At 50.4% G+C, this 114061-nt stretch carries 102 protein-coding genes, 6 tRNA genes and 1 pseudogene (1 of these 109 running past the window's edge); 31 read left to right on the top strand and 78 right to left on the bottom strand.

Features of this window, described 5'->3' with window-relative positions:
- Nucleotides 1-61 precede the first annotated feature (61 nt).
- The 4 genes from KHS78_RS14690 to KHS78_RS14675 all read right to left on the bottom strand — a co-directional run bounded on the left by KHS78_RS14690 (nt 62) and on the right by KHS78_RS14675 (nt 3062).
- A tRNA-Glu gene (locus KHS78_RS14690) sits at nt 62-137 on the bottom strand.
- 22 nt (nt 138-159) lie between these two features.
- Nucleotides 160-235 (bottom strand) — tRNA-Ala (locus tag KHS78_RS14685).
- A 200-nt stretch (nt 236-435) separates the two neighbouring features.
- A complete protein-coding gene (gene gltX, locus KHS78_RS14680; protein ID WP_211829219.1) occupies nt 436-1923 on the bottom strand; it encodes a glutamate--tRNA ligase in 1488 nt (495 codons plus the stop codon).
- A 182-nt stretch (nt 1924-2105) separates the two neighbouring features.
- Nucleotides 2106-3062 (bottom strand): TDT family transporter, encoded by a 957-nt coding sequence (locus KHS78_RS14675; RefSeq protein ID WP_246506504.1) that lies wholly within the window; start codon nt 3060-3062, stop codon nt 2106-2108.
- Between the two features lie 168 nt (nt 3063-3230).
- Here KHS78_RS14675 and KHS78_RS14670 point away from each other — a divergent pair, with 168 nt between their 5' ends.
- From KHS78_RS14670 to KHS78_RS14655, 4 genes are all read left to right on the top strand, one after another.
- Entirely contained in the window at nt 3231-4118 is an 888-nt protein-coding gene (locus KHS78_RS14670; protein ID WP_211829217.1) for a LysR substrate-binding domain-containing protein, read from the top strand.
- A 56-nt stretch (nt 4119-4174) separates the two neighbouring features.
- On the top strand, nt 4175-4948 hold the full coding sequence (locus tag KHS78_RS14665; RefSeq protein WP_211829216.1) for an alpha/beta fold hydrolase: 774 nt from the start codon (nt 4175-4177) through the stop codon (nt 4946-4948).
- Between the two features lie 41 nt (nt 4949-4989).
- Nucleotides 4990-6120 (top strand): tyrosine-type recombinase/integrase, encoded by a 1131-nt coding sequence (locus KHS78_RS14660; protein ID WP_211829215.1) that lies wholly within the window; start codon nt 4990-4992, stop codon nt 6118-6120.
- A 91-nt stretch (nt 6121-6211) separates the two neighbouring features.
- Nucleotides 6212-6487, top strand: a complete 276-nt coding sequence (locus KHS78_RS14655; protein ID WP_211829214.1) for an HU family DNA-binding protein — start codon at nt 6212-6214, stop codon at nt 6485-6487.
- Nucleotides 6488-6558: 71 nt separating this feature from the next.
- Here KHS78_RS14655 and KHS78_RS14650 read toward each other — a convergent pair whose 3' ends face one another.
- Nucleotides 6559-6888, bottom strand: a complete 330-nt coding sequence (locus KHS78_RS14650) for a helix-turn-helix transcriptional regulator (RefSeq protein WP_211829213.1) — start codon at nt 6886-6888, stop codon at nt 6559-6561.
- Nucleotides 6889-7327: 439 nt separating this feature from the next.
- Between KHS78_RS14650 and KHS78_RS14645 the strand changes: the two genes are divergently transcribed.
- The 3 genes from KHS78_RS14645 (at nt 7328) to gltS (ending at nt 10218) form a co-directional block, all read left to right on the top strand.
- Nucleotides 7328-7888, top strand: a complete 561-nt coding sequence (locus tag KHS78_RS14645; RefSeq protein ID WP_211829212.1) for an LOG family protein — start codon at nt 7328-7330, stop codon at nt 7886-7888.
- 79 nt (nt 7889-7967) lie between these two features.
- Nucleotides 7968-8888, top strand: a complete 921-nt coding sequence (locus KHS78_RS14640) for a DNA replication terminus site-binding protein (protein ID WP_211829211.1) — start codon at nt 7968-7970, stop codon at nt 8886-8888.
- 133 nt (nt 8889-9021) lie between these two features.
- On the top strand, nt 9022-10218 hold the full coding sequence (gene gltS, locus KHS78_RS14635) for a sodium/glutamate symporter (protein ID WP_211829210.1): 1197 nt from the start codon (nt 9022-9024) through the stop codon (nt 10216-10218).
- 3 nt (nt 10219-10221) lie between these two features.
- Here the strand turns inward: gltS and KHS78_RS14630 are convergent, their stop codons facing one another.
- From KHS78_RS14630 to KHS78_RS14590, 9 genes and pseudogenes are all read right to left on the bottom strand, one after another.
- Nucleotides 10222-10779 carry a hypothetical protein gene (locus KHS78_RS14630; RefSeq protein ID WP_211829209.1) on the bottom strand — a complete coding sequence of 186 codons (558 nt, stop codon included), beginning with the start codon at nt 10777-10779 and terminating at the stop codon, nt 10222-10224.
- A 122-nt stretch (nt 10780-10901) separates the two neighbouring features.
- Complete coding sequence (locus tag KHS78_RS14625; protein WP_211829208.1) at nt 10902-12113, bottom strand: NupC/NupG family nucleoside CNT transporter; 1212 nt, start codon at nt 12111-12113, stop codon at nt 10902-10904.
- Between the two features lie 129 nt (nt 12114-12242).
- Complete coding sequence (locus KHS78_RS14620) at nt 12243-14264, bottom strand: polysaccharide biosynthesis protein (RefSeq protein WP_211829207.1); 2022 nt, start codon at nt 14262-14264, stop codon at nt 12243-12245.
- 66 nt (nt 14265-14330) lie between these two features.
- Nucleotides 14331-15638 (bottom strand): O-antigen ligase family protein, encoded by a 1308-nt coding sequence (locus KHS78_RS14615; RefSeq protein WP_211829206.1) that lies wholly within the window; start codon nt 15636-15638, stop codon nt 14331-14333.
- 77 nt (nt 15639-15715) lie between these two features.
- A complete protein-coding gene (locus KHS78_RS14610) occupies nt 15716-16888 on the bottom strand; it encodes a DegT/DnrJ/EryC1/StrS family aminotransferase (RefSeq protein WP_343216918.1) in 1173 nt (390 codons plus the stop codon).
- A complete protein-coding gene (locus tag KHS78_RS14605; protein ID WP_211829204.1) occupies nt 16888-17529 on the bottom strand; it encodes a sugar transferase in 642 nt (213 codons plus the stop codon). Before KHS78_RS14605 ends, KHS78_RS14610 begins: the two co-directional genes overlap by 1 nt.
- 157 nt (nt 17530-17686) lie before the next feature.
- Nucleotides 17687-18643: pseudogene (locus KHS78_RS14600) on the bottom strand (IS5 family transposase).
- 172 nt (nt 18644-18815) lie between these two features.
- Entirely contained in the window at nt 18816-19991 is a 1176-nt protein-coding gene (locus KHS78_RS14595) for a glycosyltransferase family 4 protein (RefSeq protein ID WP_211829203.1), read from the bottom strand.
- 389 nt (nt 19992-20380) lie between these two features.
- Nucleotides 20381-21610, bottom strand: coding sequence for a polysaccharide biosynthesis protein (locus KHS78_RS14590; RefSeq protein WP_211829202.1), 1230 nt, complete (start codon nt 21608-21610; stop codon nt 20381-20383).
- Nucleotides 21611-21936: 326 nt separating this feature from the next.
- Between KHS78_RS14590 and KHS78_RS14585 the strand changes: the two genes are divergently transcribed.
- Nucleotides 21937-22437 (top strand): DUF2165 domain-containing protein, encoded by a 501-nt coding sequence (locus KHS78_RS14585; protein WP_211829201.1) that lies wholly within the window; start codon nt 21937-21939, stop codon nt 22435-22437.
- Nucleotides 22438-22474: 37 nt separating this feature from the next.
- On the opposite strand, the gene KHS78_RS14580 is transcribed toward KHS78_RS14585, so the two are convergent.
- Nucleotides 22475-23032 carry a thioredoxin family protein gene (locus tag KHS78_RS14580; RefSeq protein ID WP_211829200.1) on the bottom strand — a complete coding sequence of 186 codons (558 nt, stop codon included), beginning with the start codon at nt 23030-23032 and terminating at the stop codon, nt 22475-22477.
- A gap of 226 nt (nt 23033-23258) precedes the next feature.
- Between KHS78_RS14580 and queC the strand changes: the two genes are divergently transcribed.
- The 6 genes from queC to recD all read left to right on the top strand — a co-directional run bounded on the left by queC (nt 23259) and on the right by recD (nt 34458).
- Nucleotides 23259-23918: a 7-cyano-7-deazaguanine synthase QueC gene (gene queC / locus KHS78_RS14575; protein WP_211829199.1), complete on the top strand. Its 660-nt coding sequence runs from the start codon at nt 23259-23261 to the stop codon at nt 23916-23918.
- Complete coding sequence (gene queE, locus KHS78_RS14570; protein WP_211829198.1) at nt 23918-24574, top strand: 7-carboxy-7-deazaguanine synthase; 657 nt, start codon at nt 23918-23920, stop codon at nt 24572-24574. The genes queC and queE overlap by 1 nt, the downstream gene beginning before the upstream one ends.
- A gap of 118 nt (nt 24575-24692) precedes the next feature.
- Nucleotides 24693-25433 carry a substrate-binding periplasmic protein gene (locus KHS78_RS14565; RefSeq protein WP_211829197.1) on the top strand — a complete coding sequence of 247 codons (741 nt, stop codon included), beginning with the start codon at nt 24693-24695 and terminating at the stop codon, nt 25431-25433.
- Nucleotides 25434-25508: 75 nt separating this feature from the next.
- A complete protein-coding gene (gene recC, locus KHS78_RS14560; protein ID WP_211829196.1) occupies nt 25509-28805 on the top strand; it encodes an exodeoxyribonuclease V subunit gamma in 3297 nt (1098 codons plus the stop codon).
- On the top strand, nt 28805-32467 hold the full coding sequence (gene recB, locus KHS78_RS14555; protein WP_211829195.1) for an exodeoxyribonuclease V subunit beta: 3663 nt from the start codon (nt 28805-28807) through the stop codon (nt 32465-32467). The genes recC and recB overlap by 1 nt, the downstream gene beginning before the upstream one ends.
- On the top strand, nt 32461-34458 hold the full coding sequence (gene recD, locus KHS78_RS14550; protein WP_211829194.1) for an exodeoxyribonuclease V subunit alpha: 1998 nt from the start codon (nt 32461-32463) through the stop codon (nt 34456-34458). The genes recB and recD overlap by 7 nt, the downstream gene beginning before the upstream one ends.
- A gap of 75 nt (nt 34459-34533) precedes the next feature.
- On the opposite strand, the gene KHS78_RS14545 is transcribed toward recD, so the two are convergent.
- Both KHS78_RS14545 and dusA read right to left on the bottom strand, forming a co-directional pair.
- Nucleotides 34534-34890 (bottom strand): hypothetical protein, encoded by a 357-nt coding sequence (locus KHS78_RS14545; RefSeq protein ID WP_211829193.1) that lies wholly within the window; start codon nt 34888-34890, stop codon nt 34534-34536.
- Complete coding sequence (dusA, locus tag KHS78_RS14540) at nt 34875-35927, bottom strand: tRNA dihydrouridine(20/20a) synthase DusA (protein ID WP_211829192.1); 1053 nt, start codon at nt 35925-35927, stop codon at nt 34875-34877. Before dusA ends, KHS78_RS14545 begins: the two co-directional genes overlap by 16 nt.
- 200 nt (nt 35928-36127) lie before the next feature.
- On the opposite strand from dusA, the gene tal reads away from it, so the two are divergent.
- A complete protein-coding gene (gene tal / locus KHS78_RS14535; protein WP_211829191.1) occupies nt 36128-37084 on the top strand; it encodes a transaldolase in 957 nt (318 codons plus the stop codon).
- Nucleotides 37085-37150: 66 nt separating this feature from the next.
- Here the strand turns inward: tal and KHS78_RS14530 are convergent, their stop codons facing one another.
- The 5 genes from KHS78_RS14530 to KHS78_RS14510 form a co-directional block, all read right to left on the bottom strand.
- On the bottom strand, nt 37151-37639 hold the full coding sequence (locus KHS78_RS14530) for an STAS domain-containing protein (RefSeq protein WP_211829190.1): 489 nt from the start codon (nt 37637-37639) through the stop codon (nt 37151-37153).
- The gene (locus tag KHS78_RS14525; protein WP_211829189.1) at nt 37636-38820 is read right to left on the bottom strand and encodes a SpoIIE family protein phosphatase; all 1185 of its coding nucleotides are present in this window, start codon (nt 38818-38820) and stop codon (nt 37636-37638) included. Before KHS78_RS14525 ends, KHS78_RS14530 begins: the two co-directional genes overlap by 4 nt.
- Before the next feature lie 232 nt (nt 38821-39052).
- Complete coding sequence (locus tag KHS78_RS14520; RefSeq protein ID WP_211829188.1) at nt 39053-39748, bottom strand: MlaA family lipoprotein; 696 nt, start codon at nt 39746-39748, stop codon at nt 39053-39055.
- Between the two features lie 194 nt (nt 39749-39942).
- Nucleotides 39943-40569, bottom strand: coding sequence for a TIGR04282 family arsenosugar biosynthesis glycosyltransferase (locus KHS78_RS14515; protein WP_211829187.1), 627 nt, complete (start codon nt 40567-40569; stop codon nt 39943-39945).
- 22 nt (nt 40570-40591) lie between these two features.
- Nucleotides 40592-41284: a TIGR04283 family arsenosugar biosynthesis glycosyltransferase gene (locus KHS78_RS14510; RefSeq protein WP_246506503.1), complete on the bottom strand. Its 693-nt coding sequence runs from the start codon at nt 41282-41284 to the stop codon at nt 40592-40594.
- Nucleotides 41285-41436: 152 nt separating this feature from the next.
- Between KHS78_RS14510 and KHS78_RS14505 the strand changes: the two genes are divergently transcribed.
- Nucleotides 41437-41512, top strand: a tRNA-Arg gene (locus tag KHS78_RS14505).
- 68 nt (nt 41513-41580) lie between these two features.
- Here the strand turns inward: KHS78_RS14505 and KHS78_RS14500 are convergent.
- Nucleotides 41581-42621: a hypothetical protein gene (locus KHS78_RS14500; RefSeq protein ID WP_211829185.1), complete on the bottom strand. Its 1041-nt coding sequence runs from the start codon at nt 42619-42621 to the stop codon at nt 41581-41583.
- Nucleotides 42621-43103 carry a tetratricopeptide repeat protein gene (locus tag KHS78_RS14495; RefSeq protein WP_211829184.1) on the bottom strand — a complete coding sequence of 161 codons (483 nt, stop codon included), beginning with the start codon at nt 43101-43103 and terminating at the stop codon, nt 42621-42623. The genes KHS78_RS14500 and KHS78_RS14495 overlap by 1 nt, the downstream gene beginning before the upstream one ends.
- A gap of 334 nt (nt 43104-43437) precedes the next feature.
- Between KHS78_RS14495 and KHS78_RS14490 the strand changes: the two genes are divergently transcribed.
- Complete coding sequence (locus KHS78_RS14490) at nt 43438-43980, top strand: DUF4136 domain-containing protein (RefSeq protein ID WP_211829183.1); 543 nt, start codon at nt 43438-43440, stop codon at nt 43978-43980.
- 54 nt (nt 43981-44034) lie between these two features.
- Here the strand turns inward: KHS78_RS14490 and KHS78_RS14485 are convergent, their stop codons facing one another.
- Nucleotides 44035-45078 (bottom strand): methyltransferase, encoded by a 1044-nt coding sequence (locus tag KHS78_RS14485; protein ID WP_211829182.1) that lies wholly within the window; start codon nt 45076-45078, stop codon nt 44035-44037.
- A gap of 212 nt (nt 45079-45290) precedes the next feature.
- Here KHS78_RS14485 and udk point away from each other — a divergent pair, with 212 nt between their 5' ends.
- Nucleotides 45291-45911, top strand: a complete 621-nt coding sequence (gene udk, locus KHS78_RS14480; protein WP_211829181.1) for a uridine kinase — start codon at nt 45291-45293, stop codon at nt 45909-45911.
- 51 nt (nt 45912-45962) lie between these two features.
- Here the strand turns inward: udk and KHS78_RS14475 are convergent, their stop codons facing one another.
- On the bottom strand, nt 45963-46568 hold the full coding sequence (locus KHS78_RS14475; RefSeq protein WP_211829180.1) for a glutathione binding-like protein: 606 nt from the start codon (nt 46566-46568) through the stop codon (nt 45963-45965).
- A gap of 259 nt (nt 46569-46827) precedes the next feature.
- On the opposite strand from KHS78_RS14475, the gene KHS78_RS14470 reads away from it, so the two are divergent.
- Complete coding sequence (locus KHS78_RS14470) at nt 46828-47865, top strand: GMP reductase (RefSeq protein WP_211829179.1); 1038 nt, start codon at nt 46828-46830, stop codon at nt 47863-47865.
- Nucleotides 47866-47916: 51 nt separating this feature from the next.
- On the opposite strand, the gene pflA is transcribed toward KHS78_RS14470, so the two are convergent.
- Nucleotides 47917-48642, bottom strand: coding sequence for a pyruvate formate-lyase-activating protein (gene pflA / locus KHS78_RS14465; protein ID WP_211829178.1), 726 nt, complete (start codon nt 48640-48642; stop codon nt 47917-47919).
- 441 nt (nt 48643-49083) lie between these two features.
- Between pflA and KHS78_RS14460 the strand changes: the two genes are divergently transcribed.
- Nucleotides 49084-49425, top strand: a complete 342-nt coding sequence (locus KHS78_RS14460; RefSeq protein WP_211829177.1) for a hypothetical protein — start codon at nt 49084-49086, stop codon at nt 49423-49425.
- Between the two features lie 238 nt (nt 49426-49663).
- Here the strand turns inward: KHS78_RS14460 and KHS78_RS14455 are convergent, their stop codons facing one another.
- The 3 genes from KHS78_RS14455 to KHS78_RS14445 are packed head-to-tail and all read right to left on the bottom strand — an operon-like array spanning nt 49664 to nt 53042.
- Nucleotides 49664-50965, bottom strand: coding sequence for a sodium ion-translocating decarboxylase subunit beta (locus tag KHS78_RS14455; RefSeq protein WP_211829176.1), 1302 nt, complete (start codon nt 50963-50965; stop codon nt 49664-49666).
- 10 nt (nt 50966-50975) lie between these two features.
- The gene (gene oadA / locus KHS78_RS14450; protein ID WP_211829175.1) at nt 50976-52754 is read right to left on the bottom strand and encodes a sodium-extruding oxaloacetate decarboxylase subunit alpha; all 1779 of its coding nucleotides are present in this window, start codon (nt 52752-52754) and stop codon (nt 50976-50978) included.
- A gap of 33 nt (nt 52755-52787) precedes the next feature.
- Nucleotides 52788-53042 (bottom strand): OadG family protein, encoded by a 255-nt coding sequence (locus KHS78_RS14445; protein ID WP_211829174.1) that lies wholly within the window; start codon nt 53040-53042, stop codon nt 52788-52790.
- A gap of 300 nt (nt 53043-53342) precedes the next feature.
- Here KHS78_RS14445 and KHS78_RS14440 point away from each other — a divergent pair, with 300 nt between their 5' ends.
- Together KHS78_RS14440 and mnmC are read left to right on the top strand one after the other, a co-directional pair.
- Complete coding sequence (locus KHS78_RS14440) at nt 53343-54314, top strand: tRNA dihydrouridine synthase (protein ID WP_246506501.1); 972 nt, start codon at nt 53343-53345, stop codon at nt 54312-54314.
- Between the two features lie 53 nt (nt 54315-54367).
- Nucleotides 54368-56371, top strand: a complete 2004-nt coding sequence (mnmC, locus tag KHS78_RS14435; protein ID WP_211829173.1) for a bifunctional tRNA (5-methylaminomethyl-2-thiouridine)(34)-methyltransferase MnmC2/FAD-dependent 5-carboxymethylaminomethyl-2-thiouridine(34) oxidoreductase MnmC1 — start codon at nt 54368-54370, stop codon at nt 56369-56371.
- 67 nt (nt 56372-56438) lie between these two features.
- Here the strand turns inward: mnmC and msrA are convergent, their stop codons facing one another.
- The 16 genes from msrA to KHS78_RS14355 form a co-directional block, all read right to left on the bottom strand.
- A complete protein-coding gene (gene msrA / locus KHS78_RS14430; RefSeq protein ID WP_211829172.1) occupies nt 56439-57077 on the bottom strand; it encodes a peptide-methionine (S)-S-oxide reductase MsrA in 639 nt (212 codons plus the stop codon).
- A 22-nt stretch (nt 57078-57099) separates the two neighbouring features.
- Nucleotides 57100-57936 carry a M23 family metallopeptidase gene (locus tag KHS78_RS14425; RefSeq protein WP_343216917.1) on the bottom strand — a complete coding sequence of 279 codons (837 nt, stop codon included), beginning with the start codon at nt 57934-57936 and terminating at the stop codon, nt 57100-57102.
- A gap of 237 nt (nt 57937-58173) precedes the next feature.
- Entirely contained in the window at nt 58174-58761 is a 588-nt protein-coding gene (hemG, locus tag KHS78_RS14420) for a menaquinone-dependent protoporphyrinogen IX dehydrogenase (protein ID WP_211829170.1), read from the bottom strand.
- Nucleotides 58762-58928: 167 nt separating this feature from the next.
- A tRNA-Ser gene (locus KHS78_RS14415) sits at nt 58929-59019 on the bottom strand.
- Between the two features lie 40 nt (nt 59020-59059).
- Nucleotides 59060-59136, bottom strand: a tRNA-Arg gene (locus tag KHS78_RS14410).
- Between the two features lie 66 nt (nt 59137-59202).
- Nucleotides 59203-59293 (bottom strand) — tRNA-Ser (locus tag KHS78_RS14405).
- Nucleotides 59294-59377: 84 nt separating this feature from the next.
- Nucleotides 59378-59626 carry a carbon storage regulator CsrA gene (csrA, locus tag KHS78_RS14400; protein ID WP_211829169.1) on the bottom strand — a complete coding sequence of 83 codons (249 nt, stop codon included), beginning with the start codon at nt 59624-59626 and terminating at the stop codon, nt 59378-59380.
- Nucleotides 59627-60172: 546 nt separating this feature from the next.
- A complete protein-coding gene (locus KHS78_RS14395; RefSeq protein ID WP_211829168.1) occupies nt 60173-61405 on the bottom strand; it encodes an aspartate kinase in 1233 nt (410 codons plus the stop codon).
- Nucleotides 61406-61510: 105 nt separating this feature from the next.
- Nucleotides 61511-64117 carry an alanine--tRNA ligase gene (gene alaS, locus KHS78_RS14390; RefSeq protein WP_211829167.1) on the bottom strand — a complete coding sequence of 869 codons (2607 nt, stop codon included), beginning with the start codon at nt 64115-64117 and terminating at the stop codon, nt 61511-61513.
- Nucleotides 64118-64392: 275 nt separating this feature from the next.
- Nucleotides 64393-65280 (bottom strand): NAD(P)-dependent oxidoreductase, encoded by an 888-nt coding sequence (locus tag KHS78_RS14385; protein WP_211829166.1) that lies wholly within the window; start codon nt 65278-65280, stop codon nt 64393-64395.
- A gap of 51 nt (nt 65281-65331) precedes the next feature.
- A complete protein-coding gene (locus tag KHS78_RS14380; protein WP_211829165.1) occupies nt 65332-65940 on the bottom strand; it encodes a tRNA-uridine aminocarboxypropyltransferase in 609 nt (202 codons plus the stop codon).
- A gap of 35 nt (nt 65941-65975) precedes the next feature.
- Nucleotides 65976-66434, bottom strand: a complete 459-nt coding sequence (locus KHS78_RS14375) for a regulatory protein RecX (protein ID WP_211829164.1) — start codon at nt 66432-66434, stop codon at nt 65976-65978.
- Between the two features lie 73 nt (nt 66435-66507).
- Entirely contained in the window at nt 66508-67563 is a 1056-nt protein-coding gene (gene recA / locus KHS78_RS14370) for a recombinase RecA (RefSeq protein WP_211829163.1), read from the bottom strand.
- Nucleotides 67564-67716: 153 nt separating this feature from the next.
- Nucleotides 67717-68214: a nicotinamide-nucleotide amidase gene (pncC, locus tag KHS78_RS14365; protein WP_211829162.1), complete on the bottom strand. Its 498-nt coding sequence runs from the start codon at nt 68212-68214 to the stop codon at nt 67717-67719.
- Between the two features lie 227 nt (nt 68215-68441).
- Nucleotides 68442-69158, bottom strand: coding sequence for a hypothetical protein (locus KHS78_RS14360; RefSeq protein WP_211829161.1), 717 nt, complete (start codon nt 69156-69158; stop codon nt 68442-68444).
- Nucleotides 69155-69889: a tyrosine-protein phosphatase gene (locus KHS78_RS14355; protein ID WP_211829160.1), complete on the bottom strand. Its 735-nt coding sequence runs from the start codon at nt 69887-69889 to the stop codon at nt 69155-69157. The genes KHS78_RS14360 and KHS78_RS14355 overlap by 4 nt, the downstream gene beginning before the upstream one ends.
- A gap of 210 nt (nt 69890-70099) precedes the next feature.
- On the opposite strand from KHS78_RS14355, the gene KHS78_RS14350 reads away from it, so the two are divergent.
- Nucleotides 70100-70657, top strand: coding sequence for a putative ATP-dependent zinc protease (locus KHS78_RS14350; protein WP_211829159.1), 558 nt, complete (start codon nt 70100-70102; stop codon nt 70655-70657).
- Nucleotides 70658-70680: 23 nt separating this feature from the next.
- On the opposite strand, the gene KHS78_RS14345 is transcribed toward KHS78_RS14350, so the two are convergent.
- The 16 genes from KHS78_RS14345 to KHS78_RS14270 form a co-directional block, all read right to left on the bottom strand.
- Nucleotides 70681-72099 (bottom strand): O-antigen ligase family protein, encoded by a 1419-nt coding sequence (locus KHS78_RS14345; protein WP_211829158.1) that lies wholly within the window; start codon nt 72097-72099, stop codon nt 70681-70683.
- 54 nt (nt 72100-72153) lie between these two features.
- The gene (locus KHS78_RS14340) at nt 72154-72564 is read right to left on the bottom strand and encodes a VanZ family protein (RefSeq protein WP_211829157.1); all 411 of its coding nucleotides are present in this window, start codon (nt 72562-72564) and stop codon (nt 72154-72156) included.
- On the bottom strand, nt 72561-73394 hold the full coding sequence (gene galU / locus KHS78_RS14335; RefSeq protein WP_211829225.1) for a UTP--glucose-1-phosphate uridylyltransferase GalU: 834 nt from the start codon (nt 73392-73394) through the stop codon (nt 72561-72563). The genes KHS78_RS14340 and galU overlap by 4 nt, the downstream gene beginning before the upstream one ends.
- A 140-nt stretch (nt 73395-73534) precedes the next feature.
- Nucleotides 73535-74899, bottom strand: a complete 1365-nt coding sequence (gene cpsG, locus KHS78_RS14330) for a phosphomannomutase CpsG (RefSeq protein ID WP_211829156.1) — start codon at nt 74897-74899, stop codon at nt 73535-73537.
- A 433-nt stretch (nt 74900-75332) separates the two neighbouring features.
- The gene (locus KHS78_RS14325; protein ID WP_211829155.1) at nt 75333-75788 is read right to left on the bottom strand and encodes a hypothetical protein; all 456 of its coding nucleotides are present in this window, start codon (nt 75786-75788) and stop codon (nt 75333-75335) included.
- Nucleotides 75789-76163: 375 nt separating this feature from the next.
- Entirely contained in the window at nt 76164-77213 is a 1050-nt protein-coding gene (locus KHS78_RS14320; RefSeq protein ID WP_343216916.1) for a PDDEXK nuclease domain-containing protein, read from the bottom strand.
- 99 nt (nt 77214-77312) lie between these two features.
- The gene (locus KHS78_RS14315; RefSeq protein ID WP_211829154.1) at nt 77313-78425 is read right to left on the bottom strand and encodes a glycosyltransferase family 4 protein; all 1113 of its coding nucleotides are present in this window, start codon (nt 78423-78425) and stop codon (nt 77313-77315) included.
- A gap of 25 nt (nt 78426-78450) precedes the next feature.
- Nucleotides 78451-79341, bottom strand: coding sequence for an ATP-grasp fold amidoligase family protein (locus KHS78_RS14310; protein WP_211829153.1), 891 nt, complete (start codon nt 79339-79341; stop codon nt 78451-78453).
- A gap of 87 nt (nt 79342-79428) precedes the next feature.
- Nucleotides 79429-80595, bottom strand: a complete 1167-nt coding sequence (locus KHS78_RS14305; RefSeq protein ID WP_211829152.1) for a glycosyltransferase — start codon at nt 80593-80595, stop codon at nt 79429-79431.
- Nucleotides 80596-80661: 66 nt separating this feature from the next.
- Nucleotides 80662-81834 carry a hypothetical protein gene (locus tag KHS78_RS14300; protein WP_211829151.1) on the bottom strand — a complete coding sequence of 391 codons (1173 nt, stop codon included), beginning with the start codon at nt 81832-81834 and terminating at the stop codon, nt 80662-80664.
- Nucleotides 81827-82906: a glycosyltransferase gene (locus KHS78_RS14295; protein ID WP_211829150.1), complete on the bottom strand. Its 1080-nt coding sequence runs from the start codon at nt 82904-82906 to the stop codon at nt 81827-81829. The genes KHS78_RS14300 and KHS78_RS14295 overlap by 8 nt, the downstream gene beginning before the upstream one ends.
- A 4-nt stretch (nt 82907-82910) precedes the next feature.
- On the bottom strand, nt 82911-84125 hold the full coding sequence (locus KHS78_RS14290) for a lipopolysaccharide biosynthesis protein (RefSeq protein ID WP_211829149.1): 1215 nt from the start codon (nt 84123-84125) through the stop codon (nt 82911-82913).
- Between the two features lie 4 nt (nt 84126-84129).
- Nucleotides 84130-85032, bottom strand: a complete 903-nt coding sequence (locus tag KHS78_RS14285) for an ATP-grasp fold amidoligase family protein (RefSeq protein ID WP_211829148.1) — start codon at nt 85030-85032, stop codon at nt 84130-84132.
- A gap of 2 nt (nt 85033-85034) precedes the next feature.
- On the bottom strand, nt 85035-85547 hold the full coding sequence (locus KHS78_RS14280; RefSeq protein ID WP_211829147.1) for an acyltransferase: 513 nt from the start codon (nt 85545-85547) through the stop codon (nt 85035-85037).
- 67 nt (nt 85548-85614) lie between these two features.
- On the bottom strand, nt 85615-86613 hold the full coding sequence (locus KHS78_RS14275; protein WP_211829146.1) for an NAD-dependent epimerase: 999 nt from the start codon (nt 86611-86613) through the stop codon (nt 85615-85617).
- An 81-nt stretch (nt 86614-86694) separates the two neighbouring features.
- The gene (locus KHS78_RS14270) at nt 86695-88014 is read right to left on the bottom strand and encodes a UDP-glucose dehydrogenase family protein (RefSeq protein WP_211829145.1); all 1320 of its coding nucleotides are present in this window, start codon (nt 88012-88014) and stop codon (nt 86695-86697) included.
- Between the two features lie 140 nt (nt 88015-88154).
- Between KHS78_RS14270 and KHS78_RS14265 the strand changes: the two genes are divergently transcribed.
- A complete protein-coding gene (locus tag KHS78_RS14265; RefSeq protein ID WP_211829144.1) occupies nt 88155-88508 on the top strand; it encodes a hypothetical protein in 354 nt (117 codons plus the stop codon).
- A 29-nt stretch (nt 88509-88537) separates the two neighbouring features.
- On the opposite strand, the gene KHS78_RS14260 is transcribed toward KHS78_RS14265, so the two are convergent.
- From KHS78_RS14260 to KHS78_RS14245, 4 genes are all read right to left on the bottom strand, one after another.
- Nucleotides 88538-89698 carry a hypothetical protein gene (locus tag KHS78_RS14260; RefSeq protein WP_211829143.1) on the bottom strand — a complete coding sequence of 387 codons (1161 nt, stop codon included), beginning with the start codon at nt 89696-89698 and terminating at the stop codon, nt 88538-88540.
- A 704-nt stretch (nt 89699-90402) separates the two neighbouring features.
- Nucleotides 90403-92598 (bottom strand): GumC family protein, encoded by a 2196-nt coding sequence (locus KHS78_RS14255; protein ID WP_211829142.1) that lies wholly within the window; start codon nt 92596-92598, stop codon nt 90403-90405.
- 78 nt (nt 92599-92676) lie between these two features.
- Nucleotides 92677-93258 carry a polysaccharide biosynthesis/export family protein gene (locus tag KHS78_RS14250; RefSeq protein WP_246506498.1) on the bottom strand — a complete coding sequence of 194 codons (582 nt, stop codon included), beginning with the start codon at nt 93256-93258 and terminating at the stop codon, nt 92677-92679.
- An 86-nt stretch (nt 93259-93344) separates the two neighbouring features.
- Nucleotides 93345-94601: an outer membrane beta-barrel protein gene (locus KHS78_RS14245; RefSeq protein ID WP_211829141.1), complete on the bottom strand. Its 1257-nt coding sequence runs from the start codon at nt 94599-94601 to the stop codon at nt 93345-93347.
- Nucleotides 94602-94914: 313 nt separating this feature from the next.
- Here KHS78_RS14245 and KHS78_RS14240 point away from each other — a divergent pair, with 313 nt between their 5' ends.
- From KHS78_RS14240 to fdxA, 3 genes are all read left to right on the top strand, one after another.
- Nucleotides 94915-95433 carry a hypothetical protein gene (locus tag KHS78_RS14240; RefSeq protein ID WP_211829140.1) on the top strand — a complete coding sequence of 173 codons (519 nt, stop codon included), beginning with the start codon at nt 94915-94917 and terminating at the stop codon, nt 95431-95433.
- Between the two features lie 693 nt (nt 95434-96126).
- Nucleotides 96127-98733, top strand: a complete 2607-nt coding sequence (gene mutS, locus KHS78_RS14235) for a DNA mismatch repair protein MutS (protein WP_211829139.1) — start codon at nt 96127-96129, stop codon at nt 98731-98733.
- Between the two features lie 213 nt (nt 98734-98946).
- Complete coding sequence (gene fdxA / locus KHS78_RS14230) at nt 98947-99270, top strand: ferredoxin FdxA (RefSeq protein WP_211829138.1); 324 nt, start codon at nt 98947-98949, stop codon at nt 99268-99270.
- 65 nt (nt 99271-99335) lie between these two features.
- Here fdxA and rpoS read toward each other — a convergent pair whose 3' ends face one another.
- The 11 genes from rpoS to KHS78_RS14175 all read right to left on the bottom strand — a co-directional run bounded on the left by rpoS (nt 99336) and on the right by KHS78_RS14175 (nt 110847).
- Nucleotides 99336-100355: an RNA polymerase sigma factor RpoS gene (gene rpoS / locus KHS78_RS14225; RefSeq protein ID WP_246506497.1), complete on the bottom strand. Its 1020-nt coding sequence runs from the start codon at nt 100353-100355 to the stop codon at nt 99336-99338.
- A 119-nt stretch (nt 100356-100474) separates the two neighbouring features.
- The gene (locus KHS78_RS14220; RefSeq protein ID WP_211829137.1) at nt 100475-101260 is read right to left on the bottom strand and encodes a peptidoglycan DD-metalloendopeptidase family protein; all 786 of its coding nucleotides are present in this window, start codon (nt 101258-101260) and stop codon (nt 100475-100477) included.
- A gap of 218 nt (nt 101261-101478) precedes the next feature.
- Nucleotides 101479-102417, bottom strand: coding sequence for a DUF368 domain-containing protein (locus KHS78_RS14215; protein WP_211829222.1), 939 nt, complete (start codon nt 102415-102417; stop codon nt 101479-101481).
- Nucleotides 102418-102456: 39 nt separating this feature from the next.
- Entirely contained in the window at nt 102457-103113 is a 657-nt protein-coding gene (locus tag KHS78_RS14210) for a protein-L-isoaspartate(D-aspartate) O-methyltransferase (RefSeq protein WP_211829136.1), read from the bottom strand.
- Between the two features lie 87 nt (nt 103114-103200).
- On the bottom strand, nt 103201-104232 hold the full coding sequence (gene truD / locus KHS78_RS14205) for a tRNA pseudouridine(13) synthase TruD (protein WP_211829135.1): 1032 nt from the start codon (nt 104230-104232) through the stop codon (nt 103201-103203).
- A 93-nt stretch (nt 104233-104325) separates the two neighbouring features.
- Entirely contained in the window at nt 104326-104577 is a 252-nt protein-coding gene (locus KHS78_RS14200; protein ID WP_246506495.1) for a septum formation initiator family protein, read from the bottom strand.
- 227 nt (nt 104578-104804) lie between these two features.
- Nucleotides 104805-105656, bottom strand: coding sequence for a 3-deoxy-8-phosphooctulonate synthase (gene kdsA / locus KHS78_RS14195; RefSeq protein ID WP_211829133.1), 852 nt, complete (start codon nt 105654-105656; stop codon nt 104805-104807).
- 15 nt (nt 105657-105671) lie between these two features.
- Nucleotides 105672-107306 (bottom strand): CTP synthase, encoded by a 1635-nt coding sequence (pyrG, locus tag KHS78_RS14190; protein WP_211829132.1) that lies wholly within the window; start codon nt 107304-107306, stop codon nt 105672-105674.
- A gap of 114 nt (nt 107307-107420) precedes the next feature.
- Nucleotides 107421-108797 (bottom strand): tRNA lysidine(34) synthetase TilS, encoded by a 1377-nt coding sequence (gene tilS / locus KHS78_RS14185; RefSeq protein ID WP_211829131.1) that lies wholly within the window; start codon nt 108795-108797, stop codon nt 107421-107423.
- 106 nt (nt 108798-108903) lie between these two features.
- On the bottom strand, nt 108904-109854 hold the full coding sequence (locus tag KHS78_RS14180) for an acetyl-CoA carboxylase carboxyltransferase subunit alpha (protein ID WP_211829130.1): 951 nt from the start codon (nt 109852-109854) through the stop codon (nt 108904-108906).
- Nucleotides 109855-109992: 138 nt separating this feature from the next.
- The gene (locus KHS78_RS14175; RefSeq protein WP_211829129.1) at nt 109993-110847 is read right to left on the bottom strand and encodes a hypothetical protein; all 855 of its coding nucleotides are present in this window, start codon (nt 110845-110847) and stop codon (nt 109993-109995) included.
- Between the two features lie 351 nt (nt 110848-111198).
- Here KHS78_RS14175 and KHS78_RS14170 point away from each other — a divergent pair, with 351 nt between their 5' ends.
- Nucleotides 111199-111474 (top strand): Lar family restriction alleviation protein, encoded by a 276-nt coding sequence (locus KHS78_RS14170; protein ID WP_211829128.1) that lies wholly within the window; start codon nt 111199-111201, stop codon nt 111472-111474.
- 55 nt (nt 111475-111529) lie between these two features.
- Here the strand turns inward: KHS78_RS14170 and KHS78_RS14165 are convergent, their stop codons facing one another.
- The gene (locus KHS78_RS14165) at nt 111530-112390 is read right to left on the bottom strand and encodes a coiled-coil domain-containing protein (RefSeq protein ID WP_211829127.1); all 861 of its coding nucleotides are present in this window, start codon (nt 112388-112390) and stop codon (nt 111530-111532) included.
- A 236-nt stretch (nt 112391-112626) separates the two neighbouring features.
- Here KHS78_RS14165 and KHS78_RS14160 point away from each other — a divergent pair, with 236 nt between their 5' ends.
- The 3 genes from KHS78_RS14160 to KHS78_RS14150 form a co-directional block, all read left to right on the top strand.
- Complete coding sequence (locus KHS78_RS14160; protein ID WP_211829126.1) at nt 112627-112965, top strand: hypothetical protein; 339 nt, start codon at nt 112627-112629, stop codon at nt 112963-112965.
- 231 nt (nt 112966-113196) lie between these two features.
- Entirely contained in the window at nt 113197-113778 is a 582-nt protein-coding gene (gene sodB, locus KHS78_RS14155) for a superoxide dismutase [Fe] (RefSeq protein WP_211829125.1), read from the top strand.
- A 217-nt stretch (nt 113779-113995) separates the two neighbouring features.
- On the top strand, nt 113996-114061 hold the 5' end (the start) of the coding sequence (locus KHS78_RS14150) for an oxidoreductase (RefSeq protein ID WP_211829124.1). It continues 969 nt past the right edge of the window; the window shows 66 of its 1035 coding nt (coding positions 1-66); it begins with the start codon at nt 113996-113998; its stop codon lies off the right edge, out of view.

Below are 114061 nucleotides of genomic sequence, written 5' to 3'. Positions count from 1 at the left end.
CTGATGCTTTATTTAACGACCGACATCCGGTCTCGAGCAGATGACACCACTCAAATAAAAGTGGCGTCCCCTAGGGGACTCGAACCCCTGTTACCGCCGTGAAAGGGCGGTGTCCTAGGCCACTAGACGAAGGGGACGCAAATTCCTACAAGAAGAATTTGGTGGAGCCAGGCGGGATCGAACCGCCGACCTCTACAATGCCATTGTAGCGCTCTCCCAGCTGAGCTATGGCCCCATTCCGTGCTGCCCGGCGCAGAAGCCAGTGCCGGAATGCGGGGCGAATTCTATGGGCGCGCTTATAACCTGTCAAGCATATCGTTGCGGCCTTTTAAGAACGAAACGAACGTACTTGCCAAGATTTGCGATGAGAAACAGAAAATAATTCGAAAAACCGAACAGAGCCAGCAGCAACTACCGTCACTGCTGGCAACCCGATCAAGCGTCAGCCAGCTGCTTGTACTCTTTTTCCAGCCTCTTGGCTTCTTTCTTGGAAACGCCACCCAATACTTCGATGGCGTGGCGAATACGCGCACGGCTCATATCGGGACCCAATATTTCCATGGAATCCACCACAGACCAGGAATTCGGCGTGCCTGCAATCGCCACAAAAATGGGCTGCATCAACTCCCCTACTTTCAGATCAATGGCTTTGGCCAATGTCTTGATTTCGGTAAAGATGGCGTCTTTATCCCACTGACGCAATGCCTCCAGTCGCCATAACGCAAACTGTAGCGCCTTTTTCACGCCCGCCTCATCCAGTTTCTTATGCGTAAGGGCTTCGGGCGCCAGGTCGAGCATACCCGTGAACATAAAGCCGGAGAGTGCCATGAAATCGGTAAACCGTTCTGCACGTTCCTTAGCAAATGGCAGGAACTGCCGGATGTAATCATCATTGATCAGCCAGCCGTGCAGACGATCCGCAAACTCATCCAGCGTCAGATTTTCACGAATCCAGCTGCCGTTTAACCAAGCCAGTTTTTCCTGGTCGAAAATCGGCCCGCCCAATGAAACCCTTTGAATATCAAAATGTTCCACCATTTCGTTAAGGGTGAACTTCTCCCGCTCATCCGGCATGGACCAGCCCATCCGACCGAGATAGTTCAATACCGCTTCCGGCAGGTATCCCATACGACGGTAGTAGTTAATACTGGTCGGATTCTTGCGCTTGGACAGTTTGCTCTTGTCTGGATTACGCAGCAGCGGCATATGGCAGAGCGTCGGCATCTCCCAGCCAAAATACTCATAAAGCAGCTTGTGCTTGGGCGCAGAGTTGATCCACTCTTCACCACGAATCACATGGGTAATCCCCATCAGGTGATCATCAACGACATTCGCCAGATGGTAGGTCGGCATACCATCGGCCTTGACCAGCACCTGCATATCAATCTGAGTCCAGTCAATTTCGATAGTGTCACGCAACATGTCATCAACCACGCAGGTACCACTTTCCGGAACCTTCATTCGTACGACATGGGGTTCACCCGCGTCCAACTTGGCCTGTAACTCAGACTCACTGAGATGCAGGCAGTGGCCGTCATAACCCGGTGTCTGCTTGTTAGCCATCTGTTCGGCACGGAGTGAATCCAGGCGTTCAGAGGAACAGAAACAACGGAAGGCATGCCCTTTTTCCAGCAGGATATCCGCGTGCTTCGCGTAAATTTCACCACGCTCACTCTGCCGGTAGGGGCCGTGAGGACCACCCACATCCGGCCCTTCACTCCACTCAAGGCCTAGCCAGCGTAGGGAATCTAGGATCATCTGCTCAGATTCCGGCGTACTGCGCTGCTGATCAGTATCTTCAATACGCAGAATAAACTCACCGCCCTGGCTGCGTGCAAAAGCCAGGTTAAACAGGGCGATATAGGCGGTGCCGACATGCGGATCACCGGTCGGCGACGGGGCCACTCGGGTACGGACAGTCATTGTTTTCCGTTAACAATTCGGGGGTTCATACAGCATGACAGGTCAGCAGTGCGTACTTTCGGACAGCAAAGGGCTGAAGCATCACGTCGAAACAGGGAATTATACGTCACCACTCCCCTTTTGCAGTACACAAAAAAGCCCTGACTGAGATCAGGGCTTCTAATGACGAGGTTCAGACAGGTTTAGCGTCTCACCAGATAATGCATACCATAGCGAAGCGCCACATAAAAGACGATTACCGAAGCTATATACATCTCAAAGACGGCAACCCCATAGAACATGTGGTAGATATGTGCCGGGACCTCGCTCTGGATCAATGCTGCAAATTTAAACATTGCCGTTGCGCCAATCACCATAGGGAACGTAAAGGCGGCATACCCTGGTGAAAATGGCAATCGAAGCAACTTAAAGAAAGCAACGTAGACCAACATGGTCATGAACAGCGCCAGCGGGACCAAGGCACCGACAAGAATCAGGTTAGGCTCATCAAAAGCCGCCAGGTAACCGGCAAGTGTCAAGGATGCCGGCGCCCCCATGATTGCGATAGTGGGCAAGGCAGCCTGAGGAATACAATCCTTGAAAATCAGGCGATACATCATCAGGGGCAGTTTAATCAGGTAAGCCACCAGCCCGAAGTAGAAGATGGCATGAACCAGCGAATCATACCCCATGCCCTTACAGGTCACAGCGGCAACGATAATACCGACCGGCGGTACAAACCAGCTGGGCACCATATGCTCCATGCGGAACTCTCGTATCCGGTAAGCGGCAAAAAAGAACAGCAGTGCAATATGGACAGCGATCGCGGTCAACCATAAACCACGGGCAAATGCAGGTACATAAGGTAATAAAGCCGCAGCCACCACCATAGTCCCCATGGCAATAGTGGGCATGATACTACCGGCTACCGGATGAGAAATATCATCTTTTAACAGCTTGGAATTAACAGCAAACTTAGCCAGTACTAACAGAATAAAGAGACCGCCCAGGAAAGCGGCAAGCAGTTTTGACTGCTCAGCAAACCGGGGAACATAGAGTGCCCAGGTTCCACCCAAGCTGGCAGTCGCCAGACCAAGCCCCCCTAATGGGGTCGGGACATTCTTCAAGCGCTCCCGAAGAGGAACCTGTGTTGTCGACATTATACAACCGGGAGCATTTATATCAGCCATCACGAATTTACCTCGAAAGCGTTAATCCGGTGATCCTAATGCGCCATCCTGAATAAGAATATTCGATGTTTTAAATAGGCTGTATAAGTTATCCTTATTCTTAATTCGACAGCCTCTATTCAGCTCACGAAGCATCCCATGCATATTTCCCTGAGACAGCTTGAAGTCTTTACCGCCATCGCCAGGCACCAACAGGTACGGATCGCGGCGGAGTCTTTGCATATGTCCCAACCGGCTGCCAGCATGGCGCTGGCAGAGCTGGAAAAACAGTTGAATACGCGCCTGTTCGACCGTTACAGCAACCGGCTGACCCTTAACGACCAAGGCCAACGCATGCTGGCACTGGCCTGCGAACTGCTTGGTCGCGCCAATGACCTGGAAAACTTGTTCCTGCACGACAGCCATACCCTCTGCGGCAGCCTGTCCATTGGAAGCAGCCTGACCATTGGCAGTTATCTGTTGCCGAGCATTATCGCCACCATGCAGCAGGAATTTCCGGGTATTGACGGCCACTACAGCATTCAAAACTCAGAAAAAATCATCGACAAACTCCTGCGCCATGAACTGGATGCTGCACTGATTGAGGGGATCTGTCACCACCCCTCCATTGAAGTTGAACCCTGGCGGGAGGATAGACTTCTGATTGTGGCGTCGACGGATCACCCATTAACCAAAGAGCCAGGGTCCAGCGCACAACAACTCGCAGCCTATCCCTGGATTGTGAGGGAAACGGGTTCCGGCACCCGTGCACTATTTGATTACGCGATCGCCTCTAAACTCCCGAGAATTCAAATCCTCCTGGAACTGGAACAAACCGAGGCCATCAAGCAGGCGGTGATGGCCGGCCTGGGGCTCGCCTGCTTATCGGAGCTCGCCGTGACTGACGCCATCAATGAAGGAAAACTCAGTCTGATCGAGACCCCCTTCCTGGATTTGAAAAGGCACTTTTATCTACTGACACACCATAACCAGCACCGCAAACCAACACTGGAAGCCTTCCTGGGCCTTTGCCATTCCCACCGCTGATTTTCCCCATAGCCCTGCCAACCGTTCTACAGTTAACAGTAGAACGGAGGCAATGTATGGCTAAGGCAAGCGTTAATGGAACGGAACTCCATTTTGATGTGATTGGCGAAGGCAAGCCCTTACTGATGATCCATGGGCTTGCTTCCAGTATGGAGGACTGGCAACTGCAAATCCCCACGCTGAAAAAACAACATCAGCTAATTCTGGTGGATTTAAGGGGGCATGGAAAAACCGGTGCCGCTACGGATTACAGCATCCCGGTGATGGCAGATGATCTGCACCATCTTCTCGAAAGCCTGAAGATTGAAGCCTGCAACGTTATGGGTATCTCCATGGGTGGTATGGTGGCCATGGCTCTCGCCGCCAAATACCCGGTAAGGGTCGATCAGCTCATCCTGGTCAATACAGCAACATCCCTGCATCACACGACCCTGCCTTACCGAACGCTGCTGAAATTCCGGCGCTTAATGCCGCTGATTCCCATGCAAACGCTCGCCAAAATCATGGTGCATTCATTATTACCTGGTGACCACCTTCATCCCGTCAGAGAAGTCCTCTGGCAACGCTGGCAGCAGAACGATCCGCAGCTTCTGTCAAACTGTCTCGACAGCCTTATCGCCACGGACCTGTCTCTATGGTTACCGGACATATCCGCTGAAACACTCTTCATCCGTGGAGATCGGGACTTTTTTTCACTGTCCTCCGCCATGGCCTGCTGTAACGCGATTCCAGAAGCCAGGCTCCATACCATCAAAGATTCCGGACACGGCAGCCCCGCCGACCAGATGGTCGCCTTCAATGAAGCCGTAGAGCAATTCCTGTCACGCTGAGTGTTGAAGACGCCAGACAAGGTCGCTGATATAGTCTCGGCATGCATGACATTTTAACGACCCATCAAACACACGACGTCGTCCCTGAAACACGAACGGGACACAACCGTCTCGGCGCTTCATCCGACAAGGAGGCGCTCAGTCTGTTCCTGCGCCGTGCGGCACGCCGCTCCGATGAAACGCTACGCCGTTATACCCGTGAACTGGTAAGGTTCACCGCCTTCATTCGGAAGGAACTCATCAAAGGCTACGCCGACATGACGGTAGCCGATGTGGAAACCTACGTCCATTTCATTCAGGCCCCCTGGCCGCACTGGCGACAGCCGGGTATTGATCACAACAACGCACAAAAAGTGTATTTCCCGAACCCTGTCAAACCAGGTAAAAGCACTGACCAGATCATTACTGTCCTCAGTAGCTTTTTCAGCTACCTGCATACGACAGGTTATCTCCAGGGAAACCCGGTCAGTGGCTTTGACAAGACCGGTGAAAAGTTTGCTCGAGGTCATAGCGAGCCACGCTACTTCTTCGAAGATGAATGGCAGGCACTGCTAGATTCACTGGCCAGTTATCCGGAGAAAACCAAACGACAACAACAGGAAAAGGCGCGCCTGCACTATGTGATTGCGATTACTTACGGTGCTGCTCTGCGGCAGTCAGAACTCGCACAACACACCTGCAAGAATATTCGCACTGATAATCAGGGCGACCTGACCCTGGAGATACACGGCAAAGGGCGTCGACTGCGCACGCTGCCAGTCAACGAGCATATGCTTCAGGCCATTATTCAGTATCGTCGTTTTCATGGCTTGTCAGATTTTGCCAGAGACAGTTTTCCCCTGGCGCCCCAACTCTGCCCGTACACACCTGATGCAGAAAGTTACCGTTCCATGACTCCTCGCCAGATCAGGAAATGGTTTAGCCAGTTCATGGAATATTGTGCACGCTGTTCTGAACAGCACGATCCAGATCTTGCTAACCGGTTACGGGGTAAAACCTTTCATTCCCTGCGTCACACGGCGCTATCTCATCTGGCAAAAGTCATGGACATTGAAGACCTGTCCATTTTTGCCGGACACGAATCCATCACCACGACACAACAATATTACACACCCGAAAAACATCGACTAAAACAGCTGACACGTGACCATGGTCTTATGATAAGTCGCTAAAAATAAGGGTTATACCGCTATGAGCCTCAATTCATTTCGTGTATTATCGCCCGCCTTGCATCTTTGGCTGTAGTTATTTCCAGGACTCGACATGAACAAAAAAGAGCTGATTGAAGCAGTTGCTGAACAGGCAGATCTGCCCAAGAGCAAGGCCGAAATGGCCATCAATGCATTTTTGCATTCTACCCAGGAAGCCCTGGTTCGCGGTGAGTCCGTTCAGCTGATCGGCTTCGGTACCTTCGGTGTTGGCACCCGCTCTGCACGTAAGGGCCGTAACCCGCAGACTGGCGCCGAGATCGACATTCCTGCCGCTAAAATCCCCCAGTTCAAGGCGGGAAGCAAGCTGAAGGACGCGGTCAACAACTAATATTGTTGTCCGCAACAAAAAAAGCACCATGATGGTGCTTTTTTTGTATCTGACCGTTGTACTTCTTATTATTAATGCATCACGCGGATCACATCCAGCAACGCTTTCTTGTGACGTGGATTCAAACGCCCCAGCAGGCGGTTGATTTCATCATCCAGTTCATCATCAGCGATTTCATCGGTATTACTGGTGATGTACTGATTACCGCGTCCTGTCGCTATCCACTCAAACGACACACCCAATGTTTCAGAAATTTTGCGTAGGTTATCCAGGCTGGGACGGCTCATATCGGTTTCCCACTGAGCCAGCGCACTTCTGGATACCCCGATAAGATCAGCCAGCGCCTGTTGCGACAGCCGCTTCTCTCTTCGAGATTTTATCAATCGTATCATCAATGACATATTGCACTCCCTGACACCGTTAAAATAAAGAACTAATGTCACACCCAGCACCAAACCGGATCGCAGGATGCACACACAACAAAGCCAATGCCGAGATGTACACCACAAGTCCGTTAAATGGTGGTATTTCAGGGAAAACCCTTGAAAAACTCATGGAGCGAATGCAGTTCAGTCCTGCAAATCCTTATGCTTCATGTTGATCGTTGGCGAGCAGACTATGCTTGCTTATGGGATTAGAGGCTTATTGGATTAAAAAGTTCCGGTTAACAGGGCAATGTCACCCCTACTACTTTTGTAGCAAGGAAACCAAACACCTTTCTATCCGCCCAAAATCTAACCCTATTGATGCTGTCTGAAATGACAGGGAGGAGATCCAGTCTGATTTCCCCATGCCACATCATGGCGTTTCTCAATCAGACCACAAAGGGGAAAGTCCATTATGCGTTTAGCGGTTTTTTGTGGGGCTGCCGCAGGCAATCAGCCTGTTTATGCTGAAGCAGCCAGATTGACTGCCAATGAAATAGCCAAAAGAAATATAGAGTTGGTCTATGGCGGTGGCCATGTCGGCTTAATGGGGATTCTGGCAGACGCCACACTGGAGGCTGGAGGGTCGGTGATTGGTGTAATTCCTGAGTCACTTAAGGCCCGGGAACTGGCTCACCAGGGATTGACCCAGCTGCATGTTGTCAGAGATATGCATGAGCGCAAAGCCCTGATGGCTGATTTATCGGACGGTTTCATCGCCCTGCCTGGCGGCGCCGGAACCATGGAAGAGATTTTTGAAACCTGGACGTGGGGTATTCTTGGCTATCACCGCAAGCCCTGCGCCTTTTTCAATGTAGCCGGCTATTTTGACTTGCTGGCACAGTTCATTGCACATATGGAGCAGCAGGCATTTCTTGAACCATCCTATCGAAATATGCTGATTATTGATTCCCAGATCCAATCGCTCATCAACAACCTGATGACCTATCAACCACCAGAGATCAAATGGTCTTGATGGGATAGTGATGATTGCCTGTTGCATAGCAGGCCGCTCAGGCGTACAAAAGGCTAAACGGGATAAATGATTGTATATTATGTCTAATATTAAAACCGCCGCCAGACTTGCTGTAAGAGATACCGTCCTTTCACTGATTGATCATGCACGGCTCTTTTGTGACGCCGTTACCCATGATAGTGACCTGCCCGCATGGATTATGAAACAGGATCATCAACCCTCCGTTTCGGCACGGGAAAAAGCGGCGCATGACGCAACCTCCCTGACCTATCAGGATGATCAACAACGCCAACAAACTGTGAAACTCACAGGGCTCATCGGCATCTCAAGCAATACGCTGGAACTGGGGCATTCATTTAACCGGAGCAAGGCAGATTTCAAGGCAGCCATGCTGTATTACCGCCAATTGTTTGGTGAATCCATCAAAATGACAGACTTCAGCTCAAAGGAGTTACGGGATGGCTTACTGGGACACCTAAAAATCCAGCACCTTCACTTCGTTCAATGCTATCGCCAGGTCAAGCTGTTTGAAGAAGCGCCTGCACGCATCGGCTTCAGCTGGGCATCAGGCACACACGGCACAGTGAGACTAACCGCTGAAACAGCCATTCAGCACCTGAAAGACAAATTCACACCCAGCCAAGTGATAATAAGTGACATAAAACAACTGGAGCAGATGCCTAAAGAAGCCGTCGTTGTGATCAAGCGCCCACTTACGCCCCATCTACGGGCCAATCTAAGCTGGCCGGACAACATAGAGACGCTTAGACGGAGCGATAAAACACTTCGCACCCAATATCCGGGTCAAATCAATACGCCGCTGCCAGTGTTTATTCTGCTCAGCCCAGGACAACCCTTGCCGGAATTCAATGCCATCAAACCCTGGGTGGCCGGGATGAAACAAGACCGACTTCAACGCCGTGATACCTGCCTTGAAAAACTTTCAGACCATCCAGGCTCATTCCTCTATATACCACGACAGAAAGAGGCAACCACTTAAAGTAAGTGACTGACCTATCACTAATCGACAATCGAATCCTCTGAGAACCTACACTCAAGCGAATTGGCACTATCTGACCACTTGCTCTAATACTTTATTAATAAGGTAAAATTTATGAGCTGATGCTTCTACCATGACCATCACACTTGCCGGCATAAACCTTTTACTGGCCAGCATCGTTGTACTGTACATCGGGCTTTATCTCACCCGAAAAAGCCGGTTCCTACAGGAATACAATATTCCTGCCCCTGTCACTGGCGGCCTGCTCAGCAGTGTGCTGCTTACTCTCATTGCCAGTGAAACCTCACTCTCTTTCCATTTCGATCTCGAACTGAGAGATCTGTTGCTCCTGATGTTTTTCAGTACCGTCGGTCTTAATGCGCGTTTTAGTCTGTTACTCAGTGGTGGCAAAACACTGACGATCCTGCTCTTTGTCATGCTGGCATTCCTGATCCTGCAGAATACGACAGGGGTTCTTTTTGCCCTGTTACTGGATCAGGATCCCGTCAACGGCCTCCTGGCCGGCTCCATTGCCTTTGCAGGGGGGCACGGTACCGCCATCACCTGGGGCAGTTACTTTGAACAGAATGGCCATCTGGGCGCGCAGGAGTTTGGTCTTATTGCCGCTACCCTTGGGCTCATACTGGGCGGGACACTGGGAGGGCCGCTGGCTCACAACCTCATTAAGAAGCATTCACTGTATGGTAACCAGCACAGAACGCCTTATGTTATCGAATCCCAGTCACAAAAAGAGTATGTGCCAGTTGATATGACAGGCATCTTCCGGGTACTCCTTGAAATCAGCATTACCATCTGTGTGGGTCTCTATCTCCACCAGTGGCTGGAAAGCCAACAGATCATTCTGCCAGAGTTCCTCCCTGTACTGCTCATGGGCACCATCATTGCCAACCTGGGAACGGTGTATAAACGCCAATCAGATACAGGACTGCTATCACTCTGGGGGGATGTGTCGCTGGAGCTGTTTATTGCGATGAGCCTGTTGTCACTTCAGTTGGGGTTGCTGGCAAATACCGCTTCATCACTGATCATCATCACCATCGCACAAACGGTAATCAGTGTGCTGTTTGTCTATTTTATTGTTTTCCGGTTTGCTGGCAGGGATTACGACGCCGCCGTCATTTCTTCCGGATTTATCGGCTCAGGACTGGGCGCCACCCCCGTAGGCATGGCCAATGTGGAAACGATCACAAAAAAATTCGGACCTTCTCCAAAGGCACTACTGATCATTCCCCTGCTCGGCTCATTCTTTACGGATGTTTTAAATGCACTCGTGCTAAAGGGCTTCCTCGCTCTGCCATTCTTCCATTAGACTTCAAACGCGCTCATCCAGCCGCAACTGTTCGAATATCTGTTCAACAATAATCCATTCCTGATCCCAGAATTCCGGCACTGCCTCAAAACTCATGACATATAATGTGCCTGTCACCACATTGGCGATCAGCAGATTGAACTGCTGGGTTGGATTGTTGGCATTGGTATAATGGATAGCGGTTGCTGCCACACTTTTAAAAGCCCCCCCTTTTCGCTGCCAGGTTTCCAGCACGCGGGATGACTTGTATAAATCTTTCATGAAAAGGTCGAGATGCCTTTCAGCAGAAATGCCGGTACGGGACTCTGCCTGCTGCAACACATTGACCCGTACCCGAGGAGCGAGTGGCTGCTTATGCCGCCTTTTCGTAATCACAAACCGTACGGTATTATTGCTCTCTAACCGTTCAAACTCCCATCCATCAGGCACAAGAAAAGAGCACGTGACAAGTTCGCAGGATTCCCACTGATACCCTTTGGGTGGTTTGGCTGCATACGCCGACTGGTACCCAATAAGCGATGCAACGATGATAAAAACAAAAACAATCCCTTTACATCGCATTGGCTATCCATCCGGGATATGGCTCATTATTATTGGATTTAATGCTGTTGCTGCTACCAGTCTACTATGACGGCTTTAAGCTACTCAACTGCCGAAACATCAAAGCAATGGCTGGCGGAGGCTCACAGCGAAAGAAAAAAACCGGCAATCGCCGCACTCATCAGGTTAGACAGCGTACCTGCAATGACCGCCTTCAGCCCCATAGACGCAATATCATGACGTCGACTCGGCGCCAATACACCGAGCCCACCCAGCAATATGGCAATCGACGACAGGTTGGCAAAACCACACAGGGCAAAGGTAATAATGGCCTGACTGTGTGCCGACAACACATCTCGCATATTGATGAAATCAACATAAGCGACAAACTCATTCACGATGACCTTCTGACCAATCATACTGCCGGCCATGATGGCTTCATCCCAGGGAATACCGATAATAAAAGCAATGGGGGAAAAGAGATATCCAAGGATTTCCTGCAGGCTCAGATCCTCAAACCCAAACAGGTCTCCAATACTGCCAATGATGCCGTTCAGCAAAGCAATCAAGGCAATAAAAGCCAGTAGCATCGCTCCAACATTCACGGCCAGACGCATACCGGATGAAGCGCCGGTTGCGGCTGCATCAAGAAGATTGGCATGATCCTCCCGACTCAACTCTGTGACCGTGTCATTGGCCTGCGAGGTTTCCGGACAAATGACCTTAGCCATCAACAAACCGCCGGGCGCCGCCATAAAACTCGCTGCAATCAAGTATTTCAGCTCGACACCCAGGCTGGCATAGCCCGCAAGCACCGAACCCGCCACTGAAGCCAGCCCCCCGACCATGACTGCAAACAGTTCCGAACGCGTCATGGTGGCAATGTAAGGTTTTACCAGCAGCGGAGCCTCGGTTTGCCCTACAAAAATATTGCCTGTCGCAGATAAGGACTCCGTACGGCTGGTGCCTAATGCGCGCTGTAAGGCACCACCAATCAACTGGATAATTCGCTGCATGACGCCCAAGTGGTACAAAACAGAAATCAATGCAGAAAAGAAGATGATCATGGGGAGCACATTGATCGCGAAAACAAACCCTACTTTAAAACGCGCGAGATCACCAAAAACAAAGGTAATACCCTCATTGGCGTAATTCATCACCTGCTGGACTGCAGAAGATATGCCTCCCAAAACATCTTTTCCAAAGGGAATATAGAGAACAAATGCCCCAAAACAGGCCTGAATCAGAAATGCCCCTATTACCGTCCGCCAGTTTATGGATTTTCGGTCAGACGACAAAAGCCAAGCGATACCAACTAACACCAAAATACCTGCAAGACTGATCAGCATGCTCATGGATAAACACCCTGGGTCATTCGATTAAAGGGGGGGGATTACTGAAAGGGGTCAGTACAGGATAGGGTAAAATGGGAAAACAGGGCGGGAATATCGAATAAGCTGTCAGAAATGGCTGTAAGCTTTCAATTATAACGAGGGATTAGGGAGCTTGTCGGATTCAGGTAACGCACAATGCGTAGCCGACATAAACAGCGCCTTTAACTGCACAATGTCTTTTTCTTCATAAGCCACAAACATCCTATCGAGCAAGGCAGTAACCTCTGACCAGCTCATAACCGTTTCATTCGCACGGAAGATTTTCGGGTGGCGAGTCGGAGAAACCTGATCACCAATCAGCAATTCTTCATACAGTTTTTCACCCGGTCGCAGCCCCGTATGCACAATTTCAATATCCCCCTCAGGATAGTCTGCATCTTTTAGCGTCAACCCGGACAGTCTGACCATTTGCTGGGCAAGAGTCGTGATGTTGACCGGTGCGCCCATGTCTAGCACAAAGACTTCACCAGAATTATCCATGCCACCGGCCTGTATCACCAATTCGACCGCTTCACGAATCGTCATAAAATAACGATGCATGTCAGGATGTGTGACCGTCAGCGGCCCCCCGGCACAAATCTGGGTACGAAACAGCGGTACGACTGAACCGCTGGATCCAAGAACATTGCCAAACCGAACCATGGTGAATGATGTTCGATTGACGACAGTCGTATCAAAAACATCATCACGACTCCCAAAGTGGGCGGGCATTTTCACAGAGTATAATGTGATGAGATTCAGGCTGCTCACTGCCTGCAATACCATTTCCGCAACCCGTTTCGAGGCCCCCATGATGTTGGCAGGCCGAACAGCCTTATCGGATGAAATCAATATGAATCGTTGAACGTTTGCGATAATAGCTGCCTGAGCACAACACAGTGTGCCCAAAACGTTATTACGAAACGCTTCAAAAACATTATTTTCAATAATGGGGACATGCTTGTAGGCTGCAGCATGGTACACCGTTTCGACCTGATGTGTTGTCATGACATCAACGAGCTGCCTGGCGTCCGTGATGGTACCTAACACCGAAACAACCAAACCGCGACTGTCCAGTTTTACGCTTAACGCATTCATTACCTCGCCGGTTTCATAAAGCCCATACTCCGAATGATCAAACATAATCAATCGCCTGGGCTTGAGTGCCAATAACTGGCGGCATAATTCTGAACCAATAGAGCCCGCCGCACCAGTCACCATCACTACCTTATCTTTAACGGATTCTTCCAGCAGTGAATCGATCGCAGGGACTTCATCGCGTCCCAGAACATCTTCCACGCGAATATCACGCACGTCATTGATCGTGAACTTGCCACCAGCCAGCACTTTCAGCGACGGAATTGACTGGATTCTCAGCCCAGGTTTTTCAATACCCGCCACAATGCCAGCCAGCTTATGACGCGGCAGTGAAGGTAAAGCCAAAAACACATCACAACAATCATAGCGCTCAAGAACCTCTGTCAGACTGTCTGATTTGAAAATTCGACAACCGGAAACCGTTCGACCATGCAAAGCTTCATCGTCATCAAGCAATGCCACAGGATCATATTCATCACCAGAGCGTAAGGCTTCCATCAGCTGCACTCCAGCTGCGCCTGCTCCATAAATAAGCGCCGGTACATTTCTTGATAATGTAGAACGATGTTTTTTGCGTGTTAACCGATTAATTGTATTTAATCCAAGCAACCAGGAACGACTCAGATAACGATACGCTGCCATAATAACCAAAGTAAGCAAACTGAATAATATCGGTACCGTACGTGGAAAAACAACCGCTATTTTCAGTAGATAATAACAAGACATCATCACAACGACCATACACCCTGCCCCCTTAAATAAGGTCACAAAGTAATGAACATCCATATGACGCAAAAGCGCTTTGTACACACCAATATAACTGAATGCGATTAATGCTGATAATGTTGCCAACAGATATAAAGGTTGTGCGTCACCTAACGGATTAGCGCGATTAAAATCACCCAACCGAATACAAAGTGCCAACCAGAGAGAAAACCAAACCACAGCAATGTCAAGGCATACAAAAACACCATGCTTCACATCACGAGACAAACTCTCAACTGTTGTTTTTTTTAAACTCCATTGACTCAACATTTTTTCTCATTCAAGACAGACTGAACCAAACAAAAACCAATTTAACCATTAGGCATAAAATCAAATTTAAAATGAGGAATCCTCATTTTTATCATTATTAGAAACATGACGAACTTCTTTTTTAGAAACACATAAAGCAACTGGAAAAAAAAACAACAACCATTCCAGACCTGGCCTTGAAAGCATATTAAACGTATCTGTCAGCATCCCAATAAAACCAAATACCAATATACATCCCGCCATTAGCATATGTGGTTGATCTCTATGAGTGTATGATGTGATCATTCCCCATACAATTGTCGCAAGATAGAGAATTGCAGCAGGTATACCCCAGTAGAACGAAAGGCCAAGTACCATACTATGAGGATGCTTCATGATTCGCCCCTCTATGATTGGCCCAGGATATTCTGCAAAACTGCCATGCCCAAAGAACGGATACTTGGAAATATACTCTATAGTCGTTTCCCATATAGTAAAGCGACCGCTGAATCCATAAATGAATGCATTATTGATCAATGTCGCAATTTTTTGATTAAAAGAAAGTACCAGAGCACATCCGCAAGCCAGTAATACAAGTATCAGTTTTGACTTTCCAGGGCTATTAAGCAGCAAAAGTCCCATTACGGCCATCCCTACAAAAGCCACAAGCGGACCACGCGATCCAGAAAACAGAATAAATGCAAAAATAACAGAAATAGACGCAATGGCGATGAAAGTCATCCATTTACTTTTATATGAACCATTAATCAGACCTACCCAAAAGATAGTGGCAAACACACCATAATATAGCGCGGCTAAAATCGGACTTACAAGATAACCAAACTCCTCAATATCCAAGATTCCAACCCTGTAACCTTCAATACCAACAACCCTGATACCAATGGGCTGCTCTAATACTCCATAATGATAAACTAATGTTACCAGAGCAAAAAAAGTGGCTACGCACGCAGACAACAGAAATAATTTATGATTATTTTCACCATACAGCATAACCGTTCTTACAACATACAAATAGAGACAAACCGTAACCACACGCACCCATACAACTTCTTGACTGACCGTATCATTCAGAAAAAGTGAATTGATCACTATCCATAACAACAGAAAAGAAAGGAGTTTTTCTCCTATCGTCAGACCACGAAAGCATGAACGCGCGCCAAAGCGATAAAGATGAAGACAGAGAGAGAGCAAACCCGGAAAAAAACAAAAAATATATGTTTGCATGACATAATATTCAATAGAACCAACCCACAACATGCCAGTCATCTGAACAAACAAACCTAGAGGCAACACTTTTCTTTTTATCAATAGATCCAATTCATCAATTCGTGCGAACCGACCTTCATCCCCCCCTAAATTATCAGAGCCCTGCATATGCAATATGTTCTTTTGAAGAATATTTAAAATATCGATAGAAAAACAACTTAACTGTAAAAAGCACCAAACTATTACTATCTCATCACCGTACTATCCATTACTGTCTGAATTGCCAACTTTATTTTATTAACATCTTCAGTTGACATTGATGGGTGAATGGGAAAAGCCAGACTGGTTTCACCTAACCTTTTTGCCTGATACAAGTGTCCAGCTAATTTATAATGTTGGGACTCAAACAATGCCTCTCGATACAACTCAGGACATGCCCCTGTAAAACAGGGCACGCCCAGCGCATTAATTTCTTCCAGAACACGATCACGACTCCAACCTTTTTTGAGCTTTTCAGGTTCCACAAACAGGTAAAAGCGATAACCTGCATGTTCGATATTTTGAGGTATATCAGGTATTCGTAATGCGGCGAAACGAGAACAGACTGACGAAATCGATTGCATATTAGCCTGCCGTTTAGCAACCCAATCAGCAACACGTCCCAATTGAATACGCCCAATCGCTGCCTGCATCTCAGTCATTCGCCCATTGATCCCCAGAGAGTCATGTAACCAACGATACCCTTTACCTTTGGAGGTACAAGGCTCCAGGGCTTCTGGTGTCTTGCCGTGCTCCTTCAATGACCAGACAGCTTTGGCGAGTTGGACATCGTTCGTTGTCACCATGCCGCCTTCGCCTCCTGTTGTCATGATTTTATCCTGACAAAAAGACCAGGCAGCAATATGACCCAAGCCGCCCACTGGATGCCCCTTATAGAGGGCTCCATGGGCTTGGGCACAATCCTCAACGACAAAAACCCCTCTCGCGTGGGCAAGGGACAGAATCGGATCAATATCACAGGGCCAACCGGCCATATGAACGCAAATAATCGCCTTTGTGTGCTCAGTCAAAGCCGTTTCAATGGTCTTTGCTGTAATATTCTGACTATCCGGATCCACATCGGCAAAAACCGGGATAGCGCCACATCGCAGAATACAACTGGCAGACGCTACAAATGACCTCGGAGTGACAATCACCTCATCACCCTCACCTATACCTAGCGCCAGTAATGACAATTCAAGCGCCAATGTCCCATTCGCTAAAGCGACTGCATGTTCAACGCCAGTCCATTCCGCGAATTCCTGTTCAAATAAACGTATTTCATTCCCAGTCCAATAATTCACCTTATTAGACAAGAGAACCCTAGATACAGCCTGGGCTTCCTCTTCAGTGAACGACGGCCACGATGTAATCGGCATCAATCCTCCACATTTTTGTGATTGGGTTGTACTTTTTCACCAAGAAATTCCGGCATTGTGGTATCAGGTTCTGCACTGTCATGCATAATTCCCTTTCTCTGCATAACCCTAAGGACCGTCAAAAAAAGAATCTTCACATCCAGCCAGAACGAGACATGCTTCACATACCAAGTATCTAATATAAACTTTTCATTCCAGGACAACGTATTTCTTCCATTAATCTGAGCCCAGCCGGTGATACCCGGCATCGCCATCAGTCGCTGCTTTTGTTCATAGCTATATCGATCAACATAAGTCATCGGTAAAGGCCTCGGACCGACAAGACTCATATCCCCTCTGATCACGTTCCACAATTGAGGCAATTCATCCAGGCTGGTTTGGCGAAGCCAGTATCCAAGAGAGGTAATCCTAAGTGCATCATTATCCCCTTCCACGTCACCGGAAACAGGTTTCATCGTACGAAACTTATATAAAGTAAACGCTTTTCCTTTGAAACCTGCTCGCTTCTGCGTATAAATCAAAGGCCACCCATCGCCAATAAGAACAACCAAGGCAATAAGAACAATCATTGGCCATAAAATCAGGGATGCACAGAGAGAAACCAACAAATCGAAGCACCGCTTACTGTGAGAATATTTCATCCTTGTAATTCCCACTCTATATCAATCACCTAGGGAACCTGCGAGCAAGTAACGTTAAAGAAACACAGTGAATGAAAAGTTATTAATTCACTATTATCCAACCTGAAAATCACTCAGTTTCTTGCCATTGAAATCGATTTTCCGGCTTTCGGATACATTAACCCTGCATCCGAATCATTTGATCCAGTCTAACCATGTTTGCCAGAGCGAATAACATCGCCAGTTTGCCATCATTTTTCTGAAGTCCCCGATAACGGGCTTTGATAAACCCAAACTGGCATTTGATAATTCTGAAGTGATGTTCCACCTTGGCTCGGATGCTGGCTTTCAGGTATTCCGTTTTCAAAATGACTTTATTGATTCGAGGGTGTTTCCTGAGTCTCTTTAACTTGCCTGGTTGTTCGGCTATATGCCACTGTACAGCGTCTTTATTGAGCTCTTTCGCTTCTCGGCTCCTCTCGGCAAAGACAAACTGTTCATCACCGTGCAACAAGTTACTGGCTTGATTAAGGTCATGTTCATTGGCGGCTGTTGTCGCCAGACTATGGGTAAAACCTGTACGGGCATCGACACCTATATGCGCCTTCATACCGAAATACCACTGGTTACCCTTTCTGGTCTGGTGCATTTGGGGATCTCGCTGTCCCGTCTGATTCTTTGTGGATGTTGGAGCTTCGATGATCGTGGCATCGACTAGAGAGTCTTCTTTCAAAACGATACCAGACTCTGTCGGCCATTGGTTTACGTCCGGGAAAATAGCCGTGCCAGATTGTGAGCCTCCAGCAGGTGTCGAAAGTTCATAATGGTTGTGCGATCTGGAATTGCTTTATCCAGAGATAATCCGGCAAATAATCGCATGGACGCAATTTCATAAAGGGCATCTTCCATGGCCGGATCACTGAGGCTGTACCATTGTTGAAGGCAGTGTATTCGGAGCATGGTGGATAACGGGTAAGGTCTACGCCCATTACCGGGTTTGGGATAATGAGGCTCAATAATGGCCTCAAGACGATGCCATGGAATCAGTTTGTATACGGGCAAGAAACATTTCTTTGCGGGTCTGGCGACGCTTTTGAGTGAATTCAGCATCAGAAAAGCTGAGCTGTTGGTCCATGGCTAATCTCCGGCAAAGGCTGAGTGGAGATTAGCTTATTATTGGAGACTTAATCGCAGGTTCCCTAGTCAGTACGTCTGTCAAAGAAATCATAATACTAGCACACAGCATTTAATGAATAATGAGAAATTTTATTCCTTCCCCTGATATCATATCGCAGAGATCCTGCTTATTATTTACGACACATTCCATCATGAGTGTCTATATCACTTTCTATACATAACCCTTCATAAACAGATCTCAACTGCGCCAATACATTTTCCAACAAGTACTTATTAGTCACTTCAACAATCTCTTCCTCACTTACCATGTCAAATAGACTATTAACATATACTCTCTCAATGGATTCAACTGTCGCCTCAACATCGTCAACATCGAACAGCACACCATTAACACCTTCTTTAATAAGCTCCCTTGGACCCCGGGTATTGGTAGCCATAATAAATTTCCCACAAACCATAGCCTCTAACAAACATTTACCAAGCCCTTCTCTTTTTGAAAACAAACCTACGACATCAGACAAGTTAATTAACTCTTTAACATCACGCCGCCAACCTATCAGCATCACCTTGCTTTCCAGTCCAAGCGTTTTAATATTACCTTTGATCTCAGCCTCTAATGGGCCGCCCCCAGCCAATATAGCCTTTATATCTGGATACCGGTCCTTGAGCAAGCTCATCGCTCTGATTAACTGAATATGGTTTTTGTTCCTATTTAACTCCGCCAGTACCAAGATAACAAAATCATCATCGCCAAGACCTAATTCTTCCCTATATCCACTTTTATCAAAACACTCCAAGACATACTTTTCCTTTTCAATACCGACACCATCAATTTTACAAATTTTCCCACCAGCTCTTAATTTAAAATTACGGGCAACAGCATAATCTTCAGAGTTTATTGTTATTAAACCATCCGTCCATCTTGCCGCCAACTTCTCAGCAGGATAAAATAGCAGCCAGCTTATAGAAGGCCCACCCCTATAAAAATGAAATCCATGACACGTATACAACACTTTAAGATTCTTTTCTTTTCTTAACGCATACCTCGTTACAAAAGATGCGATCGGTGTATGAACATGAACCATGTCATATCTTTCATTTTCCTGAATAATCCTCATTTGCCTACATGCATCTAAATTCTTTAGGCTCACTGGATTTCTCTGAAATGCAACAGAAAAAACCTTAACTCCCACCCCAAGTAATTCTTCATCAACTTCATCCGTTACATTAGTGGCAATATCCACAACATACCCCTGCCCAACAAGGTATTGTATATGTGGCTTTAAAAAGGCATTTATAGTGCTGCTTACTGTCGTAACATAGAGTATTTTTATCATATTGCTCATTTATTCTTATATCACTCACCTAAAATCCCATACGACCACTTAAAAACCTCTACTCATTTAAGCAGGCTTGCCTTTTATTTCCAGAGCATCTCAAAATATAGACAAATAAAGCGCTCTAAAGCATTAAATAAACATACCTGATTACCACCATTCTTCAGCTATTTTTCGAGACTTCCAGATTCTACGTGGGATAGATGGCGCATAAGTATCTTCGCACTGACATCTAAAAATTGAATCAGCAGCTCTTATCTCCAGTCCATCAAGGCTTTTAGAGCATTCGTCTCTACAGTGGCTGATGAATGATGGTAATCAGGTAAACATATGCATTAAATACGTTCACACACTAAAGCCTATGCATTACTATTCCCCAGACTGAATCTAAAAAACATTTATTCATTCGCTTTAACATAAGCATTTACACAGCGATAACAGAAGACGACACCTATCAATTGAATAATAAAGATTGACCACGAAAAGAGATAAAGACTAGCTACAAATGCAATTCCTAGGTAGCTAGAAGCCATAACAATCAGCATAGCGACCACCAAAATCGTTCCATATACCATCATGTGATAGTACTGTCGATTCAGAATAAAAAAAACATGCGACAGAGTTTCATACATTATACTCATTGCCACACAGGGAATCAGTGCCATGGCAACATTAATCGCATCACTCCATACTTCTGAAAATAATAATTCTATTACTGGCCTGACCAAAAAGTAGCTCGCTGCCACATACAACATCATAATAAAAAACAACAACAACAACACACTCCGGAAAATCACTAAAAACTGCTCTTTCTGATGAATTACAGCAATCGCCTCTCGTCGAAATACAACACCCAAGCTTGTCGAAAGAAGTGTCAACGGGAAAAAAAGTAATTTACTTGCGATCATATAAAGACCGCCCGCATGATTTCCGTAAAAAACCGGTATTAACAAAGGCATTGCAAACCTTGAAACATCGCTTAACAGATCAGCCGGCAACTGATATAAAAACAACCTTCTATACTTGAAAAAAAATGAACGGCATACGCCAAAATCAATTACATTACCCTTCGCCTTTTTTTGAATCATGACAGAAAAACAGAATGGCAGGATAAATAGTCCCCAACTTGCCGCCTGCAAATCGAAGATCGGAATATGAATTTCAAAAAACACCGAGAAGGCTAACGCAACAAAAAAAAGAAGGGGAGGTATTATTCTTAGAATTGACAGTGTCATGTACCGACGTTGCACACTCAAGTAATGACCGATAGCCACAAGATGCCACAATGTCCCTAAAAATAGAATATAAAGGAAATCGCTACTCGATCGCTGCGAGAATAGCAGCATCAAGCAAAACAGAAAAAATAAAGTCGTAAAAGAGATTCGATTGCATATGCGATACGCTAATAGCGCCTTCTCCTCTCTTTCTTTAAGAATCCCCAGTTCCAGCCTGAAACAAAGCAAGCAGGCTAACAAATATCCCGATGAAAAAAGAAAATTATACTCTCCAACCTGCTCAGGCCCGTATCCCATACCAATCAGCGGTAGGGCGAGCAACATAATAAGCTGCCCTGCCACGGTCCCACCGGCAGTCATAGCAACGGGTTTCACAAGTTGAATAAGCTTCAAAAACGTCAACCTGAAAGTTCATCAGGCACGCTACCGCCCGTCGGCTCATGCGTATGCCGAAACAGCATCGGTCTGGTAGCGATCCAGTGGTCTCTGATAGACAGTTCTCTTCGACACCCGGACACCCTGAACAGATGCTGCTATCGCGCTCTACGTTCAAAAACGAAATCTATTAATTAAGTGATAGCCAAAAATACAAAAACTGACAGCCTCATGCTGATTCCCGGCAATAATATGGCGCCCTCTACTGTGGCGCACAGGCAAACCTGGCACCGGCTTTTCAGACTAAGCTTCATGGCTCACAGCATGTCCTGCGAGGAGTCGCCATGCCAACGAGCCATAATAAAATCGTCTTATTGACGAAATCGACTGTCGCCCTTTCCTTTGGTCTGTTTGCGCTGCTGGCAGGGATCAGCAACCTGCTGGATTTTGAATCAAATTACCAATTTGTCCGCCATGTCCTGGCCATGGATACGATGAAGCCTTTCTTTTCTCAGGTACTGATTGATTCAAGGGCTATCCACACATCCAGCGTGCACCTTGCGGCTTATTATTTGATTATTGCTACAGAGATTTTATCTGGGCTGCTCTGCCTGTCTGGCGCCATGACTCTGTTCAGCAGTCTGTTCTTGCAAGACAAGGTCGAGCTGGCGAAATCACTCTACAACGCGGGCGCCTGCCTGGCCTTTGCACTCTGGTATCTGGGGTTCTGCGTCATCGGTGGGGAATGGTTTGCCATGTGGGCAAATGAATGGGACGGGCTGATGACAGCCTACACGATCAGCACGTTCCTGCTGGCATCGCTGATATGGATCAACCAGCGATAGCCACTGAACAGCCGTTTGTGGCTATCTAAAGCCTTAATCAGGCCTTCCATTTGATACCGCAGCCGATACTGGGTTTCTGTACCATGCTGACCTGCTCTTTATTGACCAGCGCATCCATGGCACCACGCAAATCTGCCCCTGTGATCGGCTTGTTGTTTGAGGGTCGGGAGTCATCAAACTGCCCGCGATAGACGCAGGCAAGTGAGCGATCAAAGAGAAAAAAATCGGGAGTACACGTCGCGCCATAGGCTTTGGCAACGGCCTGTGATTCATCATAAAGATAGGGAAACACCAAACCCAGGGATTCCGCCATCGCCTTCATCTGTTCAGGACCGTCTTCCGGGTATTGATTCACATCATTGGCACTGATCGCCGCAATACCGATCCCCGCCCCGCGATAGTCCTGCCCCAGACGCGCCAATGCCGGGTATAAATGTTTGACAAAGGGGCAGTGATTACAAATAAACATCACCACTGCCCCTTTTTTACCTTTGATATCAGCCAGCGATAATGTTCGTCCTGATACCGTATCCGGCAGTTTAAACGCAGGTGCCTTTTTGCCTAAAGGCATCATTCCGGATTCAGTCAACGCCATGCCAACCCTCCTCTTTTCTGGCCGTCCATAAAACACTATAGAGCAGATCACTGGCCTGTAGAGAACACCGAAAAATGACGTTCAATGACAGTAATGACTGTCGTCATCATCCATTTCAAGCATGATTCATAGCGCAATTCTGCTATTATGGCGGGTTTGGTTTTTCTGTCGTTAGTACGCTTCAATCAGCCGCTAGCGACAATCGTTATGACAAGGCGCAACCGTCATGAAAAAAGCAGTCGTTATCTATTCCGGCGGGATGGATTCCTTTACCGTCCTCCACAAGGCCTTACGGGAAGGATATGAAGTCCACGCCCTTTCATTTGATTATGGGCAGCGCCATAAAAAGGAACTGGATTTCGCCAACGCTGTCTGCAAGCAGTTGCAGATCAGCCACAAAATCGTAGATATCACCGCAATTAACCAATTGTTGCAGGGATCATCCCTGACCTCAGACATTACCATTCCCGAAGGGGAATATTCGGTAGAGAACATGAAATCAACCGTGGTGCCGAACAGGAATATGATTCTGCTGTCCCTGGCCACCGGTTATGCCATTTCCCTGAAGGCCGGCGCGGTATTCTACGGTGCACACCATGACGATTCCGCCGTATACCCGGATTGTCGCCCCGAGTTTGTCCATGCGATCAACGAAGTCACCCAAATCGCTGACTGGAATCCGGTTGAAATAGTGGCCCCCTACCTCAACGCCAGCAAAAGCGACATTCTCAAAGACGGCCTGGCTATGGACCTGGACTACAGCCAGACCTGGACCTGCTACAACGGCCGCGAGAAAGCCTGTGGTCTTTGCGGCGCCTGCTATTCCCGTCTGAAAGCCTTTGAGGCACAAGGACAAATAGATCCACTGACCTACGAAGTTCACTGATGTACAGCGTCAAGGAAATCTTTTATACCCTGCAGGGCGAAGGCGCCCATACCGGTCGACCTGCCATATTTTGTCGATTCAGTGGCTGCAACCTCTGGAGCGGTCTGGAAAAACATCGCACAAATGCCATTTGCAACTTCTGCGATACCGATTTCCGCGGCACTGACGGACCGGGCGGTGGTCGCTTTGACACCGCTGAACAGCTCGCAGACACCCTGCTCAAGTACTGGCCTACCGGACAGACCGCTCGCCCCTTTGTGGTCTGCACCGGTGGCGAACCCTTGTTACAATTGGATCAGCCTCTGGCCGATGCCATGCATGAGAGGGACATTGAAATCGCACTGGAAACCAATGGCACCCTTGCTCCTCCGAGGGGGATTGACTGGGTTTGCGTGAGCCCAAAGGGTAAAGCAGACGTGGTCATTACCGAGTGTGACGAACTCAAGCTGGTCTACCCTCAGCAAGATGCCATGCCGGAACGCTTTGCTCATATCCGTGCGCAGTACTATTACCTGACCCCCGTTGCCGATCCGCACACTGGCAGCGATGCACGACTCTATCGGGACACGGTTACTGCAGAAACGATTGCTTATTGTCTGGCCCATCCTCAATGGCGCCTCAATCTGCAAAGCCATAAAGTCATCAATATCGCCTGACCCCCATCCGGCCTGATGACGCAAAATACGCCCCATCAGGCCATTGTTATCCAGCCAAAGTGTCGTTAGCATGGATGCTGTGCATCCAGCGTATTCATGGCGAGATAAAACAACAATAATGTCAGTCCGCGCAGTCATTTTACTCATGCTGGTTCTGGGTATTGTCACGAACTCTGCCCAGGCAAGGATCGAAGACAGGATACTTCGGGTTGCTTTGTTACCCGACAGCCACCTTCCTTATTACTCCGCCATGGAGAACCAGGCGGGCATTGTCCGCGAATTACTGGAACTGATTAGTGCCCGGGCGGATATTGCCTTCGAATCCCATTACTACCCCAGAAACCGCCAACTGAAAAAAATCGACAAGGGCGAGCTTGACCTGATGCCCTGGACGTCCGAACAGTGGCATCAAGAAAAACAGAACGTCTATTTCACCCGCCCTTTTGCAGAACACTGTAATGTGCTGCTGTTCAGAAAAGATCAAAGCCAGCCGGTGTACCACCCTCGCGACCTCTATGGACAGGTCGTTGGCACCATCCGCGATTATAGTTACCAGGGGCTGGACGACTATTTCAGGACTGGACTGATTACCCGCATCAACCTCAGAAATGAGCAACAGGTCTTCGATATGCTGATCAAGCGCCGTTATGACGTTGCCATTGCCGGAGAAACCCAGGCTCGCTACCTGATCAACCACTATTATCAGGACACCATTGAAACCGGCCCCACGCTCGACTGTGTCCCGGTTTCCATGATGTTCAGCGACCAGAAAGAAGCCTCCGGCAAACTGATCGACAGAATCCTCCAGCAGCTGAAGACAGAAGGGGAAATCCAGCGCCTGCTGCGCATCTGGCGTTAGTCCAGCCGCAGGCTTGCAGCCATGTAAACCTTGCCGGAGAATGGCGACATTCACCGATGATTTCCCGGAGCCTCTGTGTTCACCGTCTACCAATCCAACCAGCTCGACATCCTCAAGGAACTGCTGGTCGACAGAATCTGTCGCGAGCCTTTAGCGGATCCCTTTACCGATGAACAGATACTGGTCCAGAGTCCCGGCATGGCACAATGGCTGCGGCTGGAGCTGGCTTCATCACTGGGTATCGCCGCAGGCATTGCGTTCCCGCTTCCGGCCTCGTTTATCTGGCAAATGTTCACCCAGGTGCTGGAGGGTATTCCCAGGCGCTCGGCGTTCAACAAGGAAGCCATGGCCTGGAAAATCATCACATTGCTGCCTGAGCATTTGGACCTGCCAGACTTCGCGCCACTGCAGCAGTACCTGCGTGATGACGAATCCGGGCTTCGTCGCTACCAGCTGGCTGAAAAGATTGCTGATATCTATGACCAGTACCTGGTCTACCGGCCTGACTGGATCAGTGCCTGGGAACAGGGAGATGATCTTGAAACGATCACCGACGCTCAACCCTGGCAACCGACATTATGGCGATCCCTGGTAGAAAAAACGGAAACCTTGGGGCAACCGGCCTGGCACCGGGCCAATCTGTACCGCGAATTCATTCAAGCCCTGAAACAGGCTGGCCACAAACCCGCAGGCCTGCCTGACAGGGTCTTTGTCTTTGGCATATCCGCTCTACCTCCCCATTACGTCGAAGCCCTGGTCGCACTGGGCCAGCATTGCGATGTCCACATGATGGTGACCAATCCCTGCCAATACTTCTGGGGTGACATTCGTGACCCGAAATACCTGGCACGCCTCAATGCCCAGCGTTTCAACCGGGACGGGATGACACCGGAAAACTGTGATACCTTCAGCAATCCCCTGCTGGCCTCCATGGGCAAACTGGGGCGTGATTATCTCTACCAGTTGCAGGAACTGCCAGCGACCGAAATTGACGCCTTTGCAGCCCCCGATGACCACACCCTGCTCCATACTCTTCAGGCGGACATTCTGAATCTCCAGGATCGGGGGGAGCAGACCCAATGTACAGTGCCCGTTGCACCCATTGATCCGAACGACCGTTCGTTCATGATTCACGCCTGCTACAGCGCCCTTCGAGAAGTTGAGGTGTTGCATGACCAGCTGCTGGCACTGTTCCAGGCTGACACCACCCTGACACCCCGAGATATCGTGGTCATGGTGCCCGATATTGACCGGTACAGTCCGTTCATTCAGGCCGTGTTTGGCAGCGCCCCGGGCGAGCGTTTTATCCCATGGGCACTGTCAGACCGCAGCGCCAAGGCAGAGCACCCATTACTGAATGCCTTGATGCAGCTCCTGACACTCAACCAGAGCCGCTGCTCGGCGCCGGAACTGATGGAAATCCTGGAAACCCCGGCTGTCATGCGCCGTTTCAGCCTGGATACCAAAGGTTATGAAACCCTGCGTCACTGGGTCGAAAAATCCGGCATCCGCTGGGGACTGGATACCAAACACCAAACCGGACTGGCCCTGCCTGATCGCCACGAGAATACCTGGCTGTTCGGCCTGCAACGTATGCTACTGGGCTACGCCATGCCAGAGTCCGATGGACTCTATGGCGACATCCTGCCCTATGAGGCGATCCAGGGGTTGGATGCCGCCCTGTGTGGCCAGCTGGCTGACTATATCGAAGCCATCCGTCAATTGGCGGATGATCTTGAGCGCCCACGACCGGTTGATGACTGGATACAAACCCTCAACAACCTGCTGGATCAATTCTTTGAGCCAGACAGTGATGACGAACGCCCCCTCCAGCTGATCCGCACCAGTCTGGAAAACCTGCGTCAGCAACTGCTGGATGCCGGTTACAGCGACGACCTCAGTCGTGACATTCTGGTGGATTATCTGGCGGCGAAACTGGACAGTGAACGGGGCAGCCAACGCTTCCTGGCCGGACAGGTCAATTTCTGCACCCTGATGCCCATGCGTTCAATCCCCTTCAAGGTCGTCTGCCTGCTGGGCATGAATGACGGCGTGTATCCACGCAGTATCGCACCAGCCGGGTTTGACCTGATCGCACGCCACCCCCGCCGGGGTGATCGCTCTCGCCGCGATGATGACCGTTACCTGTTCCTTGAAGCCCTGTTATCCGCCGGGGAACGTTTCTATGTCAGTTATGTGGGTCGAAGCATTACCGATAACAGTGAACGTATTCCTTCCGTTCTGGTCACCGAATTGCTCAATTACTGCGAGCAGGGTTTCAAACTCAAGGGACAGCCAGAACACAGCATCACACCGTGGCTGATCACTGACCACCCCCTTCAGCCTTTCAGTCAGGAATATTTCAAACTGTCAGGGTCTTCCGATAACAAGGCATTGTTCAGCTTTGCCAGGGAATGGCTGTCAGCTGCGAAAGGTGAGGGAGCATCCACCCAACCGTTCCACACCGCCCCCCTCACGTCAGAGTCCACACCGGAAGCCATTGAGCTGACCGAGTTGCTGCGTTTTTACCGAAATCCCTGCCAGTATTTCTGCAACCGTCGACTCAAGGTCTGGTTCAATGACCAGGACGACATGCTCGACAGTGACGAACCGTTCAGCCTGGATCCGCTGGAATCTTACCAGTTAAGGGAATCGCTACTGGATGACTGGCTTGAGAGTGGCAATACCCGGAAAAGCGAGTCTCACAGCCGGGCCAGTGGGGCATTACCCCACGGCCATTTTGGACAATTAACGCTGGAAGAGCAGAAAGAATCCCTGAAGAACCTCGGCAGTTCACTGACTGGCGCATTAAATGAGCCCGCAGATGACCTTGAGATCAATATTGTCCTGAACACAGGGATACAGCTGACGGGATGGCTGAAGCAGTGTACCCGCAACGGCCTGGCCCGTTTCCGACCCGCCAAGCTCAAGCCCAAAGATTACCTGCGTTATTGGATCGAACATCTCTGCTATTGTGCCTGCGCAGAGTCACCGGCCAACACCGCGATATTTGGCACCGATAAGCAGGGTTATATCGCCGCCCTCTCGGCCGATGCCGCCAAACAACACCTCGAAACCCTGGTCGCCTGCTACCTCTCGGGACTCAGTGAACCACAGCCGTTGTTTCCAGCCACCGCCTGGGCCTGGCTGGAGGCCATCGTTGATGATGGGGCCATCAACCCGGCACAGTCCGATAAGGCAAAAGATAAAGCGCATACCACCTATTTCGGAGGCTTCAGACTTACCGGCGAATCGCAAGACCGCTATATCCAACGGATTTACCCGGAATTAAATGACACTGTGTTTGAACGCATGACACAACTTGCAGAAGACCTGCTATTGCCGGCCTGCAACGCCCTGGAGATCGACTGATGGCAACACTCACGACTGACAACCGTCGTCAGCCACCGGCTCCAGTCGCGTTGGGCGCCCTGACCTTCCCCCTGTTCGGCCGCCGGTTGATCGAGGCCAGTGCCGGCACTGGTAAAACCTACACCATCGCCAGCCTGTATCTGCGACTGCTATTGGGGCATGGTGACGAGAACACGGCGCACGAGCAGCCGCTAACGGTCGATAAAATTCTGGTAGTTACCTTTACCGAGGCCGCTACTGCCGAACTGCGGGATCGTATTCACGCCCGAATTCATGATGCCCGGCAGGCGTTTCTGTCTGGCCGTTCAGGCGATACCTTGACGCAGACCCTGCTCGACGCTTCGGACAATCACACGATCCAGGCCGAACGCCTGTTGCTGGCGGAACGGCAAATGGATGAAGCGGCCATCTTCACCATTCACGGTTTCTGTCAGCGCATGCTGAAACAGCATGCCTTTGAAAGCGGCACCCTGTTCAATTGCGAACTGGTCACCGATGAGTCTGACCTGCTGCATCAGGCCGTGGCCGACTATTGGCGTCACCGTTTTTATCCTGCGAATGCCTCGCTGTCCGCCACCCTCAAAAGCTACTGGAAGACGCCTGCTGACCTGCTGTCAGCCATACGTCCCTGGCTTGCCAGCCATGACTTAACCGTCAGAGCAGGCAGCGCCGACAGGCTTCAGGAACGGCATGATGAAGCCATTGAGGTTATCACTGCATTCAAACAAACGTGGCAAACTGCAGCCACCGATCTTGCTGACATCATCAAGCAATCCGGTGTCGATAAGCGCAGTTATTCCTCCAGAAACTTACCCCGCTGGCTTGAGGCTGTCTCTTCCTGGGCCGCCACGCCCACACAATCACTGGCAGTTCCTGAAGCTCTGGACAAATTCCGACAAGATATTCTGACGGAAAAAACAACCAAGGGAGCTCCGCCAGAGCATGAAGTATTCGTCGCCTGTTCCGATCTGCTGACAAATATTCCGGACTTCAGGGATGCCCTGCTGGCAGAAGCCCTGAGCAATGTGAAAGAACGTCTGCTCGCTCACAAATCGATGCACCGCGCCATGTCATTTGATGACCTGCTAACCCGGCTAGCGGCAGCACTGAATGATGCCGACAACCGCGATCTGGCCAAACGGCTCAACGCGCAGTACCCGGTTGCCATGATTGACGAGTTTCAGGACACTGATCCGCTGCAATATCAGATATTCAGTCATATCTATCCCGAGGCCGTCCCCGACGCGGAATCAACACGTTACAGCGGCCTGTTCATGATTGGCGATCCCAAACAGGCCATTTATGCGTTTCGCGGCGCCGATATTTTCACGTACATCGGCGCCCGACACAGTGTGGCTGATCACTACACCCTGGGCACCAACTGGCGTTCCACCAGCGCCATGGTTTCAGCCGTTAACCATGTATTTCAACAGGCCAGCGCCCCGTTTATCTACGACCAGGATATCCCTTTCCTTCCCGTGCATCCCTCACCCCATGCTGACCGGAAGGCATTGGAAGTTGATGGCAGGCAGATTCCCGCTCTCGCGTTCTGGCTGGATGAAAGCAGTGGCGAGGTGGTCAATAAAGGCACCTATGAAGACACCATGGCCCATGCCACCGCAACCCAGATCAACAACCTGCTGACAGCCGCCCAACAGGGACAATGCGGTATTGGTTCACCAGATAACCAGCAATCCCTGTCGCCCGGTGACATCGCCGTTCTGGTTCGTACCGGCACCCAGGGGAGAATGATTCGTGACGCGCTGGCACGGCAAAACATCGACAGCGTTTACCTGAGCGGTGGCGACAGCGTGTTTGCCACGACCGAAGCCGCTGATTTACAGCTAATCCTGTCAGCGTGCCTGAACCCGACCGATGATCGCACCCTGCGTGCCGCACTGGCTTGCCCGTTATTCAATCTCAATGCAGAACAACTGGATCAGTTAAACCATGACGAACGCGCCTGGGAACAGGCGGTTGATGAATTTTCGCACTATCGACAACTCTGGCAGCAACAAGGCGTGCTGGCCATGCTCAGGCGGTTACTGGTACGACGTCAGGTAGCGGAACAACTGCTGGCCTCACCATTGGGCGAACGTCGACTGACGGACTTTCTGCATCTCGGCGAACTCCTGGCGTCGGCCAGTCAGGAAGTGAACAACCCACACGCCCTGTTGCGCTGGTTATCTGACCATCGGGTTGAGCCCAATCATCGTGCAGAAGAACAGCAGCAACACCTGGAAAGTGACCGTAAGCTGGTACAGATTGTCACCATACATAAATCCAAGGGGCTTGAATACAATGTTGTGTTTCTGCCATTTATCTGTACCTGGCGGGAGCAGGACCAGGCCTTCTACCATGATGATGCCCAACAGGCCATTCTCGATCTGACCAACAAGCCGGACGCACTGAAAAAAGCCGACAATGAACGTCTGGCAGAAGATCTCCGCTTACTTTATGTTGCCCTGACCCGCCCGGTACATACCTGCTATATCGGCTTGGCACCGGTCAGTAAGGGCGGCAGAGGTAAAATATCGGACTTGCACCGCATGGCGATCGGCTACCTGCTGCAGGGAACGGATACCGGTGGACTCACTCTGCTGAAAAAAAAGCTGGAAGCTCTGACAAACGACAACCCCAATATTTCCGTATCCCCTCCCCCAAGCGAACAACTGCCTCTCTATCGGCCTGCCCTTGATGATACGTCTGAACTGAGCAGCTCAGCGTTTGACGGCCACATAGAACGCAACTGGTGGGTCACCAGCTACTCTGCACTCTCCCAGCACAGCACACAGGCTGCGCCGGTCAAGGCTGATACGCCAGACGCCAGTCTGGAAGAACCTGGGCTTGATATTGATGCCAGTACAGACAGTCCTGATACCGATGTCACTGAACCGGTTGCCGTCCCGGATGAACACTCCATTTTCACCTTCCCTCGGGGCGCACAGGCCGGTACGTTTCTGCATAGCCTGTTTGAACAGATCTCGTTCCCGACAGCCAGCGGCCCTGACCACCAGCAGTTTATTCGGGAACAACTGCTACTGAGCGGATACGATGAAGCCTGGCAACCCATTGCCGAACAACTGGTTAACGATGTACTGGATTGCCCGCTTAATGATTCAGACCTGAAACTCCGCGCCATCAACGATGACCGGCGTCGGGTGGAGATGGCTTTTTTCCTGCCTATGGCAAGGATTGACGCACCGTCTATCAACCGCATTATCCGTACCGGTGACCCTCTGTCATCTGACGCTGGACTGCTCAATTTCCAGCAGGTTCAGGGCATGCTCAAGGGGTTTATTGACCTTGTTTTTGAGCACAATGGCCGCTACTACGTGCTCGACTACAAATCCAATCACCTGGGCTATACCGCTGCTGACTATTCACAGGATGCCATGCGTCACGCCATGATCGAACACCGCTATGACTTCCAGTACCAGCTCTATACGCTAGCCCTGCATCGTCTGCTGTCCATTCGCCTGCCTGACTATGATTACGCGAAACATATGGGAGGTGTCTTTTATCTCTTCCTGAGAGGGATGCTATCCGGTAACACCAGCAGAAACGGTGTCTATCACTGCCGCCCCTCACTGTCGTTGATTTCACAGCTTGATGAACTGTTCAGCCAGGGCATTGCGCCCAGAGGAGAGCAGACATGCTGAAAGCATTATCAGTACTGGTCGAGACGGGGCATATTCGTGCACTGGATTACCAATTCGCACGGTTTCTCACGTCACTCTACGACCATGATCTACTGGCACTGACCGGCGCACTGGTCAGCCACCAGCTCGGCCATGGCAATGTCTGCCTGAAGCTGGATGAACTCGATGTCACTCACCTGTTTGGCTGTAATGCGTCCGAAAGCCGTCAACTGATCGAAAAATCGGGAACTATGCCAAACGCATGGTTAGACACACTGAAAACCATGCCAATCATCACCGATGGCAACACAGCGTCCCCCCTGGTACTACAGGATAACCGCCTTTACCTCCGTCGCTACTGGCTCTACGAGAAAGCCGTCAGCGACTGGCTGGCCAGCTGCCAAAACACGCCGGTTAACCTATCGGGAATGCAAGAGGCACTCTCCAGGCTGTTTACCCGAAACTATACCCTTGTCCGTCAGCAGCTAAGCTCTCTCGCTGTCGATGACATCCGCCAGCAACTCATCAAATGGCTTGATATTGAAAAGCCAGAACAGATTGACTGGGATGCGGTTGCTTCGGCGATTCAAGCCGATCAGTGGCAAGCGTTGGATCAGTTGATTCCTGAGACAACTTGCCTCAACTGGCAGAAAGTTGCCGCTGCAGTCGCTGCCATGCGACGGTTTGCGGTCATCAGTGGCGGTCCCGGTACAGGGAAAACGACAACGGTTACTCGCCTGCTCGCCCTGCTGGTTGAGCAAGGCATCGCTCAGGGGAAAGTACCGGATATACGACTCGTTGCCCCGACCGGGAAAGCGGCTGCCCGACTGACGGAGTCCATCGGCAATGCCCGTAGCCAACTGCATTGCAGTGAAGCGGCTCTACAGGGCATCCCGACGATGGCAAGCACGCTCCACCGACTGCTCGGCGTGATTCCTAACCAGCCCGGCTTCAAACATAACCAGCAAAACCGGTTACACCTCGACATCCTGGTGGTCGACGAAGCCTCCATGGTGGACCTGCCCCTGATGGCGCGGTTACTGGAAGCCTTGCCGGATCATGCCCGCCTGATTCTACTGGGAGACAGAGATCAGCTGTCGTCTGTTGAGGCAGGCAGTGTCCTCGGCGACATCTGTAGCTTTGCCAGTGAAGGCTACAGCCTCGCCCAATGTGAGCAATTACAGCAGCTAACCGGTTTTAACCTCTCATCGTTCCAGCAGAGCGGAGGGACCAGCCTGCGCGACAGTCTGTGTTTGCTGCGTAAAAGCTACCGTTTCGATGCACGCTCAGGTATTGGACAACTGGCAAGTGCGGTCAACAGTGGCGAACCATCACACGTTAGCGCGTTATCGGATAGCAACTACTCCGATATCAGACTCCATACGAAGGGAGAAAAAGACTATCCCTACCTGATGACACTGGCGCTTGAAGGTTATCGTCACTATTTGAACGAAATCATCCAGAAAGGGGAACCTGAGGCAGCTATTGCTGCCTTCAACCGATTCAGAGTGTTATGTGCCGTTCGTGAGGGGCGCTACGGTGTTGTCGGTTTGAATCTGGCGATCAGCCAAACTCTGGCGTCTGCCGGATTGATAAGAACCGATGCGCCATGGTATGCCGGTCGCCCGGTATTGATTACCCGCAATGACCACAGCCTTGGCCTGTATAATGGCGATATAGGCATCACGCTGCCGGACGACTCTGGACGCTTACGGGTTGCCTTTGAAATGCCGGATCGCACCATCCGTACCTTCCTTCCAAGTCGCCTGCCTGAGCACGAAACGGTCTTTGCCATGACCATTCATAAAAGCCAGGGGTCGGAATTTGAACATACCGTGATGGTTCTTCCCGATCAGGCGGGACCTGTGTTGACCCGGGAACTGGTCTATACCGGTATTACCCGAGCCAAAAAACAACTGGATCTCTTCGCCTGCCAGCCTATTTTAGAGCAGGCCATCTGCCGCGCGACCGTACGTGATTCTGGCTTGGCTGCACGCCTGGCCACACTCTGATCAATCAGTAAAAAGGCTATTCAGCAACAGGGCTGAATAGCCTTTGAATGCACGCAACGGTTATTACGCTGCGGCTCAGAGATAGAGCCTGATCAAACGAAAGGTCGTCACAAGCACGCCAAGCGTTGCCAGCAAGAAAAACAGCGCCAGCAACCAATAACCAAAGCGCTTGATTTTCAGTAGCTGCCGTCGGAAAAAATGGGGACACTCTTCCGGTTTTTCAGGAATGTGCTGGAAATTGGCGATTAACATGAAACCGGTCAGAGACCACAAGATGCCAACCAACCCGAACATAAACATCGGACTGGTTTCCAGTAACACCGACTGAAACAACGCTGCGCAAACAGCCAGTAACGATCCAAAAAGCACCAGGAATAACAGTGGCTTCCACGGCGTCAGTCGGATCGCGAGGCGACTCAGTTTCTCAAGCATGCTGATGGTTTTTCGTCCTGAATCTGCCCAATCGGCAGGGTGTCGGGTGCCAGCGCCAATGCATCGCGAATCACTTCGATGCCCACCCCCGCTCGATGTGCATTCTCGCTGAGATAGCGACGGAAGCGGCGAGCACCGGGTTGACCATTAAACAGGCCCAATACATGACGGGTGATATGATTGAGATGACTGCCATTGGCAAGACACTGCTCAATATAGGGAAACATGGCTTCCATTACGGCATGTCGGGTCAGTAGCGTTTCAGATACGTTTTCTGATTGTCCGTAGAGAATACTGTCAACGTCTGCCAGCAACCAGGGGTTCTGATAAGCTTCCCGCCCCACCATCACACCATCGACATGCTGTAAATGCGCCTGGGTCTCAGCGATTGTTTTAACCCCACCGTTTAAAATAATTTCCAGGTCTGGAAAGGTTTCCTTTAAGCGATAAACAACGTCATACCGCAGTGGCGGAATATCGCGGTTTTCTTTCGGGCTCAACCCTTCCAGAATCGCAATGCGGGCATGGACAATAAAGGTTTTACAACCCGCTTCAGCCACCTGCCCGACAAAATCCACCAGCGCTTCCCAGGAATCCCGGCCATTGATACCAATGCGGTGTTTCACGGTGACAGGCATATCGCCCCTGTCACGCATGGCCTTCACACAGTCAGCAACGGTTTCGGGCTCCGCCATCAGGCAGGCACCGATCCGGCCATTCTGCACGCGATCACTGGGGCAGCCGACATTCAGGTTGACCTCGTCATACCCCCATTGTTCTGCATAGTGCGCACATTCCGCCAGGGCTTTTGGATCATTGCCCCCCAACTGCAGGGCAACAGGGTGCTCCTCCGGATGAAAATCCAGAAAGCGGTTTCGATCACCGTGGATCAGGGCACCGGTTGTGACCATTTCGGTATACAGTAGAGCCGACCGGGAAATCTGGCGCAGAAAATAGCGACAGTGACGGTCCGTCCAATCCATCATGGGGGCTACAGAAAACAGGCGGGAAGGTTCGTTATGCGCGTTCACAGTCATCCGGCGATTGAGGTTACAACTAAAAACCGGTGATTATATCGTCAACTGCCGTTGGAACCTATACAACTGACAGGTTACAGCACTGCAAACCAGAACCGTAAATTGAACACAATACCATTCCTGGATAAGCACATTCCGTTACCCGACTCCCGTAATGCAATGATAGACTGCGCGTTTTGACAAGATAACTGCCGATCAGCATGCCTACAGAACTCGACCAATTACGCGCCATTACCACCGTGGTGGCGGACACCGGTGATATTGAAGCCATCCGCAAGTTCAAACCACAGGATGCCACGACTAACCCGACCCTGCTGCTGAAGGCCGCCACCATGCCTCAGTACCAGTCTCTCGTCAAAGCGGCGATCTGCTGGGGGCAGGAACACGGTCGCAGCGCTGAGGAGAAAGTGGCATTTACCACTGACAAGCTCGCTGTGCTGATTGGCAGTGAGATTGTCAGTATCATCCCCGGCCGTATTTCAACGGAAGTCGATGCCCGTCTATCGTTCAATACCGCTGCAACCATCGAACGCGCCCATCGTCTGATTGAGCTTTACCAGGTCGCCGGCGTCCCTTCAGAGCGGGTACTGATCAAGATCGCCGCCACCTGGGAAGGCATTCGTGCCGCCGAGCATCTTGAGAAAGAAGGCATCCAGACTAACCTGACCCTGCTGTTCAGCTTTGCCCAGGCGGTTGCCTGTGCCGAAGCCGGTGTATTCCTGATTTCTCCCTTTGTCGGCAGAATTCTGGACTGGTACAAACAACAGAGCGGGCGCGACAGTTATCTGCCCCATGAAGATCCGGGCGTGCAGTCGGTTACGCGTATCTTCAATTATTACAAGACCCATGGTTACAAAACGGTGGTGATGGGAGCGAGCTTCCGTAATGTCGATGAGATTCGGGAACTGGCTGGCTGTGATCGCCTGACCATCAGTCCTTCGCTGCTGGAAACACTAAGCGCCAGTGAAGCGCCGCTCACGGTCAAACTGGATGCCAGCCAACCGGTCTGCCAGGAAGAAAAAATCAGTCTGTCCGAGGCAGAGTTCCGCTGGGCAATGAATCAGGATGCCATGGCGACCGAAAAGCTGGCAGAAGGCATCCGCAACTTTGCCAAGGATCAAGTCACGCTTGAAGAAACCCTGAAAGGCATGGTCTGACCAATGTGCTGATAACAGAAAGCCCGCGTAATAGCGGGCTTTCTGTTATCAGGGAGGACGTAGCGTTTACCGAGCGTCATTTTCTAATGAACGTACGAGATCGTGGAACACCACGCGATTTTCTTCGTTTAAGTTCATCAACTCCCGGTGAGCTGCCAGCACTTTTTCTCTCGCAGCCTTCTCACTGCATTCGACACTGGGCAGATCCCGCAGCAGCTGGGCGCCATCCTGCCCTTCCTTGACAATCACAAAGACCTTGTCGAATCCCATACTCAACAGGATGCGATTGATATCCTCGTTCGAGGAGATAATCGTAGGAATCATCCCAAACCGCTTCCGGGCCTGGATGGACAACTTGGCGAGCAGTCCAAGCGACGTGCTGTCAATGCCTTCCGTTTCTGTCAGGTCCACCAGAATGGACTTGAAGCCTTCCTGGGCCAAGACATGCTCCAGCGCCTTGTCGAGGGTAGTGCAGAGCGTCATCCGCACATCACCCACGAACTTCAGGACATAGGTGCCGGCATTCTCGGCAAACTGAATCTTTCCTGCACTCATTCTGTTGTATTAGCCAGTACCAGCAGGGCGATATCATCCGGCGTCTCATGGATGTCTTCCAGGTTGAGCCGGCTCATCAATGCCTCTGCCGTCGTAGCACCCTCACTAATCACCGATAACAGATAATCTTCTTTTTCCTTCAGTGTCTTTTGGGGAAGCACTTCCAGAATACCGTCGGAGAACACAGTTAAAGAGAAGTCCCGGGGCAAGTCAATGGTCACATCCTCAAAACTGGCATCTTCGAAGAGACCAACCGGCAACCCCTTACCCTCAATAAGAACCGTTTTATCACGACTGGCCAGTATCGGAAAAGGATAATGACCACCAAATGCATAGGTCAGTGTATGCGCCCGGGTATCGACAATACCGCCAAACACGGTCACGTGCTTGCCAAGCCCTGTTGTCAGCAGCCCCTGATTCAGGTACTTCAGAACATAGGAGGGCTTGACCACACCCTGCTTAGATTTAGATCGGTATTCCTGCAACAAGGTCAGGAACATATTTTTCAGCAATACCGTGACAAACGCAGACGAAGCCCCATGTCCGGAAACATCCGCCAGATAGAAACCAAAACTGTGGTCACTGACCGGGAAATAATCGACAAAATCCCCGCTCAGGTAGAGGGAGGGATAAATCTTGTAGTCCAGCTGATAGCCCTGGAAGGCAAACGGCGTCGGCGGCAGCATCTTCAGCTGGACCTGACGACCGGCTTTCTGATCGGCCCGCAATACGTCCAGACTCTCTTTCAGGGACTGAATGGCCTCTTCCAGGCTTTCCCGGTATTTTCGGTTCTGTGCCGCCAGATCAGCACTGTCGAGAGCACGCTTGATCGCGTATTCCAGCACTTCCAGATCGACAATCGGCTTAATGATATAGTCACTGGCACCCAACCGCAGGGCTTCCACCACATCCGCCATCACCCCGGCGCCGGACACCACAATAAACGGCGTTTCCGGCGAGATTTCATGGACTTTTCTCAGCAGTGCCAGACCATCCATGCGCGGCATACGGAGATCACATAACACCAGATCTGGCTGACATTCTGAAAAAACCGCCAGCCCGGTTTCACCATTGTCCGCCTGCAGGATTTCGAAACCGCTGTCTTCGAGATAGGCAACAATACTGTCCCGCACGATAGCGTCGTCATCAATCACCAGGAGTCGGCTGCTTCCTGCAGTCATGCTTTTTCCTTGTTCAAACGAAACAGATACCCGGTATCCACTAACAACTCACATTGCCCCGATGCTGCTGAACGCTGGCCCATTGGCTGTAACCGTCCGGTTGTAGGAAGTATCGCTAAGGGATTCTATGAAATTACCTGCTAAGGCCCTTGCCTGCAAGCAGGATTATACTCTAGCGCAAAACCCATAAAAAAGGCCGGTCACCCGGCCTTTTTTATGCTGACAGTTATCACTAAAAATCGTCTTCCGGCACTTCACCGGTAATCATGAACTGGCGACTCTGCAGATACGCATCCCGAATAAACACGTACTTATCACCAACAATCAAACCCTCAGCGCCGCGAAGCCGGTTGCGGGTATCAAGAATGTCCAGCGTATGAATCGCCATAAACTCCGGGCTCCACCATTCCAGGCTGTTGGTGGGGTTCAACTCAAGGTCAGGCACAAAACCAACGGTTGAACGTGCTGTTCTTGGCCCATAGAACGGCAAAACCACATAGGGGCCGGAGGGCACATGCCAGCGAGCCAGGGTCAACCCAAAATCCTGGTAACGGCGTTCAATGCCCAGCTCCGTGGCGACATCCAGCATACCCAGCATGCCGATGGTTGAGTTGATCACAAAACGGCCACTGGTAGCAGCTGCATCGCCGATCCGGAGTTGAAGTACCGCATTCACGAGGTTACGGACTTCCCCCAGATTATGGAAGAATGATGTCACCAGCCCCTGGACAGGTTCAGGGGTGACTTTGTCATACCCCCTGGCGGCCGGATCAAGAATCCACTGGTCCATTTTTTCATTAAAATGGAATACTTTCCGGTTCATCGTTTCCAGCGGGTCATCGTAGGACACCGGCTCATAGGCACTGGCCAACTGAGTAGCCAACGCCAGCATCACGGCGGATGTCCACCGAAGACAGGCAAGACGCATGATTTCTCCCAAAATGATTACGACTATCGTTAGATGAATAACTTAATTATACCTGTCGTGCAGGTCATGAACATTGGCGTTATCCCATACATCGAATGAAAGCACTGTCAGTCAAGGATTTGACAGCGTAACCGCCTTTAAGCCCCCATTACACGGGTAATAACAACTACAAACGCTATCCGGATCACTGACATTCAGTACGTTACTGCATGATTAAGCCCCGGCAATGCGCGATAGCGTGTCAGATCCTCGGGGCGATCAACATCCCATAAGGTATCCAACGCCTGCCAGCTGGCCTTCGCTTCCTGTAAGCGGCTACGGGTTTGCTCTAGCACCTGATCAGTCCCCCAGTCTATGCGTTCGAACACGGCCGGTATAAACCGTCGCATACCCAGTAACACATAACCGCCATCTTCCGCAGGCCCCAGCACCACATCCGAAGTTTCCAGTGCAGCCATTGCCGATTCAAGGTACTCCCGCGTCAGAACCGGGCAGTCGCTCCCCAGAAAGAGTACCTTTTGAGTCTCACCGACAAGATTCATCCTGGCCGCATGAGCCATGCGCTCGCCAAGATTTCCTTCACACTGCAATTGATACGACCAACGGTCGAAAAGTGCAGGAAATGGCCCTTTCATGCCGGCCCAGAGCTGCAGGGGGGCCAGCTGCCATTGCACCAACTGCAGTCCAACCCGGCGCAATAGCGAGGTATGGACTGAACAGGCGCCGTCCTCACCCACAGCCGGGATCAAGCGGGTCTTAACCCGTCCCGGTAACGGTGGTTTGGCAAACAGCAGGATTCGAGCATCAGGGTGGGTAAACATGACTGTCCCTAGTTGTCAGTGATCAGGCAGCGCCTTTTCCTTGGGTACGGTACGACTTGGCCAGCCTTTCCGGTGCAACACCGGCATAATACTGCAATCGGAGTCGCCACATCAGCAGGACAGTTGTCAGGATGCCATGTTTTTCCCAACGCCGACTGTCTGTGACCACACAGGCCTTCAGGCAATGCGGTCGCTGAATCTTAATCAGTCGCCGCGAAAGTTCAAGGTCTTCCATCAACGGGATAGGCGCATAGCCTTCCAGCCGATTAAACAGGGTGGTAGAAACAAACATTCCCTGATCACCTGATGCAATCCCCGTGAGCCTGGATCGCCAGCTTATCATCCGTTCAATGATTCGAAACAAGCCATGCCGCCCGGTCAACCTGACATCAAATCGCCCCCACCCTTCACCTGTACTCAGGCAATTAGTTATCAGCATATCCGCATCCAGCGGCAACGTAGTATCGGCATGAAGAAACAGCAAACCATCACCCGTTGCAACCGCTGCACCAGCATTCATCTGTAGACTGCGCCCTTTTGGCGCAGTGACCGCCTGATCGACCAGCCCTTCCGCCAAGTGGAGGGTCTCATCATCACTTCCACCATCTACCAGAATCAGCTCATGCCCGACGACCCTGAAGTGCTGCAGCCCAGCCAGCTTTTGCCGTAAGACCGATGCTTCATTCAATACCGGGATAATAATCGACAACTTCATGGTTAAGGAGGGTTCCATCCGAGCGATAATACACAGACACCAACAAGAGAAGCTATTGCTGAAAAGCCATATAATCGTCTATGATAGCGACGCATCTGGATGAGCGACAACAGCTATATGTGCTTAACTGTATAGACGTTAGTTCACGCAATGTCCCTATAGTTCAACCGGATAGAACAGCCGCCTCCTAAGCGGCCGATCCAGGTTCGAGTCCTGGTAGGGACGCCAACAAAATCAGACGTCGTTTATCGCTGCCATTTCACGCTTCCCAAAACATACTTGTTATCAATAAGTACTCAAATATGCTTGGCTTGGCCAGACAATATCGCACGCTGGTCTGTTGCACCGGTTAACACGGCGTATTTGGCTTCTTCAATCTGTTTCTGGATATCCGCCATCATTTTTTCTTCAGCTTCCGTATCCCTCACAAACTGAGCGAACCATTTCTGAAAGGCTGCCGGCGACATAGCCTCATTACCCTCTACAGGTGATGCTGCCTCAGAGGACGCCTCGTCTGAAGACTCATACCCGGCGGAATGCAACACGGCATCATGCAAGAAGACAGCAGCGACATCCTGGCTATGGGCCTTACGGTCAATGACCTTGATCAGATCATTATGAACAGTTTCACTGATAACACCGCTGGCCATTAATTCATCAGCCTGAGCCTTCAGTTCTAACTTTTTAGCCTCAGTGTCTTTCAAGGGGATCCCGTGGGGTGACACTCGCGGTGAAAAGGCTCGCTCATAGTCGTCCTGGAATTTTTCAATAGCGACTGAGCCTTCCTCACCATAGCGCTCCTGGTAATAGTGTTTGATTTCAGTATTCACGATATCAAGACGATGCTTGGCACTCTCAGCCTGCTGGATGCCACTCACCATCAAAGGAATACCAATGGGTCCCAATAAAGCACCAAACACCGCCTTAACAACCCCACAGGACTTGTCTTCCTGCGCACCATCCAGTCGCTCCAGCAACTCGACGGTCTTTTGCGCACTTTTTTCCTCTTTGCGCGCCTTGAGATCTTCCAGGATCTCAACCTGATTTTTAATCTCAAGATCTTCCTTTTCAGCTTTTAACCCATTCAGTAATGACTCCAACTGATCCGGCGACAAGGTACCAAGATAACTCACATCGGTTGACGTTGGCGGAGCCAGCACAAGGCGTCCGCCATCCTGGCGCACACCACCACCCACAGAGTTTTCAGATACCTGCCCAAAGCTCAACCCCTGCCCAAGATTGCCTGCCGAAACCGTTGTCCGCTCAATCTGTCCGGGCGCAATTTCATCCTGGGGCCTGACCGGTTGATTGCCCGATGTCCCATCAATTCTTGCCATCAGTCTGCCTCCTGCATTGCCTGCAATAGCTGTTCAGCCAGTCCTTGCTCAGCACGCAATTGCGACTGATTGCCACAGGCATGGATAGCCCGTTCAAACATCTGCTGCGCCCGCCCCGGATCACCGGATGCCTCGTAGACCGAGCCAAGCGCCAGCAATGCGTGGGGATTCTGATGATCCAGCACAACCGCCTGTTCCAGCAGCGCTAAAGCACTGTCTGAATCTCCCAATGCAAACCGGCAACAGCCCAACCCTTGCAGGTAACGGGGCTCTGTGTGGTCATGCATACCCAGAAACAAAAACAGCGATTCAGCTTCGGCCACATGCCCGGCTTCATAGCGGGCATAGGCTATGGCGTGTATTGCCTCCAGCAGCTGAGGATCAAACTGCTTGTGACTCGCAATGGTTTCACCATCCTTCAAACGCCCTAACAGTGGCGCATCAACGCCTAATGACGCTAATAATCCTCTTACCCCCGTCATTCAACGCACCTCCCTGGCAGACTTGCATAACGGCTGATTCATATAAGGATATGTAGGCAGATGACCCTCAAGCTGATTAAAACGAAATCGCCCGGTGGCTCGCTATTTCCAAATGCAATATTGATGCTGGTTTCAGCATCCTATGGCACTGAATAGACCTGATTAAAATAAGCGTATTCATCATTCATAACGAAAAATAACGTTCTTCTAAACAACTACGTCTTTTCTATCCATTGACGGTACAACAATATTCAAACCCGACGGAAACGGGCACAATAAGAACAACAATAAACAGACCGATTCGAATCCATAAGAACAAAGCAGGAGTCAAACCATGCGATCCCTGACAACCGCACTCGCCCTTGGCTGCATGGCATTTATGCTTTCCGCCTGCTCCAGCCTGCCTGACAACAATCTGGCCAGTTACGCAATGACCACCGGTGTCCAGAAACCATTCGACATCAATCACTATAATGCTGCCGTCTATGAGCCAGTGTACGTTCCCCGTGAGGATCCGCTGGTACCCAAGAGGGATGCAGCCTATACACGCCTCGAGAACGTGATCAAAGCGACACTTGAAAGCAAAGGCCTGCATGAAGGGGAAATGACAGAACACACCATCCGGGTCAGATTCGGTCTTGCCTCTGAATACCTGCTGAGTGATGCAGAACTGGCTTCGGCCATGGGTCTCAACCCGGGGCTGGTCACCAGCCAGGAAGACAGCAAGCTAACCATCGGGATTACCTTGATCCGGGCTGACACAGACGAGGTCCTATGGAATGGTGCACTACAAGGGGTCATGCTTAAAGGGCTTGACCCGGAACAACGGGACCAGCGACTCAAACAGGCTGTCGCGACACTGTTAAGCTCACTGTAAATAAAACAATAGCTGATGGCAGAAGCAAACCTCTGCCATCACGTTCCTCAACAATCAGCCATTAATCGCTTCATAAACCGTGAATCCATCCCGCTTTGCCAAAACGTGGCAATGACCAAAAACCGTTTCAATAATCGGCGGGTAACGCAGAAAGCTGTTAGCCACAATCCGCAGGCGCCCCTTGGGCTTCAATAACGACTTAGATGCTTTAAGGAATTGCTCTGTTGTTTCATACTGCGTTTTCACCCCTTCGTGAAAGGGCGGATTGGAAACAATCGCATTAAAACGTCCACGGACGCTTTCCAACCCATTACTGGCAATAACAGCTACAGGATCAACATCGTTAATTCGGCACGTTTCCCGGGTCGCAGCCAATGCCATGGCGTCATTATCAAGCAAGGACAAACGGATACCCGGAAACCGCTTCGCCAACCAGGCGCCAACAACGCCAGAGCCACAACCAAAATCGAGAACATCACCTTTAAAGCCCGCTTCCATGGTTTCCAGCAGTAATCGAGTGCCTACATCCAGACGACCATGATTGAATACGCCGGGCAACGTCTCCGCCATGATACAAACATCATGCACAACCTCCTCAAACGAGGCTTTCCAGTCGTTAATGACAAACGGTGACGGTTTATCCACGGGGGTTAACACATACAGCGAACAGTGCCGGGCAGAATCAATTTTCTCGACATCACCATACGCCGCCAGCCGTTTTTGCCAGGACTTGATGCCGCTCCCGTTTTCACCTACCAACAGCAAGCGACCATTGTCCGTTAACAGGGGCAAACTCATGGCCAAAAGATAGCTCATGAATTCCCGGCTTTTCTGCAAATACAGAATAACGGTATCCGGTTTTTCTTCCGGGGCGGGAATACATTCGCCATAGGCGATGCATGCGTCACTGACGCCGAGATCCACCAGCCGTGAGCGAACCGCCTCACTGGTGGTAAAGACGTTAACTGACACCGAACCCTGCTGGCACAGCCGGGGTACAAAGCCATCATTTTCTGGCTGAATCACGAGAATACGTTCAGCCTCCAGCACATCACTGTTCTTAACCAGCAACTGGCTGGGATTCGTCAGCACATTCATTCCGTATCCTGTCATCTCGCCTTGAAAACCATCGCAACCTGCACAGGCCATAATAACAACCCAAAAAAGGCGCCGTTTTATAACCGATCCAGACAGCGCACACAAACGCGAACGGATAAACAACGCGTTACGTAGAATGACGAATTCAGCTAAACCGAAGGCTCAGCTATAGTTGCCGGTATTTATACCGCGTCCGCGTCAGAGATTTCCCCATGCCACAGAAACCCATCCTGGTCGGTATTGCCGGCGCTTCAGCTTCCGGAAAAAGCCTGCTGGCTGAAACCCTGGTTGAAGAACTGAAAAGCGAACACCTCAGCGTGATCTCCGAGGATTCCTATTACAAGGACCAGTCGCACCTGAGTATGGATGAACGCGTTCTGACCAACTACGACCACCCAGACGCGATCGATCACAACCTGATGCTGCAACATCTCCAGATGCTCAAGCAAGGGAAAGCCATCCAGGTCCCGACCTACGATTATTCTATCCATAACCGCACCAGCGAAACCCGCACCGTACGCCCTTCACGGGTGGTGATTTATGAAGGGATCCTGCTGTTTGTCAATCCGGATGTGCGCAAGCAGTTTGACCTGCGCTTCTACATGGATACGCCGCTCGACATCTGCCTGATTCGCCGCCTTCAGCGGGATATTGTCACCCGCGGACGGGATATGGAATCCGTCATCAGCCAATACATGGAAACGGTCCGGCCGATGTTCCAGCAGTTTATTGAGCCCTCACGCCAGCATGCCGACCTGATCATTCCCCGGGGCGGCAAAAACCGTATTGCCATGGATCTCATCAAGACCAAGATCAACACTTTGATCAACTGATCCTGCCGCCACCGAGTCAACCGGTGCACACGCCAAAGCGTCGCACCGGTATCAGCCCTGCAACCACTCAAACAGCTCAAGTTCCATACAATTTTCCACAATCCTGGAGATATGTGGAAATGAACGCATATCGATATCCAGCCGACCCGCGGTAACGACCAGCGGTGCCAGTATCAGGTCCGCCAGGGTTATCTGCTCACCAAAACAGTAAGTCCCCGTCTGAGCCTGGTGAGCCAGCATGAATTCAAGCCGTGCCAGACCGGTTTCCAGCCAGTGGCAAAACCAGAGCGCCTGCTCTTCACGGGGTATTTGCAAACGGTTTTCCATATAGCCTGAGACCCGCGCATGGGCGTAGGGTTGGATATCACTGAAAATCAGCTGGGAAAAACTACGAACCCTGGCACGCACCAGGGGCTGTTCCGGCAATAACGCCGGCTCAGGATAGACATCCTCAAGGTATTCAAGGATTGCCATGGCCTGTGTCAGCTGCTGGTCCCCCGTATCCAGTACCGGAGATTCATGCGCCCCTCCCTGGTAATGCAGCCCTGCCAGCGCCTCCGTGTCTGACTCAGCCATAACGTGATCGATATCCTTGAACAGCAACGCCAGCCTGACCATCTGATCAGCAGGTGATACATTGCGGCTATACAGTTTCATCGCGGTACTCCTTGACAGCAGCCTGTACGATAAACATTCAGCCTTCATCCTCATTAGAAGACCATGGCAGGCGCCGGTTAAAAACTTTACAACGCACAGTAATTCACTGATACTCCGCCCGTATAAGTGTCAGGCCAGATCAGTCAGGCTTGGCAATGACTTATACGCTGAATAGCCGGATTATAGTGCGCTATAAGCCGGAAAGACTGATGGCTGCCAACGACGACACCAGCCCAACGTAAAAGGCACAGAACTGTTCATGCGTGTAGAAAACGATATCAAGCTCGGCTTCAAGGATGTCCTGATTCGCCCCAAGCGATCCACCCTGAAGAGCCGGTCCCAGGTCGATCTGAACCGCACTTTCCGCTTTATGCATTCCGGACGCGAGTGGCGTGGCGTCCCCGTCATCGCGGCCAATATGGATACCGTGGGCACCTTCGAAATGGCGAGTGCACTGGCTCAGCATGGCATGCTCACCGCCATTCACAAGCATTACACCGAAGAGCAGTGGAACGAATACCTCAATGATGCGGCGGATGACTTTTATCACCGTATCATGATCAGCAGCGGTACCTCCGACAGTGATTTTGAAAAACTGAACCGCATCCTGACAGCCCAACCAAAGCTCTATTTCATCTGCATTGACGTTGCCAATGGCTACTCTGAACACTTTGTCGCCTTTGTTGCCAAAGTGCGCAAGGCATGGCCTGACAAAGTCATTATTGCCGGTAACGTCGTCACCGGCGAAATGGTAGAAGAGCTGTTACTGGGCGGGGCCGACGTCGTTAAAGTTGGTATTGGTCCTGGCTCCGTCTGTACTACCCGGGTCAAAACAGGTGTTGGTTACCCGCAGCTTTCAGCTGTCATAGAGTGCGCCGATGCGGCACACGGCCTGGGCGGCCAGATTATTTCCGATGGCGGCTGCACCTGTGCCGGCGATGTCGCCAAGGCCTTTGGTGGCGGCGCCGATTTTGTCATGATCGGCGGCATACTGGCTGGTCACGATGAGTCTGGCGGTGAACTGATTGAAGAAGACGGGGAACAGTTCAAGCTGTTCTACGGCATGAGTTCCGCCACTGCCATGGACAAGCACAGTGGTGGCGTGGCTGAATATCGCGCCTCTGAAGGCAAGACCGTCAAGATTCCCTACCGCGGTCCGATTGCCATCACCATTCAGGACATTCTTGGCGGCACCCGCTCTGCCTGCACCTATGTTGGCGCAGCCCAGCTGAAGGAGCTGACCAAGCGCACTACCTTCATTCGTGTTCAGGAGCAGGAAAACCGAATCTACACTTGATTCTGAACAGATAGAAAAAAGGCGATCTGATGATCGCCTTTTTTATTTTGCTTAATAAATTGCCTGAATACCCTTATTAAGAAAGATGCGCTGAAGATCCCGCAGCAGCTCTTCAGAGGGTGGTGTGACCTCTTCAAGCTCATAGATATCTTTCATCAGATCCCATTTATGCTTACCCAGCGAATGGTAAGGCAGCAACTCAACCCTCTCGATATTATCCATGGGCGCAATGAACTCAGCCAGTTGCTCGGCATAAACAGGATCTGTTGTATAACCCTCAACAACCACATATCGGACCCAGGTCGGCTTATTGATCTCCTGGAGATAACGGGCAAAGTCGAGCACACGCTCATTGCCAACATACGTCAGTTTCCGATGCAGGTCGTTGTCCATATGCTTGATATCAAGCATCACAAGGTCGGTTTGCTCAAGCATCTCGACAATGGGATTGGTCATGCCTTTGACATAACCATTAGTATCCAGACAGGTGTGAATCCCTTCCTTACGGCAGGCACGGAAGAGTTCAGTAACGAACTCTGGCTGAAGACTGGGCTGACCACCACTGACGGTGACTCCGCCTGACAGGAAATGCTTTACAGCACGGATCTTTTCCATCAGCTCGCCGACCGACACCACCTCCCCGTCTTTCATACCCCAGGTATCGCGGTTATGGCAGTACCGGCAGCGCATGACACAGCCCTGCGTGAAAACAACAAACCGGATACCCGGTCCATCAACAGTTCCAAATGAGTCAGTTGAGTGAATTCTGCCCAGCATGCCTGCTCCAGATAATGAGGTATGTCACGTCGACATCGTTGTTGTCTGGTTTTTCCGCGCCAGTCAGGCGAAAACACAGGCTGCAGACGGAGACAACAGTGCCGCAAGAATCAAATCTATTTGGGGATACTAAATAGTTTTTTAGGTTTTACTATCTGTACTAGCACCTAAGCAGAACAAGCTCACAGGAAGAGAGGACAAGGCTGGCAGCGTATTTCTACCCAGCAGGAACAGGAATCACTGCCTTGTTAAATCCATTTCATAGACGACAACTATCATTTTATTCATTTAGCGTATAAAGACAGAAAAAATCCCAAAAAAACAAGAAAAATCAACTCCAATTTAAGTAAACCTACCTATATTAGCTCTACTGGCCATTTACTAGTATTCGACCCATAACGATTTTAATAGACACAGGATTCCCTTCGCTGGAGCGATATAATGAGCAAATACATGTATACCACGGTTTACGAAGAGTTTACTGGTATCAAGCCTCCCGAACCTAAAGAACACAAACCCAAAAGAAAGCGTGGTTACGGACACCCTTACCGTATGCGCCTGAATATGCAAAACAATACGGCTTCAGGCAATGAAAAACCGCAGCGTCATTTCAGTAATGAGTCAATGCCCCTGGAGAGCAGCGACTATAGCACCGCTTCTGACAGCTACATGGTCAATCCCGCAAGACCGAGACAAGAGGAATCTCATTTCTCAATGAGTGATGCCGCACCGCGCGTTACTTACAAGAAAAGACGTCATGTTGACCATGATGTCCGCTTCTAACCACATGCCATTCATCTGATAGCTTTTCACGCACGAAAACCCTGAACGACATACCAGGCTACGACTCTTGATTCTCAATTGAACTGAACGTTCTAGACGACACTGAATGTACACTCTTCGTATCATAACGAAGCAGTGATAACACGGTGATGAATCACCTGTTGGTAACAGCAATGGAAAATCTATCGGAAGACACGTGTAACCGCCGAAAGACGGCGGCTACACGTTAAAGGTTGGGTTAACCCAAAACGTACTTGATCATAACACCTGCCGCCACCGCTGAGCCGATAACACCGGCAACATTGGGGCCCATGGCATGCATAAGCAGGAAGTTCTGGGGATTGGCTTCCAGCCCGACCTTGTTAGACACCCGGGCAGCCATCGGTACTGCGGAAACCCCTGCAGAACCAATCAGCGGATTCACCTTGTTCTTGCTGATCAGGTTCATGCCCTTGGCCATCAAAACACCACTGGCCGTACCAATACAGAACGCCACAATACCCAGACTCAGGATACCCAGCGTTTCAGCCTGCAGGAACTTGTCTGCCACAAGCTTGGAACCGACTGATAACCCCAGGAAAATGGTGACCACATTGATCAGAGCATTCTGTGCCGTGTCAGACAGTCGATCCACAACCCCACACTCACGCATCAGATTACCGAAGCAGAACATCCCCAACAGCGGTGCCGCATCCGGCAATAGCAGAGCCACCAGAACCAGCAACACCAGCGGAAAGACGATTTTCTCACGCTTGCTGACCGGGCGCAGCTGCGTCATGGTGATGCGACGTTCTTCCGCCGTCGTCAAAGCCCGCATAATCGGCGGCTGAATCAGCGGCACCAGTGCCATATAGGAATAGGCGGATACCGCAATGGCCCCCAGCAGTTCCGGCGCCAGCATGCTGGACACATAGATCGCTGTTGGACCATCAGCACCACCGATGATGCCGATCGCGGCAGACTGTGCAATAGAGAAATCCATCACGCCCAGCGCTGTCATCCCCAATGCCCCCAGTATCGTCGCAAAGATACCAAACTGTGCCGCAGCCCCCAGGAACAGGGTACGGGGATTGGCCAACAGCGGACCAAAGTCCGTCATCGCACCAACACCCATGAAAATCACCAGCGGCGCAATACCGCTGGCAATGGCTACGGAGTAGAACTGGTAGAGCATACCGTTACTGTACGTCAGGTTCTGCGCCATCTGTGACGCAGCCAGCTGGATCTCAGCCGGGGCAGAATTGTAGACGTCCATCAGTTGCTTGACGGATTCAAACCCTACCCCAAGCACACCCGCCATCGCCTCAATGTGAGCCGGATTCGCCTTGTGGATCAGTTGCTCTACTGCCGAGTAGGCCAACCCTGCTTCGGGAATGTTGGCGAGAATACCGCCTACCCCGATTGGCACCAGCAACAACGGCTCAAAGTTTTTCCGTATCGCGAGAAACAGCAGACCGAAGCCCACCATAATCATCACGAACTGTCCCAGGGTCAGGTTATAGAGCCCCGACCCGTACAGGAGCGTTAACAGCTTATCCATAGTGCACTCCTCAGGCCAGCATTAGCAGCGTATCGCCAACAACAACGGAATCACCTTCCTTCACGGATACTGACCCCACAGTCCCGGTACAGGGCGCACGCACCTCGGTTTCCATTTTCATGGCTTCCAGGATAATAAGCACATCCCCTTCCTGAACCTGCTGACCGGGCTGAACATGCACTTTCCAGATGTTCCCCGCCAACGGTGCCGGCATGGGCTCGCCGCCGGTTACCGGCGCGCTAGCAGTGGCCGCCTGACTACCCGGAGCCACTGATACCGGTTTGATACCGGAGATATCCCCGCCATCGGTCACTTCGACCACATAGTCCTGACCGCTCACAGTGACGGTGTACACTTCCGGCTTATCGGATTCACGTGCCACCAGCTCCTGCCCCGTCGGCGCAGGCTCAAAGGCATCAGGATTGCCACGATTTTCCAGGAACTTCAGACCAATCTGCGGGAACAAGGTGACCGTCAGCACATCATCAATGGCATGCTCTGCCAATGTGATGCCTTTCTCCTTGACCTGGGTATTAACCTCTTCGGTCAATCGCGCCATTTCAGGCTCAAGCACATCGGCCGGGCGGCAGGTAATGGGCGCTGCACCATCCAGCACCCGGGTCTGCAGCTCATGGTTGAACGCTGCCGGTGCTGCACCGTATTCACCCTTGAGAATGCCCTGCGTTTCTTTGGAGATGGTCTTGTAACGCTCGCCAGTGAGGACGTTCAAAACGGCCTGAGTACCAACGATCTGCGATGTCGGCGTCACCAGCGGGATATGGCCCAGGTCTTCACGTACCCGGGGAATCTCTTTCAGCACGTCATCGAATTTATCGGCAGCGCCCTGCTCCTTGAGCTGACTTTCCATGTTGGTCAGCATGCCACCCGGCACCTGGGCCACCAGGATGCGGGAGTCAATGCCACGCAGCGCACCTTCAAATTTGGCGTATTTCTTCCGCACTTCCCGGAAATAAGCCGCAACCTCTTCCAGGGCGTTAATATTCAGGCCGGTATCGCGATCTGTGCCCTGCAGCGCTGCAACAATGGATTCGGTCGGCGAATGACCATAGGTCATCGACATGGACGAAATCGCGGTATCAACACGGTCAACACCGGCTTCAATCGCCTTCAGAAGGGTCATGGATGAGAGACCGGCAGTGGCGTGACAATGCAAATGAATATCCAGATTGGTTTCCGCCTTCAGACGGGACACCAGCTCATAGGCATCATAAGGCGTGAGTATACCGGCCATATCCTTGATACAGAGCGAGTCGGCCGCCATATCCTCAACACGCTTGGCCAGATCAACCCACATACTGGTGTTATGCACGGGACTTGTCGTATAGGAAATGGTGCCCTGTGCATGGGCGCCCTGCGTCTTGACCGCCTTCATGGCCTGCTGCAGGTTGCGAGGATCATTCATCGCATCGAAGACACGGAACACATCCATGCCGTTAGCAACAGCACGCTCAACAAAGGTATCGACGACATCATCCGCGTAATGGCGGTAGCCCAACAGGTTCTGACCACGGAGCAGCATCTGCTGTTTCGTGTTGGGCATGGCCTTCTTCAACGCACGGAGGCGCTCCCACGGATCTTCACCCAGGAAACGGATGCAGCTGTCAAAGGTCGCACCACCCCAGGTTTCCAGGGACCAGAAACCGATCTGGTCCAGTTTTTCAGCGATGGGCAGCATGTCCTCAAGGCGCAAACGGGTTGCAAAAAGAGATTGATGCGCATCGCGCAGCACCACATCAGTAATGCCTAGCGGTTTCTTGTTCTCAGACATTCGGTAACACTCCCCCTTGACTCGTTAACCTGACTACTGGCGACGCGCGCGATGCTGCTGAACCGCTTCATGAATCACGGCGAGCAGTACCGGATCACTTGCAGGGTCACCGACTGTCGCAACAGGAACCCTGGCAACAGCAGGTTCGGGCTCCTCCGGCTTCGTGGCCTGAATGATTTTTGACATGACACTGGTCGCAAAGACCAGAAGGGTAAGGAATACGAAGACAAAGCCCATGCCGAACAGCATCAGGTTCACGCCTTCGCTCATGAGATCCGCTGGAGACATGGCGCTTCCTTATTTCGTTGTTATCGTTCGAGCTCCGGGGACTATACGACACCAGACACACGACGTTTCACTTATTACACGGTCTTGAATTTCGGGGCCATTTTACCCGAATACCGGGGGCACGCAATATTGGCCGTATTTATACTTATCGATTGAGCATTTATTTCCATGATTCATGTCATGAATAGTGCAATGAGTCGCCACGCATTCACATGACATCAACCGTATCAATGACAGTTGTCTGTTTTTACAGGAGTGATAGAGTACCGCCCTTTTCCGCCACAGGAACGGTAACTGCCGATGCGACTTGTCCTCGCCCCGATGGAAGGGGTTGTCGATTACCTGATGCGCCAGCTACTGACAGATAACGGCGCCTTTGATCTCTGTGTGACGGAATTTATCCGGATCACCAACACCCTGCTCCCTGAAGCGGTTTTTCTGCGACTATGCCCCGAACTCAAACACGGTGGCCACACGCGCTCAGGCACACCGGTTTTCATCCAGCTACTGGGTAATGACCCTGTCACCATGGCTGATAATGCCGCCCGCGCCGCAGAACTGGGAGCACTCGGTATCGATATTAACTTTGGCTGCCCAGCTAAAACGGTGAATCGCCACAAAGGCGGAGCCGCCCTGCTAAAAGAACCGGAAACCCTGCACCGCATCGTTCAGTCTGTTCGTCAGGCCGTTCCTGAACACATACCGGTCACGGCAAAAATGCGGCTCGGGTTCGAAGACAAATCCCTGGCCATAGAGAATGCTGTCGCCATTGAGTCGGCCGGTGCTGACACTCTGACAATTCATGCCCGCACCAAGGTTGAAGGCTACCGACCACCGGCCCACTGGGAATGGATTGCCAAAATACGTGAACACGTCTCACTGCATATCATCGCTAATGGCGAGATCTGGTCCATTGACGACTATCAACGCTGCCAAGCCGCCAGTGGTTGCAGTGATATCATGATTGGTCGCGGTGCGATCGCCCAACCCCTGCTCGCCAGCCGACTTAAATCCCTGCAGGATACTGACAGCAGCATGCCTGACTGGCTCGAAACCCGTGCATTACTGGTACAATTCGCCCAAACGGTACTCCACAGCCCCCAGGAATACCTTGAGCACTGCAACATCCGCGAACCTGGCCGCTACCTGGCCGACCGTTGCAAGCAGTGGCTTGGTATGATGGTGCGCTGCCACGATGGTGCCGCCAGCCTGTTTCAGCAGATCAAGCGAGAAACCTGCCCGGAAACCATCTATCGTACGCTACTGACTTAACAGCGGATTACCCCGCTGCTATCAACAATTTTGTTGCTATTGAGACTCAAGCCTTGCCAAGCATCAACAAGCCTGTCATCGAAATGGCCAGTATCCGCTGGAATGAGTATGGAGAGCCGGTCTCCAACCATTACGATGACATCTATTTCTCAACGGAATCCGGCCCAAAAGAAACCCGGCACACCTTTATCAACCAAAACTTTCTACCGGAGCGGTTTGCCGCATTAACGCCCGGGCAACATTTCGTTGTCGGTGAAACCGGCTTTGGCACAGGCCTGAATTTTCTCGGCACCTGGCAGTGTTTTGATCAACACGCGCCAGCAGAGTCCCGACTGCACTTTATTTCCACCGAAAAATACCCCCTGACAACGGCAGACATGGCGCAGGCACTGTCACTCTGGCCAGACCTGGCGATCTACAGCCAACAACTGGTCAACCAATACCCACCGATGACCGCTGGCCAGCATCGACTGGTGTTTAGCAATGGGCGTATTGTGCTGACGCTGCTCTGCGGCGATATACTGAATACCCTTCCCAAACTGGAAGCATCGGTCGATGCCTGGTTTCTGGACGGGTTTGCTCCAGCCAAAAATCCCGACATGTGGCAACCTGAACTGTTCCAGGCACTGGCAGAAAAATCATCCAGCGAAGCCACCTGCGCCACGTTTACAGCCGCACGACGGGTTCGCAATGGATTAGAAAAAGCCGGCTTCATGATCGAAAAAGTCCCGGGATTTGGGCGCAAACGGGATATAGTTCGAGGACGTCTGGCACAACCAACCGCCACCAATGATCAACCCATCTGGTTTCAACAACCAAAGTCCCTTCATAGCGAAAAACAAGCGTTGATTATCGGGGCAGGCATGGCCGGTGCGGCAACTGCTCACTCCCTGGCTGAACGTGGCTGGCAGGTGCGGGTCATTGACACCCACGACAAACCTGCGAGCGAAGCATCAGGTAACCCCCAAGGCATGCTGTATACGCGCCTATCAGGCAACAGCACTGTATTAACTCGTTTCATCTCGGAAGGCTATCTTTATACACTCAACCTGCTGAAACGGTTGGAATATCAGAAAACCACCGATGAAACCCTGTGGCAAAAAACCGGCCTGATTCAACTTGCTTTCAGCGAAGGCGAACAGCAACGTCAGCAGCGCATTCTTGAATCCAGCCAATATCCTGAAGCCCTGCTTCAAGGCCTGGATGCCGAAGCACTATCCTCACTGGCAGGCCTTCCCTTAAGTTCATCCGGGCTTTATTTTCCAGATGCAGGCTGGGTACACCCGCCGTCACTGTGCAAACAGCTGCTTGACCACCCCAACATAGAATTCGCAGGCAACCTTCAGGTCTCCAGCCTCACCCATGATGGTAACCAGTGGCATATTCAAACAATGTCTGGGATATCCCTGGCCTCAGAAGTCGTTGTGGTTGCTTGCGGCCACCTGTCTTCGAAACTCGCACAAACACAGCACCTGCCACTGAAAAGCATCCGAGGTCAGATTACGCAACTACCCGCCACAATAAACAGCAAAAAAATGAAAGCGGTCGTTTGCAGTGAAGGCTATATCGCGCCAGCCTGGAACAATAGCCACACGCTTGGGGCGACCTTTAATTTCGACGATGATTCAACGGAATGCCGCCAGCAGGATCATGACACCAATTTACAGAATCTGGCAACGTATACCCCCGGCGTTTTTGAGGCACTGAGCGACTCAGAACTTGATTCCACGCAATTGAATGGTCGGGTGAGCTTCCGTTGTACCACACCGGATTACTTGCCGGTTGTCGGCCCGGTGGTCAATGCTGAATCTTTCAAGGAATATTTCGCGCCATTACGAAAAAATGCCAAACACCGATTTACCGGGATGCCTGAGCAACCTGCGGGCTTATTTATTACCACCGGACATGGATCAAGAGGTCTGGTAACAGCGCCTCTCGCGGCAGATGTTTTGGCCGCTTATATCTGCAATGAACCCAGTCCGGTGCCACAGGACCAACGCCATGCCTTGCACCCCTCCCGGTTCATGGTCAGAAATCTGATAAGAAACAAGATGTAATGACAGAAATGTATCTGCCATAAAACCAATAAGCCGACCTTGTGGTCGGCTTATATGCATTCGTACACTACCGATTTGTATTTCCGGGGTAACAAACGCCCAGCCCTCCCAGCCCACAATAACCACCAGGATTCTTGGCAAGATATTGCTGGTGATAATCCTCTGCGTAATAAAGATCGCCGACAGTCAGGATTTCTGTCTCAATCTCATTATTACCCGAACCATTCAATACTTGCTGATACGCCCGCAGAGACTGCTCAGCCTTACCTTGCTGTTCTGAGCCGGTGGTATAGATCGCAGAACGATACTGGGTTCCTACATCATTTCCCTGCCGCATCGCCTGGGTGGGATCATGATTTTCCCAGAACACGGTCAGCAATTGCTCATAGCTGATTTGCTCAGGATCAAAAATGACACGTACCACTTCAGCATGTCCGGTAAAACCGGTGCAGACTTCTTCATAGGTAGGATTCGGGGTAAAACCACCGCTATATCCGACCATCGTGACATAGACACCGGGTTGCATCCAAAACAGTCGTTCCGCTCCCCAAAAGCACCCCATACCAAATACGGCAATATCACACCTATCCGGCCAGGGAGGCATCATGGCATGACCATTGACCCAATGCTTTTCACTGACCGTCAAAGGCATATCGCGCCCGGACAACGCCTCATCTCTGGACACCAGCACAGTGATACCCGCCATTATCACACCTCCATTGATCACATCACTTGGCCGCCGGCGCGCTCTGGACTTTCTCCATGGGCGGCACGACCAGTTGTGGATCCAGCCGAACATGGTACCAATTCAAGCGCCAGTCAAGATGTGCGCCGGTGACCCGGCCGGTTGCCCCCACCTCTGCCACGGGCTGCCCCTGATGGACAAAATCCCCTTCCTTCACCAGGGACTTACTCAGATGCAGGAACGAACTGGTGACCCCATAACCATGATCAATGATCATCGTACCACCAGAAAAATACATATCCGGATGGTACAGTACGACACGGCCATCAGCCGGTGCTTTGACCGGCGTACCGGTTGGCGCGGCCACATCAACACCAAAATGGGGACGACGAGGCTCCCCATTAAACACACGCTGACTGCCGTACACACCGGTAACCGGCCCTACCAGAGGCCAGATGAATCCGTCCAGAAATGCACGAAAATCAGAGTCCACTTCACGGGCTTTTTTTACCAGACTGTTTTCATGCCGGACACGCTTTAAATGCGCTTCGGATGGCGCCATATATTTTTTCGCCACCCCTTCAATTCGCTGAACCGGGTATTCTCTCGCCTCAAGCGTTAATGTTGTCTGCGTCTTTTTTCCATCGGGCGCAACCACGGTATATGTCTGTTCCAATTCCGCATCACGCCCAAATCCCAGCACAAAGTGCCCTGCAGCGGTGACGGGTACTTTTTTATCCCTGTAATACACGTCGGAACCCGGCTGCACAGCGCCTCTGTACAAGGCGCCCTGTGTCAGCGGTTTGTCGCCTTCCGCTGAAGCCATCAAAGCCTGCAATAGAATAGCGGCAGCAAACAAGCATTTTTTCAGAATCGTCACACACACCCCCGGACATGACATTAACCAGCATTACCCCTATAGTAAGAAAACTGGTTTAACACCACCAGACGGAGGTATCAACATGGATCTGTTTATACTCGCGGTGTCGCTGCTGCTTCCTGTAGCTTACGGCGCTGTCCTGCTTACCCCTCTCGCACTCGACACACACCACTACCAGAAAACCTTAAAGCACAGACAATAGCATTTTATCGTTACGATGCAGCAAGCCTGCCCCTGTCAGGCATCGACAGGCTTGCTGCAAGCCTCACTACGTTTACAGCAGATTGTGTTTGACTTCAGGTACTGCGCATAATCTTGCGCAAACTGCCGTACCACTGCCCAATCCGTGTATTCAATATCTTTACTGGCATCCGTATTACCGCCCGTCATCTTCATGATGAACTGAATCATCACCCGGTCAAACCAGCGATAGCGGCTATATAACAGTGATCCAGCCATAACACCGGTAAACCCAGGCTTCCAGGTTATCTTTGACAGAAATTTCTGCACATAGGGATTCGTTTCGGGTCGGTTTTTCTCCGGTTTTCGTGCGGTTAAATTCACACTGAAAAAACCGGATGCGTGCGTATTCAAGAACGAGTTATGCAATCGGATAAAATCAAACACGTCCGGCAAGTGATGCCCGTACCGTATCGGAGAACCTATGAGCACAGAGGCATAATGATTCAGGTTAACGACTGCATCCCCACTGATCGATTGACATTGCACCATCAAGCCCTGCTGGTTTAACTCAGCCGCTATGGCTTGTGCAATCTTTTTCGTCTGCCCGTCATGTGACGCATAAAGCAATAAATGTTCACTCATAAGATTCTCCAGCCACAACACCAACCGTTTAATTAAACAGCGTTGTACAGGAAAGACATTAATCGTTTATTTACCTGAATCAAACCAGACGGATATAGAAATCAATAAACCCTATTTATTCGCAGACATAAAAAAAGCCCCGCATTAAATGCGGGGCTTTTTATTTATGGCGGTGAGAGAGGGATTCGAACCCTCGATACGCGATTAACGTATACTCCCTTAGCAGGGGAGCGCCTTCAGCCACTCGGCCATCTCACCGTAGGTTTTCATTAAAAACCCGCAACGTGGCGGGTTAAAATGGCGCGTCCGGGAGGATTCGAACCTCCGACCGCCTGGTTCGTAGCCAGGTACTCTATCCAGCTGAGCTACGGACGCCTAGAATAAGACTTAAGAAGAGAAAATCAAGAACTCTTTCACGTCGTCTTTGAACGTTTGATGTCCTGGCGGTGAGGGAGGGATTCGAACCCTCGATACGCGATTAACGTATACTCCCTTAGCAGGGGAGCGCCTTCAGCCACTCGGCCACCTCACCTCGGAATCGAGCGCTATATTACCAGATTCCCGACGTTTGCAAAGCGTTTTTTCAGACTGAACACTTCGACTTTAAAACCACGGATCAGAACTGTTCTTCGCCTTCCTCTTCTGCAACTTCATGAACCCAGGTTTGGCGGTTGCCCGAATGATGGCCGTCCTTATCTTCCTTTTCTTTCTGGATACGCTGATAGATTTCTTCACGGTGGACTGCCACTTCCTTCGGTGCATTGACGCCGATCCGCACCTGGTTACCCTTCACCCCAAGAACGGTCACCGTGACATCATCACCTACCATCAGGGTCTCACCAACACGGCGTGTCAGAATCAGCATTACAATCTCCTTGTCTCAAAACCAACAAACAATGATCGTCTATTCATCTGCCAGTTTGTGCTTGTAGAATTAATCAGCGCATACCACTTTACTGATTCAGCAGCCCTCTGCAGGACCCCCATGAATCGGTCAGTGCTATATCACCGAAGCAATAAGATTAATACAGGTCTGAAGTTTGGCAACAGATTCCCGCATATTCCCTATTCTTCAAGCACTCCGCTAACCTTCGGGAGCACCGCGCGAGAAAATCCGCGCATGTATCTGGCAATCTCCCTGTGCGACTATCCGGTCCGCACCATCATAGCTCACTATCGTTATTCGTTGACGCAAAGCCTGACATACATTCATGCGCAACAGCGAGGAAACCACTGTAGAACACTATCAGACCAAGCCGCACCAATCCCTAACACACCAGGCAGACCGCCACGATCAGACATGCGGTCTTACCCATTTCCGCTATAGATCAAACTATGTACAGCGACAGTCTAATATCAACAACCGCTATTTCCATGAGTATTTGTACGGGACGAAAAACGCCGCGACGCATTATTCCGCCGTGGGTTCCTGATCCAGCTCAAACGCCGAATGCAATGCCCTGACTGCCAACTCGAGATACTTCTCCGCAATCACGACCGATACCTTGATCTCTGATGTTGAGATAATCTGGATATTGATACCTTCAGCGGCCAGCGCCTCAAACATCCGCGTCGCCACACCGGCATGGGACCGCATGCCGACACCGACGATGGATACCTTGGCAATCCGGTTGTCACCGTCAAACTCACGGGCACCCAGCTCATCCGACGTATTACCCACCACGGCCAATGCTTTCTGGAAATCATTACGGTGTACGGTGAACGTGAAATCTGTGGATTTATCATCGGCCACGTTCTGTACAATCATGTCGACTTCGACATTGGCTTTGCTGATCGGACCCAGAATCCGGGAGGCAACGCCGGGGATATCAGGCACCCCCTTGATTGTCAGCTTGGCTTCATCCCGATTAAAGGCAATTCCGGATACAACGGGCTGCTCCATCTCGTCCTGCTCCTCCAGTGTAATCAGCGTCCCGGGGCCGTCCTCAAAACTGTGGAGCACCCGCAGGGTCACATTGTACTTACCGGCAAACTCCACCGCGCGAATCTGCAGAACCTTTGAGCCGAGGCTGGCCATTTCCAGCATCTCTTCAAAGGTAATTTTATCCAGACGCCGCGCGCCTTCAACAACACGAGGGTCAGTAGTATAGACACCGTCGACATCGGTATAGATCTGACACTCGTCCGCCTCAAGGGCCGCCGCGAGCGCCACCGCCGTGGTATCAGAGCCGCCACGGCCCAAAGTCGTGATATTGCCTGCACTGTCTACGCCCTGGAACCCGGCCACCACCACCACACGCCCTGCATCAAGATCCTCACGAACCCCATCAGTATCAATGCTTTCTATACGGGCTTTGTTATGCTGGCTGTCCGTTTTGATAGGCACCTGCCAGCCGGTATAGGACTTGGCCGGACAGTTGCGCCGGTTCAGCGCCATGGACAGGAGCGCAATGGTGACCTGCTCCCCGGTGGAAAGGATGACATCCAGCTCCCTGGGAGTTGGCGCATCATGCATCTGATAGGCAAGATCTACGAGGCGATTGGTTTCGCCAGACATGGCGGATAACACGACAACAATATCGTGCCCCTGCTCTCTGAATCGCTGTACTTTTTCCGCGATGGCCTCAATTCGCTCGACTGTGCCGACCGACGTGCCACCGAACTTCTGAACTAACAACGCCATATCGTAAGTACTTTTATTTATTAGCCGTGGGGAATGTACCACATCCCCCACGGGTCGAAACAGCCCCTGTTTCAGTCAACCCTGTGAACGGGTCAACAATTCCGATCAGCTGGCCAGTTTCTCAGCAACCCAACGGCTGACAGACTCCAGCGCCGCCGGTAGCGCCTGCACATCAGAACCGCCACCCTGGGCAAAATCCGGACGACCGCCACCCTTTCCGCCCACCTGGGCTGCAACCATCTTGAGCAGGTCACCGGCTTTCACCCGGTCCGTCAGCTCCTTGGTCACACCAGCCGCCAAAGCCACTTTGTCACCATCGACAGCCGCCAGCATCACGACACCGCTCTCCAGTTTATTCTTGAGCTGGTCAACCGTAGCACGCAGGGACTTCGGATCAACGCCATCAAGACGGGTTGCCAGCACACGAATACCGGCAACCTCAATCGCACCAGCCACCAGGTCAGTACCGGCTGCAGACGCCAGTTTCTGCTTCAGACGCTGAATCTCTTTTTCCAGCTCGCGGTTACGGTCCACCAGCGTCTGTACCTTGCCGACCACGGAGTCACGGCTGCCTTTGACCAGGCTGGCCACAGACTGAATCCGCTGTTCCTGGTTCTCATACCAGGCCTGCGCCGCTTCACCGGTCAGCGCTTCAATCCGCCGAACGCCCGCAGCAATACCGGTTTCAGCCACAACCACCAGGCTGCCAATATCACCGGTACGCTCAACATGGGTACCACCACACAGTTCGACAGAGAAACCGCTGGTGCCCATGCTCAGAACACGCACTTCATCACCGTATTTCTCACCAAACAGGGCCATGGCGCCAGCATCCCGCGCCTGATCCATATCCATCAGTTCAGTTTTCACCGGCGTGTTGGAACGAACCTGCTCATTAACAATCCGCTCAATCTGGCGCAACTGGTCTGCTGAAACCGGCTCAAAGTGCGAGAAGTCAAAACGCAGACGCTCACTGTTCACCAGAGAGCCTTTCTGCTGAACGTGATCACCCAGCACTTCACGCAGGGCAGCATGCAGCAAATGCGTGGCAGAGTGGTTGCGTGCTGTCGCCATGCGTTTTTCAGCATTAACCATCGCCCCGAGGCGCTCGCCCACACGAATCTCACCGGTTTCCACCACACCGTGATGCAGATGGTTGTCGGATTCCTTGCGGGTATCATCCACACGGAACGTGCCAGTTTCAGTACGCAGCAGGCCGACATCACCCGCCTGACCGCCGGACTCAGCGTAAAATGGGGTACGCTCCAGTACAATAACGGCTTTCTCACCCGCACCGATGGACTCAACCGGCTGGCCGTCGCGGAAAAGTGACTTGACGATTTCTTCCCCTTCCAGCGCGGTATAACCGGTAAACTCGGTCACACCGTCGATGGACAGGACATCGTTATAATCCATTCCGAACTGGCTGGAAGCACGCGCCAGGTTACGCTGCTCTTCCATGCAGGTTTCATAGCCGGCCATATCCAGCGTCAGACCACGCTCACGAGCAATATCGTGGGTCAGGTCAACCGGGAAACCATAGGTGTCATACAGGGTGAAGACGGTTTTACCGGGAATTTCTGTGCCTTCCATGCCCGCCAGATCGTCCTCAAGGATCTTCATCCCCTTGTCCAGCGTACGGGCAAACTGCTCTTCTTCCTTACGCAGGACACGCATGACGTGATCCTTGTTTTCCGCCACAACACTCGCAGCCTCACCCATCGCGTCGATCAGCGCTGGCACCAGCTGGGCAAAAAACGGCTCGCTGGCTCCCAGCTTATGACCATGGCGGCAAGCCCGGCGAATGATCCGACGCAGGGTATAACCCCGACCATCGTTAGACGGAAGGATGCCATCCGCCACCAGGAAAGCGCAGGAACGGATATGGTCAGCAATCACGCGCAGTGACGCCGTCGTGGTATCCGGACAATTGAGCAGACGACCGGCTTCAGCCAGCAGGGTCTGAAACAGGTCAATCTCGTAGTTGCTGTGCACGCCCTGCATTACAGCGGCAATACGCTCCAGCCCCATACCGGTATCAATGGACGGCTTCGGCAGCGGGTGCATTTCGCCATCCGCCGTCCGGTTGAACTGCATGAAGACCATGTTCCAGATTTCGATGTAGCGGTCGCCATCATCATTCGGACCACCCGGCGGGTCACCGGCCACATCCGGGCCATGGTCATAAAACAGCTCACTGCACGGACCACAGGGACCGGTATCGCCCATGGACCAGAAGTTGTCTTTTTCACCCAGACGAGAGAAGCGTTCAGGGCTGACCTTCATCTCTTTCAGCCAGATATCTTCCGCTTCCTGATCGTCCTTGTAGACGGTGATCCACAGCTTTTCTTCCGGGATACCCAGCTCGACAGTCAGGAATTCCCAGGCGAACTTGATGGCATCACGCTTGAAATAATCACCAAAGCTGAAGTTACCCAGCATTTCAAAGAAGGTGTGATGACGGGCGGTGTAACCGACATTTTCCAGATCATTGTGCTTACCACCCGCACGTACACAACGCTGGGACGTGGTGGCGCGGCTATAGGGACGCTGTTCCCGGCCCAGGAACACATCCTTGAACTGGTTCATACCCGCATTGGTAAACAGCAGCGTCGGGTCATCATGGGGAACCAGCGAACTGCTTTCGACAATTTCATGTCCCTGCTTATTGAAATAATTCAGAAAAGCAGACCGTAATTCAGAACTTTTCATATCACCTTCCCGTCAGGGAGTCTCAAAATGGATAGATGCCAGGACGCTCACTGTTCTGACACCGGGAAATTCGCAAAATTCACGCATTATATAACGATGAACAACAGGCGGACAGCCACAGGCAATGAACTTGTGGTGCAATCCAACCGCCATTGACTGAGCACATAACCTCGGAATGGAGTCGGCAGGCAGCATCTGCCGACCCTAACATGGGTTCCGATTATCTCTTGATCGCTACCGATCAATCCAACCGTATAAACACGCAGGTAACCCCGTTACTTACCACGATCAACCACGGATTCCAACAAAGCAAACAGGCTTGAAGTATCCCAGCGCCCGCCGCCCAAGGCCTGAACCTGGGCGTATTGCTGATCGACCATGGCGGTAACTGGCAGGCTCGCACCATTCCTGCGCGCTTCATCCAGACAAATGGAAAGGTCCTTACGCATCCAGTCTACGGCAAAGCCATGCTCATACTCGCCTTGCAGCATGGTCTGGTAACGGTTTTCCATCTGCCACGACTGGGCGGCCCCCTGGGAAATCACTTCAATCACTGCGGCAGGATCGAGCCCCGCTTTTCGGGCAAAATGCAGCCCTTCGGACAACGCCTGAACCAAACCACCAATACAGATCTGGTTGACCATTTTCGCCAGCTGACCCGCCCCTGCTTCCCCCATCAACTTTGCACAGCGCGCATAGCTATCAATCATCGGGGCAGCCCGCTCAAACGTACCGGCATCGCCCCCTACCATCACAGTCAACGCACCATTTTCGGCGCCGGCCTGACCGCCGGACACCGGCGCATCCAGAAAACTCAATTGAGTTTCAGCAGCAATACCGGCTAATTCACGTGCCACTGCGGCTGATGCGGTGGTGTGGTCTACAAAGACAGCCCCTTCCTTCATACCCGAAAAAGCGCCCTGCTCACCCAGGCAGACCTGACGAAGATCATCATCATTGCCGACACAGGCAAACACAAAATCTGCCCCGGCAGCCGCTGCCGCAGGCGTTTCCGCGCCATGGCCCGGATGCTCGCTGAGCCACTGCTCCCGACGCTGCGGTGTCCGGTTATAGACAGTCACCTGATAGCCCGCACCTGCCAGATGGCCGGCCATTGGATATCCCATCACCCCAAGCCCAATAAAAGCAACCTGACAGGTCATAACGCCACCCTTTTCACTGTTTTCATTACTTTTGATTCACGCACCTTAATATCATGGCGCCGAGGTAGCTGCCAGTTTCAGGCGATGGAAATTTTGGTTAAAGAGAGAAAAACAGGTATGCAACTGCGCAGCCGCGGATGCTTCACCTAACCAGCGCAATGCCTCGATGGCGCTTTCTACCGTACACAAATGCGCCTCATGCCGAACACGGCGCAATTGATACTCGGAAGTACAATCAGCACCGAGATCCAACATCGGCAACCCATGCAGGTAAGGGCTGTGGTTATACATTTTTCGCGCCTGCTGCCAGGTAGCATCGATGAGAATAAAAGCCGGCACTTTATCCAATGGCATACTGTCGGCACTCTCCATCAGCGCATCATGAGCCTGGTAACGGGCATAGGCAGAAGGAAAAACCAGAATCGGCCAATAGCGCGAATCAGATAACAACCCCAACAAAACGTTATCAGGCTCCTTTCGGCGCCAGGTAGCGATGACGCCGCCAGGCACACTACCGGCCAGCAGATAACCGGTATTGGTCGCTTTAGACTGTTCATTTTCATGCATCAGCAACCAGAAGACTGCCTTGCTGGCTACCACCGGTTTATCAGCACACAAACAGATAAACGGAGGTAACAAGCAAGTCTCACAGCGTTCCATCAACCCACAGACTCCATCATTCCTGTATCCAGGGACTACTCATCATTTCTACGCCCATCGACAACCGCCAGGATAGTGTCGATATGAAACCCTCTATATTGCAGGTAGCGAACCCGCTTTGCTTTTTCCTTCGGGTCTTTTACCGGCGTTGTTCCAAACTTTTTCACATTGACATCCTGCGCCTGCTGCAACCAGTCTTCATCAAAGGCCTCAAGCTGCATTGAAACCAGATCCGCAGCAATCCCTTTTTGAAGCAGTTCCTGCTTGATTCTCGTCGGCCCCAAACCACGGGACACCCGGCTACGGACGAAGCTTTCTGCAAAGCGCTCATCCGACAACAACCGATCCGCCTCAAGCGTTCCCAGCACTACTTCCAGCATTTCTGGCGTTTCAGCCCGGTTACGCAGTTTCTGCCAGAGTTCTTTCCGACTATGTTCCCGGCGCGACAACAAATCCATTGCCGCTCGCCGTAGTTCTGTTTCAGAAGAAGACATATCCACCCCATATAAAAACGGCGCTTACCCCATTACAGGTAAACGCCGCAGTATTCAATCCAACTCAGAAAGCTCAGGCCAGTGTCAGCTCTTCACTTTCTTCTGCTACTTTTTCAGCTTTCTCATCGGCCTGGGGCTTAGCTGACGTCAACAGCTGTCGCCGGATTTCAGACTCAATCTCTTGCGCAATCGCCGGGTTATCCTGCAGATATTGCGCAGCATTCGCCTTGCCCTGGCCAATCTTGTCACCTTTATAGGCGTACCAGGCACCGGCCTTATCGACCAGTTTCAGCTTAACGCCCAGGTCAATGACCTCACCCATACGGTAGATACCCTTGCCATACAGGATCTGGAATTCAGCTTGGCGGAATGGCGGCGACACCTTATTCTTGACCACCTTGACACGGGTTTCGTTACCAATGACTTCATCACCCTGCTTTACCGCGCCTGTACGGCGGATGTCCAGCCGAACACTGCTATAAAATTTCAGGGCGTTACCACCGGTTGTGGTTTCCGGGTTACCGAACATGACCCCGATCTTCATCCGGATCTGGTTGATGAAGACCACCAGGCAGTTGGCCTGTTTGATCGAACCGGTCAGCTTACGGAGCGCCTGACTCATCAGACGGGCCTGGAGACCCACATGGGAGTCACCCATTTCACCTTCAATTTCCGCTTTCGGCACCAGGGCCGCAACGGAGTCGACAACCACGACATCGACAGCACCGGAACGCACCAGCATATCGGTGATTTCCAGCGCCTGCTCGCCGGTATCAGGCTGAGACACATACAGGTCGTCGACATTAACACCCAGGCGACGGGCATATTCAGGATCCAGCGCATGCTCGGCATCCACAAAGGCACAGGTTGCGCCCTGCTTCTGCGCTTCGGCGATCACACTGAGGGTCAGGGTTGTCTTGCCTGATGACTCTGGACCATAGATTTCAACAACACGCCCTTTCGGCAGACCACCAATACCCAGCGCAATATCCAGCTGCAGGGAACCGGTTGAAATTGCCGGAATCGGTTCATGCTTCTGGTCACCCATGCGCATGACGGTGCCTTTGCCGAACTGTCGCTCAATCTGGCCAAGCGCCGCCTGTAACGCTTTTTTCTTGTTGTCATCCATCTGACGCACCCTCACAATTAATCCGACCTTTGCGGGCTGGCACCTTTAACTGCTTCATCCAGCCTGCAACGCTAAAACAACTGTATACTTAAACAGTATTAAAACACACAATCTGAAATTCGACTAGTCGACAATAAAATTTAATCTGCCTGTTTAACTCGCTGGGTGTTCAGCTAATCGCAAGAGACCCGAAAGCGCCGTCACGACGGCCTGTCGCCGTATAGCAAACCGATCACCACTAAAATGACAGACCTGCGCCTTCGTCGGTTGCCCTTCCTGCGACCACGCCAGCCAGACGGTGCCTACCGGCTTCTCAGGACTACCGCCATCAGGCCCGGCAATGCCGCTGATCGCTACTGACAGACCTGCACCGGCATTAAGACGGGCGCCATCCGCCATTTCTGTCACCACCGCCTCGCTGACAGCACCGTACTCAGCCAGTGTTTCAGCCTTAACACCGAGCATCTGCTGCTTGGCCTCATTGGCGTAGGATACATAACCATAGCCGAACCAGGCCGAGCTGCCAGCAACGGATGTTATGGCTTCCGCCACCCAGCCGCCCGTGCAGGATTCCGCTGTCGCTACCCAGCAGCCCTTTGCCAGTAATCTCTGCCCCAGCTGCTGAGCGAGCGCTTCAATCTCTTGCTGCATAGTACCCACCGTACCTGCCGATCATGCAATGCCGCCTGCCGTAAATCATGCCACCACACGATTACGTGATTCAAAACACACGGCCAATAAACCATCCACTACCATACCGCGGAAACAGCCAGGTACCAACGCCATTAACGAATAAGCACTGAATATAGATAGCGGCGCATGCAAGCTCCGCGCTATTTTTTATCAAATCAATGAAGCATTCACGCCTGACAGAAGCATTACAAACATTCCCGCACACGCTCAGGGCTCGTCAACCACGGGCATAATTCCCCCGCACGCCCGTAACGGCGGGCAATACTCACAGCTTTATACGGATAACGTTCGGTCAGCCGCTGGAGACTACCCTGCAGCGTCGCCTGCATGGGCTGACTCAGCCAGTCATGGTAATGCATACCCAGCAACGCACTGTTTTCGAGTACCCGCTCTTCCCATGGCCCCAGCTGATTGGCTCTCAACAACGCTGTCTCAAAGTCCGGATCAATCAACGAAAGCTGCGCCCTTGCCATGGCATAATCCGCCCAGGCATAAGGCCAGGCAGGCCGGAGAGCAATCGCATGGCGCCAGGTATCCAGTAACGGATTTTTTTCTACTGATTCACTGGAATGATCAATCCCGGCTTGAAGCAAACCATACTGTTGCCCCCAATCCTCCACCCGGGCTTTCAGTACCCATTGCTCAGGAGAATCAGGCAAGGCGGCCGACGCCTGTTCAGCCCCCTGCAGGGCAACATCATAATCACGGGGCTTCAACTGAAAATCATCCGGCTGTTTTTTCTGCTGCTCACGCCAGAAGTCGAGATACGCTTCCGTCTGGTTATTAATGGCGCCCGCCTTGACCAACTGCATGGCATCAGCCGCAGCCATCACCAGCAATACCAGCCCGGCTACCACGACCATCATATTGACCAATCGGCGCTGATTGACCTGCACCTTCATTCATCTTCTCCAAACAGGGATTTTGTCAGCTGGCGAGGCAGATGTTCTGTTAACAATTTTCGGGTTTCCACCCCATACCAGTCATCCAATACGGTCGCTGCAGCACCCATCGCCGGCGGCCGCCTGATCGCATGGTGGGCATCCGATGCAACAAACTGAACCAGTTCACGATCCAGCAACCAGCGAGCCGTCTCCTGAGCCTGGCCGCCAAAGTGACCGGCAACAGACCCGGCCGTCACCTGGAATAAGACACCCCGTTCCACCAGCTTCAGGCTGCGTTCCGGGTGGCGCATCAATTCCTTGTTCCTTTCCGGGTGCGCAATGACCGCTCGAACGTTCTGGCGCTGCAACCAGGCCAGCAGGTTATCGATACCCATTGGCAGATTTTGATGGGGCATTTCGAGCAGCACACAATCACTGCCCTCCCATTGCCCAAGCATTGGCACCCGGCCTCTGCGCAGCTGCATCATAAACTCATCACTGATTCGCACCTCTGCCGCCATTGCCAGGGACACAGACAGGGATGCTTCTGCTGCCGCCTGCTGCAGGACATCGAAGGCAGGCCGGATGGTTTCACTGTCATTGTCATAACGACCGGCATGCATGTGTGGCGTACAGACCACATGGGTAACGCCATCTTCAACAGCAAGGTTTAACAACGCCAGGGCGTCAGCCATGACGGCAGCCCCGTCATCAATACCGGGAATGATGTGATTATGGATATCGATCATGGATGAAACGGCAGCAGATTCTTGGAAAAAACGGAGCGAAGCGTACCGTTTATTGATGGAAAGCGAAATACGGAGAGACAGCGAAGACTGAAGCGGACAGCGCCATCATGAGGCGTGTGTAAAAACCCTCAACAGAACGTTAAAGGCATAAAAGCGTCTATAACTAAAAAGAACACCAAAGATACTGGAAGCGCAGAGGGAACGCCTTTTATGCCGTATCTTTCCGAATGGAATCGCCAACAACGATCAGTGCTTATTCAAGGCCTATTTTTAGCATTTCTGTCCCTGACTGCGGGTGTTACACGTGCAGAAACGACATCGGCCTGCCAGCATGGTGATCGTTACATTCTGGGCAACCGGGAAATGATCAGCCAGGTCGGCCACCACGCCGTCAACCTGACCACTCTGATCGACTCCGGCTCAACCCTCTCCTCCATGGATGCACAAAACATTGAAGTTAAGGCTCACACCAACGGTTCACGCTGGGTCTATTTTGATATCCCGCGGGATGACCATCAGGCGCAGATGCTGCGGCTGGTCAAACCCCTGAAACGTTATGCCTGGATACAGACCCACAGCGGCAAACCCAGGAAACGCCCAGTCATCGAAACAGCAATATCACTCGGCCCGATAACGACAACAACCGCTTTCAGCCTGACAGAACGCTCCGCCTTTAATGAAAAGATTCTGCTCGGGAAAAACACGCTGGATGGTATTGCGTTGATCGACCCATCAAACGATTTCCTGCTGAATCACGATTGCCTCTGACGCACCGTTCTTTCTGAATCGTATCAATGCCTAGCCCCAGACCGAGGGGTTGGCAGATGTCGCGCCAAAACGCCTATGGCCAGCAACACGACAAACAATGCCGCATTGGCGGGAATCTGGAGGTTAAAGTCCACCGTCGAATGGATCAACAACGCCACCAGCCCCATGGTCGCACCAAACCCCATCCCGATATAAAGCCGGTTGCGCCGCTGCCTCATGGCCTGAACGGCCTGCCATAAACCAAACACCGCAGAGAAGACCAGTAACAGGAAAGCGGGCACACCAAACTCAAGGGGAAACTGCAGGTAATCGTTATGGGCCAGATCGAAGAACCCTCGCCAGGTGCCATCATGGTACGCAGGTAACGTCGTATAAAAACTGCCGCCGCCGGAGCCGGTCAGCGAAAAATCACCAATAATGATCAGAGACACCGGATTCACATCTGCACGTAACTCCGTGTCCATCCGGGTCTGCTCAATACGTTCAACCACTTTATCCAGACCGAACCACTGGCTGACAATCACCGTGTCAATCACAATCAGACTCAGGAACAGGATGATCATCCCACGGGAAAGCGTTTTCCGGCAGACCGCATACAGAAAACCCGTCGCCAGCAGACTGGAGAAAAAGGCTGCATTACCCATGCGGGAACGTGACATCACCAGACCAATCACCATGGCAGCAAGAATCGCCCGTAACAGCACCTTGCTGCTCATAAGCGTTTTCAGCGTATTGCGTAACCATTCCATCCGGTCCCGCGCACGCTTCTCCTGCAACTGTGACACCAGCAGGCCAATGCCAATGGCCATTGTCATTTCGAGGTGGCCCGCAAAATTGTTCCGGTTCACGAAGGTCCCTGTGGCAACACCCCGCCCTGCTTCCTTGTCGATGAAAAAGCTCCATTCCAATCCAGACAAGGTGCTGAGAACACCAAAGACCGCCTGGAAACCTCCCCCGGCCACAATAGCCCATGCCAGCCATTTTAAACGTCGTTGATCGTTGACCAGCAACAAGGCCAGCGCAAACAACAGCGCGTAAGCCAGCGTCAGCATCGCATGGAGGTGTGAAGCAAATGGATCCAGGGACAGCGGAAAGGCATCCGGTAACGACTGGCCCAGTGCAGTGGCGGCATCCACCTGGAACTGGTACGCAACCGGTGACAACCATTGCACCATGGATGCTGGCAAAGACAGCGATTGAATCTCCAGCCAGCCCGCAACCACTAACAGCGCAACCAGCACCGGCAGACCTTTTCGGAAACCCGGCGTCAGGTTCACGGCCTTGATGGCAAACCCCACCAGCCAGAATGCAGCCAGCATAAACACCAGTATCTGAAGTATTCCCATGGCCCATTCCGGCTTACTGCCAAAGGGGAGCGGTAACCAGAGCAGAACAAACAACAGGCAATAGAACAGGAAAGAGCTGTAGCGGGTATCAGTCATCAGGGGGTTCGCCAGGGGGATAAACGCGGGCGCCGATAATACCTTGCCCACCCGTTAGCGTGAAGGTGGTGAGATCAAAAGTGTGTGAATTCGACGGTAACTTTCGCGCAGTGCTTCAAACACGACGGCGCCCATCACACTGGCGGCCAGGTCATCCAGATGAAATTCCCGCGTTGGCGTCAGGGTCTGAACCAATTCCAGCCCAAGGCCAAGCGCTACCATCAGCAACAAACGTCGGTGGACCGGCACCGCTGGCCAAGACTGCCAGATCAACCCGGTCAATACCAGAAATGCCGCAATATGGCGCAACTTGTCGCTGAACTGCATGAACGGCTGCCAGGGAGAGAATGTCGCCAGCCAGCCAATCACCGGCAGAACGACCAATAACAGACAGCGGGCCATCACTACCCGCCGATTATTGCGATCTATTCCGCCGCCGACACGGTGTTGCGATGAATCTGTCACTCGCCGGCCCGGTAAAAGTGGTCATAGCAGTAATTGGTAGCGTCGATAAAACCTTCCACGCTGCCACAGTCAAACCGGGTGCCCTTGAATCGGTAAGCCAGTACACACCCTTCCTGCGCCTGCTTGAGCAGTGCATCGGTAATCTGGATTTCCCCGCCTTTACCCGGCTCCGTGTTGGCAATCAAATCAAAAATATCCGGCGTGAGAATATAACGCCCGATGATGGCCAGGTTTGAGGGCGCCTCTTCCCGGGTAGGTTTTTCGACCATATCGGTCACCCGCAGAATATCATCCCGGATCACATCCCCGGCAATAACGCCGTATTTGTGAACCTGATCCTCCGGCACTTCCTGCACGGCCACAATAGAGCAACGGAACTGTCGGTAGAGTTTCGCCATCTGGGCCAGCACGCCAGGGCCACCGGGATTCACACACAGGTCATCCGCAAGCACCACGGCAAAGGGCTGGTCGCCAACCAGTGTCTGGCCGGTGAGGATAGCGTGCCCTAACCCTTTCATTTCCGTCTGGCGAGTGTAGGAAAAACGGCAGGATTCCATCACACCGCGGATATGCCCGAGCATACTTTCCTTACCGGTGCCGCTGATCTGGTGTTCCAGTTCGTAGTTAATATCAAAATGGTCTTCCAGTGCCCGCTTGCCGCGGCCGGTAACCATGCAGATTTCAGTCATACCGGCTTCCACCGCCTCATCGACGCCATATTCAATAAGCGGTTTATTGACGACCGGCATCATCTCTTTCGGCATGGATTTGGTGGCGGGAAGAAAACGGGTGCCGTAGCCTGCGGCGGGGAAAAGGCATTTCTTGATCATGGGTGGTATTGAGCCCGGCAAAACAATAAAAGACATTAGCCCACCAACCTACACGGGAAGGCGGACGGACATACATACAATCGGTCACAGGTTTGCGCTGAGCCTACACAGCCGCAGCGCTATTAAAACAAGATTAGGACTTATGCGCGGATCAAACGCAACAATTCATCCGTCTGCTGTTGCATGAGTACGACATCACCACGGCTTTCGACATTTAACCGGATCACCGGCTCGGTATTGGAAAGTCGCAGGCTAAACCGCCACTGCCCCATATCGACCGAGATACCATCGGTATGGTCAACGGCGACAGCGTCTGCCTGATAAACCGACAACACCCGGTCAATCGCGCCCTGGGGATCGTCCAGCTTGCTGTTGATCTCACCGGATGACGGAAACAGCGCAATTCGCTCAGAAACCAGTTCAGACAGGGTCTTACCCTTGCGGGACATCAGTTCAGCGACCAGCAGCCAGGGGATCATGCCGGAATCGCAATAGGCGAAATCGCGGAAATAGTGGTGAGCACTCATTTCACCGCCATAAACGGCATCTTCCTTACGCATCCGTTCCTTGATAAACGCATGGCCGGTCTTACATAACACCGGTTCACCACCGGCAGCGGTGACCTGGTCAATGGTGTTCCAGGTCAAGCGTGGATCATGAATGATTTTGGCACCGGGGTTATGGGCCAGAAACGCTTCACCCAGCAGGCCAACAATGTAGTATCCCTCAATGAAGGCGCCGTTTTCATCAAAGAGGAAACAGCGATCAAAATCGCCATCCCAGGCGATACCCATGTCCGCCTGGTGTTCCAGCACCGCTTCTGAGGTCGCCGCCCGGCATTCCGGCAGAATGGGGTTGGGAATACCGTGGGGGAAGTTGCCGTCCGGCTCGTTGTGAACCTTCACAAATTCCACCGGTACACCGCTGGCCTTGAAGCGTGCCTCAATCGCATCCACGACATGGCCCGCGGCCCCATTGCCAGCATTGACGACCAGCTTCATAGGCTTAAGGGCTTCCGCCTGGATATACCCCAGCAGATGGCTGACATAATCCTGCAGGGTATCCACTGTTTCGCAACTGCCACGGTTTTCTACCGGCGCAAAATCTGCCTGTTCGGCAAGCTGCTGGATATCACGCAGACCGGTATCCCCGCTGATCGGCTGTGCCCCTGCGCGTACCAGTTTCAACCCGTTGTAGTCCATGGGGTTGTGGCTGGCGGTCACTTCAATGCCGCCGTCCACGCCGAGATGAAAGGTGGCGAAATAGACTTCCTCGGTACCGGCGAGGCCAAGATCCAGCACATTCACACCGGCATCGCGCAACCCTTCGGTCGTGGCGTGCTTGAGGGCTTCACTGGTCAGGCGGACATCGCCCCCAATCACCACGGTGGTTGGCTTAAGGTATTCACCATAGGCCCGGCCAATGCGGTAAGCGATGGTTTCATTAAGTTCATCGGGCATACGGCCACGGATATCGTAGGCCTTGAAGCAGGAAAGTGATGTCATGAGTGATGGATAACTTTCAGTAACGTGAAGAGAAAATAACAGGCACCCTAAACAGTATTGTGGGCACCGAGCGTCAACATTGCGATCTAATAACTATAAGACGATTAACTACTACCCTATGCGTTTGATACTAAAACAACCAGCCAGTACCGCCAAATGAAAGTCACCATCCAAGGGCAGAGCCACGACATCAATATGGTAAATGATGAGCAGAGATAAAGGGCGATAGAACAGTTACTTCCCCAGTGTTGAGAGGGGCATGCCGACGTCACACTGAACGAGAGAACACGCTTGAAGCCAGCGACTGGCGCAGCGCTATCCTTTTCACAAACTATGAGCCGAACCTTCTGGAGTGAGCAGTACGACCACAAAATGCTGAAAAGTGAACCAGGGGGAAAATTGCTGTGTATAGCATCCCTGCTATCAGGCGCTGTCAGGATCTGGTCGCTACCAGTAGTTCCAGCATCCCTTTCATCGTTGCAATATCGGCCTTCATCTCAGACATCTCAGTTCTAAACCCAGACATCTCAGCCTTAAACCCAGACATTTCAGCCTTAAACTCAGACATCTCAGCCTTCATTTCAGACATTTCTGCCTTCATCTCGGACATTTCAGCCTTCATCTCAACCATGCTGGATTCCATTTTATCCATACGGACATCCAGCTTATCCACCCGGTCCATCACCTGACCGACATCAAACTTCAGATCAGTGATAGAAACCTCAACAGCATGTACCCGCACATTGACCTGATGGTCGAGCCGGTTCAGAAAACTGCGTTGATCCTCAAGTAAGGTATTCAAACTTTCTGCCTCCAGAATGGGCTTCAGTCTTTCCAAACGTGCGACGCGTTCTTCAAGAGTGTTTGCAGTCATGATCAGCCCTTGCATTGTAGGTGGTTTATTTCGCGGTGCGCAGTATAGACACTCAATGCGGGGTGCGGCTGTTTACACGACGGTTTTCTGCATACCGTTGAATTGAAAAGGCTGCGTACATTTATATGACCTGTCAGGGTCAATTCAGCATGGAAACAGGCGCCTCAAAGGAGTGATTAAATAAAGGTATTTATGCAATCCTCCTCGAGTGCCTTTGTTGACTCTGCGTTTTTTCTATGGGTAACAAACCGAGACAGCAACCGATGCAACCACCATGCACAATATAAACAGCGTCCAAGCCAGGGCGTTCATATCAAACATTATTACTCTCCAGAGGAGAGCAACATAAATCAAAAATTTATACCCCGGGCCAGACCTGGCCGGACAAGTCTACAACTGATCGACATCGTCTTCCGAGAGTGACAGCACCTCCTGCTCTATCAGCTCAATGCTAGGCAGCTTGCCTTCCAGTTTCTCTGGTAGCGATTGAGAGAGCTGGTATTCCGCGACACCAATCGGTTTGGCGTTATCGCGAAGGGCATATTCAGCGACCACCTTGTTACGGCTTTTACAAAGCAGGAGGCCAATACTGGAGGCATCTTGTTCAGACTTCATCTGACTGTCGACTGCGGAGAGGTAAAAATTCAGCTGACCCACATGCTCAGGTTTAAAATCCCCCGTTTTCAGTTCGACCACAATGTAACAACGCAGTTTGAGGTGATAGAACAGCAGATCCAGATAGAAGTCATCACCGCCCACCTCCAGATGAACCTGCTGGCCCACATAGGCAAACCCGGCTCCGAGTTCCAGCAGGAACTGGCTGATATGGCGGGTAAGAGCCTGTTCTATATCCCGCTCTTTGGCAGCCTCTCGAAGAGAGAGGAAGTCAAACAGGTAGGGATCTTTCAGGGTTTGCTGAGCCAATTCCGACTGAGGGTTAGACAGTGAGCATGCAAAATTACTGACTGCTTTGCCCTGTCGTTCCAACAAGCGACCTTCAATCTGATGAGCCAAAACATTACGAGACCAGCCATTTTCAATGGTCTTGGTTGCATAAAGGAGACGCTGCGAGCGGTCTTTGAGCTTGCTTAACAGCAGTAAATTATGCCCCCAGGGAATTTGTCCAACAGCCTGTTGGACATTTGTCTCTGTCACGAAATCAGGCCAGGATTCTGCAAATGCCCTCATATACATCAAATTTGCGCGCGAGAACCCTTTCATCTCGGGAAAGGTGGATTTCAAATCCTTTGCCAGCTGACCCACAACATTGGAGCCCCAACCCTGTTGCTGCTGCCGCTCAAGGATCTCCTGGCCGATTTGCCAATACAGTTCCAGCATACCTTGATTGACGGTAATGGCAGCGCGTTGTTGTGCTGTATAGATTCGACTTTTTATGGCTTGAAGCCACGGTCGATAACCGTCTGGTAATTGGTCAGGCACTGAGGTTTTCCCGTATTGGCGGGTTGCTGTAGCACACCCTGTTTTGATCTTTATGTCCAAAGACAGGAAGGATAGTCGAATCGGAAAACAGAATGTGCCTTAAACCACCTCACGTACTGCATCGAGATATTTCTGAATGACAATCTGCTCATCAAACTCACGCTCGATTTTCTCCCGGCTTTTCTTGCCCATGGCCAGCCGTTCCTGGTGAGACATGAGAATGATCTTTTCCATCTTTTCAGCAAGATCTACCGTATCGCGGGGCTGGCAGAGAAAACCGTTCACACCATCATCGACGGTTTCACGGCAGCCCACATTATCCGTAGTGACAATGGGCTTACCCATGGCACCCGCTTCCAGCAGGCTCTTGGGTACCCCTTCACGGTAATAGGAGGGCAAGACCATACAGTCTACGCCGGCGATGACATCCTGAACGGCATCAGAGGTACCCAGATAGTTCACCACGCCTTCCTGCACCCATTGATCCATTTCAGCCTTTTTGACAGCGGAGGGATTATCAACATCCAGAAAACCCAACAGCTGGAACTCTACATGAGGGTATTGCGAGCGAAGCTGCCGGGCCGCATCCACATAGTGTTGAATGCCTTTGTCGTACAACATACGGGCAATCAACAAGAACCTGATTTTCCCATCATCAGGAGCAGGCGTTAATGTGAAACGCTGGAGGTCTGCGCCGGAACCGGGCAATCGGTCAGTAAGATGGGCAGGTGCCATTTTGTTTTCCAGAAAAAGCACACGATCGTCTTCATTCTGGAAAAACAATTTTTTTGCCCTGGGCTGGGTGAACCGATACAGCAGCCGGGCAATTTTGGAGGCTACTGATTCATTAATGAAGAGGATACCCAGCCCCGCAATATTATTGATGCAGGCCGAACCACAAAGCCAAGCCGCCAGCGTACTGTAGATATTGTTTTTCGGCGTAAAGTTTAAGACAGCAGCGGGCTTGTTCTTGCGGTAAATATTCCAAAACGAAAGAAACGTTTTGATATCGTTAACCGGGTGAGTGCCACCCGCATCAATGGCTACAGGAATAAATTCACAGCCCAGTTCCTCAAGTTTCTGGGAGTATTCATCCGTTGGTGCAATAGCCAGTACTTTGTAGCCTTCTTTTTGCAGGGCATAAATGGTGTTTTTCCGGAAATTGTATAGATACCAACTAGTGTTGGCAGTTATTGCAAGGTACTTTTGCACGTTTCTGACTACCATGAAGTGTAAGTTAATTGTATTCTTTCCAGTAACTGCCTAATAAACAGTCAGCTTCTTTAGTCGAAAGCTTCTCCCATCCACTGCCATGACAAAACGTCAATTCACCGAAATACACAGCATTAGCAACCGAATACATATCAACACGAACATATCTAAAGGGTTGAGCAAGTTTTTTTGCCAAAGCAATCATTTCTGGCATATTACCTGGAAAAACAAAATCTTCATCAATGCTTTCGTATTTTGGCTGAATATCAAAATCCAGTTTCTGCAACACTTCATCAAACAGAGAGCGCTTATGATTACCAAAACGATCACCATCTACCTGAATTAACACCTTCTCTTTATCGTCACCTTTGAAAACATGAATTTTAAAATCAGATGGTACCCTACCATTTTCATCAACAATTAATTTTTCGACCAAAACACAGGGGGGTTCAATATCATAAAATGGCTCGTCAATTTTTGAACCTATTTTAACCTTAAGATACCCATTAAAATCATTACACAGTTTATTCAAGCTGCAGCTTGTCTTATCAAATATAACTTTGACATTTTCTCCCCCCCCGCCATTACTTGTCTTTATAACGAATTGTGCGGGTAAACCGTCGAAATCACTTTCTTTAATAGAATTATACTGACCCAGAAGAGGGATAAGGTAGTTATCGCCTATAGTATCTTTTACATATTGTCTAACTGTAAATTTATCAACAAACTTAGAGTACAGGTGGGGATCTGTATTTAACTTACGATATATTATCTTTTCCGAAAAAGACATCGGCTTTTTAAGATTACACTTATAGCCATGTGTAAGATAAAATCGCAGCGCAATATAAATAGACTTAGGCAAAAAAAACCTGACCAAATCTCTCACAACGTTTTTAATAATTCTTTTAATTTTCAAAACAAATAAACCTAAACAGCTGGCAGGGTACAATCACCATACCATAAATATTAGAAGCAATGAAAAAGAAGCATAACTAACAGAATTTCAATTTAAATAAGTAGAAATTAGCTTTTTTAAATATATTTTCTCATCCATATCTTTGGTAAAATTCACATCAATTATTTCTGTAGGTTCCGAGAAACCATGAATAGCCTTAGTCAATACAACTTTCGAGAAGTTATCTGCCGAATAATCTATAGGTATGCTATTTGTAAAATTATCAAGAAATTCTTTCATACCACCATGATTGCTTGCAATTATTTTACACCCCAATGACGTGGCTTCTGCCAAAACTAAAGGTGAATTTTCATAACACAAGGAAGGCAATAAAACATAATGACTCTCTTGGAATATTTTCATCAATTCCTCATGTGCTACCTTACCCCTAAAGCTTAGTGAAATATTATTTTCTTCTAGTTTTTTAGCCAATGATTCAATACTGTCTTTCAGTGGTCCGGATCCGCAAATATTAACAATTACTTTTTTACTAAGCGGGTCAAATTTACATGCGTTTTGAAGAAAGTTATAAATACCTTTATCTTCAGACAATAGGCCAGCAAAGGTTATTATCGGCATTGTGTTACTACGGGTATTTTGCCTTTCATTTAGATGAACATGAGTTGAATTTCTAATAAAAGTGACTTTATTTCTTGAAACAACCTTCGACGCCATATCCACCATAAAATAGCTTGGGCATAAATATTTGTCTATCACTAGATGTGACTTTAGGACTTTATAATTTATTACCCATTGTAATACTCTAAGTAAGCCATGAAACCTAGTTCTTCTATCTATTTTTTTTATTATACACTCTATTATTGATGGGGGCTTCTCAAACAGATGACTAGTACCGTTGTTGAAATACATTAACCCATTGCTTGGTGATAGCATGTGATAATCATGTAAAGTCATGGCTACATGAACAGAAGTATTTTTCTTATATTTAGCTATAGCTCTTAATATTGAAGGACTTAAACAATTGTCAAAGTTATGAATATGAATAGCACCTGGATTTTCTTCCAACAACACACCAAGAATTTTTTTATAAGATTTAAAATTGTAAACATAAGAAAATGGAGACATTCTAGTTTTTTTTTCGCCTCCCCATAACTCAACAACCTCATACCCTTCATTTCGCAAAACTTTAATGGTATCAGCGCAGACCTTTCCTGCACCGCCTGATTTATAATCAGAAATCAATAGGATTTTCATGAAAAAATTATTGGAACCTTATTCAACTTTCATGTTTATTTTTGACTGCTTATTAGAAGGAATAATCTATGGATTTATATGATCATCTTCTGGATTTCTGAACAAATAAATTAAAAGAACATAAAAAATAAAAGTAAAACTAAAGATTGTTGCTTTTGTGAAAAGGATAATAACATTTATTATGTAAAATCTAGTGCTTCGAATCCAAGTATTGGTTAGCCATAGATAAATCGCAAGTCCGAAAACACCAAGCTTCATTATCAGAAATAGCCATATACCATTATCATTGAGAGCAGCAGCACCAATAGCCCACAAACCACCTTCTAAGAGTTGGTTTGCAATTTCTGTTGGGTAACCTAATACGCCATTTCCGAAAAGAAGAGATAGAAAATCTTGATTAAAAACATAATCTCTTAGTCCTTCTCTAATAGCTATTGCTGTGCCACCAGTACTATCTATCCTCACTTGATAAATAAAGTATAAAGCGGGCAGAACACCTATAGATAGGATGGGTATGAGGAATTTCTTGTATGACCCTTTGCTTTCAAAATAAAATATTGTCAACAACGTTAATGATGAATAAGCAATTGCTGCAAGTGATAAGGTCATAAAGCAGGTAAGGACAGCAAACTTATCAATTGAGTCTACCTTTTTTAGTAGAATCATTCTGCTTGCTGTTAATATGATAATATACGTCGCATATGTCGATGGTTCTAAAAAAAATCCTGTAGGTCTGTAAATAGCGCCAAGAATAGGTAAAGAAAACCCAGAAAAATAACGTTGTGATTGTCCTGTTATTAATTCCAATGGATCAATATAGTAACCAATAGCATAGACAGAAATATACTGCATACAGAAAAAAAACAAATGATACACTATTGCAAATTTAATAAATTCCGCAATTATTTCTCTATCAAATTTACCTACGATTAGCAAAACAAAACACAAGGCAACCTTTAAAATATTAGACGTTAAATATTCAAATAACGTATAAGATATATTGTGCTTATAAGTTAAGAATTCGTATTGCCCCAATATACCAATAATTAGTATGAATACTACAGCAGCACAGGTTTTTTTAAATATTGACACGTAAATATTTTCATTGAAAACGTACGCCAATGAAACCAAAAAAATCAGAGCTAACGGATAAAATCTATACAGCTCATAGCTCTCTAAACTAATAAAGAAAATAAAAATAGAGCCCAGAAAAACTCTAAAGTTAAATGAGTCAAGCATTATTAACAACTTCCACGAGCTTGTTCATTTGCGCATCTCTTTTAATGTGGGGCTCAACACGAACATTGTTAATCAAATAATATATAACTGCATCTGCAAACTCTTTAGTATTGTAGTTTTCTATAAGTCTACCATTAACTCTATCATTAATTATTTCTGATGGGCCACTTGGGCAGTTAAACGATACTACCGGCGTTCCTGCGGTTTGTGACTCAATCAAGACATTTGGAAAACCTTCATAAATAGAGGTTAGAACTGTGACTTTCGCTGCTGCATAATAATCATTTACAGACTCTGTTGACTTAACATGTTCGAAAGAAAAATTAGTATATTTATTTTGCTTCAATTCCATCTCTCCAACCAAGTAATCTCTAAGCTCTCCATCACCGATTATTACTAACTTAACAGTATCTTGATGTAAGGCAATAACATTTTCAATTGCATCAACAAGTTTATCAATACCTTTTTGTTTTACTAAACGCCCAACAAATAAAATATCTATATCGGGTGTCGTACTATTAGTGTTTGTTATTTTTTCGGATACAGGATTATAGATAACAGCTACCTTTGATTCTGGCACATGAAAAGATAGAACCATATCTTTCTTCATCTTTTCACATTGCGCAATAAAGTAGTCTGATTTTTTATATAAAATTTTTGTGAGATAATTTGTAACATACTTCTTAAACCCACCTTTTCTCAACTTTGTATCATAAGATAAAAAGTTCACATTTCTTGAAATTACCTTTATATTCTTATTTTTTAAAAACTTTAATGCTAAAGATATTATTGTAATCTGGTGATTAAAGGAGATCACTTTGCCCCACTGATTTACTCTATTGTCTAAGAGAAGTTTTCTCAGCGCATCAACTCCATTTTCAACTTTAAGATCAATAATTTTTATATTACTGTTCAATAATGAAATATAATTATGCTTCCCTTTCCTATATTTCCTGTAAACCACTATGACTACATTGTGATTTTTATTTTGCAATTCATTTGCATAGCTGACACATACTCCCTCTGCCCCCCCCCGTTCTAGAGAGTCTATAAAAAGAACAACATTATCCATAAATTTACCTGTGATCTATTTTGTTCAGTTTGATTGCATAAAGGCTAAAAAGTAATGCAGAGATAAACCGGGCAATTAACACACCAAAGATCACAGCCCACTCTTTGTATATCCCAATCGTTGCATAAACAAACACTGCTGATATAGAGACCATGATTAATGTCACATTCCTTATTTCTTTATCATGTTTTCTAGGAAGAAAAAATGAATACCTCAATGAAGATGATATTGAAATAAATATTAATCCTATGGTCATGTACGTAAGCAAGTCTTGGACACCTGCATAAGCAGAGCCAAAGATACTTGTTATCAAGTACTCTCCGAAGACTTGCATAAATATAAATGCAAGCAATGCTAAAGAGAAAAATGGAATAATATTTTTTGAAATGGAAAATTTATCTTTATTTTCACATAGCCTCGGATATAGAGCTTTTAGAACAATATAAAATAGAGTAGCAATGGCGATTGATATTTTATTTGCCACTGAAAAAATTGCATATTTTTCGCTAGCTATTAACCCACCTAATATAATAACAGGAATATTATTGTAAACATTTGGTAGGAAGTCTGAAAAAAAGAGATTAAATCCATTCTTTAACGTCAAAAGCATATTGTTTGTTGAAAATTTTAATTTAACTTTATATTTTATTTTCCTTACTACAAGCGAAATTAACCCAAATAAAATGTAAGTAGTTGTTGATAGATATAAAGCCAACGTAACGTGCTGCTCATTATTTACCAGAATAAAAATCAATATGAACGAAAAACATCTTGACAATATAGTTAATATACTATTGATTTTTAAATCAGATTTTGCCTGATGATACCAATGAGCAAATTGACAATACCCTATCAAACCAATAAATGATGATATAAAATAATATATTGCTTGCTTTAAATTAAAGACATAGAGGATATATGATGAAAAGATCACGCTCGATATAAGAACCAGAAGTAATCTAGCATTTTGTATATCGTTGTACAGTGAATGCTCATCTATATTGTGATCATCATTAATGTCTCTAACTCCAGTAAAGGTGAAACTGTAATCGCATAGAATAAATGAAAGAGTAAAGCAGCTGTAAAGTAGTGAAAACTTACCAAAACCATCAATACCGAGTCTACTTGTCAATAATGGTATGATGATTATGGGGTAAAGTAGATTGAATAGATATACCGTCAGTAAATATATAAAATTGAGTATGCTTTTTTTATGCATAATTTTAAATCAGCTTTAAATCTATTTTTTTCCCTAGTTCCTTTTCCATATGATGAGGCCTTATTTTTCTGAGGCCGCTACTTGGGTAAAATGTCATCTCACCAAATAAAATTTGTCCTTGCACATTATATAGATCTACTCGCACAAATGCGATTTCTGCACTCAAACTCTCTGCTATTTTAATCATTTCCTGAAAATTAGATGGAGGAAGGATGTTTACGTTTTCTACTTTTTCTCCAATATAAAAATCTAATTCCTTCCAACTTTTATCATAGTAGTTTTTTTTGTATACACCATTTTCTCTATCTGTAATAACTTGAACGAAGTCAACTTTGCCATCAAAACAATAAAACTTATAATCAGTCAAAGATTTTTCATCTGACTCTATAAATTTTTCACAAATAATTCTTGGTTCTACATCTTTATATGACCATTCCCTGAAAATATCATAAAGGCAATAATTAAGCCACCTGTCAAAACGTAACTTCAGTAAACTTACATTTATGTCTTTCTTGTTTTTGCATATGTAATTCTGACTAGAGCCATGAGTTGTCTTTAGAATAAATTTTTCGGGTAGTTCTTGGAAATTAATTTCATCTACCCCTCTGTATACTCCAATCAACTCTATTAGGTATTCACTTCCAATTTTATTTTTCACATAATCTCTCACCTCATATTTATCAACTAATTTTGTATAAATGTTATCTTTTTGGTTTATTTTCAACCATTGCATTTTTTCGGAAAATAGCTCTGGCTGCTTGATATTTAGGAACTCCCCTCTGTATAAAAAATATAAAATCTTTAAATATACTGTATCGCTCAACCAGTTTAAATATTTTCGCCCACCCAATCTTATAAATAGATTGAACCCAATTTTTGATAGATTTTGAAAGTATATGCTAGTCATTTTCAACTGATTAAAAACTCATTTTTAATATAATTCTCTTTTTCTTTAGCCGACAAGCTTTTTGTTTCAGAAAAGAGATGTTTGTTTTTTTCTAAATATTGCTCTATTGACATTTTGTACTTTGCTGGCACTCCAGCATAAACAGAGTTTGATTTTATAGTCCCTTTGACAATAGAGCCTGCACCGACAATAACATTGTCACCGATGATTGAATTTGGTAATACAGCAACCCCATATCCTAAAAAAACATTATTACCAATAATTATCTTTCCAAACAGATCAGTATTTGCATATTTCTTGTATAAATTTCTTAGAACATTCACACTTCCATCATGTGTTATAAATTGTACATTAGAGGATGAGTAAAAATTATCACCAATAGATATTAAGTACGGTTCAGAACCGAATTGTTTAGTATTGAAGATACAGTTTCTACCAAATGTTACTCCTAACTCTTTTGCATATTTGTTTGGACTTGCAAGCTTTCTTTTTAAATAACCGTATACTTTTTTCATTGAAACAATATTGCGCCAATAATAAATCTACATTAATTATTAATGATACTTTTGATGTTATCGTCTTTTAATAGCACCATAATTTATACCACTCAGAAAACCGCTTCATAGTCTCTTCAATGGAAGTCACTGGCTTAAAATTAACCTCTTTAATCAAATCATCCACCTCCGCATAAGTGGCATATACATCTCCCGCCTGCATCGGCAAATAATTTTTAATTGCTTCCTTACCACAGGCGCTTTCAATGGCTTTGATGAAGTCCATCAGTTTGACCGGCTGATTGTTACCGATATTGTAAACCCGATATGGGGCCGAACTGCGACTAGGGTCGTCATTTCTGAAATCCTGAACGCCTGCAGGAATCACATCCTGAATCCGGATGATGCCTTCTAGGATATCCTCAATATCCGTGAAATCCCTCTGCAGCTCACCGTTGTTGAACACATTAATCGGTGTGCCTTCCATAATCGCCTTGGTGAATTTCCAGGCGGCCATATCAGGTCTGCCCCATGGGCCATTCACCGTGAAAAACCGGAGTCCGGTTGTAGGAATGTTATAGAGATGGGAATAGCTGTGCGCCATCAACTCATTCGATTTTTTGGTGGCAGCATACAGTGAAACCGGATGGTCTACCGCATCCTGTGTTGAATACGGCATCTTGCTGTTCATGCCATATACCGAGCTGGATGAGGCATAAACCAGGTGTTCAACCCCATTATGGCGGCAACCTTCCAGTATGGTTCCCATACCAACCAGGTTACTGTCGATATACGCCATGGGGTTTTCCAGGGAGTAGCGAACCCCCGCCTGGGCACCAAGGTGTATGACACGCTGGAACTGGTTGGTTTTGAACAGATCAGCGATGCCTTCCCGGTCTGCCAGGTCCATTTTTACGAAACGGAAATTATCGTAGGGTTCCAACTGCTCAAGGCGGGCGTGTTTTAACCTGGGGTCATAGTAGTCATTCAGGTTGTCCAGGCCCGTAACATCGTGGCCCAGTTCACACAGCTTTCTTGAAACGTAAAAACCAATAAAACCGGCTGCGCCGGTTACAAGGTACTTCATATCTTTTCACCACTAAAAACACAGAAGGCACAACGCTTTTTATTGTCAAAACGCTTATGCCTTCTACGCTAGATCAATTCATTAACGGCCAATGCTGTAGTAAGTAAAGCCTTTGCGTGCCATACGCTCAGGCTCATACATGTTACGGCCATCAAAGATGACGGATGCGTTCAACAACTCTTCCATCACTTCGAAATCGGGTGCGCGGAAGGGTTTCCATTCAGTACAGATCACCAGGGCATCCGCGTTTTTCAGTGCAGACTGGCGTGTGCCACACAGCTGGAAGTCTTCACGCACACCATAAATCCGCTGGGCTTCTTCCATCGCTTCCGGGTCAAACGCCTGCACTTTAGCACCAGCCGCCCAAAGGGCTTCCATCAATACACGGCTCGGCGCATCGCGCATATCGTCAGTATTGGGCTTGAAAGACAGGCCCCAGAGTGCAAACGTCTTGCCCGCCAGCTCACCCTTGTAGTGTGCGCTGATCTTGTTAAACAGCACCTGCTTCTGCTTGGCGTTGCGCTGTTCTACGGCGCGCAGCACCAGGGGTTCGAAATCAATATCTTCTGCGGTGCGCTTGAGCGCCTGCACATCTTTCGGGAAGCAGGAACCGCCGTAGCCGCAACCGGGGTAAATAAAGTGGTAGCCAATGCGCGGGTCGGAACCGATGCCCTGGCGCACCATTTCGATATCCGCACCCAGCATTTCCGCCAGCCCGGCCATTTCGTTCATGAAGCTGATCTTGGTGGCCAGCATGCAGTTGGCCGCGTACTTGGTCAGCTCGGCGCTGCGTACATCCATGAAAATGATGCGGTCGTGGTTGCGGTTGAACGGGGCATAGAGTTCCCGCATGGTGTCGATCACGTCATCACTCTCGGTACCGATGACGATGCGGTCCGGCTTCATGCAATCGTTGACGGCGGCGCCTTCTTTCAGGAATTCCGGGTTGGAACAAATGTGGAAGGCATGCTCAACGCCACGGCTTGCCAGCACGTCCGCCACTTTGGCCTTGACCTTGTCGCCGGTGCCCACCGGTACGGTGGATTTATCGACGATGATCTTGTCATCATTCATATACGTGGCGATGGTTTCCGCCACAGCCAGCACGTATTGCAGGTCGGCAGAACCGTCTTCATCCGGCGGCGTACCCACGGCGATGAACTGCATCTGGCCGTGTTCAACCCCTTCGCGGGCATCTGTCGTGAAATGCAGGCGTCCTGCCTCGTAGTTTTCCTTGACCAGTGGCTCCAGGCCCGGTTCATAGATCGGGATAATGCCCTGCTTCAGGTTGTCGACTTTCTGCTGGTCGATATCCACGCACATGACGTTGTGGCCGACTTCCGCCAGCACCGCTGCCTGCACCAGGCCAACATAGCCAATACCAAAAACGGTAACTTTCATGGGTTTTCCTTAAGGGAGGTAAATCACAGTGAAGGCTGTGGCGTTTTGGGTGATTGCCACCGCCGCCTTCACTGTTTTGAAATTCATCAATACGTTTGAATGTGCACTATAGTTAGGCACCGAAACCTGTCGGAGCTGATATGTCTAAATCGCTGTATCACGAACTGAAACGTATCGGGATTGATGAGGAACTGGCCCACAATGTCGACAAGGCGCTTGATCCCGCCCATGTCGCTACAAAGGAAGATATGGTCATTCTTCAGGAAGCCATACAGCAAACACAGGTAAAGGTTGAATGCCGGTATCTCGAACTCAGAAACGCCATAGACCGGCTCGACCATCTTTTAAGCACCAAGATTGATCTGACCCGAGGCGACATAAAAACTCAACTCGCCTCTGTTGCCTGCCAGTTCCGGATCACCTTGGGCGGCTTAATCACCACGATACTCAGCGTATTTCTGGTGAACGGGTATTTTCATGCCATGCCGGTTTGATCGTGTTGCAGCTTGGGTTGGCAGCCCGTTCAGGCTGCCTGCTGGTCCTGCGCCACCTGTTCCGCAACCGCCTGGATATCCAGCCCGGTCAGGGATGCGCCCACCTGTGGTTTCAGCTCAACGCTTTCCTGCCGGGCAGTCCGGCGACCATGCAACCGCTGCAACAGGCCACTCACCCGGAACCCGTGCTGGACGGATTCGTAATACAGTGCAAACACCCCACAGAAGATCACCAGTTGAGCCACATCCGGCATATCCACGGCGTGCAGCACAATACCGGTGATATTGATCACAGCACCCACCAGTACCACTATCGCCAGTGTCTGACGGTGCGTGAAACCGGCATGCAGTAAAATATGGTGCACATGGGTACGGTCTGGCCGGAACGGGTTGTCACCCTTGCGTACCCGGCGAACGACCGTCGCCACCATGTCAATCAGCGGTAAACCCAGGATAAACAGCGCTGTCACCGGATCGAACGCCTGGTCGTTCAGGTGGCTCTGGCTGTAGCGGGCCAGTATCCAGACGAGGGTGAATCCCAGCAACATGCTGCCGGCATCCCCCAGGAATACCTTGCGAAGCTTGCGGGTGAGCTGCAGGTTGTAGACGAGGAATGCACTCAAGCCCGCACACAACACGACCATGGGTAACAAACTGAACACTGTCCCACCCGTGATCACCATGAAACTGGTCAATGACAACAGCGCCAGGCAAGCCGCCATACCATCAATGCCATCACACATGTTCAAGGCATTGATGACGCCGAACACCGCAATGGTGGTAAAAGGCACCGCCGCCCACAGTGGCAAGACGATATCACCCAAGCCAAACAGGTTCCCCAGGCTACTGATGATATTGCCCGCGCCGAAAATCATCAGCAGTGACGCTGCAATGGCGGCCATCACCCGCAGCCGCACGGAAAGATCTTGCCGATCATCCACCGCACCGACCAGCACCAATAAGGCAGCACCCACTAACCAGCTGTAGAGGACAGGGCCATGGGGGTAATAAATACCCAACAGCAGCGCCATACTGATAAAAATACTGAGTCCACCCACCAGGGGGATCAAACCTTCGTGTTGTTTTCGGGCATCCGGTTTATCCACCAGGCCAATATAAATGGCCAGGGGTTTCATTATTTTGATAACAAATAACGACAATAAAAATGCGAGGGTAAACTTTGTCAGCATGGCAGGCGATTACTTCTTTTATTTACGACACTCTTGCTCACCGGTGCAGCCCCTAATAAACCATAACCAAATCAAAAGCACGCTACCGCCCGTCGGCTTAATTACGCAAATGCCGAAACTGCGATACGGTTTTTACTTTGCTTTTAATCAGCGACCGGTATATCTCTGCTCCAGGTCAGTTTTCGTCAAACAAACATGACAATGCACCGAATCAATAAGTACGTCGGTACAATTCAATCAGGAAATGAAACGTTACAATGTTGACAATCAGTAAACTTAAAAAAACGCAGGTATCCGTTTTTCATCTAAGCATTGTCAACGCCTGTAAAGCGCGCCCATTTTACTATTGTCGTCTAACGTTGCAATTCATGTTTTACGTAAATTCAGTAAAGTTTTCTTATCAGATAGTAATCCGCAAACCATTCAGCTACATGTTTACGTAGTTTCCTTCACCGGCTCTATATTTACACTTTGCTGACGCAGCAATTTGTGACGATTTTCCATTACCACGGATCAGTTAATACACTGCAATTCAATTGCAATAAACCTATCGGCAGCCACAAAAACATCGGTTAATACTTAGAAAATAATAAAAGTAGCCATCCGTGAAGGCGGCTGTAAAGAAAAGAACATGGTAGGAGGGAAATGGATTCCAGCGTCCTGCCGGAATCCATTGTCAGATGGCCGAGATGGAGGCTACGCCATCAGGATTCTTTGGTCTGATAACCTTCGTAGTCGTAATAACCCTGGCTGTAACCGTAGGCATCCTTCCGGGTCGGGTCGATCTTGTTCAGCACCACACCGGTCAACGGTGCCTGTGCCTGTAACAGGCGGCCCACCGTATTCTGGATCGCGCCGATCTGGGCACGCCCTGCCTCAATCACGTACAGCAAGCCGTCGCACAGGCGGGAAATCATCAGTGCATCACTGACACTTTGCACCGGCGGGCAATCGATAACCACGTAATCGTAATCCTGCTTGAGGGATTCGATCAGCTGCGCAAAGGTATTGGTCGCCAGCAGTTCCTGTGGGTTCGGCGGAACCTGGCCGCAGGGAATGATGTCGATGCCATCACTATTGTGCAGGCAGTCCACTTTCTCTGCAGTGCCCGCCAACAGGTTGGCCAGGCCGGCGGAACCGCCCTTGATATCAAAACTCTTGCCGACAGTCGGACGACGCAGGTCACAGTCAATCAGCAGGGTTTTGCCCAGCTGCCCCAGCGACAACGCCAGGTTGGCCGCCGTTGAGGACTTACCCTCACCCGGCATGGTGGAGGTGACCGCAAACAGCCGGTGATCCTTGTCCAGTGCCGTCAGGTTTACGCTGGTACGGATGGTACGAACAGCTTCACCAAAGCCGTGCTGCCCCTTATCAAGGAAGAGCTTTTGTACTTTGCCAGCGACCTCAGCCTCATTCAGCTTGGGCAACACACCCAGAACCGGCAGGTTAAGCTTGTCTTCCACGTCACGCGTACTGCGGATGGTGTTGTTGAGCATCTCCAGCAGGAAGGCCACACCACTGGAAAGCATCAGGCCCAACAGCGCAGACAGCACAATAATCAGCTTCTTCTTGGGTTTGACCGGTATCTTGGGTGCAAACGCCTTGTCGACGATACGGGCGTTCGCGGTTTGCAGGTCACTGGTGGCGCTGGTTTCCTGGATACGCTTGAAGAACGCGTCGTACAGGTCTTTGTTCGTGCGAACCTCACGCTCCAGCGCCCGCAGGCGGAACTGCTTGCGGTTGATCTGTTGCACCTGCTTCTTGGCAATGGCTACCGCGTCTCTCAGGCTCTTCTCGTTGGCCTTGTCGATCTCGTAATCCCGCTGAACGCCATCCACGATATTGCGGATCTGGTCGCGGATATTCTGTTTAATACTCTGCATTTCACTGCGGGCAGAAATCATCTTCGGATGCTTCGGCCCGTAACGACGGGACATATCCATTACCTGCCGCTGCACCTTGGCCTCTTCCTGCTTCAGCCCCTGGATCAACGGGTGAACCAGTACTGCCTGGAGGGATTCATAATCCTGCGCCGACTTCAGCGCGCCGGTTTTCAGCTGCCGATTGATGTTTTCTGAAATGGCCAGCTTCCGGCGCACTTCCACGAGGGATTCGGTCAGCGCCTTGAGCTCATTGCTGGAGATGGTCAGCACGCCTTCCAGGTCCACCAGATCTTCCTGTTCGCGGTAGTCCTGCAGGCTGATTTCCGCCTCCCGCAGTTTTTCTGAGAGTTCGGTCAGCCGTCCCTGCATCCAGCCGGTAGCGCTCAGCGTCAGCGAGAGCTTGGCCTCCATGTAGGATTCGATATAGGCATTAGCAATGGCGTTGGCTATGCGGGCTGCCATCTTCGGATTTTCAGAGGTCACGTGAATACGAACAATCTGCGTCTTCTTGACCGGTTCAATGCGAACATGCTCATCCAACACATTGAGGGTGTCACGCAGGATGCGCTCCTGCTCGTCCTCATCCGACGGTTGTTCAAGCCCGAACCAACCACGCCAGTTCAGCAGACCGCTATACCAGGGTTTTTCGCGAATCGCCGCGTTAAACTCCGGATCATTGGTCAGGTCCAGCTTGTTGACCACTTTCTCCAGCACACTGCGGGATTTCAGTACCTCGAACTGGGTATTCAGGTAACTGTCGCCACCGCCATCAATGCCGTACATCTCCTCAATGGAGACCACCTTGGCCTGCTCCTGCTCAATTTGCAGGACAGCCGTCGCCTGGTAGATGGGCGTCATGGTAAAGACGACCAAAGTCGCCAGAAGGGTCACGGCAAACGTAAAGCCGGCAATCGCCCAGCGATAGCTCAGCAGGACGTGAACAATCTCGCGAAGAGAAATCACGTCATCGCCCTGCAGCATTTTCGGCAGGACGGTGTGTTTTGATTCACTGCTCATAGATTCGGTTCAGAGGGTTAGAGGCCCAGGCTCCCCGAGCCATCTGGCGCCGGATTCCTGCATGGATAGCCGTTGTCGTTAGAAGAAACTTTCCTTCACGTTGATGATGTCACCGGGCAGGATAGACTCATCGAGCTTCATGTTGCGCTCTGTCAGCTTGCCCTTCTCTTCACGGTTGACGATGATGTCCTTGCGTGATGCCCGCTGGGTGAAACCGCCGGCCAGCGCCACGGCCTTTTCCAACGTCAGCCCCGGCTCAAAGGAAAAGCCGCCGGGATCTTTCACTTCGCCGCTGACGAAGAACTTGCGGTATTCGGTAATGGAAACACTGACCTTGGGATCAATGAAATAATCCCCTTTAAGCTTTTTAGTCAGAAAGTTCTGCAGTTGGCCCACGGTCATGCCCTTCACCCGGATCTCATCAAGGAAAGGGTAGGAGATGGTACCGGCGTCACTCAGCCTGGTTTCCACTTCCATATCTTCTTCACCGAAAATGGTGACTTTGACCTTGTCGCCAGAGTTCAGGCCATAACGGGAAAAACTCATCTCTTCTGCGCGGACGCCGGTGACAACCACCAGCAAACCCAGGCAAAACAACGCGACCAGACGCTGCAGCGGGTGCATTGCCGAAACCGGCCTGCGGGTTCTGAATACAGACATGCGTAGATACCTCAATTCCTTAACGCCAGAAACAGCACAGGCCGGGAAATTCCCGGCCTGCCTGATCTTCAGCGTTTGCGCCTGACTTAGATCGCCAGTTCTGCAGACAGCGTGTAGACGTTACGACGGTAGCTGTCGTTATCCGCGGTGGAGCCCGGCTTCAGGCTTTCGTCACGGTCAGTGTTCTGGTAGCCCAGGGACAGGGTCACGAAGCGACGCACTTTCCAGTCAACGCCAACACCGAAGGTCTTGACCTTGCGGTCCTTGTTATTGGTGGCCAGGGCGGACTGCACTTCTTCGTCAGTGTAGCTGTAGGAGACATTGGTCCCGATGCGGGACGTCCAGTCATGGTTCCACGCCAGAGTGGTGGTGGTACCCTTGGTGAAGGTGTCGTCCTGCGGGTTATCGTATTCCAGACCGTAGTCACGAACGGTGCTCAACTGAATCACGGAGTGATCAACCGGCATGTAGCTCACACCCACTTCCCAACCAGTGTAGCCTTCTTTGTCGATCTTCTGGTTGTTGGTGTCACGCAGGTCAGTCTCACGGTAACGACGACCGATCTTCGCATAACCTGTGGTTTTTGCGGTGGCATCCCAGCTCAGACCCACCAGGTAACTGGTGATGTCATACCCAGGGCTCTTGCCATTGTTGTTTGCGTCAGTCAGCTTGCGATCATAACTCAGGTCACGCTGCTTGACTTCGAACAGGGCGTTGGTCTTGGGCATCAGGCGATAGTAAAAGGTAGCGCCGTATTCCTTGGTTTCACGGTTCAGACCTTCACGGATGCCGCGGGTCTTTTCGTAGTCCTGATTGTTGATACTGCCGAACAGGTCAACACGGGCCATGGCTTCCATGGAACCGAAACCGTAGACAAAACCGGCCTTCTTGCGGACAAACTCAGGGGCGTTCTTGTCGTTGACGCCATTAACTGTGGAACCGGCATCGTGGTATACGCCGTAATCCCAGTCTACGTCCAGGCGGTTACGGCTGTTGAATTCCTGGTGGATGTCACCAAGGATGCCGTAATCGGTGTAGTTGGCATCGCTCTCGCTGTTGAAGTTCATGTCCTTGGCAGCAAGGGTTACCGCGTAGGTGCTCAGGCCAGTCTGGGCCTTGAATTCAACGGAAGGGTCAATGCTGTAGAAAGAAGAGCCTTTTTTCTTCAGTGCACCGGAACCTTCACGGAAGACGTTATCGTCATAACCGATATCGGTCTTCAGTTGTGGGGTGATGTCGATACCATTCCAGCGAATGTGACCCGGATCTTCTACAGCGGCAACGGCAGACATGCCGTATCCAGCCATGGCAATCGCCAAGCTGAGTTTGCTTATCCCTTTCATTAATTTACTACGCCTTGAACTTCTAAGTGCTAATTAAAGAGTGTTTGATTTGCGCGCTAAATAACCACGTTATTTTTCTAACGACAATAGTCGTTTGTACTTACGCCACCCTAAGGAAAGTGCGTTGTATTATATAGACACGGTAAATATAATTTCCAGCCGGTTACTGTACATTTTTAGTGAAATAATTTGCGATTTTCTTCGCTATCAATTCATCAAAGAATGATGTAGAGACCATCAGGAGCAGCCTGAAACTCACGTTTTGTCCACACAAGGCGTATTCAGGCATTCTGCACAATCCTAAGGAACCCAGATGAAATCAGTTAAACTTGTTGCCGCAGCCTGTGCGCTATCAGCAGCAATTGCCGGTGTCGCGCAGGCGGATCTCGCCACGGACATGGCAAAAATGTCGCCTGCTGACGCCCTGGCGAAAGCCACACAGGACCAATCCGTTTCGATTGAAGCCCTGATTGCCGATGCCGCTGCAAAGCTGCAGGACAACCCGGCCCTGCTGTCTGCCCTGGTGGGTGAAGCGGTTAAAGCATACCCGGAACAGGCGGGTGAAATCGTCAAGGTTGCCGTGAGCCAGGCGCCTGCGCACCAGGCCACCATTACCAGCGCTGCCATCGCCCAGCTGCAGGACAATCCTGAAGCCCAGGCATCTGTCAACAAGGCTGCTGACGAAGCCTCACAGCAGGTTGCAGCCGGCGAAACCAAGACTGGCACCGAGAGCGAAGCTCAGCAGCAGGAAACTGCAGCACCGACTCCGCCTCCACCGCCTGCCCCCCAGCCGCCCGCTCCGGACAAGCCGCCAGTGGTTAGCCCGAATTAATCAATAGCAGTTCATCACTGTTAAAAAAACTCCTGTACGTTGGTGCAGGAGTTTTTTTTGTGTTTTTTATTAACTGGATATTATTTTTTATATTCCATTCAATAAAAGGTAATACCACTTATATTAATCACATTTCTTACCGACTCTATAAAGCCTGCTGCACTGGCCATTCGATAACATTGATCTTAATTAGAAAAAAATTGATGTGATAGGCTGATTGAGAAAAGAGATGGCAGATAGGACTTATAAAAAAATTAGCAAGTAGCTATTTATTCTACTTGTTTGTGGCATCCGCCATCGAGGCCAACCTAACCGCCAAAGCCTGCCTCACACAGAAGAATACTCCACCATATCGGCAGGCACCCGGTATCCATGCGACAGGGACATTAACCATCAGTATTTCATTGCTGATGGCGGATCCCGGTCCTTGTCCGGGATGACGCAGCGTAGAGAATGCCACAAAGCGTTTAATAGCAGAGAGAAGAGCCGGTACCCATGATCACATGACTTCCACCAAAGGTAACGTGACCTGTAATCGACGTATTGACATCCATTACACAGGAAAAAGCCTGTCGAACAAAAATGCACGAAGAGATTCACACGAATGTATTTCCTGACACCATATACCGTACAATCTCACCCTTTACCCGGTCACGCCGGTGACCTGACAAGAACGACCTGATCCGGATCATCATGACTCAAGCAGCAAAAGCCAGCGACAACAAGCAAACTCCCATGATGCAGCAATATATGCGCATCAAGCAGCAACACCGGGATCAGCTGGTTTTTTACCGCATGGGCGACTTCTATGAGCTGTTCCATGATGACGCAAAGAAAGCCGCCTCACTGCTCGACATCACCCTGACAGCACGCGGTCACTCCAACGGCCAGCCGATCCCCATGGCCGGCATCCCCTTTCATGCTGCGGAAGGTTATCTCGCCCGGCTCGTTAAACTGGGTGAATCGGTTGCTATCTGCGAACAGATTGGTGACCCCGCGACCAGCAAAGGACCTGTTGAGCGTAAAGTTGTCCGGATCATTACACCGGGCACCGTGAGTGACGAAGCCCTCCTGGAAGAGCGGAGCGATAACTGGCTGGCAGCCCTGCACGTGCAGGATGATCTGTATGGCCTGGCTATCATGGATATCACCAGCGGCCGGTTTCACGTACTGGAAGTCAAAGGACTGGAAGCTATTCTTGGTGAACTCCAGCGCCTTAGCCCGGCGGAACTCCTGACCAGTGAAGACCAGGTTTTCGACAGCCTGATCACGCAGCGTAATGGTTTCAGACGCCGCCCACCGTGGGATTTTGACCTGGAAACGGCGCACGACCTGCTGACCCGTCAGTTCAAAACCAAGGATTTGTCCGGCTTTGACTGCAGCCATATGACGGTCGCCATCGCAGCAGCAGGCTGTCTGCTGCAATATGCGAAAGATACGCAGCGCACCGATCTGCCCCACGTACGCACCCTGCGGGTTGAACGCCGTGAAGACTGCGTGGTGCTCGATGCGGCCAGCCGTCGTAACCTTGAACTGGATACCAACCTGAACGGGGGACGTGACAACACCCTGCTGTCGGTAATGGACAAGACCGCAACAGCCATGGGCAGTCGCCTGCTTTGCCGCTGGATTAACCAGCCCCTTCAGAATATTGAACTGCTGCGGGAACGCCAGTCTGTCATTCATGCCTTGCTGTCGGATTATCGCTACGAACCTATTCACGCCATGCTCAAAGGCATTGGTGATATTGAACGTATTCTTGCCCGTGTCGCGCTGCGTTCTGCACGTCCTCGGGATCTTGCCCGGTTACGTGATGCTCTCTCACGTCTGCCTGATCTTCAGACACAATTGACCGCAATTGATAACGTTCGATTAAACCAGCTTGCGACACAAATCAGCGACTATCCGGCACTGGTTGCCGTTCTGCAAAAAGCGGTGATTGAAAACCCGCCCGTTGTCATCCGCGATGGCGGTGTGATTGCCGAAGGCTACGATGAAGAACTGGATGAGCTTCGCGCCATCAGCGAAAACGCCGGCGGCTACCTGTTGCAGCTTGAAAAGCGGGAAAAGGAAGAAACCGGACTTTCGTCATTGAAAGTCGGTTACAACCGGGTTCACGGCTACTTCATCGAATTGAGCCGACGTGAGTCAGAAGATGCGCCCGTGAATTATATCCGGCGCCAAACCCTGAAAAATACCGAACGTTTTATCACGCCGGAACTGAAAACGTTTGAAGATAAGGCGCTATCCAGCAAAAGCCGTGCACTGGCCCGGGAAAAAGCCCTTTATGAAGCACTCATTGAAACACTGGCAGAACACCTGATACCGCTGCAGGAGAGTGCGCAGGCCATTGCGGAACTGGACGCCCTGAGCTGTTTCACAGAACGTGCCGAAACCCTGAACCTCGCCTGCCCTGAACTGATACAAGGCGAAGGCATCACTATAGAAGAAGGCCGACACCCAGTGGTTGAACAGGTGTTAACCGATCCGTTTGTTGCCAACAACCTTGATCTCCATAGTGATCGCAGGATGCTGATCATCACCGGCCCCAACATGGGCGGTAAATCGACCTATATGCGCCAGACAGCACTGATCGTCCTGCTTGCCCATATTGGCAGCTTCGTACCCGCTGCCCACGCCAAAATCAGTATTGTTGACCGGATCTTCACCCGGATCGGTTCTTCTGATGACCTGGCCGGCGGACGCTCAACCTTCATGGTCGAAATGACAGAAACCGCCAGCATCCTGAATAACGCCACTGAACGCAGCCTGGTACTGATGGATGAAATCGGCCGTGGAACCAGTACATTTGACGGGCTATCACTGGCCTGGGCCTGTGCGCAACACCTTGCCGGTCAGATTCAGGCTTACACATTATTTGCGACCCATTATTTCGAGATCACTCAGCTGCCTGAAACCTGTGCACGGGTTGCCAACGTCCACCTGAACGCAACCGAGCATGACGATCGTATCGTCTTTCTCCATGCAGTTCAGGAAGGGCCTGCCAGTCAGAGTTATGGCCTCCAGGTCGCGCAACTGGCGGGGGTTCCGCGCAACGTGATTCTCCAGGCCAAGGAAAAGTTACACCACCTTGAGCAAGGCTCTACTGAAGACGAGAACACGCCAGTCACCACCCAAAAGCCTTCAAGAAAAGCACAGGCACCTTCGCCACAGGCCGATATGTTTGCCTTGCAGGCACCTCATCCTGCGGTAGAAATCATTGAACAACTGGATGTCGATGACACCTCACCCCGTGAAGCACTGGATTTACTGTACCGACTGAAGAAAACACTAAAGTAAACAGACAGTTCTATCGTTAGTAAAAAATCATCTTAATCACAAGATACGACAAGTGCCGGTTACCTGTAACCGGCCAGAGTTTACTGTTAGACTAGCGTCCGAATTAATCATTGACTGGATCGCCCCGATACCGTGATAACCAACAGACAGGGTTGATAACTGGTCGGCGCTAGAATAACAATCAAACCAGCCTATGAAGATGGAGTAACCGCAATGGCTTTTGTAGTTGGTGAGAACTGCATAAAGTGCAAGTACACAGACTGCGTGGAAGTCTGCCCTGTAGATTGCTTTTATGAAGGCCCGAACTTCCTGGTCATCCACCCGGACGAATGCATTGATTGCGCACTGTGTGAACCGGAGTGCCCAGCGAACGCCATTTTCTCTGAAGATGAAGTCCCCGAAGATCAGCAGGAATTCATTGAACTCAATGCCGATCTGGCAGAAATCTGGCCTAACATCACAGAGAAAAAAGACTCGTTACCTGACGCCGAAGACTGGGATGGCGTGAAAGGCAAGCTTGAACACCTGGAGCGCTAAACAAGACAGACAATAAAAAAGCCATGGTAAAACCATGGCTTTTTTATGATTTACATCATGAACCGCTAACTGAAGAGCGACTCACTCGATAGCCCCTGCTTTTCCAGAATACAACGAAGACGTTTAAGCGCTTCAACCTGGATTTGCCGGACCCGTTCCCGGGTAAGGCCGATCTCTTTGCCAACCTCTTCCAGCGTACTGGTTTCATACCCTCGCAGTCCGAAACGCCTGGCGACCACCTCTCGCTGCTTCTCTGAGAGCTCACTCAGCCATTTGTCGATACTGTCGTTGAGATCACTGTCCTGAAGCAGAACAGCGGGATCGTTTTCACGAATATCAGAAATCGTATCCAACACAGACTTATCAGAATCATGCCCCAGAGGGGTATCAACCGACGTCACCCGTTCATTCAGACCGAGCATCCGCTTAACATCATCAACAGGCTTGTCGAGCAGATTGGCAATTTCTTCCGGGGTTGGATCATGATCCAGCTTCTGCGTAAGCTCACGGGCAGCTCGCAGGTAGACATTCAGCTCCTTGACCACATGGATCGGAAGCCGGATAGTCCGCGTCTGGTTCATGATGGCCCGTTCAATCGTCTGTCGAATCCACCACGTCGCATACGTAGAAAAACGAAAACCACGTTCCGGATCAAACTTCTCGACCGCCCTGATAAGACCGAGATTGCCTTCCTCAATCAGATCAAGCAGTGACAGGCCTCGATTGACATAACGTCGGGAGATTTTTACGACCAGCCGAAGATTACTTTCAATCATCCGCCGTCGGCCAGCCTCCACACCCTTCCTCGCCAACCGGGCAAAATGGACTTCTTCTTCCGGTGTCAATAATGGTGAAAAGCCAATCTCATTGAGGTACAACTGTGTTGCATCGAGTGACTTGTAAAACGCATCATCATCACGCTGCCGATGCCCACTTACCGCGGTGGTACGTTGCACTGTTCCTTCATTCGGTGACTCCGAACTGGAAGCGACTTCTTCATTGAGCGAACCTGAATCAAACTCCTCTCCCTGGACTACACTTCCGCTCGCATCATCCAGCTCTACCTCTTCCCTTTTTAGTGCCATAAGCGCCAATCCTGTTAATGAAATGGTCCCACTCACAGCCGAACAGCCAGAGGGCTGCATCGACGACCCTTAAACTATCAGGTCCGTCTATATTGTTGCCAAACCACAACTTCTGTACATCAGCGTTTTGACAGATAAAGAAGAGGATCTACAGGTTTACCATTACGCCGAATTTCAAAGTGCAGTTTAGGCTCACTCGTCCCTGTAGAACCTATTTCGGCTATCTTCTGACCCGCTTTAACCGTGCTTCCTTCCCTGACAAGTAATACCTTGTTATGAGCGTAAGCACTGAGATAGCTACCGTTATGCTTAACAATGATCAGGTTGCCGTAACCCGTGAGACCACTACCGGCATAAACAACTTCACCTGCAGCAGTCGCAAATACAGGTTCCCCGATCTTGCCAGCGATATCAATACCCTTGTTCACTCGTCCACCGGATGAAAAACGAGAAACGACATTCCCCCTGGCAGGCCAGCGCCAACTTGAAACGGGATGATTATCTGTTTTTTTCTTTACCTTAGAAACCGGCTCTTTTTTGTACACCTTGGTTTTCACTGCCTTGCTGGGCTGTGAAACAGATGCTTTTGCGACGGCTTTAGGCTGGGAGTATGTCGCTGGAGCGCGCCCCGACAGACTGAGTCTCTGCCCCGGGTATATGACATAAGGGGATCGAACCCTGTTAGCAGACGCTAACCTTCTATAGTCCTGTCCATAACGCCATGCAATGGAAAAAAGGGTTTCACCGGGCTGCACGACATGCGTCCCACGCAGAACAGCCTCAGGCCGCGTACGGTTACTGACCGGTATATCAAGCTGCTGATGCGAACAGCCTGCAATCAGGAAGAACAACATCAGCAACATGATATTTTTTGAGCAAACGTTTAAGTATTTTATTCGTCTCATCTCGCTTTTCTGAATACGCTTGCCAAACCCGTTAACCCTATTCCAAGCAGTCGTTTTATTATCCTTTTATCTTAAAAAAGGATTGTTATTACTAATCTATCTAAAAATTCAACTTCCAGTATTTTAATTCATTGTTAGTAAAGTGTTTACTAGCTGATAAAAAACAACATAACGCAACAAACACAATACTTATCGTCAAAAAATACAAACCAATCACTTCAATTGGTTTGTATTTTTGATCGGCTGCACCTCTCAAATACCGAAACAGCAATAATCGCGATCATCATAAGTGCAAGCGCCATCAGAAATTCAGGCGACTGACCAGTAAGTGATTCATAGTGCCACGGCATGACATTCACTTGCTGAACAGGGATTTGGGCACCGTCGTCTGCCAGCTTCCACGCCAATGTCTGCTTCCAGGGCCAGATTTTTTCTATCGCCCCCAGCATCAAACCAACAAGAAAAGCCAGCGTTGTCTGACGGTGATAGCTGAGCAACCATGAAAGGACGTGTGAAAAAAGCAGCAATCCCACCACACAGCCCGAGGCAAACACAAACAGTATACCGAGATCGAAGCGTGTAACCGCCTGTAAAACCGGTGCGTAGAAGCCAAGCAACAGCAAGATAAAACTGCCGGAGATGCCCGGTAAAATCATCGCACAAATAGCCAATGCGCCAGCCCAGAGAAAGGAATACCATTCTGGCTGCGCATTCATGCCTGGCGTTGCATGACCTATGAAAACCGCCACTCCAACACCTGCCACCAGGGCGGCGATGCGCGCGAGTGACCAGTGACTGACCTTACGCAATATCAACACCGCAGAGATAACAACCAGCCCGAAGAAGAAAGACCAAACCTGAATAGGCCAGGCCGACAGGCTATAGGTAATCACGCGCGCCATGGTAAAGACGCTAAACAGCACTCCACCAAAGACGGCCACCAGAAACGTACCATCGATATGCCGCCAGCAGGCCGCTACACCTTCACGGAATAGGATTTTGAGCGAGGCAGGCCCCAGTTTTTTGAGGCTGTTCAGCAGACGCTCATAGATGCCGGTAATGAACGCAATCGTGCCACCGGAAACACCAGGCACGACATCAGCCGCGCCCATCAGCGCGCCTTTAAGGAATAAAATCAAGACTTCCAACGGCAACATCACGTCAAACAACCAACCCTAAAAAAAGCATATTCATCATTATTCAATAGTGCCTGACAGCAACGGCACAAATCTGACCGGCTCCAGCTCCTGCTCACTGTAACCCGCTTCAGTCCGTGTCACACAAACCAGCAACTGGTCGCCATCAGGCCCAACCGGTATGATCATTCGCCCCCCGACAGCCAACTGCCGGAGCAGCCCCTGTGGCACTTCCGCAGGAGCCGCCGTCACCAGTATGCCATCATACTCGCCCTCTTCAGGCCAGCCAGAAAAACCGTCCGCATGGCGCATCATGACGTTATAGAGCTTCAATTGACGCAACCGCTGACGCGCTCGATCCTGCAGGGAGCGAATACGCTCTACCGTATAGACCCGGTCTGCCAACTGTGCCAGCACTGCCGTCTGATAGCCTGATCCTGTGCCAACCTCCAACACCTTATTGACAGCCCCCGTCTGAAGCAACGCTTCTGTCATACGGGCAACAATATAAGGCTGGGACAGGGTCTGGTTACGACCGATAGGCAGTGCCGTATCCTCATAGGCCCTGTGGGACAATGCCTCGTCAACAAACAGGTGCCTGGGTGTTTTACGCATTACGTCAAGGACACGCAGATCCCCGACCCCTTGCTCAACCAGACGCTGAATCAGGCGATCACGGGTTCGCTGTGACGTCATACCAATACCTGCCAGATTCATTCAGCCCCCAGACTAACCTTCACTTAGCAGGCAATATTGTCACTAGAGCCCGCCAGTTTACAATACGTTCTTCCTCATAAACGACGCTTAACTGATATTTTCAAACACTTCATTGAGTACAGCTGTCGCATAAGTCCCTTTGGGAAGGAAGAAAGAAAGCGACAAATTGCCCTCTATCCAGCACCAGTCCATTGCTTCAGGCGTCACACGCAACGCACGCCGCTCCTGATTCATTCCCGCATTTTCGAGACCATCGCAAAGCTCAGGCCAGCGCTCAGCAAGCGACGCTTCCCAGGCATTCACCTCGCCTTCAGACAGCAGGGAGCCGCGCCCCCAGAGAGGGCCGGTATTATGCAATTCACCGGAAACAAAGCGCTCTGTGACGGTATCATCCCTACGCTCAGGCAAAATCAGTGAGTGACTGTCACGAAACGTTAACACATCACCTTCCAGCAAACACGACCATGTGTGCTCACGTACCCGCTGTGCCAACAACTGATTAAACAACCATGAGCGGGCCGCAGATAGAACAATGCTTTTCTGGTCACGCTTCAGACGCAACTTTCTGGCAAAAAGCGCCAATGCCTTATCCAGGTTGCCGCCATCAAACCCAAAACGCTGCATACCAAAATAGTTAGGCACACCGTTGTGACTGATTCCACGTAACCGCTCGTCGATATCGACCTGATTCCCCACAATGTCCTGCAACCGTATCTCAAAGCGATTACCGGACAGGGCCCCCTGGCGTAGCTTACGGTTATGCCAAGCCGTTTTCAGAACAGAAATGCCCTCGCCGCAGGATGACCAGTCCAGATCATCCGCACGGCCTTTGCCTGGCAGCTGCAAGCTGAACCACTGCCGGGTAACCCCCTGACGATCTTTTAGTCCTGCGTAACCGACTGATGAAGGCGTAATACCGGCGATACGCGCCAGATTCCGGGCGACCCACTGGGTATTCTGACCGGCCTTCTCAACCCACAGGAACAGATGCTCGCCCTCTCCACAGGGCTCAAACGGCAAGACTTCTTCAACCCGAAAATCTTCAGGCTGTACTTTAAAAGCAGCGCGCCCACAGGCATCACCACCGGCCCTGGGCAGGGTCATATCCCAATCAGACATAGCGACCTTCATAGACAAAACATTGATCGGTGTGCAGCGAACAGTGCACAAAATAACCTAGCAGACGAGGATTAAGCAGGGAGTAACTCAGGTTTAATCCGTCATGAGAAAAAATTCTTCATCACGCTTGATCATTCCCAGCTCTGTACGCGCATATTCTTCAACCGCTTCGAGACCGGTTTGCAAAGCAACCACTTCCACGGAGAGCAAACGATTACGTTCAGCCAGCCGCTGATTTTCAAGCTTTTGGAGGGCGACCTGTTCCCTGACAGCCATTAACTGGGCAATACTGCCTTCGCCCACCCACAGACGGTACTGAAGGAGTGCCAGAAAAAAAGCCAGCATGATCATTACTATTCGCATACGCTCAAAAAAGAAAACAGGTGACCTGAGAAAGCATAACAGTCCACTGCCCTGAAAACAGCTAACCGTAGTGACTCGCTTTTACACCACTTGCCCTATCGCCACTATCCAGCCATAAAAAAACAGGGCCGCCCCTTGCGACCCTGCCATTACCTCTCTACCTGCCGAAAACATTGAAACAATGCTTACCGACAGGCTGCCGTAATAGATTAACTCAAATCCAACGGCACAAAGTTTTTCACAAGATCATCAACCGCCTTGATACGCTCAAGGAAAGGCTCCAGCTTTTGCAGGCGCAGAGCACTGGGACCATCACAACGCGCCCTGTCAGGATCCGGATGCGCCTCAAGGAACAGTCCCGCCAACCCCAGTGCCATACCGGCACTGGCCAGCTCTGCCACCTGGTGACGTCGCCCACCGGAGGCCTCCCCCAGCGGATCACGACACTGCAGCGCATGGGTAACATCGAAAATCACTGGCAAGCCGCCACTGACTTCCTTCATGGTACGGAAACCCAGCATATCGACCACCAGGTTATCGTAACCAAAGCAGCTACCGCGCTCACAGAGCATGACGTTCTCACAGCCACCTTCGCGGAACTTATCCACGATATTGCGCATCTGGGAAGGGCTCAGAAACTGGGGTTTCTTGACGTTAACAACCGCCCCCGTCGCTGCCATGGCGGCGACCAGATCAGTCTGGCGTGCCAAAAACGCAGGTAGCTGGATCACATCTGCCACCTGGGCCACCGGTTCGCACTGGTGAACCTCATGCACATCGGTAATCACGGGCACACCGTAGGTGTCCTTGATTTCCTGCAGGATCTCCAGACCCTTCTCCATGCCAGGCCCACGATAGGAGGCAATGGAGGAGCGGTTCGCCTTGTCAAATGACGCCTTGAACACATAGGGAATGCCCAGCTTGCGCGTCACATCCACATAGTGACCCGCCACTTCCAGCGCCAACTCGCGGGATTCCAGGACATTCATGCCACCAAAGAGCACGAAGGGCCGGTCATTGGCGACATCGATATCGGCAACCCGTAGCGTTTTCTGATCCATGAGACAATTCCCCAATCAGGCTTTCTGGCCAGCACCGTGTGCCAGCGCCGCTTCAACAAATGCCGTGAACAGACCGTGACCATCACGCGGCGTAGAGGTGAACTCCGGGTGGAACTGGCAGGCAACAAACCAGGGGTGATCCTGGATTTCCACCATTTCCACCAGCGCCTGGTCCACAGAACGGCCTGAGACCTTCATACCAGATGCCTCAATGCGATCCACGTAATGATCGTTCACTTCATAACGGTGACGGTGACGTTCATTAATCACATCCTTGCCATAGGCCTGGAACGCGCGAGTGCCTTCAACCAGACGGCACTGCTGTGCGCCGAGGCGCATGGTGCCACCCAGGTCAGACGCTTCGCTGCGCTGCTCGACCTGACCGTCGCTGTCAAGCCACTCGGTGATCAGACCAATGACAGGGTTCTCGCACGATACATCAAATTCGGTGCTGTCCGCACTCTTGATACCGACAACGTTGCGGGCAAATTCAACCACCGCCAGTTGCATCCCCAGGCAGATACCCAGGTAAGGAATCTTGTTTTCACGGGCGTGACTGATGGCGGCAATCTTGCCTTCCACGCCGCGATTACCAAAACCACCAGGCACCAGGATAGCATCCACACCATCCAACACACCCATCCCCTGGCGCTCAATCTCTTCAGAGTCGATATAACGCAGATTGATCTTGGTACGGGTTTTCAGGCCGGCGTGCTTCATCGCCTCAATCAGCGACTTGTAAGCATCCAGCAACTCCATGTATTTACCGACCATCGCGACGGTCACTTCGCGGGAAGGATTCAATTCGCGATCCAGTACGTCATCCCACTCAGCAAGATCGGCCTCACCGCATTCCAGTGTGAAGTTATCAACGATCAGCTGGTCAAGCCCCTGCTCGTGCAGCATGCGCGGGATACGGTAAATGGAATCCGCATCCTGCAGGGAAATGACAGCGCGCTCTTCAACGTTGGTAAACAGGGCAATCTTGCGACGTGAAGAAACGTCAATGTGGTGTTCGGAGCGGCAGATCAGGATATCTGGCTGAAGACCGATGGAGCGCAGCTCCTTGACAGAGTGCTGGGTCGGCTTGGTCTTGAGTTCGCCGGCAGTCTTGATATAAGGCACCAGCGTCAGGTGCATCAGCATGGCGCGACGGGAGCCCATCTCTACCTTTAACTGACGAACCGCTTCCAGGAACGGCTGGGATTCAATATCACCGACCGTACCACCAATTTCCACCAGCGCCACGTCCGCATCGCCAGCACCGGCAATGATACGACGCTTGATTTCATCCGTAATGTGGGGAATCACCTGAACAGTACCGCCCAGGTAATCACCACGGCGCTCTTTTTTAAGCACGTGTTCATAGATACGACCCGAGGTAAAGTTATTACCCTGTCTCATGGTCGTTCTGACGAAACGCTCGTAATGCCCCAGGTCCAGATCCGTTTCCGCCCCATCTTCAGTGACGAATACTTCACCGTGCTGGAAAGGACTCATGGTACCGGGGTCAACGTTGATATAGGGGTCCAGCTTGAGCATGGTGACCTTCAGGCCACGCGCCTCAAGAATGGCCGCAAGCGATGCAGAGGCAATGCCTTTCCCCAACGACGATACGACACCACCGGTGACAAATATGTAGCGTGTCATTTAAAACCTGTTGAATTTGCAGGCAGTCTGTCTGCCTTCTGGATGGGAAGTATTAACGAAAAAAGATGGGGCTGCAGGATACCAAACATCCACCGCCCCCACAACGACGGAAAATCACCATTGCCGTCCACAAGGTGATTGCCAGTGGTACGCAATACCGGGTTCATTCTCCGAGGCCGCATACTCTGCATTGACCAGCAGACCAGGAATGGCAACCAGCTCACCGCCGCGATGCAGGACAGGCAGGCGATCACGCATCCAGGAAGGCACACCCAACTCATTGAACCACTTCTTCAGCGATTTACGCCCCGTCCGGCCAGGCAAACGAAAAGGTGCCACCACAATATCGGAGCGATAACCGAGTGAAAGCCCGGAAACATCAGACCTCACCAAAGGCAATGAAATTTCCTGCTTTCCATAACCAACATAAATACGGCCATTTCCCGGCAGTTCAAGATCACAGCCAGCAGAAAGCGTTAATTGACAGGAAAAAGACGGCAACGTACCCAGAGGCTGCATAGCGACTATAGCACCTTCATGCCGCCTGATCTCACCCCCCTCCCAGCGCACAACAGGGCAGGCATCCTGAGCGGCCGATACCAGCTCACCCAAAATGCATTGAACCACTGCCCGACCGGGCAATGGAAACCCCTGGGACCGCAACCAATAACGAAGCACGTTACGCTGCCGGTAGTCAGACAAGCTTTCAAGAGAAGCTCTATCGAGCACCGGTACACCCGGATGGTAAGGAATATCTTTAACAGACAAGACCTGTTGCAGATCAGCCTCAGCGACTTGATCCAGCAATGCAGCAACATCTGCAGCATCCTCGGCCAGGCGACCAATATTATTCAGCGCACCCGACCAGCGCCGGTTTAACCTCGGCACGACCTCATGACGCAAAAAATTACGGTCATAGGTGATATCTTGATTCGACTCATCCTCAACCCATGCTAACTGGTGCTTTAGCGCGTAGGCATGAATGGTCTCTCTGGACACATCCAGGAGAGGACGCAGAATCATTGCCGCCCCCAGCGCACGCTCCCGGGGAATCGCCGCAAGACCATGCACACCGCACCCCCTGACCATCCGGTAAAGCAGGGTTTCAGCCTGGTCATTCAAATGATGGGCTTGCAGGAGACAGTCACCCGGTTCAAGAATCTGTTCATACTGCTGATAGCGCGCCGCTCTTGCTGACGCCTCCAGCCCATCCCCTGTCTTCCGCCGAACAACAACCTGCCGAGAGACCATCGGTAAAGACCACCGCTGACAAAGCGTTTCGCAAAATGCCTGCCAGTCTGACGCATTGGCGCTCAAACCATGATTGACATGGATCGCTTCCAGGGACCGGATGATCCCCCGCTCCCTTAGCGCAACACAGAGATGCAACAGAACCGTGGAATCCAGCCCACCACTGAGCCCTACCACCAGCCGTCTATCCCTGTAGATTTCAGGCAACTTCATTAGAAATGTGTCATCTGTCAGATGCATTTTTGTATCCACAACACTGACTCAACAACAAAAAACCGGCATAGCTACTGCCATGCCGGCTTCTCAACGCACAAAAACGGGATCAGTAAACCTGAAAACCTGCTATTTACTTGACCCCATAGCGCTGTAAACGTTCATACCGGGTGGTCACCAGTTCATCAACAGGCATGGCGCGCACCTCGTCCAGCTCCATTACCAGCGCCTCTTTTACAGAATCCGCTGCCCTGGCAACATCACGATGCGCACCACCAAGCGGCTCTTCAACAATCCGGTCAACAAAACCCAGCTCCTGCAGGCGTTTTGCCGTGATACCCATCGCTTCTGCTGCTTCCGCTGCATGATCCGCTTTTTTCCAAAGAATGGAGGCACAACCTTCCGGTGAAATGACGGAGTAAGTTGAATACTGCAGCATCAGCAATCGGTCACACACACCAATGGCCAATGCACCACCGGACCCCCCTTCACCAATCACTGTTGAGATGATCGGGGTATTTAAGCGTGACATCACCGCAAGGTTCCAGGCAATCGCCTCACTTTGACCACGCTCTTCTGCGTTAATGCCCGGATAGGCGCCCGGCGTATCAATAAAGGTTAGAATTGGCAGCTTGAAACGCTCTGCCATTTCCATCAGCCTGCAGGCTTTACGGTACCCTTCAGGCTTTGGCATACCAAAATTACGGCGCACCTTTTCAGGAACTTCCCGCCCCTTCTGGTGACCGATAATCATAACCGGCTTGCCATCCAACTCCGCCATGCCGCCGATAATGGATTTATCATCTGCAAAACGACGATCACCATGCAGTTCATCAAAGTCGTCAAACACAGCCTTGATATAGTCCAGCGTATAGGGACGGCGGGGATGACGGGCCAGCTGGGCAACCTGCCAGGAGGAAAGATCCTTGAAAATGCCTGACGTCAGGGTTCGGCACTTTTCTTCGAGCGTGGCAATTTCTGCACTGATATTCAGCTCATTGTCCGACCCTACCAGCCGCAGTTCTTCGATTTTTGCTTCCAGCTCAGCGATTGGCTGTTCAAAGTCCAGATAATTCGGGTTCATAGAGACCACTTTACAGGCATTTCTCGGCAAGATCATGAAATCCGCTACAAGATAAGTAATACCATCAACGAAGTCGAGTTAAAATCCGTAAACAACCGTGAGTATGTGTTGTAAAGCAGGCTATAAAGCCAGTGAGTTCTACGGCGAAACGGCCACGGGCGCAACGGTGGCACAGCCAGACAACAACGATTGCCAGGCCTGTTCACGCACATCAAGGCGCTGCTCTCTGGACTGACCAGCAGTAACAGGCATGACACAGTTCGCCAAACCCTGCTTACTCCAACACCAGTCATCGTCACAATTTCGCTGATAATGAACGACAACACTTAATGAGGCGGGATCTAAATAATCGGCAATCTCCTGCCACCGAACTGACGATTCCTGATCAACCACAGGATCAGAATCCGGAGAGTACTTCAAATGTTTCAGCGCCGGTGAAGACAGTAGCGCCCGGTCAGGTACGATCAGGTAATTCACATCATCCAACTCATCAAGCCACGCCTGCATCATGACGTCATCGTGAACACCGCCCCCATTCAGCCAACCATTGAACCACTGGGGCAACCAGGCCGTGAGCGAGCAACTCAGCAGAGGATCAACAGCACCTTTCGGGCAACGATGCTCAACCGCCGATACCAACTGGTAATAAAATTTCATGGTATTACCGACACCCACAAGATCCATGCCCGCCCTATTCTGAAGATGCTCATATAAGGTAAGCGTTGTGCGATAGTCGGGGACAAGCAGATTTTGATCGGTGACCTTCAGAACCGGCAACAGTAATCCCTTACCATGCCTGAGCACCTGGGCAACCGTTTCGGGGTCGCTGTCTACCTGCCACTCACCAACTTTCACCGACTTAGGATGATCAACGTCTATTACGTAGCCAGCCTCCTCCCTTTCCCCTGTACCGGAACAGCCGTTTAACAGCCCAAGGCTGACAACCAGTATGCACAACGTCCGAAACGTATCAATGTATGGGAAGGAAGACATCATCAATCTGCCAATTTAAGAAGGCCGGTATGGTAAGTGATTTCCACACCCGTGAGCAAAGTAAACAGGGGCACCTCTAGTATCGATGCATCGAATCAATGAGGACATACAGGAAAGTAGCACCATCACAGTGCAAGCCAAAAACTTGCAAATCGTCACCAGCGACCTAGACTAGTTCAAAGCACACAACATGTTGTGCAATAAAAAACAGACACATCAAGATATTGAATAAACAATTAAAACGACGCGTAATACAAACATGTAGCAAAGCAGTGCAGTAAACCCAACGCTGTGACTTGTTGTAGTGTGCCGTACGCACAACCACCACAAGGGATAGAAGAGGGGGTGCCTATGAGATACCAGCTGGAGAACTGCCCGTTTTGTGGCAGCATACATATTGGTTCAGCCGGTTATCTGCTCAGCTACCGCATCCAGTGCCGGGAATGTGGCGCGTGCGGTCCCAAGCGAAAGACACACGCCATGGCAAGGGAAGGCTGGAATCATCAATCCAGGGAGCTGCGCTTTGAGAAAGAGCTGGAAAGCCGGCAGCTGCTTGAGCATCTGAACAGTTTCGGTTCATTACCCCCGCCGCGCGCCGGGGCTCATGAGACACCTTCTCACTCCTGAACGATGCAGGATAAGCCATGGCAGTTCAGGGCTTATCCTGCAAGCCTTTGCGCGATCACAGCGTAGGCGTCAAGCCGCTATCACTACCTCCCTGCTGCACTTCCCTGACCGCATTCTCAAGCTGCAAGAGACGCTTGTTGATTTGCTGGCGATAACTGTCCATGGATCGCGATGCATCCTTTGACAGACTCATCTGCTGTTTCATGTCGGCTTTCAGCGCCTTGACATCTGTCAGCGCCTTACCAGCCTCCTGGCGCAAACCCTCGACAGATGTCGTCAGCATATCGAGTTCTTCCCGCGAGGCCGATGTATTCGCAACCAGGTCTGCACTGATACCTTTAATCTGGCGCTCAATCAGCTCCAGTCTGGAAACCGTCTTATCCAGTGTGCCTGAATATTGCTTGGCCTGTTTCAGGGCGCTGTCTGCTGATGACTTCAGCGTTTTGAGGCTCGCCGCATTATCAGCCAGCTGTTTTTCCAGCGCGTCAATGTCCTTGCGATTACGCTTGTTCGTCAGGTCCCAGAGCTTACGGATTTCAAAATTGATATCCTTTAACTCTGACTTAACCTGCTGGTCGCTTTGACTCATTGTCTGCCCGGTTTCTGTGACAGCACCCGAGACATCTGTCAGCTGCTTTTCTGCTGCCGCCACCAGGCTACGGGTCGCCAGCAGCTCTTGCTGCAACGACGTAATCTGAAAATAACCAAACCCACCCACAGCCAGCAGCAAGCCCAACAGAATCAGGAACAATCCGGTTCCAGCTGAGCCGGCCGACTGTCCTTTGGCCTGATCATGCACCGCCTTTTTTTTAGCACCTGGGCGGGATGCCGGCGAGCGTTCCGTCACCTCATCGGGAGACAGTGAGAGACTCGGTAAATTGTCGAGATCATCCCGGTCATCTGAATGTATTGTCATTCCGTGTTCACAAATCTGTTGGGGAAGAAGGTTAATACCGCAATGGCCGCCATTGTAGTGCAAAGCGATTGCAGACCCAATACAACCCTTGTCGCACCAACACTGTGCAATACCAGAAGAGTGCGCCCTGTGTCATGCCAGATGATCAGGCCAACCTCCGCCTGGCGCCTGACATCTCAAACTGGAACCAAAATTGCAGGTTCATTCTGGCACACTGAAGCAAAAGGGAATATCGCATGACGGTCCAATACACCAAGCAGATGATAGACCTGCTGCAGGTTCTAAGGCGTCGCATCAAGGCAGAGTTTGATATCAACATCCGTTTCAGTTCTGACGACACGATTGATGAAATCCACCGCCTTGTCAGACAGACCCGTGACAGCACCACCCGCACCAAGGCACTGCAATTCCTGCAGCTGGCCGGCCTTAACATCACGGAACGCGACCTGGATAAAGGATCAGAACCCACAACGCACACAGGACGCCCTGAGCCGTTCAACAATAGTGAGACCACACTCCCCGCTCACACCATCACCACAAAGACCCGCATCTATCGCGGGCGCGTGGTCGCATGAAGCCTGCCGGGTGCGGATAACCGTACACGTTACCCACCTGGGCGAATACAACACCCGACCAGGCCGAATAACCCTGCGCAGACTCCGTAGATAACGCTGTCGCCCAATGCTATTATCCGCAGGCTAAGAAACTCACATCGCCCCGTAGCATTTACTCTCCGCAGAAAGAGGCGTGTTATCGGTTGGATGTGCAGACCGTATTTAGCCAACCCTGAAATGGAGATATCAAACATGGCATTCGAACTGCCCGCCCTGCCTTACGAACGGGACGCCCTGGAGCCCCATATTTCCAAAGAAACCCTGGACTACCACTACGGCAAGCATCACAACACTTACGTGGTGAAGCTTAACGGTCTGGTTGAAGGGACTGAGCTGGAAGGCAAGGATCTGGAAGAAATCATCAAGACCTCTCAAGGCGGCATTTTTAATAATGCAGCCCAGATCTGGAACCACACCTTCTACTGGCACTGCCTGAGCCCCAACGGTGGTGGCGAGCCCACGGGTAAGCTGGCTGACACCATCAACAAAGCCTTCGGTTCTTTCGACGCGTTCCAGAAACAGTTCACTGAAAGCGCCGTGAACAACTTCGGCTCCGGCTGGACCTGGCTGGTCAAGAACACTGACGGCACCGTTGAAATTGTCAACACCAGTAATGCCGCTACACCACTGACCACTGACCAGACCGCGCTGATGACCTGCGACGTCTGGGAACACGCATACTATATCGACTACCGCAATGTTCGCCCTGATTACCTGGCTGCTTTCTGGAAGCTGGTTAACTGGGAGTTCATCGCTGCCAACTTTGCCGCGTAAAGAGGCATGTAGTCTGCCACTGGATTAAATCAGGATAAAATTCTATTTAATCCATGCAAATGACATTCTTCGTCATACTGCCTGATAGTAAAACCTGTCAGGCAGTAGCCTTGGAGCAGCAACTCAAGCGGTGCTCTGGATAAACATTCCTTCAGAGACTCACTCCACCACATCGTCATGACTCTAATGTGCTGCATATAGAGCTATTAATTTTATTATGATTAAAGTTGGTGTAATCGGCTTCGGCTTTTCGGCGACAGTCTTTCATTTACCCCTGATCGAC

This window comes from Kistimonas asteriae, assembly GCF_018263925.1.
GTDB classification, from domain to species: Bacteria; Pseudomonadota; Gammaproteobacteria; order Pseudomonadales; family Endozoicomonadaceae; genus Kistimonas; species Kistimonas asteriae.
The sequence above is the reverse complement of the archived record's forward strand: the minus strand, read 5'-3'. Positions and strand labels throughout refer to the sequence as shown.

Coding starts and splice junctions, on each gene's coding strand:
- KHS78_RS14165 (WP_211829127.1), bottom strand. CDS start 112,390: ATGACAATACATTCAGATGACCGGGATGATCTCGACAATTTACCGAGT.
- tilS (WP_211829131.1), bottom strand. CDS start 108,797: ATGCATCTGACAGATGACACATTTCTAATGAAGTTGCCTGAAATCTAC.
- csrA (WP_211829169.1), bottom strand. CDS start 59,626: ATGCTGATTCTGACACGCCGTGTTGGTGAGACCCTGATGGTAGGTGAT.
- KHS78_RS14520 (WP_211829188.1), bottom strand. CDS start 39,748: ATGCGTCTTGCCTGTCTTCGGTGGACATCCGCCGTGATGCTGGCGTTG.
- KHS78_RS14585 (WP_211829201.1), top strand. CDS start 21,937: ATGCCAACGAGCCATAATAAAATCGTCTTATTGACGAAATCGACTGTC.
- KHS78_RS14620 (WP_211829207.1), bottom strand. CDS start 14,264: ATGTTGAGTCAATGGAGTTTAAAAAAAACAACAGTTGAGAGTTTGTCT.
- fdxA (WP_211829138.1), top strand. CDS start 98,947: ATGGCTTTTGTAGTTGGTGAGAACTGCATAAAGTGCAAGTACACAGAC.
- KHS78_RS14295 (WP_211829150.1), bottom strand. CDS start 82,906: ATGGATAATGTTGTTCTTTTTATAGACTCTCTAGAACGGGGGGGGGCA.
- KHS78_RS14545 (WP_211829193.1), bottom strand. CDS start 34,890: ATGCTTGAGAAACTGAGTCGCCTCGCGATCCGACTGACGCCGTGGAAG.
- KHS78_RS14485 (WP_211829182.1), bottom strand. CDS start 45,078: ATGAATGTGCTGACGAATCCCAGCCAGTTGCTGGTTAAGAACAGTGAT.
- KHS78_RS14645 (WP_211829212.1), top strand. CDS start 7,328: ATGCGTTTAGCGGTTTTTTGTGGGGCTGCCGCAGGCAATCAGCCTGTT.
- KHS78_RS14530 (WP_211829190.1), bottom strand. CDS start 37,639: ATGAGTGCAGGAAAGATTCAGTTTGCCGAGAATGCCGGCACCTATGTC.
- KHS78_RS14495 (WP_211829184.1), bottom strand. CDS start 43,103: ATGACGGGGGTAAGAGGATTATTAGCGTCATTAGGCGTTGATGCGCCA.
- KHS78_RS14440 (WP_246506501.1), top strand. CDS start 53,343: ATGCGACTTGTCCTCGCCCCGATGGAAGGGGTTGTCGATTACCTGATG.
- oadA (WP_211829175.1), bottom strand. CDS start 52,754: ATGTCTGAGAACAAGAAACCGCTAGGCATTACTGATGTGGTGCTGCGC.
- KHS78_RS14350 (WP_211829159.1), top strand. CDS start 70,100: ATGCCGTATCTTTCCGAATGGAATCGCCAACAACGATCAGTGCTTATT.
- KHS78_RS14640 (WP_211829211.1), top strand. CDS start 7,968: ATGTCTAATATTAAAACCGCCGCCAGACTTGCTGTAAGAGATACCGTC.
- KHS78_RS14525 (WP_211829189.1), bottom strand. CDS start 38,820: ATGACTGCAGGAAGCAGCCGACTCCTGGTGATTGATGACGACGCTATC.
- hemG (WP_211829170.1), bottom strand. CDS start 58,761: ATGAGTGAACATTTATTGCTTTATGCGTCACATGACGGGCAGACGAAA.
- KHS78_RS14470 (WP_211829179.1), top strand. CDS start 46,828: ATGCGTGTAGAAAACGATATCAAGCTCGGCTTCAAGGATGTCCTGATT.
- KHS78_RS14325 (WP_211829155.1), bottom strand. CDS start 75,788: ATGCAAGGGCTGATCATGACTGCAAACACTCTTGAAGAACGCGTCGCA.
- queC (WP_211829199.1), top strand. CDS start 23,259: ATGAAAAAAGCAGTCGTTATCTATTCCGGCGGGATGGATTCCTTTACC.
- KHS78_RS14375 (WP_211829164.1), bottom strand. CDS start 66,434: ATGTCTTCTTCTGAAACAGAACTACGGCGAGCGGCAATGGATTTGTTG.
- KHS78_RS14625 (WP_211829208.1), bottom strand. CDS start 12,113: ATGAGCATGCTGATCAGTCTTGCAGGTATTTTGGTGTTAGTTGGTATC.
- KHS78_RS14670 (WP_211829217.1), top strand. CDS start 3,231: ATGCATATTTCCCTGAGACAGCTTGAAGTCTTTACCGCCATCGCCAGG.
- msrA (WP_211829172.1), bottom strand. CDS start 57,077: ATGGCGGGTATCACTGTGCTGGTGTCCAGAGATGAGGCGTTGTCCGGG.
- KHS78_RS14170 (WP_211829128.1), top strand. CDS start 111,199: ATGAGATACCAGCTGGAGAACTGCCCGTTTTGTGGCAGCATACATATT.
- KHS78_RS14655 (WP_211829214.1), top strand. CDS start 6,212: ATGAACAAAAAAGAGCTGATTGAAGCAGTTGCTGAACAGGCAGATCTG.
- KHS78_RS14460 (WP_211829177.1), top strand. CDS start 49,084: ATGAGCAAATACATGTATACCACGGTTTACGAAGAGTTTACTGGTATC.
- KHS78_RS14250 (WP_246506498.1), bottom strand. CDS start 93,258: ATGTCTGTATTCAGAACCCGCAGGCCGGTTTCGGCAATGCACCCGCTG.
- rpoS (WP_246506497.1), bottom strand. CDS start 100,355: ATGGCACTAAAAAGGGAAGAGGTAGAGCTGGATGATGCGAGCGGAAGT.
- KHS78_RS14255 (WP_211829142.1), bottom strand. CDS start 92,598: ATGAGCAGTGAATCAAAACACACCGTCCTGCCGAAAATGCTGCAGGGC.
- pflA (WP_211829178.1), bottom strand. CDS start 48,642: ATGCTGGGCAGAATTCACTCAACTGACTCATTTGGAACTGTTGATGGA.
- KHS78_RS14610 (WP_343216918.1), bottom strand. CDS start 16,888: ATGCCGATTACATCGTGGCCGTCGTTCACTGAAGAGGAAGCCCAGGCT.
- KHS78_RS14395 (WP_211829168.1), bottom strand. CDS start 61,405: ATGGCGTTGTTAGTTCAGAAGTTCGGTGGCACGTCGGTCGGCACAGTC.
- KHS78_RS14665 (WP_211829216.1), top strand. CDS start 4,175: ATGGCTAAGGCAAGCGTTAATGGAACGGAACTCCATTTTGATGTGATT.
- KHS78_RS14475 (WP_211829180.1), bottom strand. CDS start 46,568: ATGAAACTGTATAGCCGCAATGTATCACCTGCTGATCAGATGGTCAGG.
- udk (WP_211829181.1), top strand. CDS start 45,291: ATGCCACAGAAACCCATCCTGGTCGGTATTGCCGGCGCTTCAGCTTCC.
- KHS78_RS14215 (WP_211829222.1), bottom strand. CDS start 102,417: ATGTTGCCGTTGGAAGTCTTGATTTTATTCCTTAAAGGCGCGCTGATG.
- alaS (WP_211829167.1), bottom strand. CDS start 64,117: ATGAAAAGTTCTGAATTACGGTCTGCTTTTCTGAATTATTTCAATAAG.
- KHS78_RS14565 (WP_211829197.1), top strand. CDS start 24,693: ATGTCAGTCCGCGCAGTCATTTTACTCATGCTGGTTCTGGGTATTGTC.
- gltS (WP_211829210.1), top strand. CDS start 9,022: ATGACCATCACACTTGCCGGCATAAACCTTTTACTGGCCAGCATCGTT.
- KHS78_RS14355 (WP_211829160.1), bottom strand. CDS start 69,889: ATGATCGATATCCATAATCACATCATTCCCGGTATTGATGACGGGGCT.
- truD (WP_211829135.1), bottom strand. CDS start 104,232: ATGTCTGATTGGGATATGACCCTGCCCAGGGCCGGTGGTGATGCCTGT.
- KHS78_RS14300 (WP_211829151.1), bottom strand. CDS start 81,834: ATGCTTGACTCATTTAACTTTAGAGTTTTTCTGGGCTCTATTTTTATT.
- KHS78_RS14245 (WP_211829141.1), bottom strand. CDS start 94,601: ATGAAAGGGATAAGCAAACTCAGCTTGGCGATTGCCATGGCTGGATAC.
- recB (WP_211829195.1), top strand. CDS start 28,805: ATGGCAACACTCACGACTGACAACCGTCGTCAGCCACCGGCTCCAGTC.
- KHS78_RS14595 (WP_211829203.1), bottom strand. CDS start 19,991: ATGAGCAATATGATAAAAATACTCTATGTTACGACAGTAAGCAGCACT.
- galU (WP_211829225.1), bottom strand. CDS start 73,394: ATGATCAAGAAATGCCTTTTCCCCGCCGCAGGCTACGGCACCCGTTTT.
- kdsA (WP_211829133.1), bottom strand. CDS start 105,656: ATGGATCAGAAAACGCTACGGGTTGCCGATATCGATGTCGCCAATGAC.
- KHS78_RS14270 (WP_211829145.1), bottom strand. CDS start 88,014: ATGAAAGTTACCGTTTTTGGTATTGGCTATGTTGGCCTGGTGCAGGCA.
- cpsG (WP_211829156.1), bottom strand. CDS start 74,899: ATGACATCACTTTCCTGCTTCAAGGCCTACGATATCCGTGGCCGTATG.
- mutS (WP_211829139.1), top strand. CDS start 96,127: ATGACTCAAGCAGCAAAAGCCAGCGACAACAAGCAAACTCCCATGATG.
- KHS78_RS14580 (WP_211829200.1), bottom strand. CDS start 23,032: ATGGCGTTGACTGAATCCGGAATGATGCCTTTAGGCAAAAAGGCACCT.
- KHS78_RS14210 (WP_211829136.1), bottom strand. CDS start 103,113: ATGAATCTGGCAGGTATTGGTATGACGTCACAGCGAACCCGTGATCGC.
- KHS78_RS14265 (WP_211829144.1), top strand. CDS start 88,155: ATGTCTAAATCGCTGTATCACGAACTGAAACGTATCGGGATTGATGAG.
- queE (WP_211829198.1), top strand. CDS start 23,918: ATGTACAGCGTCAAGGAAATCTTTTATACCCTGCAGGGCGAAGGCGCC.
- KHS78_RS14605 (WP_211829204.1), bottom strand. CDS start 17,529: ATGAAATATTCTCACAGTAAGCGGTGCTTCGATTTGTTGGTTTCTCTC.
- pyrG (WP_211829132.1), bottom strand. CDS start 107,306: ATGACACGCTACATATTTGTCACCGGTGGTGTCGTATCGTCGTTGGGG.
- dusA (WP_211829192.1), bottom strand. CDS start 35,927: ATGACTGTGAACGCGCATAACGAACCTTCCCGCCTGTTTTCTGTAGCC.
- KHS78_RS14660 (WP_211829215.1), top strand. CDS start 4,990: ATGCATGACATTTTAACGACCCATCAAACACACGACGTCGTCCCTGAA.
- KHS78_RS14180 (WP_211829130.1), bottom strand. CDS start 109,854: ATGAACCCGAATTATCTGGACTTTGAACAGCCAATCGCTGAGCTGGAA.
- sodB (WP_211829125.1), top strand. CDS start 113,197: ATGGCATTCGAACTGCCCGCCCTGCCTTACGAACGGGACGCCCTGGAG.
- KHS78_RS14500 (WP_211829185.1), bottom strand. CDS start 42,621: ATGGCAAGAATTGATGGGACATCGGGCAATCAACCGGTCAGGCCCCAG.
- KHS78_RS14280 (WP_211829147.1), bottom strand. CDS start 85,547: ATGAAAAAAGTATACGGTTATTTAAAAAGAAAGCTTGCAAGTCCAAAC.
- KHS78_RS14630 (WP_211829209.1), bottom strand. CDS start 10,779: ATGCGATGTAAAGGGATTGTTTTTGTTTTTATCATCGTTGCATCGCTT.
- KHS78_RS14305 (WP_211829152.1), bottom strand. CDS start 80,595: ATGAAAATCCTATTGATTTCTGATTATAAATCAGGCGGTGCAGGAAAG.
- KHS78_RS14515 (WP_211829187.1), bottom strand. CDS start 40,569: ATGTTTACCCACCCTGATGCTCGAATCCTGCTGTTTGCCAAACCACCG.
- KHS78_RS14160 (WP_211829126.1), top strand. CDS start 112,627: ATGACGGTCCAATACACCAAGCAGATGATAGACCTGCTGCAGGTTCTA.
- KHS78_RS14650 (WP_211829213.1), bottom strand. CDS start 6,888: ATGTCATTGATGATACGATTGATAAAATCTCGAAGAGAGAAGCGGCTG.
- KHS78_RS14445 (WP_211829174.1), bottom strand. CDS start 53,042: ATGTCTCCAGCGGATCTCATGAGCGAAGGCGTGAACCTGATGCTGTTC.
- KHS78_RS14275 (WP_211829146.1), bottom strand. CDS start 86,613: ATGAAGTACCTTGTAACCGGCGCAGCCGGTTTTATTGGTTTTTACGTT.
- KHS78_RS14490 (WP_211829183.1), top strand. CDS start 43,438: ATGCGATCCCTGACAACCGCACTCGCCCTTGGCTGCATGGCATTTATG.
- KHS78_RS14200 (WP_246506495.1), bottom strand. CDS start 104,577: ATGCTGGCTTTTTTTCTGGCACTCCTTCAGTACCGTCTGTGGGTGGGC.
- recA (WP_211829163.1), bottom strand. CDS start 67,563: ATGGATGACAACAAGAAAAAAGCGTTACAGGCGGCGCTTGGCCAGATT.
- KHS78_RS14380 (WP_211829165.1), bottom strand. CDS start 65,940: ATGGAACGCTGTGAGACTTGCTTGTTACCTCCGTTTATCTGTTTGTGT.
- KHS78_RS14345 (WP_211829158.1), bottom strand. CDS start 72,099: ATGACTGATACCCGCTACAGCTCTTTCCTGTTCTATTGCCTGTTGTTT.
- KHS78_RS14285 (WP_211829148.1), bottom strand. CDS start 85,032: ATGACTAGCATATACTTTCAAAATCTATCAAAAATTGGGTTCAATCTA.
- KHS78_RS14290 (WP_211829149.1), bottom strand. CDS start 84,125: ATGCATAAAAAAAGCATACTCAATTTTATATATTTACTGACGGTATAT.
- gltX (WP_211829219.1), bottom strand. CDS start 1,923: ATGACTGTCCGTACCCGAGTGGCCCCGTCGCCGACCGGTGATCCGCAT.
- KHS78_RS14220 (WP_211829137.1), bottom strand. CDS start 101,260: ATGAGACGAATAAAATACTTAAACGTTTGCTCAAAAAATATCATGTTG.
- KHS78_RS14240 (WP_211829140.1), top strand. CDS start 94,915: ATGAAATCAGTTAAACTTGTTGCCGCAGCCTGTGCGCTATCAGCAGCA.
- KHS78_RS14360 (WP_211829161.1), bottom strand. CDS start 69,158: ATGAAGGTGCAGGTCAATCAGCGCCGATTGGTCAATATGATGGTCGTG.
- KHS78_RS14385 (WP_211829166.1), bottom strand. CDS start 65,280: ATGACCTGTCAGGTTGCTTTTATTGGGCTTGGGGTGATGGGATATCCA.
- tal (WP_211829191.1), top strand. CDS start 36,128: ATGCCTACAGAACTCGACCAATTACGCGCCATTACCACCGTGGTGGCG.
- KHS78_RS14175 (WP_211829129.1), bottom strand. CDS start 110,847: ATGTCTTCCTTCCCATACATTGATACGTTTCGGACGTTGTGCATACTG.
- KHS78_RS14510 (WP_246506503.1), bottom strand. CDS start 41,284: ATGAAGTTGTCGATTATTATCCCGGTATTGAATGAAGCATCGGTCTTA.
- KHS78_RS14260 (WP_211829143.1), bottom strand. CDS start 89,698: ATGCTGACAAAGTTTACCCTCGCATTTTTATTGTCGTTATTTGTTATC.
- KHS78_RS14455 (WP_211829176.1), bottom strand. CDS start 50,965: ATGGATAAGCTGTTAACGCTCCTGTACGGGTCGGGGCTCTATAACCTG.
- KHS78_RS14675 (WP_246506504.1), bottom strand. CDS start 3,062: ATGTCGACAACACAGGTTCCTCTTCGGGAGCGCTTGAAGAATGTCCCG.
- pncC (WP_211829162.1), bottom strand. CDS start 68,214: ATGCAGCAAGAGATTGAAGCGCTCGCTCAGCAGCTGGGGCAGAGATTA.
- recD (WP_211829194.1), top strand. CDS start 32,461: ATGCTGAAAGCATTATCAGTACTGGTCGAGACGGGGCATATTCGTGCA.
- KHS78_RS14615 (WP_211829206.1), bottom strand. CDS start 15,638: ATGCAGGGCTCTGATAATTTAGGGGGGGATGAAGGTCGGTTCGCACGA.